Below are 111,527 nucleotides of genomic sequence, written 5' to 3' on the forward strand. Positions count from 1 at the left end.
GCCGCTCTTTTCTGTTGCGAATCCGGAAAACCGGATTACTGAGCGCGGGGCTCGCTCATCAGGCCCTTCACGATCGCGAAGCAGCCGACCAGCAGCACGAGCGCGAACGGCAGACCCATGGAAACCGCCATGGCCTGCAGTGCCTCGAGTCCGCCGCCGAGAAGCAGCGCGATGGCAATAGCGCCCTCGATCACGGCCCAGAAGATCCGCTGGGGCTTGGGTGCGTCCACCTTGCCGCCTGCCGTGATGGTGTCCAGAACCAGCGAACCGGAGTCCGACGAGGTCACGAAGAACACAATCACCAGCGTGATCGCCACAAAGGACGTGATTTCAGCCAGCGGGAGCTGTTCCAGCATCACGAACATCTGCAGGTCCAGGCCGGCATTGGCAATCGCCTCAACGCCGTGGTTGAGGTACTGGTCCAGCGCCGTGCCGCCCAGCGCGGTCATCCAGAGGACGGAGACCGTGGAGGGGATCAGCAGTACCGCGATCAGGAATTCACGAACAGTCCGGCCACGGCTGACCCGGGCGATAAACATGCCCACGAAGGGTGACCAGGCAATCCACCAGCTCCAGTAGAAGGCGGTCCAGCCCTGGCTGAAGTTGGCGTCTTCACGCCCAAACGGATTGGATAGCGCTGGCAGGTTCACGAGATAGGAACCGAGATTCTGGAAGAAGCCGGTCGCGATGGCCAGTGTCGGTCCAACCAGGATCACGAACAGCAGCAGAATGCCCGCAAGGATCAGGTTGACCTCGGAAAGACGGCGCACACCCTTGTCCACGCCCAGCAGGATGGAGCAGAGAGCCACTGCGGTGATGCCCATGATCAGTATGATTCGGGTGGCATCCGCGTCTGGAAGACCGAACAGATGCTCCAGGCCGGCAGAGGCCTGCGTGGCACCGAGGCCCAGGGATGTTGCAAGGCCGAACAGGGTCGCAAAGACCGCCAGGATATCGATGATATGACCAGGCCAACCCCAGACCCGTTCACCCAGCAGTGGGTAGAAGATCGAGCGGATGGTCAGTGGCAGGCCCTTGTTGAAGGAGAACAGCGCCAGCGCCAGTGCGACCACCGAGTAGATCGCCCAGGGGTGCAGGCCCCAGTGGAAGATGGTGGCGGACATGCTCAGGCGCTGAGCGGCCTGCTGGTCGCCTTCCGCCGCACCCAAGGGTGCCCAGTCGGTCCGTACACCGTCTTCTACGGTGGTGCCGCCCATAGCGGTGCCGTAGTGGGTGACCGGCTCGGAGACGCCGTAGAACATCAGGCCGATGCCCATGCCTGCAGCAAACAGCATGGCGAACCAGCCCATATAGGAAAAGTCCGGCCGCGCTTTGGCGCCGCCCAGTCGTACCTTGGCCAGTGGCGTGAAGATCAGAACAACGCTGAGGACAAGGAAGATGTTGCCGGACAGAAGAAAAACCCAGGTCAGATTCTGGGTCAGATAGTTGAAGATCGCGTTGTAGATCGGCGCCACCTGGTTCTGTAGTGCCAGTGTGATGAACACGAAGAACACGATGATGGCGGACGAGATGCCGAATACCTTGCCGTGAAGGTCAAGGTTGAGGGTCACTTTGCCGGAGAAGTTGTCCTGACCGATCTTGTAATCCGTATCGATCAGGTTCGCCGGGCCCTCCGGCGCGGGAACGCCGTCGACGCCCTCGCTGCTGTCACCGGATTGGTTTGGATCCTGCGTCATGATAGCGCACTCCGTTTATGATTTGACGTTATTGAGATCCCGTATGATGTAGTCAGGGCCGGACCAGGAAAATGGACGCATCCGTCTCCTTGGCCACCTTGCCGCCATTGGCCGGCATGATAGCGTCGAGCTTGCGGGGCAGGTGGGTCGCCATGACCACCAGATCAGCTCCCATATCCTTTACTGCTTTAAGCAGCTTGTCATCCAACTCGACAGCCGGATCGGACGATACGATTACCCGCGCCGAAACGGGCCGACCGTGCTGCTGGGCCTGTTCGTTGGCGAAGGCTTCAAGCTTCTGTTCATATTCCTCAGGATTGTGGGCCACTGACCCGGGTGAGGAATGGGTAACGCTCACGTAACAGATTTCCGTCTCGTAGTGTTGCCCGAGATCGCCCGCCACCGTGAGCGCACCCTTGAGTGCGTCCACATGGGCCAGGTCCACAGGCACCATGATTTTCCTATACATTGCCTTGCTCCTTCCGTGCTCGTGACATGGAATTAATGCTGCGCGGCCGAGGCTACTAGGTAACAGTACGTAATGCCACCCGTTCCCCGGATACTGCCCTACTATAGTCGAATTAATGACGTTTGGTTCACTGGTGGTGCGGGAATATCGCAAACGCGCTGGATATGGTGAACCACGGATGCCACTCCCGAGCACCCCTGTTATAGTCGAAAAACATCATCAAGACGGGTATCAAGGGGGCACTGCATGATTGAATCACCACTGCTCGAGCGCGCGGAAGGCTACATTGGCGGCCAGTGGATCGGAAAGGGCAGCGGCGGCACGCTGAGCGTCACCAACCCCGCCACAGGCGAGACACTGGCCGAAGTGCCGGCTCTCGGCGCTGCTGAAACCGAGGAGGCTATTGCCGCAGCCTCCCGGGCCCTGAACCTGCAGGAGCCCGCATCCCTGGACGAGCGCCGCCGCTGGCTCGAGGGCGTGCGCGATGCATTGAAGGAAGAACGGGAGGAAATCGGCCGCATTCTCTGCCTTGAGCACGGCAAGCCGCTGAAGGAGGCCGTGGGTGAGGTGGACTATGCCGCCGGTTTCTTCAATTACTGCGCCAACTACATTGATCAGCTGGCGCCGCACACCATTCCGGAGACCCCCAAGGACTGCACCTGGACGGTCCACTACCGCCCGATAGGGGTGGCGGGGCTCATCACTCCCTGGAACTTCCCCATCGGGATGATCGCCAAGAAGCTTTCGGCGGCGCTGGCCGGTGGTGCCCCGAGTGTGATCAAGCCCGCCGAGGACACGCCGTTGACCATGATCGCCGCCTTCCGGGCCATACACGACCGGAAAGTGCTGCCCAAGGGCATGATCAACCTGGTCATGGGCCCGCCCAAGCCCATCGGCGATACGCTGTGCCAGAACCCGGACGTAACCATGATCAGCTTCACCGGTTCCACCGGCGTGGGCCAGCACCTGATGCGTGAGTGTGCCGGCCGGGTGAAGAAGCTGGCGCTGGAGCTGGGTGGTAATGCCCCCTTTATCGTTTTTGATGACGCCGACGTTGATGACGCCATCACCCAGCTTATCGGTAACAAGTTCCGCGGCGGCGGCCAGACCTGTGTCTGCGCCAACCGTATCTTCGTGCAGTCCGGCATAGCGGATACCTTCGCGGAGCGGCTGGCTGAAAAAGTGGCGGCCCTGAAAGTGGGCGATGGCATGCAGGAAGGCACCGACATCGGCCCGCTCATCAACCAGGCCGGCTTCGACAAGGTGCGCCGCCATGTGAAGGATGCTCTGGACAAAGGCGGCACGCTGAAAGCCGGTCAGCATCCGGACTCGTTGCCCGAGTCCGGCAGCCTTTTCTATCCGCCCACGCTGGTCACCGGTGTTACCCCGGACATGCAGTGCTGCGACGAGGAGACCTTCGGGCCCTTCGTGCCCATGGCCACCTTTGAGACCGAAGAAGATGTGCTGGCCGCCGCCAATGACACGGATTACGGCCTGGCCTCCTACCTGTTCACCAGGGACGAGGCCCGGGCGCAGCGGATGATCCCGGCCATGCGCTTCGGCCATGTGGGCTGGAACACCGGCACCGGCCCCACACCGGAAGCGCCCTTCGGTGGTATGAAACTCTCCGGTGTCGGTCGTGAAGGTGGGCTGGAGGGCCTGTTCGAGTTCGTGGAACCCCAGACCGTGCCCAGGAGCTACTGATCATGGCGGATGAGACGGTTGAGGGTGAGCCCCTGGCGGGGCTGCGGATTGCCCTGCCTGAAACCCGCCAGCTGGATGTGCTGGCGCAGATAGTCGAGCGCCGGGGTGCGGAAACCTGGCGTTGCCCGCTGGTCTCGATCCTGGATACCCCGGATCAGGAGGCCGTTCGGGCCTGGCTCGGGCGCTTTAATGCCGGTGCCATGGATGACCTGATCCTGCTTACGGGCGAGGGTCTTCGCCGTCTTTCCGCCGCGGCCGAGCGCGAGGGCTGCCATGAGGCCTTCGTAACAGCCCTGGCTGGCGTCCGGAAGATCACGCGTGGGCCCAAACCCGTGAACGCCCTGCGTGAGCTGGGCCTGAAGAATGATCTCACGGCGGACGAGGCCACCACCGACGGCGTGATCGCCACACTGCGCGAGCAGGATCTCGATGGTCGCACCGTGGGTGTTCAGCTCTACGGCGAGGAGCCCAATGAAAAGCTGACCGGTTTCCTGCGGCAAGAGGGCGCGGAAGTGGACACCGTGGCGCCCTACGTCTATGCCGACGAGAGCAACCGCGAACAGGTCGAGGTCCTGGCGCAGGGGCTGGTGCGGGGGGAGCTGGATGCCATCGCGTTCACCAGCCAGGCCCAGGTCAAGCGCCTTATGGACGTGGCGAAGGGCATTGGCATGCAGTCCGCAGTGGTCGAGGCACTGAACCGGCTCCTGGTGGTGGCGGTCGGGCCCATCGTGGCGGACAGGCTTGTCCAGTACAGCGTTGGCGTGGACGTCATGCCCGAGGAATCCTGGTTCATGAAGCCGATGGTTCGGGCCCTGATCGAGCGGCTTGCTGCTTGAGGTGAGCAATACCGCGCTTATAAAGCAGCCAGGATGTTATGCCGGCGGCGATGTTGCCGAGCATGGCGCCGGTGAAGAGCCCGTTGAGCCCGCCGATCTGGCCGCCGATCCACAGCAGGGGCAGGAACCAGGCGAACAGCCGCAGCACTGAGATGACCAGGGCCCGCATGGGCAGCCCCATGGCGTTGCAGGCTGAGACCATCAGCATGCACACACCGAGCCCGCTCCAGCTCACCGGCAGCCGCAGCAGGAAATCCGCCAGGTGCCCCTGCACCTCGGGGTCACTGGCCAGCAGCGAGGACAGGAGCCCGGACAGCAGCAGCCAGGCTGCGGCGATTCCGAGCTGGAGCAGGATCACGAAACGCACCGCCAGCCAGACCAGCAGTTCCACCCGATCCGGCCGCCCCGCGCCCACGTAGCGACCGATCATCGGGGGCATGGCCATGGTCAGGGCCAGCACCGCCACCAGGGAGAAGAACTCCAGGCGTGAGCCCAGGCCCCAGGCACCCACGGCGGACTCCCCGAAGGTGGCCACAAAGCCAGTGGCCAGCATGGCCGCAATGGGCGGCATCAGCTGGCTGAGCATGGCCGGGCCGGCAATGGAGCCCAGCTGGGCCAGTGCGGGCCGGATCGGCAATTCCGCCAGGAGGAAGGTGATCCACTGGCGTGCGAAGAGTCGGGAGAAGACCACGAGAGTGCCGGTGCCGAACGCGACCACTGTCGCCCAGGCGGCGCCCGCGATGCCCCAGTCGAAGGTGAAGATGAACAGCGGGTCCAGGGCTACGTTGATCAGGCTGGTGATCACCATCATGGCCCCGGGCAGTTTCGTATCCCCGTGGGAGCGGCACAGGCTGTAGCCGAAATAGAGCACGGCGCCCAGCCATGCGGCGAACAGGAATGGCGGCCAGTAGGCGTCCAGCAGGGGCTGGAGGTCCTCGCTGCCGCCGAGCAGCGCCAGGATCCAGTAACGACCCAGCCAGATCGCCAGCGCCAGCAGCGCAATCAGCGCCGCGCCGGCGACCACCACCAGGCCGCCGAGCCGCCTGGCCCGGACCGGGTCATCCGCGCCCAGTACACGGGATATCACGGCGGTGGTCGCAATGCCGATACCGACCTGAACGCCGATGATGAACATCTGCAGTGGCACCGTGAAGCCGAGGGTTGCCAGCGGCTTGACGCCCAGCTGGCCGATGAAGGCACTGTCCACCAGCTGGTAGCTCATCAGAGCCAGCACGCCGAAAAGCATGGGCCATGTGAGATGGAACAGTTCCCGGCCCGGGCGTGGGTTGTCCACCGAGGTGTTGATCATGGGTAACGTCGTGGCTCCACTGGCAGTGCGGAAGAGGGCATTATGCTAGCGGAGATGGTGGGGGATTCACACACACAAAAGGGAAGGCCCTTTCTGAGTGCCTTCCCTTACGATTGCCTGGCGTACCAGTTACTTGCGACGGAGTACCGCCTTGAGACTGCGCGTTTGAGCGGGGCGGGTCAGTGCTTCAAGCGTCATGTTGTCTTTGTTGGGACGGTTCACATCGGCCCGACGGGATGCCTCAACCGGCGCAGTACCGCGGCGGCGAACATCTGATTGAACGAATTTGGTGCGCATGATTCGCCTCCTCTAAGGTTTCCGGTTGATGTTGGTCATTGGATCCGTCCTCCTGCTGCGGCAAAGTGAACCCCATGCGGATGGACGGCGTATTGCCTCCCGTCAAGAGACATGACAATCATGCTCTCTTGTTTCCAATAGGAAAATACGGAAAGCTACTTAGCCTGCTCACTAAAAATCCTGGTTAGGCCCGTCATGCAGGGGAACCAATGACGGAGATCATAGTGAGGGATCAGTGTTTCGGGTTGATGACAAATTAATTTTGCTTAACGGCAAATCCTGATCTACCCTCTTAGCATCCTCACCCAAGTGGGTGCAGAGGCGGGAAAACTCGGAGGCGCACAACAAGAAATGCGTCACTGGGAAGTGAACCAGAAGAAACAGAGAGGATGATGACCATGAAAAAGAAGATTCTGGCCCTTGCGGTTAGTGGTGGTCTGGCAGCTGCACCCATGGGTGCGATGGCAGCACCGGAGCTTTACGGTATTGTGGATATTGGCGTTGAAAGCTTTAATGACTCAGATGGTGTTGCAGCAAACGAACTCTTTGGTGGGTTGAACTCTGTTGATGGAACCAACTCGACCGATGGTTTTACCTCTGCAAGCCGTAGTGATGCCAAGGACTTTGAGCTTTCCAACGGCCTGCAGTCTCGCATCGGCATCCGGGGCAGTGAAGAGCTGCCGGTAGCTGGTCTGACCGCATCCTACAACATGGAATTCGCGATTGACGTACTGGACGAAGATGGAGGTGGTATTGGTAATGCCGTCGGGACCCGGCTGGGATGGGCCGCACTCGGTGGCGACTGGGGTAAGGTCAAAATTGGTTCGCAGTGGCAGGCACTCTATGAATTCGGTGGCTGGAACACGCATCGGACCGACGTCCATGGCTATGGGTCTTACTATTACACCACAAGCGCTCTGAGCAATTCGCTTTCCTATGGTTTCCGGCAAAGTAGTGCAATCAGCTATGAGTATGGTAGCGCGTGGGGCCACTCGGACCCGTTCGCCGCACAGATTACTCTTGGTGTTGGCGAAGGCAGTGACTCTGTAGGTGGTGAATATATCGGCACTAATACTGATGGCGAAACTGTCCAACTCAACAACAGCCAAGATGTTGCTAACGAAGAAGGCATTTCTTCCATTCAGGCCGCATTCCAGTACAGCTTCGATCAGCGAATCAGCGTTAACGCAGTTTATGTCAAAGAGTTTAACGACTATGATTCGGGCGCATACCAAGAAGCAGTAGTCAATAACGCGAATAACACGGATCTTTACACTGCCGCTGATGCTCGCTCGGATGCAAGATCAGCTAATCAAGAACCTCAGCTGATCAACGTAGGCGCACGTTGGAGCGTGACAGACGCTCTGGAACTCACTGCAAACTACACTCAGGTTGATCTGGATAACGCTTCGGATGACAAGCGTGACAGTATCGCCGTGGCATCCTTCATGGATTTCGGTGAAGGCCTGACAGGCCATCTTGGCTTTGCACAAGCTTCTGATGATGGGGATAAGGCCGACTTGGATCTCGACGTGTACGGTTACGTGAAGCAGGCTCTGTCGGATCGTACAGATGTTCGCCTCGAGCTTGAGCACGTGAAATACGACAATGCTCAGGACTCCAGCGCAACGGTCGCACTGGTCGCCCTGCAGCACAACTTCTGATCACCCGATCGGAAGCAACTGCAGCACGGAACGGCACCCCTCGGGGTGCCGTTTTTGATTGTGGCCCCGGTGGCCTTGGAACACCGCCCCTTCGTACCCATCTCCTGTGTAAAGCCATCAACAGGAGAGCACCATGCCACAGCATTTCGACGACGCCCCCGGCCTCTGCCATGAACCGGATGCGGAGACGCAGCAGTATCGCCTGAACCACACCATGGTCCGCATCAAGGATCCGGAGAAAAGTCTGGATTTCTATACCCGTGCGCTGGGCATGCGTCTGATCCGGAAGCTGGACTTTGAGGATATGCAGTTCACCCTGTACTTTCTGGGCTATCTGCCCGAAGGGGGAGAGTCCGAGGTGCCATCAGACCCTGCGGCGCGCACGACCTACAACTTCGGGCGTGAAGCGCTGATTGAGCTGACCCACAACTGGGGTGACGAGAAGGATCCGGACAAGCAGTTCCACAACGGCAATGAAGAGCCCAAGGGCTATGGGCACATCGGTGTGGCCGTGCCGGACGTGGAGTCCGCCTGCCAGCGCATGGAGACCCTGGGGGTACCCTTCCAGAAGCGGCCCAACGACGGCAACATGAAGGGCATCGCGTTCGTCAGGGATCCGGACGGTTACTGGGTGGAGCTATTCCAGCCGGATTCGCTGGCGAAGATGGGCCGGGCCTGATCAGGCCGCTGGCTGCTCGAACAGCTCATGGATGGGCGCGGGCCGGGCGATCCCGAAGCCCTGCCCGTAATCCACGCCAAGCTGACGGAGGGCCTCGATGAGGTCCTCACCTTCCACGAACTCCGCAATGGTGCGCAGGCCCATGCTGCGGGCCACCTCGCAGATGGCGCGTACCATGCTCTGGTCCTGGTGGTTGGCCAGAAGATCCCGCACAAAGATCCCGTCAATCTTGACGAAATCCAGCTCGAAGCTGCGCAGGTAGTCAAAGGTTGCCAGCCCCGTTCCGAAGTCATCCAGGGAGACGCTGCAGCCCAGTTCGCGCATGGCGCGGACCTGTGCGACAGCGGCGGAGCGGTTACCGATCTGTTCCGTCTCGGTGATCTCAAAGCTGATCTTGGCGGGGGGAACACCGGCAACCCGGAGTTCCTGGTCAATGAAGGCCACCAGCTCCGGGTTGGAAAGGGAGGTCCCTGCCAGATTGATGGCGCATTTGGCCGTGCTTTCGAGCCATGTTGGATTGGCGGCCAGAGTTCTCAGGGTGGTGCGGATCACCCATTGGTCAATCTCGCCCATGAAGCCGAAGGTCTCCGCCACCGGCAGGAAGCCACCCGGGCTGACCAGTTCCCCGTCGCGCTCGCGCAGGCGTACCAGTATCTCGTAATGCAGACCGGTATCCTGGGGTAGGAACGGCTGGATCCGCTGTGCGAAGAGCTCCAGGCGCTCCTCGGTCAGTGCGGATTTGAGCCGTTCGATCTGCTGGGTTGTGGCGTGGCGTTCTGAGATCAGGGTGCGGGTGTTCTCAATAATGTGGATGCGTGGCGCATGCTGCTCGGCCTGGTGTGCGGCCTGCGTGGCGGCGCTGAGATAGTGGATGGGGTCCTCAAGGTTGCCGTCCAGCGGCGCTGCGCCAACGGTAACGCGGATCTGGGTCTGGTGCCCGCCGGGCTCCAGTACACTGCCGTCGAAGTCGGTGTAGAGTGACTCCAGCTTCCGGTACAGCACGGCTGTGGACTCTGCCGGTATCAGCAGAACAAAGGTGGCGTCCGCGATGCGGGCGGGCATGGCCCTGGGCCCGGTTGTCCCCATGAGCCGGGCTGCCAGCTGGCGCTCCAGTGCATGACTGGCCTCGAACCCCAGCAGTTCCTCGATGCGATCCGCTTCAAGGACCCGGAGATAGACCAGCCAGTCGGGCGCCCTGTCGCTCTGACTGCGGTCATCCAGTGCGGCCCTGAGGTCCTCGGTGAAAGCCCGGTCGTTGCGCAGTCCGGTCAGGAAATCCGTTCGCGCCTGTTCCTGGAAACCCTGTATCAGCCGGGTCCGCTCCGCCGTGATGGCGGACAGCACCTGGCACATGACCGCCAGACCGCCCACCAGCAGCAGTGAACGGATCAGGTCCGGGAGTGTGATGATGTGGGGAAGGCCGCCCATGCCATTGAGGGAAAGCCCCAGGAATACGCCCACGAAGACCGGGATGGCAACCAGCCCACTGGGCGGTCTGGTCTGGAGAATGAACCAGCACAGCAATGGGAAAAAGGCGAAGCCAATGGCGGTGGAGTAGGAGCTTTCATTGAGACCATGCACCAGCAGTACCATCAGGACCAGCCCTGAGGTAAGGAGCAACCAGATCCAGGGCATGCGCTGCATCCAGTCGAGCCGGATCTGCTGGAAAAAGTAGCGGGGATTGCTCAGCAGTGAATAGGTCAGCGGTGCGAACAGGATGATGCCCAGGGCCTCGAACGCCAGGTACACGAATACGGTGTCGTGGAGCGCGGCCGCTCCGGCTACCGGGCTGCCCAGACGATAGCCGACGGCTCCGAACAGGGACGTGACGAGCCCCCCGGCAAGGGCCGCCCGGGTGTAGAGGGCGATGAGTTCGGAAAAGGGACCCTTCTTCTGGCCCAGACGCCAGAACCGCCGCATCAGGAAAGCGCCGGTTGCCGCCCCCAGGCACTGACCGGTTGCTGCCAGAGCAGCCAGCACAGGAGGTGAGCCGTCGAGCCACAGGAGCCAGATAAAGAAAACGGGCGTCAGGACCAGCAGGGCGCGATAGCCCAGCGCCGCCGTGGCGCCGATGAAGATCCCGGCTGGTGGCCAGAGGGCGGACATCGACTGGTCGCCGATGGTGAACCAGCGTGATGCTTCGGCGCTGGCGATCAGGACGAGGGCAAGGGCGATCCAGCCCAGAGGCGATCGCCAATGGGTGCTCACGGGGCCATAGGCAGAGGGGGTCTGTGCTCCGATCAGAGTGCTCGGTGTTGGCAACATGCCGCTGTCGGTTAACCTGCGTTGTTGAGTCTTACTTCAGGGAGCCCCGGCAGCGGGAAAAGGATCCGGTTGAGTGTTTTTACCGCATCCAGGTAATCGGCGAACTCGTCCAGCTGTCCTCCCGCCTCATGGCGCAGGGCATAGGTTTCGAGTTCGGGCTGGCCGTGACCGTTCGTCTCGGTGATACGAACGACAGTATACCCTTGGATGCATTCAAGTGTTTCCTCACTGACCGGCATATCGACCTCGTGCTGATCGCCAGAATCCTGTTTCGACTATTCTGGTGCCAGTCCCTCCCGGCTCCTACGGTAACTTCGTTACCAGAATGTGTCCGTGTGTCACTGGTCATCTACCACCAAGGTCGAATGCTGCAAGCCGGTTTTCCAGGTAAACATCTGTTACCATTGTGCCCCGTGTCGCCCAAAAGGCTGAGGTAGTGTGTTCATGACGACCACCACGGATGTCGTCCTCGTAGGCGGGGGCGTAATGAGTGCCACTCTCGGGGTGATCCTCCGGGAGCTTGATCCTTCCCTTAACATCACCCTGGTCGAGCGCCTCGACCATGTTGCCCACGAAAGTACTGACGGCTGGAACAATGCGGGAACCGGCCATGCTGGTTACTGCGAGCTGAATTACACGCCCGAGGACGATCAGGGCAATATCAGCATCGACCGTGCCCTGGATATCAATTCGGCATTTGAGGTTTCGCTCCAGCTCTGGTCCTACCTGGTGAGCAAGGGCGAACTGAAGCCCGAGGAGTTCATCCACACCACGCCCCACTGCAGCTTTGTCTGGGGTGAGGACCACGTGAACTTCCTGCGCAAGCGCCATGGGCTGATGAGCGCGCACCACCTGTTCAAGGAGATGGAATTCTCCGAGGACCCGCGTGTGCTCGAGGAGTGGATGCCGCTGATCACCGATGGCCGTGACCCCATGGAGCCGGTTGCGGCTACCCGGGTTGGACATGGCGCGGACGTGGATTTCGGGTCACTGACCCGGGCGCTGGTGCGCTATCTTGAAAGCAAGCCCAACTTTGAGCTGCTTCTGAACAACTCGGTCACGACCATGGACCAGGCGGATGATGGCAGCTGGAAGGTCTCCTGCCGGGATCGCCATACCGGCGCCAACCGGCACCTGGAGGCGGACTTCGTGTTCATCGGTGCCGGCGGCGGTGCCCTGCCGCTGCTTCAGAAATCCGGCATCGAGGAAAGCAAGGGCTACGGCGGCTTCCCGGTCAGCGGCCAGTGGCTGGTATGCCGCAAGTCGGACGTGGTCGAGCGCCATGACGCCAAGGTCTACGGCAAGGCGCCGGTAGGCGCGCCGCCCATGTCCGTACCGCACCTGGATACCCGCATCATCAACGGTGAGCCGGCCCTGCTGTTCGGGCCCTTTGCCGGTTTCACCACCAAGTTCCAGAAGGAGGGCTCCTTCTTCGACCTGTTCTCCTCTCTGCGCGGCAGCAACTTCTCCTCCATGATGGGCGCGGGTATGAGCAACATGGATCTGACCCGCTACCTGATTGGTGAGGTGTTCCAGTCCGCTGAAGAGCGGATCGAATCGCTGCGCAACTTCTATCCCCGTGCGAAATTCGATGACTGGACCCTGCAGCACGCCGGCAAGCGCGTTCAGGTGATCAAGAAAGACGCCAATGGACGGGGTGTACTGCAGTTCGGCACGGAAGTGGTGGCCGCCAGCGACGGCAGTCTGGCCGCTCTGCTGGGGGCATCGCCGGGGGCATCCACTGCCGCCAAGGCGATGATCGATGTGCTGGAGCGCTGCTTCCCGGGGCAGATGGCCGAGGATGGCGAGTGGACACGTCGGCTGCAGGAAATGATTCCTTCCCATGGCCGTTCGCTCAAGGAGGATGCCGATCTGCTCAATGAGGTCCGCCCCTATACCCTGAGCACCCTCAAGCTGAACGAGTGAGCCGCCGGTGGCCACGCTGGCGGCCCTGACCGGCCCTGAAGTCAGTGGTACCCCGGTATACTTGTGTATACTGGGGTACCATGACCACTGAATCCTCCATCAGGACGCCCATGCCACGCTGGCAGGACCACGCCTCCGCCATTGCCAGCGGGTTTCTCGGGGACTGGCTCCAGGCCCGGGAGAGCCCGCTCGCCATGCCCATGCAGGTGCGCCATCAGGGGCGCGCCATCAATACTGGCGCCCCCGATGTGCCGGATGCTTCCGGTACCCTCGTTTTCCTGATCCATGGCCTGACCGAACTGGAATCCGTCTGGTCCTACCGGGATGACCCGGACAATGGCTACGGACCGGAACTGGCCCGGGCTCTGGGGGGCACCTCGCTGGCCCTGCGCTATAACACCGGCCTGCCCGTTTACCGCAACGGCGAGCTGATGGCGGAGGCGCTCGAAACCCTTCTCGAGAACTGGCCTGTGCCGGTGACGAACCTGATCCTGATCGGCCACAGCATGGGCGGGCTTCTGATCCGGGCTGCCTGCCATCACGGGCGTCAGAGTGGGCACCAGTGGTGTCGCAGTGTCGGCAGCTGCGTCTACATCGGTTCACCCCATGACGGCTCCTGGCTGGCCCGGGGAGCGCACCGGGTCGCGGACCATCTGGCAGCGATGCCGAAGGATTACCTGCGGGTGGCCGGAGAGTTCATCGACCTCCGCAGTGAGGGCATACGCAACCTGTCCCGCGGCGAGGTGACACGGCCTGACGCGGAAGAGCCGCCACTGCTGCCCGGTGCGGATCATTACGTGATTTCGGGACTGCTTACGCGCAACCGGGCGCACCCCGTGAATACACTGTTCGGTGACGCCCTGGTCCAGGAACCCAGTGCGCGGGGCGATGAACGTTCCGGCTGGGTACTCAGGGACATTGCGAATTTCCCCGGGACCCACCACATCCGGCTCGCCCATGAGCCGAAAGTGGCCCGGCAACTGAAGGAGTGGCTGACATGACCACTGAAACCACAGGCAGCAACAGGCGCTGGTGGTTTGGCGTTGCGGACCTGGCAGGCGTGAGTCTGGAAGAGGCGGCGCTGGGCCTGGAACGCATCCACCTGTCCATTGCGGACGAGACGTTCAATGTGCTGGAAGCGATTCCGGTGACGCGGCCGGTGAGTGAGCCGGTACGGCTCATGCACCACGGCATCAGCCGGCTGTCCTACCGCAGCGTCGCCCTGCTCGGGCGTGGCCTCAATGCCGCCGCTGGTTTCGGCCTTCAGTCCCGCCCCTGACGCACCAGGGTTTCCAGGTCCTCACTGATCTGGCTGATGGACTGATCCGAGCGGATCAGCAGGCGTGCCCGGCCCTGGCCGTCGAAGACATAGACGGCGTTGCTGTGTGAGACGTCGTAGTCGCCGTTCTCATCGGGCTTGCCGTAGCCGAAAGTGGTGCGGTAACGCTTCGCCAGTGTCCGCAGCGTCTCCTCGTCCGAGGTCAGGCCCACGATGTTGTCCCCGAAGAAGTCCACGTACTCCCCGACGCGTTCCGGCGTATCGCGTTCCGGATCCACGCTCACGAACAGCAGCGTCACCTCATCCCGCATGTCCTGCGGCATCTGTTTCACGGCGTTCTGAAGCCGGGCCATGGTCGCTGGGCAGATGTCCGGGCAGTTGGTGAAGCCGAAGAACAGCAGCCGTACCTGGCCGGCCCTGTCCTCGGCCGTGAATGGCTCGCCGTCGGGTGCCGTGAGCGTGAACTCAAGGTCCGGCATCAACCCCCGTATGTTCTTGGCATGCCACTCCACGCCGCTGCCACCGCAGCCGGCGAGGGCCAGCATCAGTGCCATCACGCTCAGGGCTCGGATGATTCCCGTCATGCGTGTACCTCCCCGGTTTCATCAGCCTGCTGTGTCTTTGCGCTGTTGCGGTCATCGCGCATCATACGCCCGACCACGATCAGGATGGCGATACCGCTCATCATCGCCGGCGGAATCCAGGTCAGGATCCCGCCCAGCATCTGGTCGGTCTCCGGCGCCAGGGGCCAGGCCCGGCCGCAGACCTCGTAGACGTCATACACCATGCTGTCCGAGAACAGGATCCAGGCCCCGAGCGCGCTCTGGGGTGGAATGATCAGCACCAGCAGGATGATGCGCTTGCCATAGCCCAGGACCCGCTCCGTGTGCGGCGAGCGCGGGTCCAGGATCAGCCACCAGAACAGCAGCCCGTCCAGCAGCATGGACCAGTTCATCAACCAGTAAAGCGGGCGGCTGAGCATGGCATCAAAATGCAGCTCAGGGGTGAGCCAGAGGTAGATCAGCCCCACGAACAGAGTCGCGGCGATCAGTGGCTGCTGCAGCACCCGGTAGGCCATCTTCACCGGCCACAGGACGGGACCAAGCCAGCCGGGAATCTGGCGTGCCCAGAAGCGCATGATGGGCAGCGGGTTGGAAAGCACCAACAGCAGCGGCCCCAGGTGGTGGAGGACCAGGTGCTGGCCGCGGTGGATGAAGAACATGTATTGGGAGTAGTAGTCGAACCGCGTGTGCATCACCGTGTAGCACAGCAGCAGCCCCAGCAGGAAGGTGAAGACCCGGAGCGCGCCGGGGCGTTCCTCCGCCGGCAGCGCATAGAGACCCTGCAGATACATCGTCAGCACCACCACGAACGCGATCAGCGTCAGCGGTGAGAAGTCATAGGGTAGGAGGTAGTGATACCAGCTCATGGGCAACCGGGTGATGGTGTGTTGCGGCCCGTAATAATACCGGAAGGTGTGTGGATTTTCACCGTTACGTGCGGATTGACGGGCCACTCTGGCTGCAGTGCCGGCTCCCCGGCTACACTGGCGGCCATTGATGATGAATTGAGGATAGCTGTCCATGACCGAGACTGATGCGCCCTTCGACAAGACTTGGCCGATGATTGTCTACGCCCTGTACCTGGCCAGCCTGGTAGCCGGGGTTACCGGAATCATTGGTGTGATCATTGCCTATGTGAACGGAACCGTGGAAGACGAACGCCTGCGGACCCATTACCGGTTCCAGATCCGCACCTTCTGGATCGGGCTTCTGTACATGGTGGTCTCAACCATCACCATGCCCATTGGCATCGGATGGTTGATCCTGATCTGGGCCGTGGTCTGGTTCCTGATCCGGTGCGTGAAGGGCATGGTGGCGCTGAACGAGGGGCGGGCCCACCCGGACCCGACCACCTGGCTCTTCGGCTGACCGGCTCAGTGTGAGAGGGCGCGGAAGTACAGGTGCGCGCTCTGTTTGCTGAACTGGAGGGTGCGGCCGGAATGGAACCGTACCTCGAAGGCCGTATCCGTCTCACGCACCACGCCGCCGGCGCCGTAAAGCACGTGTTCCACCTCCCGAGCCTGCCAGATGGGCTGTGCCTGTGCCTCGCCCGCGTCTGTTTCCGGTGAGGGCGCGTCCAGAGTCACGCCGTGCAGATCCGCGTAGCGTTGAGCGATACGGGTGGCCGGCTCCGTCACGGTTATCGACTCACTGCCTCCGTCCGTAATGCCCTCGCCCAGCTCCCGGCTCAGCCCGAAAGTGCATTCCGCCACGAAGCGGCTGGGCAGGCGTTCCGGGTCCGAGCCGTCCGTGGTCAGCAGGTGCAGGTGTTCCCTGGTGCGGGTGATGCCCACGTAGAGCAGGCGGCGTTCGCTCTCGAGCAGGGCATCCAGGTCCGCACTGCCACGCGCCGTGTACGGGAAGGTCTTCTCCTGAAGGCCGGGGATCACTACCACCTGCCATTCCAGCCCTTTGGTGCGGTGGATGGTGGCCAGGTGCACTCCCTGCTGCTGGTTGGAGCCGGCCCGGGCCTTGAGGTCCCGCAGGTGGCGCAGGGCTGTCTGGGCGTCCAGGCCCAGGGTGGCCAGGTAGCGCTGGAATCCGGCGACGGTGCCTATGCGCTCGTCCGCCTGCTCGTGCGTCAGTGCCAGGCTGCGGATGCCCTCGAACAGCTCGGTGGCCGTGGCGTAGTCCTCCAGGATCTGATGGGCTGGCCGGCGACTGCCTTCCAGTGCCGCCAGTGCCTCACCCAGCTTGCGGACCTTGCGCGCGGGCAGCGGTTTCCAGTCGCTGGTGTCCAGCTGCTGCAGCACCTGACCCCAGTCCCGGGTGAACGCGGCCAGCTGGTCGGCGATGGCGTTGAGTTCCTGTTCCTTCAGGCCGCAGTGCGGGAAGCGCAGCACCTGCTGGAAGCACTGCCGCCGTTCCGCCCGGGCCGCATCCCCGGGCTCGCGGTGTTCGCCGGCCGCCAGCGCCAGCAGCTCCATCAGCGCTGCCACCTCGCGGGTGAAGAGGGCGCCCTTATGGGCATCAATACGGTAGGGAACGCCCCGGGCCAGCAGCCGCAGCTCAATCGGCACGCTCTGGCTCCAGACCCGTACCAGCACCGCCATGTCCCCCAGCGGCTGGCCGGCCTGCTGACGCTGCTCGGCCAGGCGCACCACGGCGTCCGCATCCTCGCGTACCCGTTCAAGCTCAATGCTCGTATCCGGCGTGCCTGGATGCGAATGGCAGAGCACCTCCTTGCGGTCGCTGTTGTGGGCGATCAGGTGGTTGGCCAGCAGGGCCACGCGGTGGCCGTAACGGAAGCTGTAGGAGAGGCTCAGTTCCACCGGGTCCGGGAACTCCTCGCGGAAGCGCGAAAGGATGAACTCGGGCCGGGCGCCACGGAACTCGTAGATGGTCTGGTCCGGGTCGCCCACCACTGTCACACGGGCGCGGTCCCCGGCCACCACCTTTAACAGCAGGTGCTGGATCTCGTTGGTGTCCTGGTACTCATCCACCAGCACCATGTCCATCTTGTTGGATACCAGCTCCCGCAGCTCGGGGTGTTCGTGCAGCGCCACCACCGGCTCATAGAGCATGTCCGCGAAGGTGATGCGCCGGTGGTCCTTACGCCATTTCTCGAAGGCGTGGTAGAGGTCCAGCAGGTAGCGGTGTTTCGGTTCGAACCCCAGGGCCTCGAAGACGGTTTCTGCACTGTCTAGAGTGGTCTTCACCCGGTCAATGAAGCCCGTGGCCGTTTCCACGAACTCCTTCTTGTTGCGCCGGATCTCGTCCTGCAGGTCCTCGGGGGCGAAGCGCAGGGTCAACTGCCAGGCCTGGAAATTGACCTCCTGTTCGCTCAGTACCTCACCCTGCCAGGGCGGTAGATAGCCTTCCTGTACGAAACGCCGGTACAGGCGCAGGCCCATGGCATGATAGGTTCGGATCTCGGGAAGCTGGAGCCGGGTGTCGGCGGTGATGGTCTGGAGCTTGGCCTGGAAATCCGCCCGGGCGCTGCGGTTGAACATCAGGATCAGGATGCGCGCCGGGTCATGGCCCTGCTCCAGCAGGTAACGGATGCGCCAGGCGAGCGTGGTGGTCTTGCCGCTGCCGGCTACGGCGGTGATCACGCAGTGCTGGTTATCGAGGGTGACGACCCTGTTCTGTTCGTCCGTCAGTGACATCATGCGGGGGACCTTCGGGCAGCGGCGTCCATTGTAACGGCAGCAGAGGTAATGAGGGTAATGGTATGAGCGAACCGGAAAGCATTCAGCGCAACGTCCTGGGCGAGCCCCTGAAGGCGTGCGGCTACGATCCCATGACCGGTTTCTACCGGGATGGCTGCTGCCATGTGGGGCCCGAGGACATGGGCGTACATGCGGTCTGCAGCGAAGTCACCGAGGCCTTCCTGGAATTCTCCAGTGCCCAGGGGAACGACCTGGCCACGCCCATGCCCGCTTTTGGCTTCGAGGGCCTTAAGCCCGGCGACCGCTGGTGCCTGTGCGCCGCGCGCTGGAGAGAGGCCCACGAGGCCGGCTGCGCCCCCAGGCTGGTGCTGCAGGCCACCCATGAGTCCATGCTGGAGTACGTGGACTTCGCCACGCTCAAGGCCTACGCGGTGGATCTCAACTGAGCATGGAACCGGCACTCGGCCAGTGGCTGGAGGCGACCCTGCCCGTGATCCGGGCGCGGCGGCATCGAAGTGTGCTGGTGCTGGCGGGCCCCGCGGACTGGGGGCGGGCGATTGCGAATGAGGTGGCCGCGTATCGGGAAGACGCCGGCCTGTGGGTGGGTGATGCCGACCCGGCTCCGGGGATGTACCAGTGCAGCGGCGCGCAGGCCCGCCAATGGCTGGGCCGGAACCTGTCGCTGATTGTCTGGGACAGCCATTCGGGCACCCATCCGGCGGGGCTGGGCGCGGTCAGCGGGGCCCTGGTGGGCGGCGGCCTGCTGGTCTGGCTGGTGCCGCCTCTCGTGGATTGGTCGGAAGGGCCGGATCCGGACTACGACCGCCTGCGCCACCATGCCCCACCCTATCGATTTCTGGCCCGGATGGCGCGGCTTCTGGGGCAGGCGGCGGAGCAACCCCCAAATGCGCTGGTTACCCCGGATTCCGCCTTCCTTGAGCCACCGGTCCCTCCCGCAGCGGCTCGGCAGGCTCCCCAGGGGCCGACAGATGATCAGCAGCGCGCCATTGAGGCTGTTATGGCCATGGGCGGAGCGGCGGAGCCCGCACCCGTGGTCCTGCGTGCGGACCGGGGCCGGGGTAAGTCCGCGGCCCTGGGCATGGCCGCGACACGGCTGGTCAACGAATACGGTACGCGGGTCTGCGTAACCGCTGCTCGCCCCTCCGCGCTGGACAGTTTCTGGCACTTCGTCCCTGAAGAATGCCGGGATGGGGTGATGTTCCGGGCGCCGGATGAACTGCTTCGCCAGGTGCCGGAGGCTGACGTTCTGATGGTGGATGAGGCGGCTACCCTGCCGTTACCGATGCTGGCGGCGATGACGGCGCGCTGGCCGGGCGCGGTTCTGGCGACCACCGTGCACGGGTACGAAGGGACCGGGCGGGGCTTCGACCTTCGGTTCCGTGCCGTGCTGGACCGTAACCATCCTGGCTGGGACAGGGTGATGCTGGATGAGCCCATCCGCTGGGCGCCGGACGATCCGCTGGAAACGCTGATGAACCGGTTGCTGTGCCTGGATGCGGATCTGCCGGAGATCGCCTCTTCGGATGAGCCGGTGGCCTACCGGGTGGTGACGCAGGATGAACTGCTGGCCGATGACGGGCTTCTGAAGGCCGTGGTGGGTTTGCTGGTCAGCGCCCATTACCAGACCTCCCCGGACGACCTGCGCCAGCTCCTGGATGATCCCGAGACGGTTATTGTTGCGGCCCTGCAGGGCGATGCCCCCGTGGGCGTGGTCTGGGGGCTGCACGAGGGCGGGCTTGCGGCGGAACTGGCGCGCTCGGTCTGGCTGGGCGAGCGCCGGCCTCGCGGGCACCTGGTGGCGCAGTCCCTGGCATTTCAGGGTGGTGACCCGGAGGCGGCACGCCGGTGCTACCTGCGCGTGACCCGGATTGCTGTGCACCCGGATAGGCGCCGTCAGGGGATCGGGCAGCGATTGCTGGCGGACATGGAGAGGATTGCCGTCGCGGGCGGCGTTGACGTTCTGGCCACCAGTTTTGGCGCCACGCCGGCCCTGATGGCGTTCTGGCGGGCCGCCGGGTTCCGCTTTCTGCGGCTGGGCACGAAACGCGATGCGGCCAGCGGGACCCATGCCGCTATGCTGGGCAGGCCGCTCAACCATGAAGGCACGGTACTGTGCCGCTCCCAGGCCGAGCGTTTTGCGGCGCACTGGCCCTGGCTTCTGCCGGCACTGAACGGTCTTGAGCCTGAGGTGCAGGCAGCCGTGGAGGCGATGATGCCGGCGCCCCCGGAACGGGAGCCCGGGGTGCTCAGTGACGACGACTGGCGCGAGATCGAGGCCTTCGTGAAGGGAGCAAGGGAACTGGAGGTAACCCGGCTGCCACTGGCCATACTCGCTGCGCTGGTTCCTTCCGAGGTTGCTGGCTGGAGCGAAGGGGAGCGACAGCTCTGGCAGCGGGCGGTCACCGGGAGAGCGGACTGGGAGGCGCTGCGCCAGGAAGGGCTGGTGGCGGGGCGGCGTCCGGGGTTAAAGCGGCTCCGGTCGCTGGCCCGGTCCCTTGTTGAGGCATGGTCGGAAAGCGGAGTGTGACCGCTTCGGTTTCATCGGGGTGGTGATCCGCGAACAATGTGGCGAAATCCATTCCTCGGAGTAACCCATGCGCCCCTGCCCCCTGAATCCACTGCCGGCCCTGCTCCTGCTCAGTTCCCTGGTGCTTGCCGGCTGCGGCAGTTCGCCCGGGCCTGACCGTGCCGAAACCCGCACGGATGCCAGCACAGCCCTGATGGCGGCCGCCTCCGAGGGCGATCGGGACCGGGTGCAGGCACTGCTGGCTGAGGGTGGCGCACTCAATGCCATGGGCCCGGACGGCACCCCGCTCTATCAGGCAGCGGACGCGGGGCACGAGGAGACGGTGTGGTACCTGCTGCGCCAGGGGGCGGACCCGGACCGGGGACTGGAAGGTGGTGTAACACCCCTGATGGCGGCCGCTGCCGCCGGCCAGCAACGCATCATTGATCTTCTGATCCGCGCCGGGGCGGATGTGAATGCACGCAGCGACGCGGGCGAGACGCCGTTGACCTATGCGGCTCTGAACAGCCAGCTGGGAGCAACCAACCGGCTGCTGCGGGCGGATGCGGACGTGAATACGGTTAATGAGGAAGGTGAGTCATTGCTGATGCGCGCGGTGGCCCGCAATGACCTGTTGCTTGCCGGGGTCATCGTGGATGCCGGGGCGGATGTGAACTACCAGGCGGCGGATGGCCGCACCGCGTTGGATGTGGCGCGGGCGAACGGCAACCGGGACTTGGTGATGATGCTGAAGAACGCCGGAGGCGACTGACCCCGCTACAGGTCCTGCAGCGGGTGCTCGTCTTCCGGCCAGGGGGCGGTGAAGTGGGAACGGACCCAGCCCGTTGGAACACTGGCTACGTCTTTGTGCGTCCAACGCGGTTCGTGATCCTTGTCGATCAGCCTCGCACGCACTCCCTCCAGGAAATCACGATGGCGGGCGCAGTGCACCGCCACCATCAGCTCCATCATGAAGATGTCGCGCAGGCTCTGCTGCAGGCCCCGGTGCAGCTGCTCGAACACAATGTGCGCTGATACCGGGCAGCCGTTGCGCAGGTTGTTCTGGGCGGCCTGGAACCACTCGGATTCCGCCTCGGTGTTGAGAATGGCGTTGACCACTGCCACCACGTCCCGACCGCGGCATATCCGGCTGATGAACTGTTCGTGGCGCTCGAGGTTGGATTCGGAGAGGTCCAGCTGATAGCCCGCGGCAAAACCCTGGAGGGTTTCCAGCAGGTGGCGGTCATTGGTCTCCGGTGAGCGGGTCCAGCTCTGCTCACGGAGCCGGTCCATGAGCTGGTCGAAGCCGTCATTGGGCACGGCATAGTCGGCCAGGCTCACGCGCAGCGCGTCAGCCACATTCAGGGTGGCGCCTGTCAGCCCCATGAACATGCCGATGCTGCCGGGCAGGCGGTTGAGGAAGCGGCTGGCGCCCACGTCCGGGAAGAAACCGATGCTGACCTCGGGCATGCCCATTTTCAGATCGGGGGTGACCAGGCGGTAGCGGGAGGCGTTCATCATGCCCAGACCGCCGCCCATCACCACGCCCTGGCCCCAGCACACCACGGGCTTGGGGTGAGTGGCGATGGTGTAGTCCATGCGGTATTCAGCAGCGAAGAAGCGTTCGCCGTCATTTCCCGGCCGGCCCTTGGCGTCCTGGATGGCTTCGTGCACCGAGCGAACATCGCCGCCGGCGCAGAAGGCCTTCTCGCCGTTGCCGCAGAGGACGATCACGCGGACGTCGTCGTCCTCGGCCCAGGCGTCGAGCTGTTGCTGGATGGCTTCGATCATCGGCAGCGTGAGGGCGTTGAATTTACGGGCATTGTTGAGGGTGATGAGCCCGAGTGCGCCCTCCTGGCATGCCTGTTTCTCGAAGAGGACGGGGTCCTCGGCCTGGTTCTGCGCTGTGTCGGCGCCCATGGGCGTGCCTCCTGTATACCGCTTTGGCCGTTCAATACGGGCCCTTATCCTACCGGAATTGCGCCGGGGCACCAATCGAGGCGGATGCGTGCGCCGGGGGAGCGGTTATAATGCGGGCTTCGCGAATGGGAGGTGTGCATGCGGAGTATCCTGGCGGTTCTGGCTGCGGTGGCGTTGGCGCTGGTATTTTTCTTTGTGGGTCAGGCGCCGGCCGGTGATCCGGATGCCGGCGAGGCGCTGGCGAGTGGCTGTGCGTCCTGTCATGGCAGTGATGGTATTGCGGCGGTGGATCGGTATCCGTCGTTGGCGGGGCAGAATGAGGGGTATCTGTTCAAGGCGATGAGGGCTTATCAGGATGGGGATCGGCGAGGGGGGCAGGCTACGGTGATGCATGGGCAGGTTTCGGGGCTTTCGGAGCAGGAGTTGCGGGATCTGGCGGCTTACTATGCTGAGATGCCCCGGACGGGTGCGAAAGAAGACTGAGAGGTGGTTGCCGGGATGGGGGGTTGGGGCCTCTCTCCGGGAACCGCCAACAAGTACGTCCGTGTAGGCTACCGATTGCCCGTCACGCTACGCAGTCCTGCTCCGCGTGCCGGTCCTGGGTTGCCTTCCCTGGCAACCCGTCAGGCCTTTCGGCCTGACCCATGGCAATCGAGTTTCCCTCGGAGAGGCCCCAAACCCCCACCCTTCCAGCTGTATTGCTTTCTCTGACAGCGTTTACCCTGGCTTGTCGATGATCTGGTAGCACGGCTTGTAGGCCTGGCCTGGCAGTTTCATGCGGTTCTGGGCCACGAAAGCGTCCAGCAGGGTTTCCAGGGGTTTGAGGAACTCGGGGTCGCCTTCGATCTCGAAGGGGCCGTGTTCTTCCACCTGTTGGATGCCATCGGCTTTGACATTGCCGGCCACGATGCCGCTGAAGGCGCAGCGCAGGTTGGCGGCGAGGCGGTGGGGTTCCTGGTCGCGGCTGAGGTTGAGCGCGCGCATGCTGTCGTGGGTAGGTTCGAACGGGGTCTGGAAGATGGGGTCAACCGTGAGCACCCAGTTGAAGTAGTAGGCGTCGCGGTTTTCGCGGCGGTAATCGCGCACGGTCTGCATGCCCTCTTTCATGGCGCGTGCGGTTTCTTCCGGATCGTCGATGATGATGCGGTAGCGGCTCGCGGCCTGGTCGCCGAGGGTGTTGCGGATGAACTGGTCGATCATCTCGAAGTAGTCGGCATTCTCCTTTGAGCCGCTGAAGATCAGCGGGAAGGGAAGGTCCGCGTTTCGGGGGTCGAGCAGGACGCCGAGGAGGTAGAGGATTTCCTCGGCGGTACCCGCGCCCCCGGGGAAGACGACGATGCCGTGGCCGGCGCGCAGGAAGGCTTCCAGGCGCTTTTCGATGTCCGGCATGATCACGAGTTCGTTCACGATCGGGTTCGGGGCCTCGGCGGCGATGATGCCGGGCTCGGTGATGCCGACGTAGCGGCCACCGTCGATGCGCTGCTTGGCGTGCGCGATGGTGGCGCCCTTCATGGGGCCTTTCATGGCGCCGGGCCCGCAGCCGGTGCAGATATCGAGGCCGCGCAGGCCGAGTTCGTGGCCGCAGTTCTTGGTGTAGTCGTATTCGTCGCGGCTGATGGAGTGGCCGCCCCAGCAGACGACCATGTTGGGTTCGTTTTCCGGCCTGAGGATCTCGGCGTTGCGCAGGACCTGGAAGACGAGGTTGGTGATGTCCTCGGAGTGCTCGGGGTTGTACCAGCCGGCGGTGGCCAGTATCGAGTTGGCATAGACGATGTCACGCAGCACGGAGAACAGGTGCTCGCGGATGCCACGGATCATGGTGCCGTCCACGAAGGCGCTGGGCGGGGCGTTGTGGAGTTCGATCTTGATGCCGCGCGGCTGTTGCAGCAGGGCCAGGCCGAAGTCCTGGTAGGTTTCCATGATGGCCTTGCTGTCATCGCTGATGGTGCCGCTGTTGAGCACGGCGAGGGCGCACTGGCGGAAGAGATGGTAGAGGCCGCCTTCGCCGTCGTCCTTGAGCTGGTTCACCTCCTTGTTCGAGAGGATCTCGAGACTGCCTTCGGGAGAGACGCGCGCGTGAACGCCGTTTCTGGACATAGTATTTGGCCTTCGGTGTCGGTTAAAATCGCGCTTCTGCTGAACAAAGCGCGATCCAAGCCGACTAGTGTTACCCATGGTCCATTACCTCATCAAGATTTCGCCGGAAATGGCGGTCAAATCCGATCCCGTGCGGCGCAAGCAGCTGCGCCAGATGCGGCGTAATGTCCGCCGGATGATGCGCCAGCTCGACGAGCGGATTGATGTGCGCCCGGGCTGGGATCGTATCGACGTGTATGTGCCGGGCGAGGACCCTGAAGCGGAGCAGCGGCGCACGGTGGAACACGGCGAGGCGGCGGGCCTGGCCGAGCGCGTTATCCATTACCTCCAGCGTATGCCCGGTGCCCAGTTCATCCTGCTGGTCGACGACCTGCCCTGGCAGAACTTCGAGGATGCGGCCGAGAAAGTGACCCATGTCTACCGCGAGCGGCTCGCGGGCAAGACCTTTGCCGTGCGCGTGAAGCGCCGGGGGGAGCACAGTTTCAGCTCCCAGCAACTGGAACAGTTCCTGGGCGGGCATCTGCTGAAGAACACGGACGCCGTGGGCGTGAATCTCAAACACCCGGAGATTCCGGTGAATCTGGAGGTGAAACGCGAGAGCATGGTGGTGGTGCGTCGGCGCTACCCGGGCCAGGGAGGCTTCCCGATCGGGACCCAGGAGCCGGTGCTGTCCCTGATCTCCGGCGGGTTCGACTCGGCCGTGTCCTCCTACATGGCCATCCGGCGCGGGCTCCAGACCCACTTCCTGTTCTTCAATCTCGGCGGTACGGCCCACGAGGCGGGTGTGCGGCAGATGGTCCGCCACCTCTGGGCGGACTACCAGTCTTCCCACCGGGTCTACATGATCTCGGTGCCGTTCGAAGGGGTGATCGGCGAGCTGATGACGCGCATCAACCACTCGTACCGTGGTGTCGTGCTCAAGCGGCTGATGATGCGGGCGGCGGAGCGCATTGCGAATGAGATGCACATTTCCGGGCTGGTCACGGGCGAGAGTATTTCCCAGGTTTCCAGCCAGACGCCGCTTAACCTGGGCCTGATTGACCAGAGCACGGACATGCTGGTGATGCGGCCGCTGGTGTTCATGAACAAAGACGAGATCATCGACGTCGCGGACCGGATCGGCGCCTACTGGATGGCGGCGAACATGCCGGAATACTGTGGCGTGATCTCGGACCGGCCAACCACGCGTGCGAAGAAAGGGCGCATTGAGCGCGACGAGTCCTTCTTCGATGATGCGGTGCTGGATGCCGCCGTGGCGAACCGCACCATGACGCCGGTGGACCAGATGCTGGAAAGCGAGGTGGGGATCGACGATGTGCCGCGGGTGAACACGCCCTCACCCGGCGATGTGGTCATCGACATCCGCCATCCCGGTGAGGCGGCGGATGCGCCGCTGACGCTCACCAACAATGAGATCCGCTCCATTCCCTTCTACGAACTGAATCACCGCTTTGCGGAGCTGGACGCAGGTAATCGTTACCTCCTGTACTGTGACGAAGGCAGTATGAGCACGCTGCATGCGGGGCATCTCATCGCGGAGGGGCACGATAACGTCGTGGTTTACGATCCGGGCGAATGAGGCACCAGCAGGGGGAAGGCCGGATAAATGGCATGAACAGAACAGGAAGGGGAGGCGGCCACACCCCAAAGTGTAGTGTGGCCGTTTAGCAGGTCAGCGTTTCAGAATGACCTCAACGGAGTCATCCACGTCCGCCGGGTCGGCATAGCCGACACTGTTCGGCGTGGCGGCAACCTCGTCGACCATACGTGCTGAATCACTGACTTCCGCGGGTGGCTGTCCTTCACCGGTGAAGGTCTGTTCAGCCCAGAAGGACTGCAGCTGCGAGTTACTGCGACCAGTGATCCAGTCGTGGAACTCGCGCCGGACGTCGCTTCCCTTCGCAATCTCAAACGGCGTGGCCGCGTTGCTGCGGTTGAGGTAAAGGTCCCGCACGTCATTCTCAGACAGGTTGTCGGGGCCATTCGGGTGAGCGATCACCACCACGTCCGCCATGCTCAGGGGGGCGGCAAAGAGGCCGGCAAGCGCGATCATGCGTAATGTTTTCATGTCGGGTCTCCTTAAAACGCCGCGTCGAGCTTCAGGGTATAAACGTTGGTGTGGTCGAAGCGGTTGCCCTGGCCACTGGCAAAGCTCGCAGCGTTACCGCTCAAAGCACCGGAGGTATCCCCAAAGGCCCGTGAGTGGGTCCAGTCCGCCTTGAGGGCGATACCCGGCATGGCATCCCAGCGTACCCCGATGCTGTAATCTTCACGTTTTTCATTCTGAGTCGCCAGAGAAGCCTGAGAGCTCGTGGGCGCTACTGGACGGTTTTCGTCATCCTGGGTTTCAACCCACGCATAGGTCACGTAGGGCATGACACTGTCGAACCGGTAGCCAAGAGTGGCGTAGGCACCGTCCCGGTCCGGGAAGGCTCCATCGACGTTACGCCGTGTGACTTCGGAAACAGCCATGATATTGCCCTTCTCATACTCAACCCCTAGGCCAAAGAATTCGCCGTCATCGTCCTGAGCACCAAAAGGCACAAAGTTTGTGTCCGCGCGGGCGGCAACACCACGGAGCGTCCACGTGTAGTCGGTCCACGACATCACGGCGCCTGCGATGTTACGCAGCTCCAATTCGAAGATGTCGTTATTCTGGCCGGCGAGCCGGTCTTCCTGACTGTGCCCCCCGAAAACCTGAGTCCGAATGGATTGGCCAAGCACGTCAAACGTGTACGTTGCATCCACTCCGGTATAGGAGCTGAGAGAGACCTGGTCGTAGACAGCGCTGGGAGCGCGCGCAAAGGGCTGCGCATAGCCCAGGTCTAGGGAGTCGGAATACATGAACAGGGGCATGCGCATCTTACCGGCCCGAACACGCAGGCCGTTATCCATCTGGTGACTCAGGTAACCCCATTCAAGTTGGGTTTCCCAGTTATCCCGAGCCTCTTGCTCGCCCCGGGAAAGGAGCTGAAAAGTGGCTCTGGTCTGATCGCTCAGGTCAAAGGTGCCCTGGACGGCGAACAGTGTCAGGGGGCGGATCTCGGATTCTTCGGTAACACCAGCGTACCCGGCATTGTTGCTGGCACGGGCATAGCCGGTGCTCATGAAGCCGTTGATGCGGAAGTCGGTGTCACGCGAATCGCGCATGTCCTGCTGGAGCCGTTCAAGCTGGCTCTCGAGGCGGTCGAGCCGCTCTTCCTGGGCATGGGCGCCGGTGACGCCGGCGCTGACCAGCAGGCACACGGCGAGGCGGGTTTTAGTGGTGCGCAGTTGCTTCATGGTTATCTCCATTGAAGGGGTTTGAGTTTGTTGGGGTCAGACGCGGAACTGTGAAGCGATCTGGTGCAGGCGCTGGGTGATTTCCCGGCTGTCCTGGCTCGCCTGGTCCAGCTCCTGAGTGGTTTCAGTAATCTGTTCGGCGTTGCCGTGGATGTCGGTGATATTCTTGACCACATCATTGAACGTGGCCGTCTGCTCATGAGTGGCGGCCGCAATCTGTTCGTTGATGCTGCTGATGCTTTCAACGTTCTCGAGGATGCTCTGCAGCACTTCTCCGGATTCCTTTGTGGCATCCACACCGGTGCGGGCCTTTTCGACACTGTTCTGCATGGCGCTGACGGAGGATTCCGCCAGGCTCGACAGGTCGGAGATCACTGTCTCAATCTCCTGGGCGGAGTTCTGGGTGCGGACGGCGAGGTTCCGAACTTCATCGGCAACCACCGCGAAACCACGGCCGTGTTCACCGGCCCGGGCGGCCTCAATGGCCGCATTGAGGGCCAGCAGGTTGGTCTGTTCGGTAACGGTCTTGATGGTGTCCAGCAGTCCGGCCACTTTGGTGGAGTGGGTTTCAAACTGGTTGACGAGCTCGGCAGACTGGTTGATCTCCTGCGCCAGATCCTGGATCGTCTGCACATTGCCGGAGACATGGTCCTTGCCGCGGTTGGCGTATTCCGCCGCACCCTGGGTCTGCTCGGAGGCGTCGCTGGCAAAACTGGCCACTTCTTCCACGCTCTTGACCAGCTCATCCACGGAGTGGCGTGCCGAGGCGATGGCCGAAGACTGATCGTTGATGCGCTGCAGGTTCGCTCGACTGGTTTGCGACAGCTGCTGGGAGACCTCTTCCAGGCCCTCCACGTCCTTGCTGATGGTTCCGAAAGCGGCGTGCAGCTTCTCAATGAAGGCGTTGAAGTGGGTGACCAGTTCCCTGAGTTCATCCCGGCCGTCGTACTGGATGCGCGAGGTAAGGTCGCCCTCCCCGGAAGCCATGTTGCGCAGCGAGTGGATGACGCGGTTAAGGCTGCCGGTGATTGAGCGCGCGATGAACAGGCTGACGACGGCAAGGGTGCCAATGGCAATAACCGCGATGCTCAGGCCCAGCGTCGTGCTGCGTTCGGTGGTCACCAGGGTCTCGTCGATGGAGTCACTGAAGGCGCTGCGCGCTTCATCACGCACCGTGGTCATATCGGCCATCAGCTCTTTCAGGCGTTTGGCATTGGCGGAAGCATCCTTGCCCAGTGCCCGCATATCGGCATCGCCCTCAATGAAGGCCGAGGCGATACGGGTCGCTTCGCTGTAGTAGCGTTCCAGGTCTTTGGAGAGCTGACCGAAGCGGTCGCTCATCTGCGGCGCAAGGTCCTGCAGTTCATCCAGGTTGGTCTGGATGGTGTTGTAATAGGTCTCTGTCTCCGCAAGTCTCTCCTCGTTGCCGGTTGTCACGGCCGCGTTGATCTGCGCTTCCATCAGCTCCAGCTGCCCAAGGTTGACGGTGGCCTTCTCCATCATTGGATGCAGCTGATCATTGACCTCATGCAGGCGGCTGGCGTTGTTGTTCTGGACGTAAAAGTTAAAACCCTGCGTGATCAAAAAGGCCAGGATCGCGATCCCGACCAGAAGCGACAGTTTCAGTGAAATGGAGAGTCTTTGTAGCATGGCGTCCCTGTGGTACCTGTGCGGAGTTGCAGCATTATGGGGAGGCGCCAAGTTGTTTGGTACTTAAAGATGTATTCAATTTGTAATTCGAATGCTAAATAGTATTGCACGCTGAAAGACCGTCATCAGTGCCAACCCCGGGTTGTCTGCTGCGATGATTGAGCCCGCTGCCCATGCCGGCCTATAGCAGTTCGATACCAAACCGTCTGACGGCCAATGCCAGCAGTACATAGCACGCCAGGGTAATCACCGCGCTGCTCAGGAGTGCGCCCCAGAAGCCGATACGCGGCAGCAGCTGGGGGAATGCAAGGAACATCGGGAGTGTTGGCAGCACGTACCAGAACGTATAGGCCGCGTAGGAGGCGATCCGCTCCGCGGGCTGATGTTCCAGATACATCCAGACCATGGCCAGCACGGCCACCATGGGAAGCGCGCCGATCAGCGCCCCGATCTTTTCCGTTCGCTTGGCAATCTCCGAGATCAGCACGATGATCGCCGCTGTCAGTGCGTACTTGGTAATGATCCAGCTCATCGGCTCAACCTCCTATCGTTCGCTTCTTGAGTACCAGTATGCGTAAGGGCATGGCGCTTGGACAGTAACAGGCGCTTGACGGGCGGCGGCGGGAGCTGTAAAACCGACCGCTAATCGGTTTTTGGGGTGCAGAATGAACCAGCAATCCATACAGCTCGGTGAACTCGAGCACTCAGTTCTGGAGGAGCTGTGGGAACACGGCGCGAATCACGCCAAGGGTGTGCACGCCCGCCTCGGGGTTCAGAGGGGCATTACTCACAACACAGTCCAGTCCACCCTTGAGCGCCTTTATCGGAAAGCTCTGCTGTCCCGCACCAAGGAGGGGCATGCCTATGTCTATCGCCCGGCGCTTGATCGGGAAGCATTCCTCGCGCGATTGATTGAACAGGTAACCCACCCACTGGCTGACAACATGCCTGAAGAATCCCTGCTGAGCGCTTTTGTGGACTTTGCCGACGAGAAGGATGAGCAGGGGCTGGATCGCCTCCAGGCTCTGATCGAACGCAAGCGGCAAGCCCGTTCCCCGCACGGGGATGGGGGCTAGATAATGGCGTCGTTAGTGCTGGTTTTTCTCAAGGTGGCGTTGCTGGGCATGCTGGTGATTGTGCTGCTGAGCCCCCTGGTCGGAATCGTACTGATGCCGGTCCTGCGTCGCCTTCCGCCGGCACGACGCGCGCTTGCGCTGCTGATTGCCTGCTGGTTGCCCCTGTTGGGTGGGGCCCTCCTGGCCGCCGTGGTAGCCGGACCATCCATCGCCTCGCTGGTTGGCTTTTACAGCGGGCACTGCCCGGCAGGCGCCGGGGCCGGCCATCACCACTGCGTGCTGCACCCGGGCACAGCGTTGGAGCTTCCCTGGGCGTCGCTCTGGCTGAGCCTCGTGGGAGGGGGCTTCGCGTTGCTGGTGGGGCGCAATACCCTGGTACTTTTCCGTGAGTACCGCGCCTATCAGTCACTGGTCCGGATGGCGGGTCGCAGCAGGGGTAGCGAGCCGGCCCTGGTGCTGGCCACCGACCGTCCCTTTGCAGGTGTGCTGGGGCTTATCCGCCCTCGTGTGGTGCTTTCAAATGGCCTGATCAGTCTGTTGAATGGTCAGCAGCGTGCAGTGGTTGAAGCACATGAGCAGGCACACTGCGCGCGCCGGGATCCGTTGCGGCTGTTGCTGGCCCGCTTTGGGGCGCTGCTGCACCTGCCGGTGGTTCGCCGTGTGCTGCTGCGCGAATTCCTGCTGGCGACGGAACAGGCAGCGGATGAACGCGCGGCTGCCGCGGTGGGGGACCGACTGACAGTGGCTGAGGCCATACTCGCGGTGGCCCGTGCAAACCCTCACCGCATGGGCGATCTGGCATTCACGGGGAGCATGATCGATCAGCGGGTCGATGCGCTGATCACCAATCCCGGCGCGCTTCGACTCAGGGGCATGCTGTTCCTGGCCGTGCTTGCCCTGCTTTCGGTTGCTGTCTTCGCCTCGCCGATGCTCCATCATTCCCTCGAATCCTTCCTGAGCGCCTTTCTGGTATAACCCTATGCACAAGTGGAATTGTAAAGTCGGACTGCCTGAAAAACCGATTATGGGTCGGTTTTTCAGGCGCTTGTCCATGGTCCTGGCTGGTTTCGTCGTCGCGACTGCCGGTGCGGCGGAGCCACGCCTCACGCTGGAGCAAGTGCTGAAGCAAGCGACTGACTACGCGCCCCTTAATCGCGAACTGGCGGCCCGTGTGGATCGTGCCCGGGCACAGCAGGAGAAGGCGGGCCGTTGGCCCAACCCTACGCTTGATGTCAGCCAGGAGCGTTTTGAGGCAGGTGGAGACACGACCACGCAGCGGTTCTATTCGCTCTCCCAACAGTTTGATTTTTCGGGCCAGAAAGGGCTCGAAACCCGTGCCGCGCGGGCCCGCGCCGAGGGTGTCCGCCACGGCAATGACTGGCGCCGTCTGACGCATCGCAGCCGTGTACGTCTTCGCTTCTACGCGACCCTGCTGGAGCAGCGTCGCGTTGAGGCCCTGCGCGGGGCGCTTGAGCGTATGGATGAGGTTGCCGCCATGGTGAAAGAGCGCCGTCAGGCGGGGGATATCTCTGGCTATGACCAGAGCCGTATCGAACGTGAACGGGCAGGGTTGAGGGCCCGACTGGATCAGGCGAACGCCGCGCTGCAACACAGACGTGAATCGCTTCACGCCCTGCTTGATACCGATGAAAAACAGATGGACCAATCCCTGGTGGGTCAACTTCAGCCCGATTTGCCGTCCCCGCTTGCGACCTACCTGGATCGCCTCAATCAGCGTGCCGATCTGAAGCGTCTTCAGGCGCGCGCGGACTCGGCCGGGTTCGCGCAGCGCGCCGCGGGCCGTGCCTGGGTTCCGGACCCGACCCTTGGCGTCGGGTTCAACCGCGTTGAACAGCCCGGTGCTGATGGCGGAGGCCTGCTGCTCAGCGTCAGCCTCCCGATTCCCGTCTTCAACCAGGGGCAGGCGCAAGCAGCCGAGGCGTCAGCGCGGCGTAATGAGGCAGAGGCTCGTCGCTTTCGGCGCCTGAAGGAAGTCCGTGCGCGGGTACGCGGCCTCTGGCGCCAGACCCGCTCCCTGATCGAGAGCATCGAAACCTTCCGGGAAGAGGCGCTGTCGCGGTCCCGGGAACTCACGGACTTTGCCGAGTCCACCTACGGGGCCGGCGAAATCGGCATCCTGGAACTGCTGGACGCCTACAGCGGTCAGCTTGATGCGCGCCTGAGGGCGCTTGAGATGGCGCACGACGCCCGTGTCGCCTCCATCGAGCTCCATCAATCGAGCGGGGGCCGGGAGCGCTGAGCGCCCGCCACCCTGCGAAACCACAACCCTGCAACCAATGAGTCCAATAAGGAGAATCACCATGAAAAGCATCATCCGCTACAGCCTGTTCTTTGCGTGCCTCTATGCGGGTCTGGCCGTTGCCGGTGCGGGCCATGAGGACGGCCACGGTCATACCCACGGCGCTGACGAGCCCGAAACGGAAGCGTTCTACGGCGATGAAAGCTCGGGCAAGGACAAGGCCATGGAGGACCATCACAACAACATGGACGATCACCACAAGGACGGTGAGGGCCATGGCGAAGGGCACCATGGTTCCCATGACGGCTCCGATGACAAGGGCGAGGATCATGACCATGGCGGGGAGCACGGTCATGACCACTGACGGGCGTGGCGCAGTCAGGGCCCTGGCCCTGGGTGCGCTTGTCATGGCGTTGGCGGGGTGTGGCGACCACTCCGGTGACCACGGCCACGACCATGGAGATGGTGGGCATGGGGAAGAGGCCCATGCGCCGGCGGCCGACACCAGGCCGTCTGTGGTCGTGACCCGCTATAACGAGGAGACCGAGCTCTTTCTCGAGTATCCAGCCCTCGTCGTGGGCGAGGGGTCGCGCTTCGCGGCCCACCTGAGCTGGCTCGATGGGTACAACCCCGTCACCGAGGGCCAGCTCACCGTCACCCTTGAACAGGACGGCGAAATTGTCGCCGGCTTCCGTGTATCCCGCCCAACCCGGGACGGACTCTACACGCCCACCATCGAGCCCCGGGATGCCGGTACCTTTGACCTCAAGATTGCCTGGGCCGAAGGCGAGCGCCGCAGCGTGCACGTGATTCCGGATGTCCGTGTCTACCCGGACCGGCGATCGGTTCCCGAACAACTGGGCGACTCGCCGCAGGGTGAGATTGGGTTCACCAAGGAGCAGCAGTGGCGTTTGCCGTTCCGTACCGCGGCGGTGAGCGAACGTCGGCTGCGGGAGTCCGTCCCTGCTACTGGGCATCTCAGGGCGTTGCCCGGTCGTGACCGTACGGTGCATGCTCCGATCCCGGGTCAGGTGCAGCCGCCCGAGGGGGGCTGGCTGGAGCCCGGCCAGCGTGTTGAGGCCGATACCGTGGTTGCCCGGCTGGTTCCCCAGCTTGGTATGGGCACGGATGTGGCCAGCCTGCGACTGGCGGTGGAAGAAGCCGAGGGCCGTGCCCGCCTTGCCCGGCGCGAGCGGGAACGCCTCGAAGGGCTTTACGAAAAACAGGCGGTTCCGGAGCGACGGGTTATTGAGGCACGGATCGAGGCCCGCGTCGCAGCGGCGACGCTTGAGGCTGCACAGAAGCGATTGCAGGCCTATCAGTCCGGTGAGAAGACCGGTGATGGCGTCGCTTCCGTTCCGGTGCTCGCCGGCACTGCCGGAACCGTGGCAGAGATGATGACCGGCCCCGGCAGTTACCTGGACCAGGGCGACCCCATGCTGCGTGTGGTTGACCGCGAGCGGCTGCGGCTCGAGGCGCGCGTCTCGGAAGCCGAGGCCCTCCAGCAGCCCACCGGCGCCTGGTACACCACCACCGGCAGCGACGAGCGCATTACCGTGGATCCGGAAAACGGCGCCCGTCTTATCTCGGTCGGCGAGGTGGTCGATCCCTCAACCCGCACGATCCCGGTGATCTTCGAGCTCCCGAACCGCGCGAATCACCGGGTGGGAACGGCCGCTCGGGTGCGGGTCTGGAACGGCGACAGCACGCAATCGCTGGCCGTGCCGCTGTCGGCAGTGCAGCGCGAATCCGGCGAGGCCGTAGTGTATCTCGCCAATGGCGGGGAAACCTTCGAGCGCCGGGTGGTCACCCTTGGCATCCGCGCCGGCGACTACGTAGCGGTTCGCCAGGGCCTTGAAGCCAGCGACCGGGTGGTCGCCGACGGCAGTTACCTCGTGCGGCTCGCGGCCAGTGGTGGCGGCGATGCGGGTCACGGGCATGCCCACTGACCCCGGTATCAATAAGGACACGCAATGATTGCTCAAACCATCCAGTGGTCGCTCCGCTTCCGCCTGTTCGTGATCGTGGGCGCTGCCCTGCTGTTCGGGTGGGGCGTTTACGAGGCCATGCGCAGCCCCGTGGACGTTTTCCCGGAACTGACCGCGCCCTCGGTCACGGTGGTCACCGAAGCGCACAACATGGCGCCCGAGGAGGTGGAGCGGCTGGTCACCTATCCGGTGGAGACCGCCCTGAACGGCTCGACCGGGGTGCGGCGCCTGCGCTCCTCGACCGGTGTCGGTATTTCCGTGGTGACCGTGGAGTTTGACTGGGGGACCGACATCTACCGGGCGCGCCAGGTGGTCTCGGAGAAGCTGCAGGCCGTGCGCGGTGAACTGCCGCCGGACGCGGGCGAGCCGACCCTGGCCCCGGTCACCTCGGTCATGGGCGAGGTAATGTTCCTGGCCGTGACCGGGGAGGCTGATCCCATGACGCTGCGGACGGCCGCCGATTGGCAGGTCCGCCGGCGGCTTCTGGCGGTGCCCGGGGTGGCCGAGGTCATCACGATTGGTGGTGACATCAAGCAGTACGAGGTGCGGATCCAGCCGGAGCGCATGGCGGCCCACGACATCGCCATGAACGAAGTGGCCCAGGCCGTTCGGGACACGAACCACAACGTCTCGGCCGGGTTCTACGTGGACAACGGGCGTGAGCTTCTGATCCACGGCAGTGGGCGGGTCAGCGGCGCCGAGGACATCGGCAATACCGTGATCCGCACGCGGGACGGGCACCCGATCAGGGTTCGCGATGTGGCCGAGGTGAGCGTCGGGCCGGCGCCGGTACGAGGGACGGGCTCGCGCAACGGCGAGGCTGCGGTCGTGCTGGGTGTGAAGAAACAGCCCGGCGAGAATACCCTGGCGCTGACCCGGCGCCTCGACCGGGAAATCGAGAATCTTCGCGGGGAATTGCCCGAGGGTGTTGCCCTCAAGACGGATCTCTTCCGCCAGGCGGACTTCATCCATACCGCCGTGAACAACCTGATGGAAGCGTTGCGCGACGGGGGCATCCTGGTGGTGGCCATCGTCATGCTCTTCCTGGTCAGCCTGCGGGCCAGCGCCCTCAGCCTTCTGGCCATCCCGCTGTCATTGATTGCGGCCGTACTGGCGCTGCGCGCGCTCGGCGGAACCCTCAACACCATGACCCTGGGCGGGCTCGCCATCGCCATTGGCGCCGTGGTGGACGATGCCATCATCGTGGTGGAGAACATTGTTCGCCGGCTGCGGGGCAATGCGGCACGGCCGGAACACGAGCGCCTGCCGCCGGAGAAGATCGTGGGACCGGCCACCGTGGAGATCCAGGGCTCCATCGTGTTCGCCACCTTCATCATCATGCTGGTGTTCACGCCGCTCTTCTTCCTGCCCGGCATCGAGGGCCGGCTCATGGGGCCGCTGGGCTTTGCCTACATCGTGGCGCTGGGTGCCAGCCTGCTGGTGGCGATCACGGTGACGCCGGCGCTGGCGAGCCTGATCCTGCCGAACTCGCGCACCGTCCAGAAGGCGGAGGAGCCGCGCCTGGTTGAATGGACCAAGGAGGCCTTCGCGCCGGTCCTGGATGCGACCCTCCACCGCTGGAAGCTGGTGGCCGGGGTGGCCGTGCTGGGGCTGGCGGGCGCCGGGGCGGCGCTGAGCCTGGCGGGGCAGTCCTTCCTGCCGGAGTTCAACGAGGGCTCGCTGACGGTGAGCGTGGTCACCAAGCCGGGTACCGCCCTGGAGGAATCCGACCGGCTGGGGCGCATGGTCGAGGAGATCCTGATTGCGCACCCCGAGGTCACCTCCACGGCGCGGCGGACCGGGCGCGCCGAGCAGGATCCCCACGCCCAGGCGGTCTATGCCAGCGAGATCGACGTCTCACTGGACCTGGGCGACCGGCCCAAGGCCGACCTGCTCAGGCAATTGCGGCAGGAGCTTTCCGCCGTGCCCGGTACCAACATCGTCATCGGCCAACCGCTGTCCCACCGCATCGACCATATGCTTTCGGGCACGCGGGCGAACATCGCGGTGAAACTCTTCGGCCCCGAGCTGGACGAGTTGCGGCGGCTGTCCAAGGAGGTGAAGGGGGCGATGGAGAGCGTGCCCGGCGTCGTGGATCTGGCACGCCAGCCCCGGGCGCAGATTCCGTTCCTGAGCGTGGATTTCAAGCGCGATGCCATTGCCCGCCACGGGCTGCGCGTGGAGCAGGTGGCCGAGACGCTGCGCACGGCGTTCACGGGCCAGACGGTGTCGCGGGTGATGGAAGGCCAGACCGCCTTTGACCTGGTGGTGCGGCTGCCGCCCTCTGCCAAGCGCGATCTCGACGCCATTCGTGAGCTGTCGATCACCGCGCCGGATGGCGCGCGGATTCCACTGCATGCCCTGGCCGACATTCGCGAGACGCGCGGACCCAACACCATCATGCGCGAGGACGTGGCGCGCAAGATGATCGTGATCGCCAACGTGGATGACCCGGACCTTGTCGGGGTGGTCCGCGACGTGCAGCAGCGGGTCTCGGAAGCAGTGCCGATGCCGCAGGGTTATCGCATCGAGTACGGCGGCCAGTTCCAGGCTGCCCAGGAAGCCTCCAATGCCCTGTTCTGTCTGGGCCTGGCCGTGCTGGCCGGCATTTTCCTGCTGCTGTACGTGGCCTTCAATTCGGTACGCGATGCGGTGCTGGTGATGATCAACCTGCCGCTGGCGCTGATCGGCGGCGTCGCCGGTCTGTTTGTGGCCGGCGGCATACTGTCCATCGCCACCATGATCGGGTTCATTGCGCTGCTGGGCATCGCGACCCGTAACGGCGTGATGCTTGTCAGCCACATCCACACGCTGCGTGAACAGGAAGGCGAGAGCGCGGTGGGTGCGGTGCGCCGAGGCACGCTGGAGCGGCTGATCCCGATCCTGATGACGGCCCTGTCTGCCGGCCTGGGCCTGGTGCCGCTGGCGCTGGGCGCCGGCGAGCCGGGCAGCGAGATCCAGGCGCCCATGGCCATGGTGATCCTGTACGGGCTGCTGTCCTCCACGGTGTTGAACATGGTGGTGTTGCCGGCGCTCTATCTCCGGTTCGGCAGCGCGACCCGAGCTACGGCAGCGGGCCGTTAGAGTGAGGCATCATTGGGTATCCAGAAATCGATCAGCGAGATACTGGATACCCACACAGGGTCCCCTGTTATACTGAGCCGGTTTCACGCACCGGCAAAGGGCCCAGTGGCACTATGGATGTCTCCTCCATCCTCGACCCCCTCAACGACGCCCAGCGCGAAGCCGTCACCGCGCCGGACAGCCACGTGCTGGTTCTGGCCGGTGCCGGCAGCGGCAAGACGCGGGTGTTGGTGCACCGTATTGCCTGGCTGATCCAGGTGGAACAGGTGCCGGCCTCGAGCATCATGGCCGTGACCTTCACCAACAAGGCCGCGCGTGAGATGCGCGGGCGGATCGAGGAAATGCTCCAGATCCCGACCCGGGGCATGTGGGTTGGCACCTTCCACGGCCTGGCCCACCGCCTGCTGCGCGCCCATTGCCAGGACGCCGGCCTGCCCGAGAACTTCCAGGTGCTGGATGCGGACGACCAGCTGCGCCTGGTCAAGCGTGTCATGCGTGAGCTGCAGCTGGATGAGAGCCGCTGGCCGCCCAAGCAGGCCCAATGGTTCATCAACTCCAGCAAGGATGAGGGGCTGCGCCCGGATCACATCGAGGACCACGGCGATGTGTTCACCACCACCCTGATCAACGTCTACCGTGAGTACCAGAAGAACTGCCAGCGCAGCGGCCTGGTGGACTTCGGCGAGCTGCTGCTGCGTTCCCATGAGCTGTGGCTGGAGAAGCCGGAGCTGCGCGCCCACTACCAGAACCGCTTCCGGCACATGCTGGTGGACGAGTTCCAGGATACCAACGCGGTGCAGTACGCTTGGCTGCGGGTGCTCAGCGGCGACCGCGTGCCGCTGACGATTGTGGGTGACGACGACCAGTCCATCTACGGCTGGCGTGGCGCGCGCATCGAGAACATCCAGCAGTTCCAGCAGGACTTCGGCGGCAGCCGGCTGGTGCGACTGGAGCAGAACTATCGCTCCACCCAGACGATCCTGGAAGCCGCCAACGCCGTCATCGCCAACAATCAGGGCCGTCTCGGCAAGGACCTGTGGACCGACGGCGAGACCGGCGATCCCATCGATGTGTATTCGGCCTTCAACGAGCAGGACGAAGCCAACTACATCGCGGACACCATCAGCAGCTGGGCCGAACAGGGCAACGCCCGCTCCGAGTGCGCCATCCTCTACCGCTCCAACGCCCAATCCCGGGTGCTCGAGGAATCGCTGCTGCGCCAGAGTATTCCCTACCGCGTGTACGGCGGCCTGCGCTTCTACGACCGCCAGGAGATCCGCAATGCCCTGGCCTACATGCGGCTGGTGAACTACCGCCATGACGACGCCGCCTTCGAGCGCGTGGTGAACATCCCCACCCGGGGCGTGGGTGCCAAGGCATTGGAGACCGTGCGCGAGGCCGCCGGGCGCGAGGGAGTTTCACTCTGGCAGGCCACCGTGAACCTGCTCCACCACCAGCTGCTCAAGGGCAAGGCCCGGACCGGGCTGCAGACCTTCGTGGACCTGATCGAGGCACTGGCCGACAACCACGAGAACCTGCCGCTGCACGCGCTGGCAGAGCGTGCCGTGCGCGAGACCGGCCTGCGCGACTACCATGGCCGGGAAAAGGGTGAGAAGGGCCAGGCCCGCGTGGAGAACCTGGACGAACTGGTAGGCGCCACCCGCGAATTCCGCGTGGAGGACGACCAGAACCCGCTGAGCGAATTTGTCGCCCGTGCCGCCATGGACGCGGGCGAGTCCCAGGCGGAAGAGGACGAGGACAGCGTCCAGCTCATGACCCTGCACTCGGCCAAGGGCCTCGAATACCCCATGGTCTTTCTCACCGGCATGGAGGAAGGTCTCTTCCCGCACAGCATGTCCGCCGAGGAACCCGGCCGCATGGAAGAGGAGCGCCGGCTTGCCTACGTAGGCATGACCCGCGCCATGAGCAAACTCACTCTCACCTACGCGGAATCCCGCAAGCTCTATGGCCAGGAGCGCTTCAACGCGCCCTCCCGGTTCATCCGCGAGATCCCGGACGAACACATGCGCGAGGTCCGCCTGCGCAACACCGTCACCCGCCCCACCATGTTCAGCGACGCGGGCGGTGCCGCCAGCAGTGGCGCCGACACCGGCTTTCAGCTTGGCCAGCGCGTGGTCCACCCCAAGTTTGGGGAAGGCGTTGTGATGAATGCCGAGGGCGCGGGGGCCCATGCCAGGGTGCAGGTGAACTTCGCGGAAGGCAGCAAGTGGCTGGTGCTGGCCTACGCCCCGCTGGAACCGGCCTGAAGCCAGGGCGCTGAACGGCCCAGCCCGCGCCGGAGCTGTTTCAGGAGCCCCGGCGCCTGCGCGGCCCGCCGTCTGCGGATCGTGTCGATCGCGTTCTGGCAGGCATTGTACCCCTCATCAAACAGGGCCTGGCTCTGTTCCGGATCGGTGCGGTCGTAATCCGCCAGATCCAGTGCCAGCACGTAATCCGCCTCGGCCAACTGCGTCTGGGTGTGGCTATCGATGGCAATGTCGAAGGCGGTTACCAGCGCATCAAAGTACCCGCCCGGCACCCGCCGCCGTGTGCTGCCGTTCAGGTCGACCCCCATCACGAAGTCCACGCCCCACTGCTTAAACGGCGAGATCGGCACGTTCTCAACAAGCCCACCGTCCACCAGCAGCTGATCCTCCCGTTCGATGGGGCTGTAGAGCCCCGGTACACAGGCACTGATCATGGCCGCCTCGGCCACGTCTCCCTTGTCCAGAACGACCTTGGTCCTCCTGGCAAGGTCGGTCGCAATGAACGCCATCGGGTAAGGCGACCCGGAAAAATCCCGATCCCCGATGTGGTGGCGAACAAAATCGCCCATAGCGGCATTGTTCATGATGCCGTACTTCGACCAGCCAAAACTCGACAGATGCCACCAGTCCAACCCCGAGCACGCTTCCCTGATGCCCTCCGGTGTATGGCCGAAGGCGTAGAGCGAGGCCATAATCGCGCCAATGCTGGTGCCGGTTATGTGCGTCGGGCGAAGACCATGCTCCTCAAGGGCTTTCAGTACCCCGAGGTGGGCAATGCCGAACACAGCGCCCCCGCCCAGAGCAAGGCCGAAGGTGGGTTCGCGTTGGGTAAAGGGGGATTCAAATCGGGGCATGGGCGTTGCGACGTTCCGGTGATGGGGCGGATGCGCCCTATTGTCCAAAAATGCGAACCCGGTTGCCAGCGGCGAATTGGCCCAAACCCCTCCCCGCTCTACGCTGATTGGACGGTGACTAAAGTCCGCCGGGGCGGTAGCGTGGCCGCTGTGTCATATTCAGCCCAGCGGGCTGGCCACGCCTGCAAAGCCTTGCCCGAGCACATGCGTGTAAATCTGCGTCGTGCGTATATCCGAATGACCCAGCAGCTCCTGAACCGTACGGATATCGCTACCCCGTCTTAGCAACTCAGTCGCGAACGTATGCCTGAGGGTGTGACAGCCGGCCGCCTTGCCGATTCCCGACTGTTTGACTGCAGCTTTCACGGCCTTTTGGACGCTGCTGGAATGAACGTGGTGGCGGACAATGTTGCCCGACTCATCCGTGCAGCAGCCGCTCGACGGGAATAACCACTGCCAAGCCAGGGAATGCCCCGCATTGGGGTATTTGCGGACAAGTGCGAATGGAAGGCTGACGGGCACCTGATAATCCGGGTTCGACATCTTCCATTCGGAACGTATTTGTTCGATATGAGCCTGGAGTTTTTCGAGAAGAGGACCAGGAAGTAACGTTGTGCGGTCTTTACCGCCCTTGCCGTCTCGTACAGTGATCACACCCCGGGAGAAGTCGACGTCTTTTAGGCGCAGCCGTGTGGATTCAACAACGCGAAGGCCTGCGCCGTACATCAGTGAGGCCATCAGGTCGTAGGGCTCGGAGAGCTCCGCGATAAGCCGCATGGCCTCTTCATGAGTGAGCACTACGGGAAGTCTCGGAGGCCGCTTTGCCCGGGTAGTGCCGCTGATTAGCATCCATCTCCTGCGGATGGCGAACTCCGTGGAAACGGATGTAGTAGCGAATCCAGTACCAGTATGACTTCTCGGTGCGAACGCTGTATCGGTTGAGTCGAATCACCCTCCGGACCTGATCACGCAACCGTAGGTTGGTGCTTGCTGTTGATGGCATGAGGCGCTCCTTGCCGATAACTGTAACTATATACAGTATTATTGAAAGAGCAAAAGCGAGAAGTCAAACGATTCCACTGCATCACCTTGGATTCTGCGCTAAGGTTCTATTCTATAGGGGGTTTGCGCCCTGGCCTCTCATTGAAGCAAGCGGCGCTATCTAGAATTCACGAATATTGATATCGCTGAATTCCAGCGATTACCTGTTAAGTTTCCGAAGGTGCTATGAAGACACAACAGATTTTAGATTTCTTGCTTGAAGTAATACGAATATTCAAGCCAGATCAAAGGAAATGGATTGTACGCATATTCATAGCATCTGGAATATGTATGATAGGTACGCCATTTTGGCAACCTTGGGTTGAAGCTCTTTTGGAGAAGGAGATTGGGCTTAATCTTTCGTATACGGCAATACCGGGATGGGTATTAATTGCACTAGGTTTGCTCATCTATATCTTCAACGAATGGCAATCAAAGCAATCAGCAAAAGCTCCTACATTCAACCAAGAGCATAAATTTCTTAATTTCTCATTAGGTGGGGGTGTCACTTGCGGATACTCGATTGATCAGTTGCGTAAACAACCAAATGAACCATTTAATCTGGGTGGGCATGTCCCAATTAAAGTCTATGTCGAAAAAGACAAGCTTTACGGTGATGTTGAAATATTCTCAGAGTCAGGGATGCCGCCTATAAAAATTAGTAAAAATACTATTTCAGGGTTGCCTCACGACTGGGATGTTAATAAAAATGAAAGAGCTCTAGAGGTCGTAGACAATAAGTTTAATCCTGTATACCAGCTCATATATAAAAGCGATGGTCATATTATCCTAAACGGTATATTTCCTTTCCCTGGAGGCCTCGTAGTGGCAGATGAAAGTGGTATGACTCTAAATCCAACCTTGCCGTATGCTATGCAGCTCAATCGTATATTTAAATACCCAGCTTGGAAGTATCCTGCAGAGTATGAAACTTAACAAACGGCTCCACCGGATAAATTTTACTGTCACCTTTTTAGCGCTGCGCGGCAAAAAAGCTGCCAGCAAAATTTCCCGGTGAGCCGGGCGTTAGGTGAAATATGAAATTCCCTCGCCTCAAGGGGATAGAAGCGAGACAAGAAGGCAATGTGCCGGAGCTTCTCACGGTCAACTATGACCTGTGGACGCTACGCCTCACTCTTGCGTTCCGGTCCAATGAGATAGTCTATGTTGATTTTGAAGCGGTGGAGGGCTTTCGCGTACTCGATGAAGGTCAATTACTGGAGTTCTGGGGCGACGATTCCAAGGATCACTGGGTATTCGAGGTCTTGGATAATGGTTGGCTAGCTACTGAAGCTGCTCGCGAAACAGCGCCGTTCATCGCGGAAAACGGTCAGCTAAAAGAGTATCTGGTGGCAGGGATCAATGACTGCGTCAGCATCCTGGATTACGAGTACCCCCGGGTCACCTTCAAGTCTGGGTGCACCTAACAATTCACTGTTGTCGGACAATTTTTCCGCCGCTTCGCGGCTCCAAAATTGCCGCAAAGTTCCGCGTTATACGGATTCTCGGGGAGAGCCATGAGGCCGCAATTGCACTTAGTAGCGTTGGCCGCAGTTCTGTTTTTGTCTGCTGGATGTGATCAGGCGCCTCTATCAATCTCTTCATACTCCATGCCGGAGTCAGCGGAACCGGGAGAAAGACGGATAAGCATGGAGGCACTTCTGAGAGAAGGCCGGTATTGTGCAGATATCCGGATCGCCAAAGGAGATGCTGCTTCCAGCCAGGAGACAAAGGAATTCTTCGATGGAAAGGTGAGTGTTCACTATAGTGTCAAAGTTCCCAATACAGGTTTCTCTAAAGAGGTGAATCTCGGCGATTTCGATCCTGAGAAGTACGGCAGCCTTCACGAAGGCGGTTTCGCATTTCGTAAGTTTGCGGTGGAAGTAGAGGATACGGATACCTACAGGTCGACAGCATATATTGTTGCAGTATTTGAAGGTGATGAAGAGGTTCTAGAGCAGGCAAAGCTTGGCGTTAATATATCAGAATGGGGCTGCAAGTGAATTCCCCGTATAACAAGTCAATTAAGTTCGTTCCCGGCCTTGCGGCCGTCCACCGGACGCCTCTGTCGGGGCGCCGCTTATTTCTGCGTTAAATGGCAGGGCCAGCATGGAAGATTTAAATGAGATCCATTGGCATGACTCAGAGATTGAGTCAGTCATCGAGACGCCCGCCAAGGATGAGCTGGTCTATAACGTCCAGTATCCTGAAGACTGGAGTCAGAACGTTTTCACTGCCATGGCAATCACGTTCTCCGGTTACCACTCACACGTGGTTGAAGAAATGCCATTTGAGGGTAACCCAACGATATTGGCTGTTTCGGTAGTGGAAGAAGAAGGCGGCTACACCACCGTCAAACTTGAAACCAATGCTGGCAATCGCTTCGTTACAGCAAAAAGTGTTCATATCGGGCCGCGACATGTCAGCATTTAACAAGGCCATGCACCGGATGCCAAAAACTCTGCTTCGCGCCGTTTTTGCCACCGGTGATGGCTGGCGTTAGAACCTATATGAAAAAATATCCTTTGCCGCCACTAGTTGGCGGATTCGACAATGGAAAAGTGACTTGGCAGAGCATTGAGTCGGTGAACTATGACGAACTCGGCTACTTGCTGAGCTGTCACCTGATAATCGAGCACTACCTGGACAATTTTCTTGCGACGTACCCGGCGGCACCTTTTGGATGGGGGGCAGCCAAGCTTACGTTCAGTCAGAAAGTTGCACTAATCAGCGAATTATCGTTCCCAGAACCGTACAATATTCCGCCAGTTATTAAGTATCTGAATAAACTTCGTAACCGGTTTAGCCACAATATCAACAAGAGCCTTACTGGAGCGGATTTGCTACCAATCAGCCGATTTGTTGACAAATGTATGGCAGAGGGTGAGCGAAACGAAGATCCACCCAAGGAGCCCAGGGAGGTTTTGCATTTCTTCACCTTGATCGTCTGCTCTTACTTCGCCAGCGCAATATCCCAGCAAGCGCAGTATGGTGGGCCTCAGTCTTGAATCTATCGGCATGTTCTAACAAGGCAATTAAAGTCGTTCCGGCCCGAAGGGCCTCCACCGGACGCCCTTGTCAGGGCGCCGTTTATTGCTGGCGTTACGTGAATAAGGATCAAAATTGTGCCAGATATTAGTTCAATAGGTGTTGGTCTACAGTCAATTAAAACGGCCTTAGATATCACTAAAGAACTTAGAGATATTGACTCGTCGTTAAAAGATGCAGAAGTGAAACTGAAGCTCGCTGAGCTTATGGAAGCGTTGTCTGAAGCCAAAATTCAGCTTTCTGAAGCGCGCAACGAGAATCAAGATCTGAAGGACACGATCAGCGATCTCGAAAAGCAGCTCCAGCAAAGGCAGGAAGTGGTCTTCCGTGATGGTCATTACTTTTTGGCTAACCCCCAAGAGGGGGAAAACCCCGGCCCGTTTTGCGCAAAATGTCACGTAGATGAGAACAAGCTAATTCCCTTGGGTGAGATGCCGGTAGATATGCAAGACTTCGGTAAGTATAGGTGCCCAAAATGCGGAGCTATGGGGCGTTAAACTCACGTAACAAGTGCGGTCAAGGGACGCTCCTGACGTCGCGCCCCTGCCGCTGGCGTTAGCAGCTGTACCCCCCCCTCCAAGATCTTGCCCGGTGAGTAAAAAGGGGATAATTTGTACTCATGGAAGGATTCGAGTTCGACGACGAAAAGAGCAGGGCCAATCTTGCGAAGCATGGAATTGACTTCGACACGGCCCAAGAGCTCTGGCAAGACCCTGATCTTCTGGAAATTCAGGCTAAGACAGAAGGCGAACCGCGCTTTCTTATCATTGGCCGGATAGGAGCAAAGCATTGGTCTGCTGTCGTTACCTATAGAGAAGGTCGAATCCGCCTGGTTTCTGTCAGGCGGGCCCGCAAGAGAGAGGTGGAGCTGTATGAACGCTGAAGAGTTCGACGAAAAATTTGATGCGGATAAGGAGGATGTCGTCGACGATCTGGACCTTTCGACAGCGCGTCGGGTGAATCAGGAACAGAAACGGATCAACGTTGATTTTCCATCCTGGGTTGTCGAGGCGTTGGATCGCGAAGCCGCGCGAATAGGTGTTACCAGGCAGTCGATTATCAAGGTCTGGCTGGTTGAGCGCCTGGAAGCTGATGCTGCTAACAAGACGCTTAACGGTGACGCCGCAAGCGGCGCACGTTAGTTTTGCGTTATGCGGGGCGTTCGTCTTGACGTACGTGCCCGGAGGCGTACACTTGGTGAAAAGTTGAACACGCAAGAGGTGCGTCATGACCGGAATCACAGCAACTGAGGCGCGCAGCAACCTATATCGGTTGATCGACGAGACCGCCGAGTCCCACCAACCAATCGTCATCATGGGTAAGCGGAACAAAGCTGTCCTGGTTTCCGAGGAAGACTGGTCTGCAATTCAGGAAACACTTTACCTGCTCTCCGTACCAGGTATGCGGGAGTCTATTCGTGAGGGGATGGATACCCCCATGGATGAATGCAATGAGGAGCTGGACTGGTGACATGGAAGTTGGTTTACACCAAGCAAGCCCAGAAAGATGCAAAGAAGTTGGCCTCCAGCGGCCTCAAACCAAAAGCCCAGGAACTGTTAGCGCTGATAGCTGAAGATCCATACCGCAAGCCGCCTCCGTTTGAGATGCTCATTGGTGATCTTGCGGGGGCCTATTCACGCCGCATCAATATTCAGCATCGTCTTGTCTACCAGGTGCTCGAGGGCGAGCAAGTGGTGAAAGTCCTCAGGCTCTGGAGCCACTACGAATGATGCATAACCAGCCGCTGTTGCCGGGCAATTTTTCCACCGCTTCGCGGCTCCAAAATTGCCGCAAAGCTTCGAGTTAGCTGGGATTGCCCCACCTGAATAGTGATACTATAGTATCACTATTGGTCTAATTCAGAGTGAACCCATGAAAGTTGAGCTTGTTACGAACCTCAAGCGCCAAGCGACAAAGATTCTGGCAGATCTGCACTTGTCTAAAGAGCCGATACTGATCACGGAGCATGGTCAGCCATCTGCATACCTTGTTGATGTGCAGGATTACGAGTTCATGCAGCGCCGACTTGAGCTGCTTGAGGGACTCTCACGGGGAGAGCGTGCTGTACTTGAGGGAAGAACGTACAGCCAGAGTGAGGCCAGGGAGAAAATGAGTAAATGGCTCAAGTAATCTGGACTGAGCCTGCCCTTCAGGAATTGGACGCACTCGCTGAGTACATTGCTCTGGACAACCCTACCGCCGCCAGTCATCTGGTTCAGGAAGTTTTTGATAAAACCGAGCGTTTGGAAGGTTTTCCTCAGTCCGGACGGGTTCCTCCGGAGCTCCCCGATTCGGTGTACAGGGAGGTGGTGATTCCACCGTGTCGCATTTTTTATCGTGAGGATGAGCAGCGGGTTCTCGTCCTCTATGTCATGCGAGAGGAGCGCCAGCTTCGGGCGTACATGCTTGGGAACAGCTGACCAGGCGCGTCACTCGGATGCCTTTGTCTCCGCTTCGCTACGCCAAAGCCACCGGTGCGCTCTGCGGTACCTTGGCTCGGTGAATCACACAATTGGCAAAGGCCCACCAGCTTTGGGTCTTGGAAACAGCTGTTCCAGCTCATCAAGCTGGTCCCGGTTCAGGGTGACCTCGGCTGAAGCGTGGTTCTCGGCCTGCCGTTCCGGGGAACTCGTTTTCGGAATGGCGATGACATCGTCCTGTGATTGCAGCCAGGCGAGTGCGGCCTGCGCGGGGGTAATGCCGTTACGTTCGGCCAATGCGCGCAGGCCGGGTTGTTCCAGAAGCCGGCCCTGGCCGAGCGGGCAATAGGCCATGGCGGGGAGGCCGTGTTGGCGCATCCACGGCAGTGGATCGTGCTCGATGGTGCGCTCGCCGAGGTGATAGAGAAGCTGGTTGGCGCTGCAGGCGTCACCGCCGGGCACCGCCCAGAGATCCGCCAGGTCTGCGGCATCGAAGTTGCTCACGCCCCAGTGGTGGATCAATCCCTCACGCTGCAGCTCCTCAAAGCCAGCGACGGTCTCGGCCAGGTCGGCGCTACCGCGCCAATGCAGGAGGTAGAGGTCGAGCCGGTCGGTGCCCAGGCGTTCCAGGCTTGCCTCGCAGGCGGCGCGGACGCCGGCGCGAGAGGCGTTGTGGGGGAAGACCTTGCTGACGAGGAAGAGCTCATCCCGCCGATGCCCCATGGCCTCGCCAACGATGCGCTCGGCCCCGCCGTTGCCGTACATCTCCGCCGTGTCGATCAGCGTCAGGCCGGCTTCGATGCCGGCACGTACGGCCGCGACTTCGCGGTTGTGATCACTGGTGCGCTCGCCCATCCGCCAGGTGCCCTGGCCCAGCGCGGGAATGCGTTCGCCGCCGTGCAGCTTAACCTGTTTCATGAGCGCTCCTTATCGCAGATCATGTGGCTTCGGACGTTGCCGGGCGCTTTGTGCGTACCGGCCAGACTTCCAGTACGCCGGCGCTGAGCACCAGCAGGCCGCCGGCAATCTCGATCGGCGCCAGGTGTTCGCCGGCAATTACAGCGGCTGAGACCACACCCACCAGGACCTCCGCCATCAGCAGGATACCGACGCGGGCCGGCTCGAGCCGTGCCGTTGCCCACATCAGGCAGACCATCGAAAGCCCCCACCAGAGACCACCGGTGGCAAGCGCCCAGCCGAACGCGGGAATCGCCGCCTCGATTGCGAGACTCGGCAGGGGCTCAAATACCGGCGCCAGAACAGCCGCCCCCACGCAGGCGCCCAGAGCGAAGACGAAAGCTGCCCCAACGGACCCGGTCTCGGGCTGCGAGCGGATGCCGGTTGTGGCGATTGCCCATAGCAGCCCCGAACTCAGCCCCAGCCAATCCCCAAGGCCGTGCGGCAGCGGCAGCCCCCCATCAGCCCCCAGCACAACGCCCAGACCGATGACGCCCACCACGATGGCAAGCATCCGCAGCCAGGGCGTTGGCCAGCCCATCCCATAACGGGCGATCAGGGTGCTCCAGACCGGCGTGAGAAAGAACAGCAGAACGACTACTGCGACACGCCCGTAAACGAGGCCTATCGAATAGAGTACGAAGGCGACACCGCCCAGTGCAATGGACGCCAGCGCAACCGGGCTGGAGCGCAGGAGACGGTGCCTTGCCCGGATGGCGGCAGGAGTCAGTACCAGTGCGGCCATCGCGACAATGGCCAGGGTCCCCCAGGCACCGGGCAGGCCGTTGGCTGCCAGATGGCGGACCGGCAGCCAGTAGAAGCCCCAGAGACTTCCGGTTCCGATGACCAGCAGTGTCGCGATGATGGTGATGCGGTCGTTATGCATGGTGGGTCGTTACCTGGTGCGTTTCATGGTTCGTTCACTCGCGAGCGGCAGAGCGCACGATAGCCGCTGTCGCGGGACCGACGCCAGGTTTCGCGGCCGGAAATGCAAAAAAGGCATGTCAGTCTGAAACCGGGTGATCGGGACCCATCTCTGGCATACTCGGGTGACGGTTAGAACCAATCAAGCACCGCCGGAATAAACCGGGAAGCAGTGGCTTAGTGGGGATCCTGAATGGCCGAACATGATGATGGACACGTAACAACTTCCCAGCGGCCCCTGGACGAGCGGAATGGGCTCCATCAGGAGCTGCCGATCGACTTTCCCGATCCTTTCTTTCGCGGACTTCACCGGGTCATTCGTTTTGCGATCCGCGTGCTGGCCGTTCTGATGGTTGCCGTCATTCTCTGGGGCGTGGGGGATGTTATCTACATCATTTACGACAGGTTGATCACGCCGCCCTTCCTGCTTCTGGATATCAACGATATTTTCTACACTTTCGGCGCCTTCATGGCGGTGCTGATTGCGGTGGAAATCTTCATCAACATCCGGCTCTACCTGGGGACCAATGTGTTTCCAGTCCAGTTGGTGGTTGCCACGGCGCTTATGGCCATTGCCCGGAAAGTCATTGTGCTGGATTTCGACACTCTGACCCCCATGTATCTGATTGGTATTGCGGCGACGACGCTGGCGCTTGGCATTACCTATTGGCTGTTGAGGCAGGGCAATCAGTACCATGAGTGGGACGACTGATGGCGCGCTGGCCAGGCCCCGTCTGGCCGCTCACTCCGCCGTTACCCCTACCTCCATAGCAATGCGTTCGTCGCCCCCCGGGTCGATCTTGTGTGGGGTGAGAACACGCACCCGGTCGGCATCGATACCGTTTCCGCTGGCATCAACCAGAGCGTCCTGAACGGCTGAAGCGCGGGCTTTGGCCAGTGCTCTGAGATCTGCGTCCGTGACCGGCTGTGCCGCGATAATCCTGTCAGCCAGATGATTGCGATAGGCCAGGGAATCAAAGCCACTGCTGTCCGATGAATCACCCTGCTCTTCCGTGAAGCGCGACTGGATGGCCGCCAGATCTGCCTCCGGGTAATGCGTGGTGAACATTGTCTCCACAACGTCCTGATTGGCCTCGGCCGTCAGGTTCAGCTCTCCAGTCTCTCTGTCCGCCTGGGCCAGGCGTTGGCGAAGGGCGTCGATGGCTTTCCCGCGCTTCAGGATGGGGCCGTCGAACGTGTGGTTGAAGGGGCCCGTGAGCTCCAGCGCCAGCTCTGGGCGCTGGGTGAGGGCTTCACGAAGCTTGGCGACACGCTCGCGCTGGGGTGGGAGCAGGTCGGAGCGGCCCGGCGGGAATTCAACCCGGCCAAGCTCTTCCGAGCCAGCGCCTACCAGGTTGGCGAGGAAGCGGAATGGCGATTGGACAACCGATTTGATGGTTCTGGTCAGTGCCTGGCGGACGACCCCGCCGACGTCGAATTCCGGGCTGCCCACATCGCCGGTCACCGGGAGATCCAGATCGATGACGCCGTTGCTGTCCTTGAGCAGGGCGATAGCCAGATCGAGCGGCAGATCCATGGCATCGCTGACGGCCATTTTCTCGCCGAGCCTGAGGTCACGGAGCACGAGGCTGTTGCGCCCGTCGAGCTGCTGTTCGCTGACGGTATAGTCCAGATCCAGGTCCATGGTGCCCCCCGCTATCCTGCGGCCGGCAAAGCGCACGGTGTAGGGGGAGTATTCCGGTATCTGGAGGTTGCGGAACCTCAGTTTCAGGCTGGTATCGCGCATGGGGTGCCAGGCGTGGATGGTGCCGTCCACGCGCGTCAGTCCGTAGTCCGCGACCTGGCCCTCAAGGGCGACCTGTGCTGGCTGGTCCGAGCTGGAGCTCAGGGTCGATACCTGACCGTTCAATGTGTGGATGCTTGTTGAGAAGGGCAGTGGCAGTGAACGGTCCGCAAACCGGAGGGTGCCGTCGGTCAGCTCAACGCCCTCAATGGTGATGTCGAATGGGGCCGTTTCGTCGTCCGTGTCATCCATGCGCGCGGCCCCGTCATCTTCCGCCTTGGCGGGGGCCGTCGCCATAAGCTGGCTGAAGTTGGTGGTGCGGTCCTCGTTGATGATCAATCGCCCGAACAGGCCGTTGAGGCTGATGGGAGCGGTCTCGAGCCGCCTTTCACCCAGATTCAGGTTGAGTTTTTTGGTGTGGAGGCTCTGCCACCCGATGAGGGCGTCCTGATTGGAGCCATCACGGATGTTCAGGGTTTCAATGCCTGCGGAGCCCTCGAATGCAAAGGGCTGCTCTGCCCCGGTCTGCATCCGCCCGTCCAGGTTGAGTGTGCCGTCACTGAGTTGCACGTTCGCGAACTGGCGCAGGTAGGGTTGGGCCTGGTTGAGTGCCAGTTCATTGATCCGGGCGTTGCCCGCCAGGACGGCTGTCGGCAGGAGTTGAAGTGAGCCGTCGAAGGCCAGCGTGCCGCCGCCCTCGAGCTGTCCGTCCAGAGCGACCGGGAAACGTGCGCCTTCCTGCAGCGAGAGGTCACTGGCGGAAAGCATTAGATCCTCCAGTGCCAGCGATACCCGTTTCGGTTGATCCGTTTCTGTTGTCCCATCCCGCAGGTTATCCGTAAAACGCAGAGCAGCCTCTGTCACGCGCAGCTCATCCACCTGCAATGCGGGCAGTGACGAGGCCTCGTCTTCGGCAGGGGCGTCCTCCGACGGCTCGGGCGCAAGTCGGGAAAGGCGTGTCTTGCCGGAGGCGAAGCGTTCTTCGTGAATCATTGGTCTGTCGAGGCGTATGGTCTGGAACGTCCAGGCTCCGTTGAGCGCGCTGGACCAGGCCAGGTCGACGAAGAGCTGCTGCCAGCCAAGAAGCTGACGGTTGTCGGTGTCGTCCAGGGCGAGCCCGTCGATCCGGAGCGTGAGCGTGTACGGATTGACGTGGACGGCCTCAATGCGGAGTTCGCGCCCGAAGTCTTCCTTGGCGGTGCTCGCGGCCAGGTACTGGATGAGCCAGGGCGCGATGAGAAAGCCCAGCAGGGTATACGCGATGACCAGCGCGAGCAGCCAGAACCGGATCCGGCGCGGGGAGGCCCATCGTGTTCGCAGGTAGCCGCCGAAACGACGGAGTGAGTCACTTGGCATGGGGACCACATCCATGGGCATTGAAATGAACCGTTCTGTATAGACTAAACCTGCCCGAGCCTGGCGTCACTTCCTGCCCATCCCAGGTGCTGATAAGCTGACGCCGACACCCCTTCCCTTGGATACAGACCATTGCTGACCGCTGCGCGTAATCTCTGGCGGAAACACCGGTTTCTCTTTATTGCATTCATCACGGCGCTGGTGGTGACGGCATTCTTTGCCGCACGCCTCGTGCTCTTCAGCCTGTACTGGGCCGAGCCGGCCCATCAGGATCAGCCAGTGGAAGGCTGGATGACCCCGCGCTATGTGGCCCTTTCCTATGACCTGCCGCCCGGGGTGGTGCGTGAAGCGCTGGAGCTGGAGCCCGTTGATGGTGAGCGCCACACGCTCGAGGAGATCGCTGAGGCCTCCAGCCTGACCCTCGAGGAGATACAGCGCCGTATTGACGAAGCCGTACGTGCCCAAAAGGGTGACAGGGAATGACGGACACGGTCTTTCTCCTTGTTGCCACCTACGGCAGCGCCGCCCTGTTTGCCGTAACCTTCCTGAGCTGTCTGGCGGTGCCCGTGCCGGCATCGCTGATGATGCTCACCGGTGGTGCCTTCGCGGCCTCAGGCGACCTGCCTCTCGCTTCGGTGAGCCTGGCGGCCTATGGGGGAGCCCTGAGTGGTGACCAGACCGGCTACCTGCTCGGGCGCTCATGCGCGGGATGGCTTGAGCGCTGGGCGGAGGCCCGCCGGGGCCGGGCCGCACTGCTGGGTCGGGCGCACGCTTCTGTTGAGCGTTGGGGCGGTATGGGCGTTTTTCTGAGCCGATGGTTCGTCAGCCCGCTCGGGCCCTATGTCAACTTCGCGGCGGGCGCTGGGCGCATGCGCTGGGCGCGCTTCAGTGTATGGAGTGTGGCCGGGGAGACGGTATGGGTGGCGCTGTATGTGGGCCTGGGGTATCTGTTCGCGAGCAGTCTGACTGCCGTCGCCGAGTTCGCGGCTGACCTGAGCGGATTGGTCGCCGGTGCTGTGGTCGCCGTAGGGCTCGGGTTCTGGCTGCGCATGATGCAGAAGCGCCATGGCCGCGTGAAGGGGTGATCCTTTTCAGTCCGTTATCCGTTACCTTCAGCGGGCCTCTTCCCCTTCGGCCATGAGTTCCCTGCCTACGTCATGGATCTGCTCCCGTAACCACTGATGCGCCGGATCCTGTCGGTAGCGCACATGCCAGCCCAGGTGCACCGGGAAGGTGCCAAGGTCTGCTGGAGGTGTCACGACCCGCAGGCGCGGGTCTCGCACAAAGCGCCGGCAGATCAGGTTGGGGAGCGTAGTGCAGTAGTCCGTGGTGGCGATCAACTCGGGGATGGAGAGAAAGTGGGTTACGGAGACGGCCACATCCCGTTCCAGACCCTGCCGGCCGAGCGCCTCAAACAGACCCTTCTTCAGGCGGCCGGGAGGTAGCATATTGACGTGCTTCAGGCTCTCGAACGCGTCGCGCGTGAGCTGATCGCCCTGAAAGGGATGGTCCGCCCGCAGGACACAGGCCAGACCGTCCTCCATCAATGGCTGCACCACCAGGTTGTCCGGTGGGTCCACAATCCGCCCCAGTACAAGAGCGGTATCTCCGGCGGCCACGCCGGTCTCCGCCAGGTCCGCGCCGTAGGGAACAATGCGGATCTGAATACCCGGTGCCCGGTACTGCAGGCGTTCGACAAGTCTTGGTACGAACACGTATTCCACGTAGTCATTGGCGGCGATCACAAACCGCTGGGTTGTCGTCGCCGGGTCGAAGGTCTGCTGCTCCAGCACCAGATGGTCGATTTCCCCCAGCGCATCGCGGATGGCAGGGCCAATGGCGAGGGCTTTCTCGGTTGGCCTCATGCCATAACGTTCGCGGATGAAAAGCGGATCCTGGAACAGTTCCCGGCAGCGGGCCAGGGTGTTGCTCAGTGCCGGCTGGGTAATGCCCAGGCGCTTGGCGGCGCGCGTGACGCTGCGCTCTTCCAGGAGTGCGATGAAGGTTCTCAGCAGGTTCAGGTCATAGCGCATGGATATGTCATATTAAAATATCTGGAATAACATAGATAAATTAGATGAATTTTTAGCGTTGCGCCATGGTGTTCATCAAATCAAACGAACCTGGGAGAAGTCCTGATGAGTCACGTTCTTTTTGTTCTGACCAACCACGAACGCATGCTTAATGGTGAACCGACCGGCCTCTGGCTGGAAGAGTTTGCCGTGCCTTACCAGCAGCTGCGCGCGGCAGGCCACGAGGTAACGGTGGCGTCTGTTGCCGGCGGCGCGGTGCCGGTGGATCCCAACAGTGCCGTGGGCGAGGAGCAGGTTCGGGCCTGGCAGGATGCGATTGACCAGCTCTCCGACACCCCTGCCTTCGACACCCTGGATACCACCGGTTACGACGCGGTCTATCTGCCCGGCGGGCACGGCACCGTCTTTGATATGCCTTACAACCGCAAGCTGCACGACCTGCTGTTTGCCTTTGAAAAGTCCGGTCGGGTGATCAGCACCGTGTGCCACGCACCGGCGGTTTTTGCCGGTATGCGCCAGGCGGACGGTGTGCCCTTTATCCAAGGGCGGCGTCTAGCGGCCTTCACGGACTCCGAGGAACACGCCGTGGGCGGTGCTGAGAAAGTGCCCTTCCTGCTGGAGAGCCGTCTCAAGGAGCTGGGTGCCGAGCACGAGGCGACGGATGACTGGCAACCGCTCGCCGTTCAGGACGGCAAGCTCATCACCGGCCAGAATCCGCAATCCTCGGCAGCGGTAGCGGAAAAACTGATCGCAGCGTTGCAACAGTAAGCCCACGAATCAAAACAGAGGAGTTCCCAATATGTCCGAGATTGCAGGCAAAACCGTCATCATAACCGGTGCCAGCAGTGGCCTGGGTGAGGCCACTGCCCGTATGCTGGCCGATAAAGGCGCCAGGCTGATGCTGGCAGCACGGCGTGAAGACCGACTGAAAACACTGACCGATTCCATCAACGCGGCGGGTGGCGAAGCGAGCTACCAGGTGGCGGATGTGACTGACCGCAACGCCATGCAGGCGCTGGCGGATCAGACCCGGGAAACCTATGGCCGTATTGATGTGCTGATCGCCAATGCCGGGCTGATGCAGCTGGCGCCGCTGGACAAACTCAAGGTTGATGAGTGGGATGCCATGATTGATATCAACATCAAGGGCGTTCTGTATGGCCTGGCGGCGGTGCTGCCGACCATGCGGGAGCAGCAGTCCGGCCATATCATCAATCTTTCCTCGGTTGCGGGCCACACGGTCTTTCCCGGCGCTGCGGTCTATTCCGCCACCAAGTACGCGGTCAAGGCGCTCTCGGAAGGCATCCGGCAGGAGTCGAACGGTGAGATCCGCGCAACCAATATTTCGCCCGGCGCGGTTGAAACCGAGCTCACCGACCATATTACGGACCCGGGCGCACAGGAAGCGGCAAATGAGCTGTATTCCGTTGCCATCGGCTCCGATGCCATCGCCAGGGCCATAACCTATGCCATTGAGCAGCCCGGTGATGTGGATGTGAATGAGCTGATCATCCGGCCCACGCAGCAGCAACTGTAATCCCTGGAAATCGGGTATCCTCTGGGTACCCGAACGTGTTCATCTGCAGTGAGGATTCATGAATTCAGTTATCGAGCTTCTGAAGTCCCATCGCTCCATTCGCAAGTTCACTGAGGAAAAGATTCCCCATGAGCTGTTGCTGGAGCTGGTGCGTGCCGGCCAGAGTGCGGCGACCTCCAGCCACATTCAGGCCTACAGCGTGATCCACGTAACCAGGCCGGAGAACCGTGAGCAGATTGCCGAATTGGCCGGCGGCCAGGGCTATATCGCGAGCTGCTCGGATTTCCTGGTGTTCTGCGCCGACATGAAGCGGCCCACGGATGCAGCGGAGCGTACCGGCGCCAACGTGGTGCGGGGCATGACCGAGCAGCTTCTGGTGGCGAGCGTGGATACCGCGCTGATGGCCCAGAATATGGCGGTGGCGGCCGAATCCGAGGGTCTGGGGATCTGCTACATCGGCGGTATCCGCAATAACCCGCAGGCCGTCAGTGACCTGCTGCAGCTGCCGGAGCATGTCTACCCGGTCTTCGGCATGTGCCTTGGCTATCCGGCCCAGGATCCGGAGGTGAAGCCTCGCCTGCCGGCGGAGGCGATCCTTAAGGAGGATGTCTACAGCGAGGACCCGGATGAGGTTGAGGCCTTCGACCAGACCATGCAGGGCTACTACCAAGCCCGTACTGGCGGCAATAAGGACAGCAACTGGTCACAGAATCTGACGCCGCTGTTTGATACCAAACTGCGTCCGCACATGCGGGATTTCCTGGTGAAACGCGGTTTCGAGATGAAGTGACAAGCGTCCAGCGGCTTCCCGGCTCTGGGAACGTCGAACACCGAGGCATCGATATGATTTACAATGTGACCCTTATAAGGGGCAGTGGACCAGCAGGGGGTGGTGTGAAGCGTTCAGTATCGGTGCTTATTGTTGCACTGTTTGCCGTTTCCGGGTGTCAGACGTCCAGCCAGCTTACAGCGGCGGTTTCAGACGAGGAAGGCGTCAGCTGTGGTGAGATCCGGCAGGCGTTCCAGGCGTATGAGCGTGATCGCCAGTCCGCACAGGCGCTGAAGGAGCTGTCTCTTATGCTCAGTCCCTCAGCCGGAGCTTACGCCGCCGAGGGTATTGAATCGGCTGAAGGTTACTACGAGCAGATCCGGATCAGCACCAACCTGGCACTGGCCACAAGAGGGTGTGATCCGGTCCGCTGATCGGGGCTTCAATCCCAGAACTTCCACCAGCCCTGGCTGTTTTCCTGGCGCTTCTGCTGGCCCTTCTCGCTTCCTTTACCGGCCTGAGGGGCGCCATCCTTTTTGGCGAGTCCGGCGGGCATGTCGTCTCCCTGGCGCTTGCTCTGCTTGCCTTTTTTCTCTTTTTGCCGATCATCCCGGTCGCGAGCTTCCCTTTCGCGCTCTTTCGCCTGTGCCCGCTTTTCTTCAGCACGTTCCTGGGCTTCCTCGCGCTTTTCCTCAGCGTCTTCCCTCGCGTCTTCTTCCTGCTCCTGGGCTTGTTCCCGTTTTTCTTCAGCGCGCTCCTGCGCTCCTTCACGCTGCTCTTCTGCCCGCTCGCGAGCCTTTTCCGCGCGTTCCTTACCCTTGCCGGCGGCGTGATCCGGAGGGCCATCCTGCCCCATCGCCCCTGAGCTGAGGGTGAGGGTCAACGCGGTTACGATCATCAAAGCGAGTTGTCTGTACATGTCTGCTTCCTCGGGCATGGAAATGGTTGCGTCTGCAGTTGAACAGACGCTCATGGTCCGCTACCGGTTCCATGTTATGAAACACCGGGCGTTTTGTCAGAGGTTCCGGGGTCGGGCAACCGCGAGACAGGACGCCCGGTCGCCGTGGGTTTCGAGGGTTGTGAAGGTTTCCAGCTCCAGTCCCGCTGCCTCGATCTGCGCCCGGAAGTCGGCCTCGTAGGTGACTCGTCCGAAGTCGATGCTGGTAAGGCGTCGAAGCACGGGCTTGAACGCCTCCATCATTCTGGAGTGGCTGTTCTGGATGGTCTGGGTGAAATGGATCCGGCCGCCGGAATTCAGGAGCGTGCAGCAGTGGCGCAGTGCCTGTTCAGGTTCGGGCAGCAGCATGAAGCTGGCAGAGAAGTAGATGGCATCATAGGGGCCGCCCTGGTGAGCGTAGACGGATTCCTGGTGGACCACGACCCGATCACTCAGGCTGGACTGCGCCAGCCGCTGCTGTGCCCGTTCCACGTAATCCCCGTCGATATCGATACCGGTGATGTGCAGCTGTTTGCGGGTGACATGCTCGGCATTGGCAATAAGGGCGCCGGCGGTTCCGATGCCGACATCCAGTACGGAGGCGCCCGCAGGCAACCGTTCCAGCACTTCAGCGTACCAGCGGCTGGTCAGCCTGAGGATCAGTGTGTCGTAGATAGCGCTTCGGATCATGGTTGCCAAACCTATCACAGCAGCCAGTTGGTAACACGCCTGGTTGTGGGTGAAACCATTCCGGTTCCAGGGTGAGCCGGCTTGGTCTGGGGATAGGGTGGGGGGCTTCTGGGGACGCCACCGCCACCATCATCAATGGCGGTGGCGTGGGGCATGGATCAGAAGTAGTAGTCCATGGTCACGTACATGGCGTCGAAGTCCGACTCGTAGATATCGCCGTTGCCATCGATATCACCATTGGAGTTCAGGTACTCGACGTAAACCCAGCCAGGCCCGTAATCATACCGGACGCCCGGAGAGATGCCGTAAACGGTATCGGCCTTGTTCGTATCCGTATCCGTTGTTGCTGCGGTCGCATCCAGGTAGGCGAACCAGTTACCTGACGTGTAACCGCCCTGAACCGCATAGCGGGTGTTTTCTATATCCGCTTGAACGCCAGCATCGGGGATATCGCGTTTAACGCGGATCACTTCCGCTTTGGTGGTGATGGATCCGTATGATCCTTCAAAGTATGCAGCAAAAGCGCTGTGCGAGCCGTCATCGTTAGTGCTGCAGGTTGTCGTGTCGCATTTGTTTCCGAGGTCTTCAATGTCCTGGAGAATACCCGTCTGTGCCGATAGGCCGAATGTCGAGCTGTTCCCTTCTTGCTCAAAGGTGTAGCTGACGTCGGCGACACCTGTCTTAATCTTACGGTAGGTCGCGGGAATCCCTTTGAAACTGCCCCAGTGCCCGTTGTCGTCGACAGTGTCAGTGCTGGTTTCACCCCAGTCATCCTGATGGAAATAGGCAATCGAGATATCCAGATCGGACATTTGCCCTGTGAATTTGGCGCCAACATCCATCTGGTCACCGTAACCGCCCTGAAGCATGTCACCAGGCCAGAAGTTCACGGTCTTCCAGCCAAACGGCACCTGAGACTTACCGATTTTAACGTCCCAGTTCTCGTTCAGGTCCCGTCCGACCCACAGCTTGTGGATCGCGAATCGATCACCCGTTGAGTTGTTCACTGGGTCGGTGAAGCTGCCTGGCCCAAAGCGCACCTCAGTCGATAAACGCCATGGCCCGTCATCCTGAGTGTGGTCACCATACAGAATGAAGGTTTCTTCACCGATATCGCCCCCGGTCTCGTTATCCAGGTTCTCATTGAACTTGAGCGAGCTGAAATCGGAATTGGTCACGTGCCGGTAGGTCGCCCAAACCCCCGCTGAAATATTGGTCGTCGCAACGGCCAGTGAGGGGGCGGTGGCTGAAATGGCGGCTGTTACTGCGGCACCGATCAACTTTTTCTTCATTGCATAGACTCCTTTTCTAAGGGATTTCCGAAACTCCGAGTTGCGAGAGGGTAATTTTATTTTGATTGAACGTCCAGTTAAAAAAAGAAACACCGATTCTGTGGGTGATGGATTCCAGCGTTGGGCCTGCCTCCTGGGCGAATTAACCGATCATTGCAATTCGGGCTCGTGATCGGTCACAAATAACATTAACCTGACGCAATCGAACCAGGTTCATGGGTAGGCGATCGATGAGGCGGAATGGATGCTTTCGTGCATGCCTCGTGCTGGCGTTGGTGCTGACATCAGGAGCGGGTGTGCATGCTGGCCAGAGCGTGACCGTGGCAGCGCCCAATCTGGCCAACCTGATTGAGCCGGATGGTTCCGGCATCTATCAGCGGCTGATGGCGCGCGCCCTGGAGCCGCTGGATGTGAAGGTGGAACCGGTTTTCTACCCATACCGGCGTGCCCTTCGGATGTTTGAGGAATCCCGGGTTGATTGCCTGCTCTCACTGACGGATGTGGTGCGTCGGCGCATTGGCAGCGACGCCATCGTCTACAGTTATCCCCTTGGCAGGTTCAGCTTCCATATCTTCACACTTGCTGAAGACCCTCCGATTGAGTCCCTTGAGGCGCTGGAAGGCCGGGTTGTCGGGAGTATCAAGGGGCATGAGCTGTATCTGGGCCCGACCATAAAGGGACATATGGCGCTGGAGTCGGTACCCTCCGAGGCGCAGGCGGTCCAGATGCTGAAAATGGGCCGTCTGGACGCTCTCATCGCCGCCCTCCCGGACATCCGGCCCCATCTGGATGGGCTGAGCTATGACCCGGACCGCCCCCTGCTCGAGAGCTACGACCGCATCAACTGCCATGATACGGCGAAAAACCGGGCCTTCATCCAGGCCCTGTCCCGGGAACTCAGGGGTCTCAAGGAAAAAGGTGTCTACCAGGAGGTTATGGGGTCGTTATATATGCCGTTTAAGGATCCTCACTGAGCCCTTTTAGGAACGGGGGCGGGCTCCTCCTGGATCCAGTCGACGATGTGCTCCTCATAGTCCTCCGGGTCGACGATGGGCTCGGGAAGAACATGACCCTGCACCGAGATTCCCGCCGTATGGACGGTGGCGCGTGAGCCGGAAACCAGGGGGTGCCACCAGGCCAGCCCCCGACCCTCGGCGATCCGCCGGTAGGCGCAGCTTTTGGGCAGCCAGTCGCTGTTGCGCGCGATCGAGGGGGTGACCTGGAGGCAGTCCGGCACCTCGCTCAAGCGGTTGGGGTAGTCCGAACACAGGCAGCTCTCGCAGTCGAGCAGCCGACAGGCGATCTGCGTGGCATAGACGTCACCGGTATCCGCGTCTTCAAGCTTATGGGTACAGCAGCGCCCGCAGCCGTCGCAGAGAGATTCCCACTCATCAGCCGTCATTGCTTCCAGCTGCTTGCGCTCCCAGAACGGAACGGTTCCATCAGTATTGGTCATGGCCTACCCCCTGTTATCCGCGAGGGTACGGTGATCGCGCGGTGCCTTCAAATACTTGTTCGCCCGTGGCTGCTCCCCTATGCTCGAAAGCCCCGAAACCGGTGAACAAGGAGCGCCTCATGCTGGAATCCGTCCTGCAACGCATCGATAACGGCCTCGAGGGATCCATCGAGCGCTGGGCCGACCTGTTGCGTATTCCCAGTGTCAGTACGGATCCAGCCTATGAGAGCGCCATGCGCGAGGCAGCGCAGTGGCTTCTGGATGAGCTGGCGCCGCTGGGATTCCGCGTTGAGATCCGCGAAACCGAGGGTCACCCGGTGGTGATCGGCCATCATGAAGGCCCCGGGGATGATGCCACCCACGTGCTCTACTACGGCCACTATGACGTGCAGCCGCCTGAGCCGTATGAGGAGTGGCGCAACGAGCCCTTTGAGCCGACGCTCGAGGACAGTCCCCATGGCCGGAAGATGGTTGCCCGGGGCGCGGTCGACGACAAGGGTCAGTTGATGATGTGGGTCGAGGCCCTGAAGGCCTGGCATGCGGAGCACGGCGGTCTGCCGATACAGGTGACGGTGCTGCTTGAAGGGGAAGAGGAAGTTGGCAGTAGGAACCTCCGACCAGTGCTGGAGCGCTACCGGGACGAGCTCAAGGCCGACGTCTGCGTGGTGAGCGATACCGGCATGTGGGACGTGGACACCCCTGCCATCACCTACACCCTCCGTGGCCTGCTCTACACCGAACTGACCTGTCGTGGCCCGGGCCATGACCTGCACTCCGGCTTCTACGGCGGTGCCATCGAAAACCCGATCAATGGTCTCACAAAAGTACTCGGCGCACTCCAGGATGAGAGGGGCCGGGTTCAGGTGCCCGGGTTCTACGACGGCGTGGTGGAACCCTCCGACGAGGAGCTGGCCGCCTGGAAAGCCCTCGATATGGACGATACCGGCTTCCTTGCCTCCGCTGGCGTGACCACTGCAGGCGGTGGTGAGTCGGACCGCAGCCTGCTGGAACGGGTCTGGTCGAGGCCCAGCTGCGACATCAACGGCATCATTGGCGGTTTCACCGGCAACGGCGCCAAGACGGTGATCCCCCGGGAGGCCAGCGCCAAGGTGAGCTTCCGGCTGGTGCCGGACCAGGACCCGGACCGCATTATCGAGAGCCTGCGCCGCTTCATTGATGACCACACGCCGGCGGGCTGTTCCATTGAGCTCACCGTGCACTCGGCGGCCCCGGCCATCCGTATTCCCACGGAATCCCGGTACCTCAAGGCCGCCCTGAGCGCATTGGATGCGGTCTATGACCGCGAGCCGGTTCTGCTGGGCAGCGGCGGCTCTATCCCCATTGCGGCCTGGGCGCGGGACATCCTCGGCATCGATACGCTGCTGATGGGCTTCAGCCTGGAGGATGACGGCATGCACAGCCCCAATGAGAAATTCGAGGTGACCTGCTTCCATCGTGGCATGCGGGCCCATGCGGCACTTCTGGAGCAGCTGCGCTGACGGACTGTCCGGAAGTCGCAGGCACAGCCGCAGCTCACTGTCTATACTGCAGCCGGTAAGACACAGGCTCAGGAGTATCCATGGGCAGGGTCGCATTGCACATCTGGACCGCATACCGGGGCGCCGTTGGAGCGATGCTCGCGCTGGCGCTTGTGCTTGCGAGTCTGTCCGCTGTGGGCGCGGTTACGGTACTGCCCGGCACCACCAGCCAGAATCCTACCCACAGCCTCGAGTACTGGCCTGAGCCGGCCGACCGCTCTGTGACCATGCCCGCTATTCTCGCAGGGGAGGTCAGCCCGGACTGGTCGCCGGTGGAGGGGGATGTGGCCAATTTCGGCTATACCGCGGGCACAAACTGGTATCGGATGCGGCTGGAAAACCCGCTTCAACAGCCGGTAGAGCGGCTTCTGGAGATCCGATACCCGCTGCTGGATCATATAGAGTTCTATCGGGTGCGTGGTGGGACCATTGTCGAAAGCCACCTGACCGGGGACCATTACCCTTTCGAGTCCAGACCCATGGGCCACCGGACCTTCATTCTGCCGATGGAGCTCGAGCCGGAGTCAGAGAGCCGGATTTATCTTCGGGTCAGGACGTCCGGTTCCCATCAGGTTCCGATGATGTTGTGGGAGCCGGAGACCTTTTTTGAGGTGAATGAGACGGACATGGTGGGTCGCAGCATGTTCTACGGCATGCTGCTGATCATCATCACCTTCAATGTCTTCCTTTATGGCGCACTGCGTGAACGCAGCTACCTTTACTATGTGCTCACCAATGCCACGCTTCTGGTGCTTATGGCCAGTCTCCACGGCATGGCCTTCCAGTTCCTCTATCCGAGCTATCCGGAGATCAATGAGCGTGTGACCCTGGTGTCCTCCGCCATGATCGCGCTCTTTTTCAGCCTGTTCGCACGGACCTTCCTCAACATCACGCCGGAGATGCGCGTCCGGAGCAATGTTTTCCATGGCCTGACCATTGTCACTGCACTGAATACCGTGGCGGCATTCTTCATCAGCTATGACCTGTCCACCCGGCTGTCCGTGATGCTGGCGGGCATGGTGAGTCTCATCATGTTCCTCATCGGCCTTGCGATGATGGTCCGGGGGCACCGGGCTGCCCGATACTTCATGGGGGCCTGGATCATGCTGCTGGTGGGATCGATGGCCTGGATACTGCTGGTGGCCGGGCTGGTGCCCTCCAACTTCCTGACGCGCTATGGCGTGGAACTGGGGGCGGTCTCCCAGGCGCTGGTACTGACGTTCGCGATGGGGCAGCGCTTCAGCTATGAACAGCGCGCCCGCCTGAAGGCCATGGAGGAGCGAGAATCCATGGAGCAGAGCCTGCTGGAGCAGGCGCGGCACCATGGCCTGACAGGGCTGCCGGGCCGCAATCTTCTGGAGGTGGTGCTGGGCGGGTGCACTGAGCGTGTGGACCATCGGCGGGACTGCAGTCTGGCGCTGGTGCTGATTCATTTCCGGGGCTTTGACGACATCAACAAGACCCTGGGCCATGAAAACGCGGACCAGCTTCTGTACCAGCTGTCATGGCGGATGAATGAGGTGGTCCTGGGACTCCCGGATTCGGTCATCATCGAGAACATCAGCGGTAGCCCCTGTGCCGTTGCGCATGTGGAGGGCATTACCTTCGCCTGCGCCTTCCATCCGCGGGAGACAGAGGCCATGCATGGCCAGATGGAGGCGCTCGTGGAAGCGCTGCGCCAACCGATGGAGTTCCGCGGGTTGAGCCTGGATATGCGGATGGTCGGTGGCTGTTCCTTTTACCCGGAGGACAGTGCCGACATCACCACCCTGCTCCGCCACGCCTTCATCGCCTTTGATCAGGCCGAGAGCGGCGTCAGCCACGTGGCGACCTATACCGAGTCCATGAATCCCTACAGTGAGCGCCGCCTTACCCTGATGACCGAGCTCCGCCGGGCCATCAGGGAGGACAGTCTGGCGCTGTACTTCCAGCCCCAGGTGCGGCTGAGCTCCGGGGAGGTGTGTGGCTTTGAGGTGCTGCTGCGCTGGAACCATCCGGATCACGGATTCATCCCCCCGGATGAATTCATCCCCATGGCGGAGCAGACCGGCCTTATTCAGCCTCTGACCCAGTGGGTTCTGGATCGCTCCCTGCTCTTTGGCGCTTCCATGGATGCCGCCGGCCATCCCGTGCGCATGGCGGTGAACATCTCCGCACGCAATCTGGAGGAACCGGCGTTCGCGGACATGGTTCTGGGGTTGCTCGAGCGCCATGGACTGCCCACCGGGCGGCTGATTCTGGAAGTGACCGAGACCGCCACCATGGTTAATCCCATCAACGCCCTCCAGGCATTACGCGGTCTCTATGACGCCGGCATCCGCCTTGCCATTGACGATTTCGGCACCGGGTATTCGTCGCTGTCCTACATCCGCAAGCTGCCGGTTCACGAGATCAAGATTGACCGTTCCTTTGTGCGGGAAATGGACGCCAACCGGGAGGACGCCACCATCGTGCGCACCACCATCAACATGTGTCATGATCTTGGTTTCGAAGTGGTCGCCGAAGGCGTGGAAAGCGATGACACCTCGCAGCTGCTGCGGAACATGCAGTGCGACATCATGCAGGGCTATCATCTCAGCAGGCCCATGCCGGAGGAGCATGTCGCCGGCTGGCTGTCGACCTGGTATTACACCAGCGGTTCAGGAGGCTGAGACCCTATGGCGCTGACCGAGACGGTACCCGTGCCCTGTCCCTGCTGCGGGGAGGTGATCGATGTCCTGGTCGACTGCTCCCTGGGTGACCAGACCTATGTGGAGGACTGCTTCGTCTGCTGTCAGCCGCTGGTGCTGACCGTCTCTGTAGACCCCGAGACCGGCCAGCCAGCAGTGGATGCCATGCCCGAAAACGCCTGAACCGAGGAGACTCCATGCTCGCACCCGCGACTGCCTTCTATGCTGTTGTCTTTGTGGTCCTGAAACTGATCCTGGTGTGGCGGGTCGTGGCGTTGCGCCAGCAGTTGGGGGTGGGTGTTGGTGATGGCGGGCATCAGCAGCTGAATGTGGCCTCGCGCATCCACGGCAACTACATCGAGTCCATGCCGCTGATGCTGGTGCTGATGTTCATTGCGGAGATGAACGGGGTGGCCTATGCCGCGTTGCACACCGTGGGAGGTCTTTTCCTGGTCAGCCGGATCGGCCACGCGTGGGGCATGCACGAAGCCCAGGGGCGCTGGCATGCGGCCCGTGCAGCGGGCGTTGCGGGCACCTGGCTGGCCCTGCTCGGCGTCTGTGGTCTGCTGGTGTACAACGTGCTGACCATCCGTTACTGATTTGACCCCCCGTAACCGATCTCGGGTTACACCTACAGTTCTCTGTTCATTTCCAGTACAATCCGCCACCGATCCGGGCCGCTTGAATAACCGCTGTCTGGTATAATCGGCCCGTCGAATAACCCTACATAGGGAGGATGCCATGTCGCCTGTCGATAGTTTCAAGACCGCCCAGACCCTCGAGTCTGGCGGCAAACAGTACCGGTATTACAGCCTGCCGGAAGCCGAGAAGCATCTCGGTGACCTGCAGCAGCTGCCGGTTTCACTCAAGGTTCTGCTCGAGAACATGCTGCGTCACGAAGACAATGAGACCGTGACGAAGGATGATGTCGAAGCCATTGCCGGCTGGCTGAAGAACCGCTCTTCCAGCCGTGAGATCCAGTACCGCCCGGCGCGTGTTCTGATGCAGGACTTCACCGGCGTACCCGGTGTCGTGGACCTTGCCGCCATGCGTGATGCGGTCAAGAAGGCCGGTGACGATCCCGAGAAGATCAACCCGCTGTCGCCGGTGGACCTGGTTATCGACCACTCAGTGATGGTCGACCAGTACGCCACCTCCGACGCTTTCCGCGCCAACGTCGACATCGAGATGACGCGGAACCGCGAACGTTACGAATTCCTGCGCTGGGGCCAGGAAGCATTCGATAACTTCCGCGTGGTTCCGCCGGGCACCGGCATCTGTCACCAGGTCAACCTGGAGTACCTGGGCAAGGTTGCCTGGACCAAGGAGCAGGACGGCGAGACCCAGGTCTACCCGGATACCCTGGTCGGCACCGACTCCCACACCACCATGATCAACGCCCTGGGCATCCTGGGCTGGGGTGTTGGCGGCATCGAGGCGGAAGCCGTGATGCTGGGTCAGCCGATCTCCATGCTGATCCCGGAAGTGGTCGGTTTCCGTCTGACCGGTTCCATGAAGGAAGGCGTGACCGCGACTGACCTGGTACTGACTGTGACCCAGATGCTGCGCGAGAAGGGCGTGGTTGGTAAGTTCGTCGAATTCTACGGTCCCGGTCTCGACAACCTGCCGCTGGCCGACCGTGCCACCATTTCCAACATGGCGCCTGAGTACGGTGCGACCTGTGGCTTCTTCCCGGTCGACAACGAAACCCTGAACTACCTCAAGCTCTCCGGCCGCAGCGACGAGCAGATCAAGCTGGTCGAAGACTACAGCAAGGCCCAGGGCATGTGGCGCGATTCCAGCAAGCCCGAGCCCAAGTTCAGCGATTCGCTGGAGCTCGACCTGGGCGATGTGAAGGCCTCCCTGGCCGGCCCGAAGCGGCCCCAGGACCGGGTCGACATGCCGGCCATGAAGAGCACCTTCGAGAAGCTGCTGGATGACGCTGGTGTTCAGGACAAGGACAAGCGCGTGCCGGTCAAGGGTCAGGACTACGACCTCGGCCACGGCGACGTGGTGATCGCGGCGATCACGTCCTGCACCAACACATCCAACCCGAGCGTGCTGATGGCCGCCGGCCTGGTGGCCAAGAAGGCCCGTGAGAAGGGTCTGGACCGCAAGCCCTGGGTCAAGTCCTCTCTGGCACCCGGCTCCAAGGTGGTAACCGACTATCTGGATACCGCCGGTCTGAGCAAGGAGCTGGATGCGCTTGGCTTTAACCTGGTTGGCTACGGTTGCACCACCTGCATCGGTAACTCCGGCCCGCTGATGGACGAAATCGGCGAAGCCATCAACGAAGGCGGCCTGCAGGTCTCCTCCGTGCTCTCCGGTAACCGGAACTTCGAGGGCCGTGTGCATCCGGATGTGAAGGCCAACTGGCTGGCTTCACCGCCCCTGGTTGTGGCCTATGCCCTGGCCGGCACTACGCGTGTCGACCTGGAGAACGAGCCGCTGGGCAACGACCAGAGTGGCAACCCGGTCTACCTGAAGGACATCTGGCCCTCCAATGCGGAGATCGCCCACGAAGTGTCCAAGGTCGACGACGAGATGTTCCGCAAGGAATATGCGGATGTCTTCAAGGGCGACGAAGTCTGGCAGGGCATTCCGTTCAGCAAGGACGAGACGTACCAGTGGGACGACGAGTCCACGTACGTGAAGAACCCGCCGTTCTTCGAGGGCATTGAGAAGCCGCTGCAGCCGCCGAAGGACATCGAGGGTGCGAATATCCTGGCGCTGTTCGGTGACTCCATCACCACGGACCACATCAGCCCGGCCGGCTCGATCAAGCCGGATTCCCCGGCAGGCAAGTACCTGCAGGAGAAGGGCGTGCATCCCAAGAACTTCAACAGCTACGGCTCGCGCCGGGGTAACCATGAAGTGATGATGCGCGGTACCTTCGCCAACGTCCGCATCAAGAACGAGATGCTGGACGGCGTTGAGGGCGGCTTCACTAAGTTCGTGCCTACCGGCGAGCAGATGGCCATGTACGACGCGGCCATGGAGTACCAGAAGCAGGGTACGCCGCTGGTTGTGATTGCCGGCAAGGAATACGGCACTGGTTCCTCCCGTGACTGGGCGGCCAAGGGCACCCGCCTGCTGGGCGTGGAAGCCGTGGTTGCCGAGAGCTACGAGCGGATCCACCGTTCCAACCTGGTGGGCATGGGCGTTCTGCCGCTGCAGTTCAAGGATGGCGAGAACCGCCAGACTCTGGGCCTGACCGGCGAGGAGAAGATCAGCATCAAGGGGCTGGATGAGAATCTGGAGCCGCGCCAGGTGCTGAAGCTCGTTGCCGAGCGCTCGGACGGCAGCACCACGGAGACCGAGGTGATCTGCCGCGTGGATACCGCCAACGAGATGAACTATTACCTCAGCGGCGGCATCCTGCACTACGTGCTGCGCAACATGATCGCCAAGTGAACTCTGGCGGTTGATGGGTTAGCCTCTTCGGGAGGCTGATCCGAGGAAAACGGGTGGCTTTCGGGCCACCCGTTTTTGTTTCTATTGTCACCAGATTGTTGACTGGTAGCAGGCTGGCGATCGGGGAGGGCTTTCAGGGAATCGCCACGAGTACATCCATGTAGGCTGCTCTTCCGCCATCCCTGGCTCCAGAGCTTCCCTGAAAGCCCTCCCCGATCCCCTGCTTTCGAACGTGTTGGAGACGCTGATGTCCCTTGAAACTGACGGAATTCCTGAAAACGACGACGAACTCCGCGCCAAACTCCACCAGGAGACGGCCCAGATCGGGTGGGTGGAACTCCAGCGGTTCTATGCCCGGGGCAACGTTGTGCGCGTGGCGCCGGGGCAGGATCTGATCGAGGTTGGATTCTCACTGGTGCGGGACGACAAGGCGCGGTTCCAGCAGTGGATCCAGGATGGATCCGTTGGAGAGGTTAAGCCGGATGAGGCGCAGGGGTGGCATGATTCGGATGCGACAGTCTGGGCTCTGGTTGTCGCTCCCTGGGTTCTGGTGCAGCCGAATCACCAATAACGCCTGATCGGTAAGGGGAATGGGGGAGTGCTCTCCGGGAAGCTCTGGAGCCAGGGATGGCGGAAGAGCAGCCTACATGGATGTACTCGTGGCGATTCCCGGAGAGCACTCCCCCATTCCCCTTACCAGGCAACGATTTATCAGTTCTGCTGACTGAAGAACACCGCTTCACTGTTCCGGTAAGCCTGCGCCAGGAACTCTTCGACTTCCAGCCCCTTGTGCTGGGCGATGAACTCCCCCACGAACGGCAGGTAGTACGGCATGTTCTCCTTGCCCCGGTACGGGACCGGCGCCAGATATGGCGAATCCGTCTCCAGCAGGATCCGGTCCGCCGGCGTCAGGTCGATGATCTCACGCACATTCTCCGCCTTCTTGAACGTGCAGATCCCGTTGAACCCGATGTACCAGCCCTGCTCCAGCGCATAGCGTGCCAGCGTCTCACCCGAGGTGTAGCTGTGCACAACACCCCGCTGCTTCAGTGACCCTTCGAACTCCTTCAGGATCTCCATGGTGTCCTCATCCGCATCGCGCGTGTGGATCACCACCGGCTTGTCCAGATCCGAGGCCATCTGCAGCTGCTTGCGGAAGACCGACTTCTGGGTCTCCGGGTCGCTGAAATCGTAGTGGTAGTCCAGCCCGATCTCACCGATGGCCAGCAGCCGCTTGGGGCTTGCCGCCATAGCCTCCCGGATGAAGGGGTCGAGCCCGTCGTGCCAGTTGTCCGCCTGGTGCGGGTGAATCCCCTGGGTGCCGTAGACGCGCGGGTGGGCACCCACCAGGTGCTGGACGGTCTCCAGATTGTCCGGCGAGACCGTGATCGTGATCAGTCGCTCGATGTTCACCTGTTCGGCGGCCATGACCACGTCTTCCACCGGCTCTCCCTGGAGGTAGTCCAGGTGGCAGTGGGTCTCGATGATCGGATGTTCGAAGACCGGTACGGGACGGCGTTTGTGTTTGCTCATGGGCGCGGAACTCCACCACGGGTGCCTGCTACAATGGACCCACATGATAGCGGAACCGACGAGGTCCTGACATGGGGCATCTGCTCCTCAACCTGCGCAACGTGCCCGAAGATGAATACTTTGAAGTCAAAACGCTTCTTGAGGAGCACGGCATTGCGTATTACGAGACGGAGCCCAGCCGCTGGATGGTGTCCTTCGGAGCCATCTGGCTCGATGACCCATCACGGCTTGAGGAAGCGGAGCAGCTGTTGGCCGACTATCAGGCCGAGCGCGCCGAGCAGGCCCGGTCCGACCATGAAGAGGCGCTCGCCCGTGGGGAAGCCGAGACACCCGCCCAGCGATACCGGCACAATCCCCTTGCCTTCATTGGTGCCCTGATCGGAATTGGCGTGATCCTCTACCTGGCGTTGATGCCCTTTCTGACCCTCTAGCCCGCAGGGGCAGCTCATCCGAAAGTATAAGGGCATCCGTGCTGGCTATAATCTAACCTCTCCTGAGACCTTGAATAATAAGACAGACAAAGGGTGGCTGGTATGGGGGCGCTTCAGAAACAGGTAGTACTACGGGCCTGTGCCGGTATGGGCGGGAGTCTTCTGGTTGCGGTGGCATGCAGTTGGTTGCCTGTCCCGGAGCTGTACCGTTTTCTTCTGGCGGGGGCTCTGGGGGCAATCGCCGCAATCCTGCCCCTGATGGCACTGCTGCAGCGTGTGCAGGGGGAGGCGCACGCGGACGCCCAGGCGGAACACCCTCTGTTGCAGGCGCTCATGCCCTCCATTTTCCGCAAGGCACGGACCGGTGAAGCACTGGAGCAGACGCTGGTGGAAGGCGCTGACGCCAATGCCGTCTCGGCCGCCCAGGTTTCCTATGCCGCGGACCGCCTGCGCAGTCGTCTCGATCGTCAGGTGGAAAACACCAACCACATGACGGACTACGCCGGGCGGATCATGGAAACCATCCGCCAGTCCGCGGAGCAGGCCTCGGAGGCGGCGTCCGCCGCCAGCCAGGCCAGCGAGGTCAGTGATCAGGGGCAGACCGCGTTGAGGGAAGCCATCGAGCAGGTCCGGCGGGTGCACGAGCAGTCCTCGGAGACGGTATCGCTGATCCAGGCGCTGAACGACAAATCCGAAACCATCCAGAATGTGACCTCGGTGATCGAGGGCATCGCCGAGCAGACTAACCTGCTCGCACTCAATGCCGCCATCGAGGCAGCCCGGGCCGGTGAGCAGGGTCGCGGTTTTGCGGTGGTGGCGGATGAGGTGCGCCAGCTTGCCGGCCGTACCTCGGAGGCGACCAAAGAGGCGTCCAGCACACTGGAATCCATACAGCAGGACACCGGCCACATTGTTACCCGGGTCAAGGAGCTGGCCACCAGTGTCGAGAATGGCCTTGATTCGGTAGAGGCCGTTGGCCACCAGCTGGATGAGATCAATACTGGCTCAAGGAAGGTGGAGGAACAGGTGCGGTGGATTGCCGAGGGCGACCAGCACAACGAGGAGAGCCTGGGGCAGATGTTCGGCTCCATCGAGAGCCTGCGTGATGAGATGCGCGACAGCGATGAGGCCGTTGCCGAGCTGGCGCAGCAGGCTTCAAGGCTGATGGAGCTGGCAGAGCAGACCAACGCTGAGTTCGCGCTGTACAGCAGCGAAAGCTACCATCGCCGCTTCTACGAAGCGGCAAGGACCGGGGCGGCGGAGATTGCGCGTTGTTTTGAGCAGGCCCTTGAGCGTGGCGAGCTGACCCGGGAACAGCTGTTCAGCAAAGAGCGCACCCCGATCCCGGGCACCGACCCGCAGAAGTACCACAGCCCCTTCGATGCCTTTACGGATAGGCATCTTCCCGCCATTCAGGAGCCCGTGGTTGAGTCGCTGGAGCCCATTGTCTTCGCGATCACCGCCGCGCCGGATGGCTATGTGCCCACCCACAACAATGTCTTTGCCCATGAGCCGACCGGGGATCCCCAGGTGGATCTGGTGAAGAGCCGCAGCAAACGCCTCTTCAATGACCGCACCGGGGCCCGCTGTGGCAGCCATACCCGCGACATGCTGCTGCAGACCTACCGGCGGGATACCGGGGAGATCATGCACGATCTGTCAGTGCCCATCTATGTGAACGGTACCCACTGGGGTGGCTTCCGGCTGGGCTACCGCCCGGCGCAGCACTGAGCGCGGGGCGCTTCAGAACCAGCGCGGGACGCGCTCCCGGTACTGGCGGTAATCCGCACCAAGCAACGTGTTCAGACTCGTCTCCTCGGCCAGGGCCTGACGTCTCAGGACCGCGACGCCAACCACCAGGCACACCAGCGAGAACAGGCTGGGCAGTGCCAGGAAGAAGCCGAGCTGCCCCAGCATGATGATCAGGAACATGGGGTTACGGCTCCGGGACCAGGGCCCGGTGGTGAGCAGTTTCGGCGGGTTTTCAGTATCAATCCCGGAGCGCCAGTCCTCGTGCATGTAGGCCTGCAGGTAGTTGATGCCCGTGAAGGCCGCACACAGAAGAACCACGCCCGACAACAGTACCGGCGCGCTGTAGAGTGGCTCGATGATGCCCAGCCAGGGATCCACCGGCAGTCCGATGCGGAGAACACTGATCAGCAGGATAGCGGCCCTGAAGACATTGAATATGTGGCGGTTCCACCAGGGGCGTGAGCCCACGTGACCATAATGGATATGGGAGTGGCGGGTACGCGCGCTCAGCCCCAGTGTCCGCCCGGTGAAGAACAGGCCGATCAACAGGAAATAGGTGGCGACAAAACATCGGGTGAACAGTTCTGCGCTCATGGAGCGAGCGTCTCCGGTCCGGTTTATGTCTCATTCTAGCCGGAAAAGACGCTATGGTTCAGCCGGCTCCTATAGGATCTTCCAATTCCATGTATTGCCCGGGGCGGGTAACCGTGGCAGTTTCGGGCACTGCACGTCTTCGGGAGAGGTTCCATCAATGCTCTGTTTTGCCTATGGCTCGAACATGTCCATTCGCCGCCTCCAGGCCCGGGTCCCGGAATCCCGTTTCCTGACGGTTGGCTGGTTGCACCGTCACCGTCTGGTCTTCCACAAGCGCAGCCGCGAAGACCATTCGGCCAAATGCGATGCCTTGCATACTGGCGATCCGGGTGACTGGGTCCTGGGGGTGGTCTATGACATCCCGGATCGCGAGAAACCGATCCTGGACCGGATTGAGGGGCTGGGGAATGGCTATGAGGAGGCGTTGATCCGGCCCCGGACCCCGGAAGGGGACTCCCTGGAGGCGCGGATGTATGCCGCCACGGATGTGGACGCCTCGCTGACACCCTACAGCTGGTACCGGGCGCATGTGCTGATCGGGGCCCGGGAGAATGCATTCCCGGCCGATTATGTTGATCGCATCCTGCGGACACCAGCGCAGCACGATCCGGATTTCGCACGCCACCAGAACGAACTGGCCATCTATCCGGAGGATGTTCTGCCGCATGGGGCCGTGACATGAAACCCGCGATTTCTTCAACCCTTTGGCTGGATCGGATCGAGCGGGCGGGCAATGCCCTGCCGCATCCGGTCACCCTGTTCGCCATGGCCCTGGGTCTGGTCATGGTGCTCTCCCAGGTGGCCGCCTGGGCGGGCTGGTCCGTGCGTAAGCCCGCGGGCGCGGCCGACGAGGGCGAACTGGTGCAGGCCCGAGGATTGCTTGAGAGTGATGGCCTCTGGTGGCTGCTCTCGCACCTGGTGGACAATTTCATGCAGTTCCCGCCCCTGGGACTGGTGCTGGTGGCCATGCTGGGGATTGGCGTGGCGGAGCGCTCCGGCCTTCTGCCAGCGCTGCTTGCCCGGCTGCTGAGGCTGACGCCCAGGGCGCTGCTGGCGCCTATGGTCGTCCTGCTGGGGATTCTGTCTTCGGTCACCCTGGATGCGGGCTACGTGGTGCTGCCGCCGCTGGCGGCGATCCTGTTCCACGCGGCGGGACGCTCGCCCCTGGCCGGGCTGGCAGCGGCCTTTGCCGGGGTCTCCGCCGGGTTCAGTGCGAACCTTGTGATCACGGCCCTGGATCCATTGCTGGCGGGGCTGACTGAGGCGGGGGCGCGTATACTGGACCCCGATTACGCGGTTGCGGTCACGGCCAACTGGTGGCTGATGATTGTCTCCACCCTGGTGCTGGCACTGCTCGGGTGGTGGGTCACCGCCCGGGTTGTGGAACCAAGGCAGGCCGGCGTTGAGCTTGCCGGGGCGCATGTGAGCCGGGCGGATGACGACGTGGGTGCAGACCCCGGGCGCGGGCTGCGCCATGCCGGGTTTATATTCGGGGTTACCCTGGCCCTGGTGCTGGCCGCGGTGCTGGTTCCCGGGGCGCCACTCCACGGCGAGGGTGAGAACTTCGCCCGCTGGGTCGAGGCCATGGTCCCCCTGCTGCTGATCCTGTTCCTGCTGCCCGGCCTGGCCTACGGGTTCGCGGCCGGCACCCTGAACAGCAACCACGACGTGGCGCAAATGCTGTCGGCCACCATTGCCGCACTGGCGCCCTATATTGTGCTGGCGTTTGTCGCGGCCCAGTTCATCGAGGCTTTCAACTACAGCCAGCTCGGGCTGCTGCTGGCCATCACCGGTGGCCAGTGGCTGGCCTCTCTGGCTGTACCCGCGCCGGTGCTGGCGGTCGGCTTCATCCTGATCGCCATGCTGGCCAACCTGTTCATCGGTTCCGCTTCCGCCAAGTATGCCTTCCTGGCACCGGTGTTCGTGCCCATGTTGATGCAGGCGGGCCTGAGCCCGGAACTGACCCAGGCGGCCTACCGCATCGGGGATTCGGTGACCAACATCATCACGCCCCTCAATCCCTACTGGGTCATTGTCCTTGCCTTTGTGCAGCGTTGGCGGCCCGAGGCAGGCATCGGCACTCTGATGGCGCTGATGCTGCCCTACGCGATCGCCTTTGCCGTGGTATGGCCGTTATTACTGGCGGTCTGGGTCGCTCTGGGCATTCCGCCGGGCCCGGGGGCCCCGGTTATACTCGGCTGACGCTGACACAGGGAGAGAACCATGAAGACGATCTTCATCACCGGGGCAGCCGCTGGCATCGGCCGTGCCACGGCCCAGCTGTTTGCCGGGAAAGGCTGGTTCGTGGGAGCCGCGGATCGGGACGAGGCGGCACTGCGGACCCTTCAGGAGGGACTGGGTGAGGCCAACTGCAGTGTCCACGTCATGGATGTGACGGATGCCGCGTCGGTACGCCAGGCACTCGCGGGGTTCGCCGCGCGCACCGAGGGCCAGCTGGATGTACTGCACAACAACGCCGGCATTCTGCGGGTCGGGCGCTTCGAGGCGATTCCGCTGGAGGACCACAGGGCCCAGGTGGACGTGAATCTGACCGGGCTGCTGAACGTCCTCCATACCGCGTTCCCCTGGCTCCGTGATACGCCCGGCGCCCAGGTGGTGAATATGAGTTCGGCCTCTGCGATCCATGGCACGCCGGACTTCGCGTCCTATTCCGCCACCAAGCATGCGGTGCGCGCCATGACCGAGGCGCTGGACATTGAATGGCAGGAGTACGACATCCGTGTTTGTGACCTGATGCCGCCTTTCGTCGCCACGGGGATGGTGAACGCCAACCGGGCCGGATCCGGTATGTTCGACGGTATGGGGGTGAATCTGGGCGCGGAGGATGTGGCCGCGCAGGTGTGGGCCGTAATCCGGGGCGGGCGCGGTGTGCACCACCCGGTTTCCTTCCCGATGAAAGGGCTCTGGTCCACCTCCGGGGCCATGCCTACCGCAGTCACGCGCCGCATCATGAAACGGCTCTGGGGGCGCTGAGGGGTCAGTGCCTTTCCGGCTCGCGCCCCAGCACCACCAGTTGGTCCCCCGCTGACAGGTTCAGGGGCTCTCCGGGATCCGGGTTGAGGGTCAGGTGGCGCCCTTCCGGGGTTGGTTGCGCCCGGTGGATGCCAAGGGCGGTTTCGCCGCTGGTGGCAACCGACTGTGCCGCCGCCCGGAAGTCCGTGTCGGCTGCCAGAAGCTCTGCGGGAAGCGCACGGAAGCCGATCTCGGCACCGCCCTGGGTGAAGAGTTCGTCATACACCAGGCGAAGCTCCCGGCGCAGGGCGACCTGGGCCAGCAGGTGGCTGAGCATAACGGGGCTGAGGAAGATCTCACTGTTCCGCGCCAGAAGCAGGGCCTCATTGTGCGGGTCAGTGAGTTCCAGCAGGATCTGCGGCCACGTCCCCGTCTGCTGAAGGTGATCCTGGAGCTGCAGGTAGCCCACCATGGCCCGGGCGTCCGCTTCTTCGTTGCTGCCCATGCGGTCACTGGTCAGCAGCATGACGGTGTCATAGCGTTCGGGGGCCAGTCGGGCAATCTCACCCTCCATCAGGAAGTCCGTCTTCACGTGCTGGCAGCCGACGCGTCCAGGCTCGGGCACATAGCCGTTGATCATGTTCTGGCGGTCTTCCACGGGCCAGAACGAGGCCACTGTGACGTCCGCCGTTTCGCCCGGGTAACTGTCCAGTTCCTGCAGCAGTGCCGGCACCCTGTGGTTCCAGCCCAGGATCAGGATACGCCGGTGACGGGAGGGTGGCCTCTCCACCTCATTGCGCGGCCGGCGATGCAGTGGCTCCAGGGTCTGCCCGCGTGCCGGATTGGTATCCTCGAACCGTCGTGCCAGCAGGATGAGCCCGTCACCCTTGCGCAGGCGTTGTTCGGACGGCGCATTCATATGGACCACCCACCCACTTCCTGCTCGCTCAAGCACGCCCAGTACAATCGCGCTGGGCCGCCGGCTGTCGAGGCTGGCCAGGGGCTCGCCAGCCCACTCATCCTGGAACCGGATGTAGAGTTCATTGCCATCGGGCAGGATCATCATCTCCTGGAAGACCTCGGCCAGACCCGGATGACGCAGCGTCTGGACCATGAAACGGCTGAGCGTGGCGTCCCCGGCCACCAGCTCCAGGTCCCCGCCAAAGGCGCTGTGCAGGATGCGTTCGCGGCGCGGGTCCTGCAGTTCCGCCACCACATAGGGTAGGGGCCGGCGCTGGTCCTTGGCCTGGGCTGCGATGGTGAGAAGGATCTTGATGGTCTCGGTATCCGCGTTAAGAAGGCTGTTCGTGGCCTGGGTACTGCCGGGAATGATGACCGCGGCTGCATCCAGGCAGGCCACACGACGCAGGGCCTCGGACTGGAGCGGGTCACCGGAGCGCAGGATGACCTGTCGGGCACGGCGGCCGACGCCGCTCTCGCTGCGCAGCTGGTGCTCCCGGCTGGCGGAGACTTCCTCGGCCAGCGCCACCAGTCGCAGGCGCTTGGTGTCATTGCGGTGCAGGAACAGCCGCATCCGGCCGGTGGTGCTGAGCAGTTTGGTGATCAGGGGCAGGGTGCGGCTGGTCCAGCCCAGCACCGCAATGTGGTGCTTCAGCGAGACCGGCGTGAGCCCGCGTTCCAGATTGGTCATGGCGCTGATCAGCCACCGGGTCATGATGGCCACCAGGGTGCCCATGAACACCACATAGCCGCTGATGGTCAGCAGCGTGGCAACCACCCGCCGCCAGCTGCCCTGGTCATCGCCCAGATACCCCGGGTCCGTCAGCCGCAGGAACGCCCACCAGAGTGCTTCACCCAGGTCCGAGAAGGCTCCCTCCAGTGGCAGCACCAGCAGACCACCGATCAGCGAGATCAGGGCAATGAGCAGCCCGACCACCATCAGCTGGAAAAATGCGCCGCGGATGAGCTGGCGTTCAAGGAAGAACTTGAGCCGGTCTATGAATCGGAGCGGGGTCATGGACCTCCCGGTGGCGTCGCGTGCTGTCGCCAGTGTAGCGGAAATCCGAAAATGCATCCTGTCGGCAGGCTACTGATCTGAAAGGTTTCTGTGGTTGGGTTACCATCAACCTATCACGCGCCTGTTGATCAATGGCGATCAGCAGGCTATCCTTATTTTAATTGAACGGTTAATCAACTTATGCCCAAGGTCGGAGTACAGGAAGAACGCAGGCGCCAGCTCATTGAAGCCACCCTTGAAGTGGTGGGTGAGCTGGGGCTCCAGAGCGCCACCATTGGCGCCATCAGTCGCACCGCCGGGATGTCGTCCGGCCTGATCAGCCATTACTTCGGCGGCAAGCAGGCACTGATCGAGGCCACGCTGCGCCAGCTGCTTGAGGAGCTCAAGCTCGCGCTGCTGGAGCACACCCAGGCCGGAACACTCACGCCGCAGCAGCGGCTGGTGGCGATCGTGGAAGCCAACTTCAGTGACTTCCAGCGGTCCACGGCCACCACCCGCACCTGGCTCAGTTTCTGGGCGCGGGCGATGCACGAACCGGGGCTGGCGCGCCTGCAGCACATCAACAACCGCCGTCTCTACAGCAACCTCTGCTATTCATTCCGGCAGCTGTTGCCGGCAGAGGCGGCCCGGAGCGCCGCGAAGCAGACCGCCGCACTGATCGACGGGTTCTGGCTGCGCAGCGCTCTCTGGCCCGACCAGGAAGAGGGCTTCCGCGAGAGCGAGGCGCTCTGCCGGGCGTTCATCAACGACACACTGACACAGCACGGAGTCGAACCATGCCACTGACCCGCTACCAGAACTTTGTGGCCGGCCAACCCATGGCCAACAGCACGGGCGAAACCTTTGAAGTGGTGAACCCGGGCACTGGCGAGGTGATCTATGAAGTGGAGGTGGCGGACGAAAGCGTGCGCCAGGCCGCACTGGAAAGCGCCCGCGAAGGCTTTGCTACCTGGTCCGCCATGACCGGCATGGAGCGGGCACGCATCCTCAACCGGGCCGTGGCGATGCTTCGCGAACGCAATGACGAACTGGCAAAGGTGGAAGTGCTCGACACCGGCAAGCCCTGGCAGGAAGCCAGTGAGGTGGACGTGAACACCGGCGCGGACTCCCTGGAGTTCTACGCGGGGCTGGCTCCGGCGCTGGAAGGCAATCAGCAGGACCTGGGCGGCGACTTCTACTACACCCGGCGCGAGCCCCTGGGTGTGTGCGCCGGCATCGGGGCCTGGAACTACCCGCTGCAGATCGCCTGCTGGAAGTCCGCACCGGCTCTGGCCTGCGGCAACAGCATGATCTTCAAGCCCTCCGAGGAAACCCCGCTGGGCGCCCTCAGGCTCGCGGAAATCCTCATGGAGGCGGGCATGCCGGCCGGTGTATTCAACGTCGTCCAGGGCGCGGGCGAAGTCGGCAGCTGGCTGAGCCACGAGCCGGGTATCGACAAGGTCTCCATTACCGGCGAGGTGGGCACTGGCAAGAAGGTCATGGCCGGCGCCGCCACCACGCTCAAGGAAGTCACCATGGAGCTGGGCGGCAAGTCGCCGCTGATCATCTTCGATGACGCGGAAATCGACAATGCCGTCTCCGCCGCCATGCTGGCGAACTTCTACACCCAGGGCGAGATCTGCACCAACGGCACCCGGGTGTTCGTGCACGAGGACCTGTACCCGACCTTCATCGAGAAGGTGCTGGAGCGTACCCGCAACAACATCATTGCCGGTGACACGCTGAACCCGGAGACCAACTTTGGCGCTCTGATCTCCGCGAAGCACCGGGACCTGGTCATGGACTATATCCGCAAGGGCGTGGAAGAGGGCGCGACCCTGGCCTGCGGTGGTGAGGAGCTCTCACCCCAGGGTGTTGAAGGCGGCTATTTCGTGGCTCCGACCGTGTTCACGGGCTGCACCGATGACATGACGATCGTGAAGGAAGAGATTTTCGGCCCGGTCATGAGCGTCCTGACGTTCCGCGACGAAGACGACGTCATCCGCCGTGCCAACCATACCCAGTATGGCCTGGCCGCCGGTGTCTTCACCCGCGACATCAAACGCGCGCACCGGGTGATCCACCAGATCCAGGCCGGCATCTGCTGGATCAACGCCTACAACGAATCACCCTCGGAGATGCCGGTGGGCGGCTACAAGCAGTCCGGCATCGGCCGCGAGAACGGCGCGGCGACCATTAACCACTACACCCAGCTCAAATCCGTTTACGTCGGAATGGGTGATATTGAAGCACCGTTCTGAACCGGCGCCTGCTGACTCTGTAGCAGGCGAGGGCGGGGATCCCCGCCCTCGCCCGTTGGCATCTTGGAGTGGATCCTATGAGTAAACACCAATACGACACCATCATCGTCGGTGCCGGCTCAGCCGGCTGTGTGCTGGCGAACCGGCTCACAGAGGACCCGCACCACCGGGTCCTGCTGCTGGAGACCGGCGGCAGCGACCGCAGCATCTTCATCCAGATGCCCACGGCGCTGTCCATTCCCATGAACACAAAGAAGTTCGCCTGGCAGTTCCACACCGAACCTGAGCCCTACCTGGATAATCGCCGCATGCACTGCCCGCGGGGCAAGGTGTTGGGTGGCTCCTCCTCCATCAACGGCATGGTCTACGTGCGTGGTCACGCGAAGGACTTCGACGAGTGGGAGGCGCATGGTGCCGAGGGCTGGAACTACCAGAACTGTCTGCCTTACTTCAAAAAGGCCGAAACCTGGGTCTTTGGCGGGGACATGTACCGTGGTGATGCCGGCCCCGTGGGGACTTCCAACGGCAACAACATGAAGAATCCCCTGTACCAGGCCTTCATTGATGCCGGGGAACAGGCTGGCTACCCCGTAACCCGGGATTACAACGGGCACCAGCAGGAAGGCTTCGGGCCCATGCACATGACCGTGAAGAATGGCGTGCGCTCCTCCACCTCGAACGCTTACCTGCGGCCAGTGATGAAGCGCCCGAATCTCACCGTGCTGACAGGCGCACTGGTGCACAAAGTGCTGCTCAAAGGCAAACAGGCTGTGGGCGTGCGCTACGAGCGTGGCGGTAAGGTGCAGGATGTGAAGGCCAACAGCGAGGTCATCCTGTCTGCGGGCTCCATCGGTTCGCCGCATATTCTGCAGCTTTCCGGCATCGGTAACCCGGATGTGCTCAACAAGGCGGGTATCGAGGTGAATCACGCGTTGCCTGGCGTGGGGTCGAACCTCCAGGACCATCTTGAGTTCTACTTCCAGTTCCGCTGTAAGCAGCCGACCTCCCTCAACAGCAAACTCAACCCGCTGAGTAAGGCGTTGATCGGCGCGCGCTGGATCCTGAACAGGGATGGCCTGGGTGCCACCAACCACTTCGAGTCCTGCGCCTTCATCCGCTCGAAAGCAGGCGTCGAATGGCCGGACCTGCAGTACCACTTCCTGCCGGCGGCCATGCGCTACGACGGCAAGGAGGCGTTCGCCGGCCACGGTTTCCAGGTGCATGTGGGCCACAACAAACCGAAGAGCCGTGGCCACGTGCATGTGCGTTCCGCGGATCCGAAGGCCGCACCGGAGATTCTGTTCAACTACCTCCAGCATGAGGACGACCGGGAGGGCTTCCGGGACTGCGTGCGGCTGACCCGGGAGATCATCAATCAGCCGGCCATGGATGACTATCGCGACGAAGAGATCCAGCCAGGGGCCGATGTCACTTCGGACGAAGCCATCGATGCTTTCGTGCGCCAGGCCGTGGAAAGCGCCTACCACCCATCCTGCACCTGCCCCATGGGCACGGACGCGCAGACGGTGGTCGACCCGGAAACCCGGGTGCACGGCATCAGTGGCCTGCGCGTTGTTGATTCCTCCGTTTTTCCAACCATCCCCAACGGCAACCTCAACGGGCCGACCATCATGGTGGCTGAGCGGGCCGCGGACCTGATCCGTGGGCGTCAGCCCGAGGCGCCGCTGGATGCGCCGGTGGGGATGGACGAGCACTGGCGTGTGCGCCAACGGGCCGGAGAGCCCGAGCGCGTGCTCCGCTAAGCACCTCTCCTCTCCAGTGTTGACAGCGCTGATACGGGTCGCCTGTAAACGGCTCCAGGCGGCCCGGGAGGGGAATTATTGCCATAAGAAAGCAAATTGACGCCGCAACCAGCAAAGGAGTTGGTTTATGTTGACCTGGCTAAGTATCGGACTGGTATTCACTTTCATCATGATTGCAGTGATTCTCCTGCGATGGGGCAACCTGCAGGTGGTGGGCGTGACACCAGTGCGTACCTTCACCTTCATGGCCATTCTGTTCACTTCCGGCCTCGACGTGGGCCTGATCATGTTCCCGCTCACCGAATTCGGTGGCTATGCGGAGGACTACAGCGTCACCAACCCGCTCGCGATCGAGTTCGGGTTCTGGGCCTTCCTGATCTGGGGCTTCTACTTCCTTACCTGTTTCTACTTCTGCGTGATCGAACCACGGATCAAGTTCTTCGAGATTCCGGTGGTGAAGGTCATCAACAACGTAGTGATCATCGGCACCTGTGCCTTTACCGCCTATCTGCTGCTGAAGAACCTGCCCTGGTATCTTCCGGAAATGGGCGATGACGGCACCGCGCAGACGGTTTTCTACGGCATCGTTTTCGTGTCCATTGCCATGGCCGTCTACTCCAGCACCAGCCTCAAGTATGTGCGGGTGCTGAGCGTGAGCACCAGCTGGATGTTCATCGGTCTGATCGCACTGTTCTGGTACTACGCCTTCATGACCGATAACGGCACCTTCGGGGACTTTGCCGGGACGCTGAGCCTGCTGGGTGGCTACTTCGGCAACATCCATGAGTTCATGCTGCCGCTGAGCGACTACCATGCCTTCTACCTGTACTGGTGGTTCGCCTGGTCCATCATGATCGGCCAGTTCACTTCGCGCTTCGTGGGCGGACTGCGCACCTGGCAGCTGCTGCTGGCGATGCTGTTCCTGCCGTCGATCGCCATCGGTATCTGGTTCACGGTGCTGTACTACTACCATCTGGAGGACATTGGCACCACGGGCGTGTTCAACATCCTCATGGTCACGGTGGGCATCACCATGGTCATCAACTCGCTGGACTCGCTGATCCGCCTCTACACCGACAACCTGAACCTGACGGTGAAGCGCTTCGGTAAGGGTCCCTACTTTGCGGGCAACCTGGTGGCCATGATCGGTCTGACCCTGCTGTTCCAGCTGGAGTTCCTCAGGATCCAGTGGGTCGGTGCCCTGGTGATCGGGATCTACTTCGCGTGCATCCTGTACATCATCGGCCGAAACTGGCGCACCGTGAGCAGCATCAACAGCTCGCCGGAAGAGAACAAGCTGGACTACAGCCTGGTCGATTCCGCGAACTGACCTTCTGATGGGCCGTTGTGGCCGGAATGACTGGATAACGTCTGAATCTTTCTGGTAGAAAAGGACGTTGTCCGGCATTCCAACAACAACACAACGGAGTCCATCATGGATCAAACCCCAAGGGTCGCGGTCATCGGGGCCGGGCCCAGCGGTCTCACGGCAGCCAAGAACTGCCTTGAGGCCGGTCTGGACGTCACTGTGTTCGAGCAGAGTGACCAGGTCGGTGGCAACTGGGTCTTCAACAGTCGCACCGGCCATTCCAGTGTCTACGAGAACACCCACATCATCAGCTCCAGGGCGTGGTCGGAATACGAAGACTTTCCCATGCCTGAGGACTACCCTGAATACCCCAACCATCGCCAGCTGCACGCCTACTTTGAAAGCTATGCGCGCCATTTCGGCGTCATGGACGTCATCCGGTTCGAGCACTGGGTGGATCAGGTTACCCGTAACGAGGACGGCACCTGGCACCTGAAGGTGACAGGGCCCGACGGCATGGCCGTGGAAGAGGATTTTTCCCACCTGATGGTGGCCAACGGGCACCACTGGAATCCCAAGAACCCCGACTATCCGGGCACGTTCAATGGCACCTGGATGCATTCCCACGACTTCAAGGGGGTCAGTGATGAGTGGCGAGGGAAGCGGGTGCTTGTTATCGGTGCCGGTAATTCCGCCTGTGATGTGGCGGTGGAAACGGCCCGGGTGGCGGATCACGTCGCGCTGAGTATGCGCAGTGGCCAGTGGTTCATGCCCAAGTTCATGTTTGGCAAGCCGACGGATGTGCTGGGTTCCAATATGCCCACCTGGGTACCGAACCGCATCCGGCAGCTGCTGTTCACCGGGCTTCTGAAACTCCTCCAGGGGGATTACTACCGCAACTACGGCCTGCCCAGGCCCAGACGGCCGGTGCTGAGCCATCATCCGACCATCAACTCGGATCTGCTGGATTTCATCCGCCACCGGCGCATCCACCCGCGCCCGGCCGTCCGCGAGCTCAATGGAGACAGCGTGATCTTCCAGGACGGGCGCGAGGAAGCGTTTGATCTGGTGGTCGCCTGCACCGGGTTCTGGATCAGCTTCCCTTTCTTCGACCCGTCGTTGATCGACTTCAGCAGTGCCGAGCGGGTACCGCTGTACCGGAAGATGATGCACGCGGACTTCAGCAACCTCTATTTCATCGGTCTGTTCCAGCCTCTGGGCTGCATCTGGCCGCTGGCGGACTACCAGGCGAAGCTGGCCTGTCAGGAAATCCTCGGGCATTACGCCCGTCCGGCCAACATGCGCCTGGCCATCCAGGAGGAGGCCGCCAATCCGCACCTGGATTTTGATGCCGGTGGGCGCCACTCCACCGAGGTGGACTATCACCGGTTCCGGCGGGACCTGAAGAAGGAGCTGCGGAAAGCCGGGGTCGAGATAGGCCGCCCACCCGCCGGCAAGCCCGGGCGCTACAAGGATTTCAGCAGGGCATCATGAAGGGGCAGGCACTGCACTGTTTGTGATCCGCTTCCGCCCATTGATTCAAATTCTGGAGAGAATGTGCCATCGAGGCCAATGCAGTGACAGGGGAAGTTGAATAGTATCCCGACGTTTATACCTTTCCAATAAACCATAACAATCAGGAGCTCTTGGATGATCAAAGTTGATGACAGGCCCACCACGCTGCACAGCCTGTTCTACTGGGCGCAGCGTTCTCCGGACATGGTCTATATGAACCAGCCCTATCCGGACGGTTCGGTGGAGGAGACCACCTGGAAGCAGGCTGCGGACCAGGTGCTGCGCATGGCCGCCCACCTCAGATCCCTGGAACTGCCGGAGAAAAGCTGCATCGCCATTCTGGGCAAGAACAGCGACCACTGGGTCATGGCGGATCTGGCCATCTGGGCTGCCGGTCACGTCTCGGTGCCGCTGTACCCCACACTCAATGGTGACACGGCCGCCTATGTGCTGGAGCACAGTGAGGCGAAGCTGATGATGCTCGGCAAGCTCGATGGCACGGCCGACGGCTGGAACGACATCAAGAACCACATCCCGGCGGATCTTCCGATCATTTCCATGCCCATGTCGCCGCGCAGGGATACCGAGCAGTGGAAGGACATCGTCGCGCGCACCGAGCCGTTGGCTGAGCCGCACCTGCCGTCACCGGATGAGCTGGCCACCCTGGTCTATACCTCCGGCAGCACTGGCAGGCCCAAGGGCGTGATGCACTCGTTCGGAACCATGATCTCGGTGGCCGAGGGGCTCAAGCAGATCTTCCCCGTGGACCAGAACGACCGCATGCTCTCCTACCTGCCACTGGCCCACGTGGCCGAGCGCGCCGCTGTCCAGACGTCCTCGCTGTACTTCGGTTTCCCGCTCTATTTCGCCAACTCCCTGGACACCTTCCAGGAGGACCTGCAGCGGGCGCGCCCGACGCTGTTCTTCTCCGTACCGCGCCTGTGGATGAAGTTCTATCTGGCCATCTGCGACAAGCTGCCGCCGAAGAAGCAGAAGGTGCTGTTCCGGGTTCCGCTGCTCAACCGGGTTGTGAAGCGCAAGATCCTCAAGCAGCTGGGTCTGGACCACGTGCGTGCGGCCCTGACCGGGGCGGCCCCGCTGGCGCCGGAGATCATCCACTGGTACCGCAACATCGGGCTGGAGCTGCTTGAGGTCTACGGCATGTCCGAGAACTTCGGGTATTCCCATGCCAACCGTCCGGGTGACGCCAAGGTTGGCACGGTGGGTCTTCCGAACCCCGGTGTGGAACACCGCGTGACGGACGAGGGCGAGCTTCAGGTGAAGAGCCCTGGGCAGATGCTCGGGTTCTACAAGAACGATGAGAAGACCAGGGAAGAAATCACCGAGGACGGCTTTCTCAGGACCGGCGACATGGCGGAAGTGGATGCCAATGGCTATACCCGCATCACTGGCCGGGTGAAGGATCTGTTCAAGACCGCCAAGGGCAAGTACGTGGTGCCCGTTCCCATCGAGGGCCGGTTCACCCATCCCAGGGTGGAGGTGGTCTGCGTGGCCGGCGCCAATCAGCCCCAGCCCTGTGCCCTGATCACCCTGTCCGAGGAGGCCCAGGCGGAGCTCCAGAAGGGCGGCGACCGCGCGACCATCGAGAAGGAACTGGCGGAAGAGCTGGAGCGGGTGAACTCGCAGGTTGAGGACCACGAGAAGCTGGCGTTCGCGGTGATCGTGAAGGAGCCCTGGACCATGGAGAACGGCATGCTGACGCCGACCATGAAGATCAAGCGCAACGTGATCGAGGATCACTACGCCCAACGGCTGCCAAAGTGGTACGACCAGAAGAAGAAGGTGATCTGGGAGGAGTGACCACCTTCTGTTCTCAGGCGTTGGCTGGCGGGTCAGTCGCCGTGGATGACTTCTTCCAGGCGACGGATCTCGTCCAGGCTTTCCAGGCGTTCCTCGTTACTCATGGCATCCCGGTACAGGCGCTGGTTCTTCCGGCCCTGGGGGCTGCCGTTCTCGGCGGCCAGGGTTGACCAGGCATAGGCCTTCTTCAGGTTGCGCTCTGTGCCTTGGCCCTCGCCATAAAGGTATCCCAGGTTGGCCTGGGCGCCCACATGACCCTGCATGGCCGCTTTCCGGTACCAGCGGTAGGCGGTCTCCGCGTCCTTCTCAACGCCTTCGCCCTGGAAGTGGACGAACCCAAGCATGGCCTGGGCACCGGCGTGGCCGCGCTCTGCGGCCACCCGGTACCAGTAGGCCGCCAGTTCCCGGTCCTTCGGGGCGTTGTTGCGGCCCTCAAAGAGTTCGTCCCCCAGCTGTTTCTGGCGGTCCGGGGAGCTGCGGGCGATCCGGATTTCGCGGGCGAGCAGGCCATCATCCTTTTCCAGATAATCAGTAGCCGGCTGGTAGCCTGCCTCCGCGGCGGCTTCAAGGTGTTTCTCGGCGGCCTCCAGTTTCCGCTCTTCGCGCAGCATCCGGCCGAGCTGGTACCGGGCTTCCGCGATGCCGTGTTCGTTCGCCAGGGTCTCGAGCGCGGCACGGGCCTTGGCATCCGACTCAAAACCTGTGCCGGTTTCCCGGTAAAGGTTGTACAGCTTCATGCGCGCACCGGGATTGCCCATATCGGCAAGCTCGCGATAGAGCTCCGCGGCGGCCTTGTGGTTGCCATCAGCGCGCATGCGGTCCGCATCTTTCAGGGAAGGGGCCGCGCAGGCGGCAAGCAGCAGGACGGTCAGTAACAGCGTGGTTTTCTGCAAAACGGGGAACCTGTTGGTTGTGTGGGCCTCCCGGCCTGCCCGCCCATCAGACGTGGTTGCGCAGGCCGAGCTCGTCCGGGTAGGGAGTAAGATAGTCCTGGCGCTCCAGATAGGCAACGGGTTCCCGCCTCTGGGCCATGCGCAGCAGGGTCATGGGCACCACCAGCGGCACCTGCCCCTGCTGGTACAGGTCGATCTGTTCGTGCAGCATCTCGCGGTCCGCATCGCTCATGGAACCGCGCAGGTAGCCCATCAGGTGCTGCATGGCATTGGCGTGGTCGCCGCGCGTGATCTGTTTCTGCATGGCCTTCATGAAGGCGTTGATGTAGCGTTCGGCGATATCCGCCAGCGGTTCCGCCTTGAGGTCGGAGAGCATGGGGCCGAGTTCCCGGTAGGTCTTCTGGCAGTGCGCCAGGAGCTGGAACTTGTGCCGTGTGTGGAAATCCAGAAGGGCGCTCCGGGTCAGCCCCGCCTCGATCATGCGACACCAGTCGTCGTATACAAAAACGCGCTCGATGAAATTCTCGCGCAGGTGACTGTCATTCAGGCGGCCCTCCTCCTCCACCGGCAGAACCGGGTAGGCTTCCATCAGCGCCTGCGCGAAAAGCCCCCTGCCATCCCGCCGGATGACCTGCCCTTCCTCGTTGTGGATGCGGATGCGTTCCATGCCACAGCTGGGGGACTTGGCCTTGAGGATGAAGCCACGCAGGTCCGTGAGCGAGGGCAGGGCGTCCCGGATCCAGTGCTCCATGGAGGCGGTATGGTCCGCATTGCCACTGGTGGTGATCAGGCGCAGGCCGTCCTGGTGTTCACGCAGGTGGATCGCTGGCCGGGGCACGCCCAGGCCGGCTTCCAGCTCCGGACACAGGGAGCGGAACTCGAAGTAGTGTGAGAGCACCTGGGAACAGTAGCGGGCATGCTTATGGCCGCCGTCGTAGCGGACTTCCTCGCCAAGGAGGCAGGCGCTGATACCCACCGGGATTTTCCGGCCCTGCTCGTAACTCATGGATGACCTCCGGAGACAGACGTATTTCCCTTTTATACGCTCCAGACTAGCAGTGCGATTGAAAGCTGCCGCCCGTGGCCACTTTGTGAGGCAGTGACTCATTGGGCAGGTCGCCGTTTTGCCTAAAGTTCTGGCGGGGATTCGTCACTGGCCGGAACGCGACCTATAATGGCTGCTTCAATCAGGAGGGGGTGTTTTGGAGCGAGCCCGAGTCGTTGCCGGCCTGATGGCCGAGGCCTGCCATGAGCTGCATAACGCCTGGGCGCCGGCATGCCGGCTGCGCACGCGGGTGGGCTCGGGGCGTGCTACCTGGCACCGCTATGATCCCCGCCGTGATGACCATTGCATTACGATTGGTACACTCATGGTCGCGGACAAGGCCCAGCCGGCTCTCTGCGGCGGCTGGCTTTCCACACGGGAGATCCAGGGGCGCGGCTACTTCGGCGGTGCCGTTTCGGAGCTCAACCTGCTCGCCCATGGCTGCTGCCACGAGTTCGCCCACCTGCTCCAGACCCGTTCCGGCGGGCGGCGATACGGCCAGGTGCATAACGCCGCTTTCTATCAGTGGCTGGATCAGCTTCACAGCGCCGGCGCCGCCCATGCCCTGCGCGGCCGGCTGGCGGAGGAAGCCCAGACACGGGGAGTCGTGCTGGCCACTGACATCGTCAGTACCGCCGGAGAAACGGCGCTCCGGGACTTCTCCCCCGGTGACCGGGTGCGTTTCGGACCCGGCCTCCAGGGGCGGATCCGGCGGGTGAACCGGCGCACCTGCACCGTGGACGGCACCGGGCCCTGCCGCGGCCGACGCTATCGGGTACCACCACAGATGATGACTGTTACAGGCTGATCACAACCCATGAACCAGACCCTGATCCTTAATGGCCTTGCCACCGGCGAGCTGGATGCGATTGACCTGACGGTGCCCCCGGGAGGCATCGTCTGTCTCTCCGGCCCTTCGGGCTCCGGAAAATCACGGCTGCTGCGCGCGGTGGCCGACCTGGATCCCCATGATGGGGAGGTCCGTCTCGATGGGACTCCGGCACACAGCCTGAAAGCCAACGAGTGGCGCCGCCGCGTTATGCTGGTGCCCGCCGAGAGCCGCTGGTGGCATGACACCGTGGGCGAACACTGTGGCATACCCCGTGAGTCCGACCTAACGGCACTGGGGTTTGAGCCTGATGTCCACCAGTGGCCCGTCAGCCGCCTGTCGTCCGGCGAGAAGCAGCGCCTGGCCCTGTATCGCGCCCTGTCACTGGACCCCGAGGCCCTGCTGCTTGATGAGCCCACCGCCAACCTCGACGAAGCCACCCGTGACCGGGTCGAGCAGTGGCTGGTCAAGCGCATCCACGACCAGGGCCTGCCGGCACTCTGGGCCACCCATGACCCCAGCCAGATTGCCCGCGTGAGCGATACCCACTACCGCATCAACGGCCGTCGGCTGGAGGAGGCCTCCCATGGAACTGATTGAGCTCCAATACTGGCAGCTGGCGCTTGCCTCCGTGCTGGTGCTGCTTCTTGCAGGCTGTTCCTGGTGGGTTCGCCTTGGTTTCGGCCGCTCCCTGGTGATTGCCGCAGTGCGGACCACCATCCAGCTCTCGCTCATTGGCCTCGTTCTTGAGGCCCTGTTCAGCGTCGGCGCCCTGGGCTGGGTGGCCCTTATGGGCGTGGCAATGGTGATACTGGCCGGTCGTGAAGTCATGATGCGCCAGCGCCGCCGCCTCAGGGGCGGCTGGGCCTTCGGCATCGGCACCTCCGCCATGTTCGTCTCCGCCTTCACCATTGCCGTGATGACCCTGCTCATCGTCATCCGCCCCGATCCCTGGTACCAGCCCCAGTACGCCATCCCGCTGCTGGGCATGATGCTCGGCAACACCATGAACGGCATCGCCCTCAGCCTCGACCGCCTCACCGACACCGTCTGGCGCCAGCGCGAAGACATCGAAGGCCGCCTCATGCTCGGCCAGCGCTGGCAGGACGCCATCAGCGACATCCGCCGGGAAGCCATGCGCTCCGGCATGATTCCCACCATCAACATGATGGCCGCCGCCGGCCTCGTCAGCCTCCCTGGCATGATGACCGGCCAGATCCTCGCCGGCAGCCCACCCGCCCTGGCGGTGAAGTACCAGATTCTCCTGATGTTCACCATCGCCGCCGGCACCGGCTTCGGCACCATGCTGGCGGTGACGGCGGGGAGTTACCGTTTATTCGATCAGAGACAGCGACTCCGGACTGACCGGATCACGAACCCAACGCATTAGGTCGGACTATTCGAAAACTCAGGGATCGCAGGGTGGGGGAGGTCTTACCGGGAAGCTCTGGAGCCATGGATGGCGGAAGAGCAGCGTACACGGATGTATTTACAGCGATTCCCGGTAAGACCTCCCCCACCCTGGGAGCCCGTCTTTAACAGTCCGGACACAAAAAGCCGGCCCCGCGAGGCCGGCTTTTCAATCCAGGTTCACCTGTTCAGGTGATTACTGGGTCTTCTTGAAGCGGAAAATCCCCCAAGTCAGGTAACCACTGTTACCGCCGTTGACCCAGTTCTTCAGACCCGTCTTCATGCGGTCAATGTACTCCTGGGACACCAGGTTCTTCTCGACCAGCTCCTTCTCACGACGCTCAGTCTCCTCCAGAACCCGACCGTAATGACGCGGAAGGTGAGGCGTGTTGTCCTCGAAGTCCACTTCTTCCATGCCATTGCGACGGCAGGCATCCCGGTAGAAGCCAGGGGAGCCCAGAGTATCCAGATGCAGGCGGTCCAGAATCGGCTGCAGAACGCCATCCGGGCAATCATCCGCCATCATCGGATCCGTGAAGATGAACAGACCGCCCGGCTTGAGAACGCGGCCAACCTCCTCGATCACCTTCTCACGGTTGCCGCTGTGAAGGAACGAATCCTGGGAAAACACCACATCAAAGGTACCGTGCTCGAAGGGAAGCTCCTCGAAGTTGCCATCCACGACCGTGATCCTGTCCTCAAGGCCCGCGTCCTTGTTGAAGCCGCGGTTGCGATCGTTCTCGACCTCGGACAGGTTCAGGCCCGTTACATCCAGCCCCAGCGCCTGGTGGAGGTAGCGACCGGAACCGCCGAAACCGGAGCCCAGGTCCAGCAGCTTCTGGCCGGGCTGCACGTGGGGCTTCATCAGCTCGCCCATGTGCTCAACGATCCGGCGGCTGGCGTCAAGGATCGGCTCCTGATCATCCTTGTAGAGGCCAACGTGCAGATCCTCACCTCCCCAGACGTGGAAGTAGAAATTATCGGCATCGGTGCTGTTGTAGTAGTCACGTGCTGTGTTGACGGCTTCACTGTCATACTTCTCGGTCATGAGATCAGACCTCCTCAGTCTGTTGCTTTCCTCGGTAAACGGTTTCCCGCAGCAGCGGATGACGCTTCACACCAGACGATCCGGGGACGATAACCATAGCCACCGCCACGTTACGACGCTGTCCGGCTGGCCGCTCGCCTGCGCGCAGCGGCGCTGCCTGTCTATTTCTGAATCAGTTCTTCTGGTCAGGGAAAGTGTCCATCACGTGTCCGACGAACGTCAGACCAGACCATGCGGGCAGCTTTCCTGCTCAACGGCCTCTCGGTGAGGCCAGACCGAATCGCCCCGCCGGGCAGCGCCATGCGGGACGGGGATTCAAGCAGCGGGGTCACAGCCTTCTGGCTGAGCCCGGGTGGTTGCGGGTTTCGTTTACACCCTACCGGCTTGAGAGAAGATTTCAAGTCCCCCTGGTGGATCGCGGGGGCTCTGATGCTTGATTCAGTCGGGCGCTGGAACCATAGTCGGTACGTGGAAAACCCGATTCAGCCCGGAGGAGGTTCCCATGAACCCGTCCTATGAGAGTGATGATGCGCTCATCGTTGTGGATGTCCAGAACGATTTCTGTCCCGGCGGCGCGCTCGGGGTGGCAGAGGGCGATGCTGTGGTGCCGGTGCTGAACCAGGCCATCGAAGCCGCCCGTCAGGCAGGTGTGCCCGTGGCCGCCTCCCGGGACTGGCATCCCCAGAGCCATTGCAGTTTTGAGGCCCGGGGTGGTCCCTGGCCGCCGCACTGCATCCAGGAGACCGAAGGCGCTGCCTTCCATCCGGATCTGGTACTCACGGACAATGCCCACCTGGTCTCCAAGGGCACCTTCGAGGGTGAGGACCAGTACTCAGCACTGGATGGGACGGGCCTGGGTGACTGGCTGAGGCACCAGGGTGTCCGCCGGCTCTGGATCGGAGGCCTGGCGCAGGATGTCTGCGTTCGGGCCACGGTTCTGGATGCCCTCAGGGAAGGCTTTGCCGTGAATCTGATGCAGGAGGCCACCCGGCCCGTGGATCCCGATGGCGGTCGCAGTGCACTGGAAGAAATGCGCGAAGCCGGCGCCAACATCGTCTGAAGCTGGGAGCGCGCATGCTGTTCACCGACCTCTACGAACTCAGCATGGCCCGCGTCTACCACGCGGAAGGCCTGAACGGGGATGCTGTTTTTGAGCTCTTTTACCGGCGTCTTCCGCAAGGCCGGAACTATGTGCTCAGCTGTGGGCAGACCCGGGCGTTACAGGCGCTGCTCGATTTCCGCATCACGCCGGAAGAGATTGATTGGCTGGAAGGGCTGGGCCGTTTCCCCGGCGACTTTCTGAAAATGCTGTCCGGACTGCGCTTCACCGGGGACGTGGATGTCATCCCGGAGGGCAGCGTGGTGTTCCCGCTGGAGCCCGTGCTCCGTGTGCGGGCGCCGCTGATCCAGGCCCAGCTGGTGGAAACCCTGCTGCTCAACACACTGCATGCCCAGAGCGTGCTGACCAGCAAGGCAGCGCGTGTGGTGCAGGCCGCGGCGGGACGGCCGGTGATGGACTTTGGCGCCCGCAAGGCCCATGGCCGCGAAGGTGCCATGAATCTGGCCCGTGCGGCCTGGGTCGCTGGGGCTGCTGGAACCTCCAATGTCGAGGCCGGGCGCGCGCTGGACATCCCGGTTCTGGGGACCATGGCGCACAGCTTCGTGCAGGTTTATGGCGATGAGGCGCAGGCTTTCCGCGCCTTCAGCCACTACTGGCCGGAGACCACGCTGCTGGTCGACACCTGGGACACCCTCAACGGTGTGGATCGGGTGATCGAACTGTTGCGCAGTGCCGGGGAAGGGCCGCGGCCTGCTACTGCTGTTCGGCTGGACTCCGGGGATCTGCTCGAACTATCCCGCGCTGCCCGTCAGCGCCTGGATGCGGCTGGCTTCCCGGAGGTGAAAATCATTGCGTCTTCCGGGCTCGATGAGTACGCGATCCGGGATCTGGTTGGATCCGGTGCCCCCATCGACGGCTTCGGCGTTGGCACTGAATGGGCAGCGGTTTCGGACGCGGCAAGCATCGATTTCGCCTACAAGCTGGCCGAATACAAGGGTGAACCGCGGATCAAGGCCTCCAGCAATAAAAGTACTTGGCCTGGTCCTAAGCAGGTGTGGCGCCACAGCGAGCAGGGGCGAATGGTCGGAGACACAGTGGCTGCCGCCGACGAACCGGCGCCGGAAGGTGCCGAGCCTCTGCTGCGGCCGGCTATCCGCGCGGGTGAAGTCTGCACTGGGGCCCTTCCCCCGCTGCAGACAGTACGTGAACACGCCGCCCGGGAACTGGCTGCCCTGCCGGAGGCACTCCGGTCGCTTACACCAACGGATACCCATTACCCCGTTGCCATCAGTGATAGACTCGAAAGCCGTAAACAGCAACTGATTCAAAGGTATCGGGGCAGAAAGGGCGATGACTGAGGAACTGGATCCGGAAACCTGGCGACAGCGGCTCCTGGATCTCCGCGAGGAGCTGCAGGCGATTGAGCGTGAAGGCGGGAGCTCGACCGGTACAGTGGAGCTGGACCAGCAGCGCATGGGTCGGCTCTCACGCATGGATGCCCTGCAGGGCCAGCAGATGGCGCAGGCCTCGGCGCGGCGCCGTCAGGAGATGCTGACGCGTATCGAGGGCGCTCTGCGGCGCATTGAGGCCGGGGATTTCGGGGACTGCTTTGTCTGCGGCGAGGCCATCGGTGAGAATCGGCTCAGTGTGGACCCTACCGTTACGCGCTGTATTGACTGCGTCAACGCCTGAGAGACCTGATGACGGACCCTGGAACCACCGTTACACACCTGATCGTGATCGGATTGCTGCTGAGTGTCAGCGTTCTGGCTGACGCCATCGCTACCCGTACCCGCCTCCCCCGCATTTCTCTGCTGGTATTGATCGGCGTCCTGGTCGCCGCAGTGCAGCAGGGCATTCTGGGGTACGCTGAGGCGCGCCCGCTGGGCGAGCTCAGCGAGCCACTGATCACCCTGGCACTGGTTATGGTGGCCTTCCTGCTGGGTGGGGAGCTGACCCTGGACCGGTTGCGTGCTACCGGGCCGGCCATCCTTGTGATCTCGCTGAGTGTGATCGGCGTGGGTGCGGTCGCGGTGGCGGCCGGGTTGCTGGGAGTGGGCTATCCCCTGGCGGTGGCCTTCTCTCTCGCTGCCATTTCGGTGGCCACGGATCCGGCGGCCGTGAGTGAAGCCATCCGTGAAACAGGAAAGGATGACACCCAGTCCCGGGTGATACGCGGAATTGTGGCCATTGACGATGCCTGGGGCATCATCGTGTTCGGGCTGGTGATGGCCGGGCTGGGTTTTCTCGTTTCCGGGGATGGCGCAGGCGCGCTTCTTGAGGCTGGCTGGGAACTGGGCGGGGCGGTGCTTGTCGGTGTGGGGCTGGGCCTTCCGGCGGCCTGGCTGACCGGCAGGCTGCGGCCAGGGGAGCCGACCCAGTCTGAAGCACTGGCACTCGTCTTCCTGATTGCAGGACTGTCCGAATACCTGCATCTCTCCTCCCTTCTGACCGCGATGGTTGCGGGCTTTGTGATCGTCAACGTCACTCACCACCACACCCGTTCCTTCACCGAGATTGAGCACATTGAATGGCCGTTTCTGGTCTTTTTCTTCGTGCTTTCCGGAGCCAGCGTGGATTTTGCGTATCTGGGGTCGGCCGGGGGGCTGATTCTGACCTATATCGGCCTGCGGGTTTTGGGGCGTTATGTGGGCGGACGCCTGGGCGTGACTCTGCTTGGCCACCGGGGGCGGGATTTGAGCCCGGGTATCGGGCTGGCGCTCACACCGCAGGCAGGGGTTGCCATGGGCATGGCACTGCTGGCAGCCGAGCGTCATCCGGAGCACGGCAGTCTGATCGTGGCGACCGTGGTGACATCCACCATTGCGTTTGAGCTTCTCGGCCCCCTGCTGGTGCGGCGGGTGCTGTCACGCGCCGGGTAGGACCATAGGGGCGGCGACCTCGTCGCGCTTCGCCCGGCCGCACAGATGTTCCACCAGGGTCAGGGCGAACGCCAGTGCCGTGCCGGGCCCCTGGCTGGTCATGCAGTGGCCGTCGACCACCACCCGCTCACCAATCCGGCTCTGGTTGGTGAGCTTGCTTTGGAAGCCGGGGTGCGCGGTTGCCGCGTGGCCCTCAAGCAGTCCATTGGGTTCCAGTGCCACAGCCGGGGCCGCACAGATGGCCCCGTAGAGTCGGCCGGCTTCCTTCTGGGCCCGCAGCATCCCCACCAGGGGGGCACTGTCGCCCAGGTTCCGGGCTCCCGGCATGCCGCCGGGAAGCGCTATGAGGTCGAAGGTCCGGTCGCTGCAGTCCGTAATCAGGGTGTCGGCAGTGATCCGCGTCTCCCGGGCCGCGGTGACAGTGGCATCAGCGTGCACACTGGCCACGGTTACCTCGACGCCGGCGCGGCGGAGTACGTCAATGATGGTGACGGACTCTATGTCCTCACTGCCGTTGGCAATGGGGACCAGTGCCGTTGCAGTCATGGATCCTCCTTCTGTGGGGGCTTAAAGGCCTGCCTCAACAAAGGTGGGGCCAAAGCCGAAGTTCCACAACAGGCCGGTGGTCGCCAGGGTACTCACGAGCAGTACCAGTGCGAGCGTCAGGATGCCGCCGCAGTAGACCATCGACTGTTCCTTGCTCATGCCCATCACTACGGGCACCCCTTTCCACATCAGCCAGGCGCCATAACTGGCGGCTGCCAGCAGGATCATGGCATTGCCCCAGGGGTCCGGGTAGAGCAGGGTCAGGCCGGCGATGTACATGGGCGTGAGTGAATAGGCCACCAGGGCCAGGGCGTTGTTGCCGTTCTCTTCCTTCTCCGCGCCAAAGGTGGTGGCCATCCAGTTGATGCCGTAACCCAGGGCGAAACTGCCTGCGAGAATGGCCAGGTAGGTCAGGATGACCAGCTGCATGGCACTGTCCGGTGTCAGCTTGATGAGCCGGTCACCGATGGTCCACCCGGTTTCCACGGTGCCGATATAGGCGGAGATCGGTCCGATCAGGGCCAGGATAACGATGTAGAGGCCGTAGACCACCATCGGTGTGGGTTTTTCCTGCTTGATGGCCGCCCATTCGGTTTCAGGGCGGAAGAGCATGCCAAAGGCGTGACTGAGGATCATGGTGCAATTCCCTGTTTTGTTGTTGGAGCGGGACCTTTCAGGCCCGGAACGGTTACCAGTGTAATACACCATGGAGACAGTGCGTTAAGCGCCGCATCACTGCATTGCGTTATATCAAGACGGGCACGCGGATCCGGTTCTGGTAGACTGCGCGCTCCATGCTTGGGAGTGGTGGATCATGGCGGAACTGGCGCTGTATCAGATACTGCTTGCGAATCTCGTGGTTCTGGCCGGAGCCTGCCTGCAGGGGGTTGTGGGCTATGGCATCGGCACCCTGTCCGCGCCATTGCTGTTTCTTATCAGCCCCGTGCTGGTGCCTGGTCCGCTGACCCTGAACGCCACCCTGCTCACTGTCATGATGCTGGTGCGCAACCGGATGGCGGTGCGCGTCCGCGAGGTGCGTCTGGCGATCGGCGGCGGCGTGGTCGGAACCTGCCTGGCCGCTGCTACCCTTATGGCGATTTCACCCCGGGGGTTCGAACTGATATTCGGCGTGCTGATCCTGGTGGCTGTGGGGCTGAGCGTGGCTGGCTGGCGACCGCGCCTGAGCGGGCGCAGCAGTGTTCTGGCCGGCATGGCCTCGACCTTCATGGGGACCATTACCGCCGTGGGTGGCCCGCCCATCGCCATGATCTACCAGAACGAGCGCGGCCCACTGGTACGCGCCAACATGTCCGCCTTCTTTCTGTTCGCCAGCCTCCTGAGTCTCAGCGCGTTGGCGTTCTCAGGCTATCTGGGGGCGCGTGAGTGGCTGCTGTTTCTGGTTACCTTCCCCGGCGTGATCGCCGGATTCCTGCTGTCCGCGCGCTTTGTGGGCAGGGTCGACGGCGAACGGCTGCGCGGTCTGATACTGGGCATCGCCGCCCTCGCCGGGGCGGCGGCCCTTGTACAGGGGCTGCTCAGCCTGTAGTCAGGTCCGGAACCGTGAGACCTGGTCGCTCAATGACCGGGCGTATTCCGCCAGCTGCTCGCTCACGCTGTTGAGGTTCCTGGACCGCTCATCGCTGTCCTGGGCCAGGTCGTTGATGCGGGTGACGTTCTGGTTGATCTCTTCCACTGCCTGGGTCTGTTCTTCGGTGGCCGAAGCGACGCTGGCGTTGATGTCCGTGATCCGGTTCATGCCCTCCAGGATGGTGTTGAGCTCCTCCTCGGCACGGTTTGAGCTTTCCACGCTCTGGGTGGCCTGCTGACGGCCGGTTTCCATGACGTTGACGATGTTCGAGACGCCGCTCTGCAGGTTCTCGATCATGTCGTTGATCTCGGTGGTCGATTTCTGGGTGCGCTGGGCCAGGGTGCGCACTTCATCCGCCACCACGGAGAAACCACGCCCGTGCTCTCCGGCACGCGCTGCCTCGATGGCGGCGTTGAGGGCCAGCAGGTTGGTCTGGTCGGCAATGCCGCGGATGACGTCCAGCACCGTGGAGATGTTGCCCGAATCTTCCGAGAGCTTCTGGATCACCTCCACTGCCTGCTGGATCTGGTCCGCGAGCCGCTTCACTTCGCTTGAGGCTTCGTGAATGATCCGACTGCCGGAATTGGCGCTTTCATGGGTGCTACGGGTGATCTCGGCGGCCTGATTGGCGTTCGAGGCGACCTCCTCGATAGCACTCTGCACTTCGTTGATGGCCGCTGCGACCTGGTTGATGGATTCGGTCTGGTGATAGATGCCGTCACGGTTGGCCTCGGCGGTCTGTTTCAGTTCTCCGGCGCCCTGGTCCAGGCTGGTCGACAGTTCCTTGATTTCGCTGATCATTGACTGGAGATTGGCAAGCACGGCGTTGAAGCTGTCCGCCAGCCTGCCGAGGTCGTCATTGGCATCGGACTCCACCCGCTGGCTCAGGTCCCCTTCGCCCTGGGCAATGTCATCGAGCCGCTTTCTCAACTGGGTAATGGTGCCGATGATCAGTCTGGTGGCAAACAGGAAGATGCCGATGCTGATGGCAAGCACAACCAGGGTCGTGATCACTGTGGTGACAATGCTTGCCCGACCCTTTTCAGAGGCGTTGGAGGCGGTGGCGATGGCTTCCTCATCGGTGAATTCGCCGGCTTCATTGTAGAAAGTGCGTAACTCGTCAAAACGGGGGATGGTTTCGTTCTTCATGCGTTCCCTGGCGCGTTGCGGGTTACCACGGGCAGCTATCTCGTTGACCGCTTCCGCGCTGCTGCGCCACCTGGAAAACGCGTCTTCGAAACCTGAGAGGTGCTCGTTGATGCCGGTGCCGTCCATGCTTTCGCGGGCCTGGTTCATGCGCTCCAGGGCCTGGTCCGCGTTCTCAGAAAAGGTCTCACGGTGCTCGGCGAGAGACTCGCCTCGTGTGGCGGCCACCAGCATGGCGTCCTGGGCAATGTAGGCCTGGTGCAGGTCCCGGTCCGCATTCAGGACGGCACTGATTGAGGGCAGGAAAGTGCCCGAGACGTCATCGATGTCATCAACCAGATCCTGGACGGTTGTTACCTTAAGGACCCCAAGCAGAATAATGGCCAACCCCGTTATCGCAAACGGAAGCAGCATTTTTGTTTTGAGCCCGATTTTTTTTATGGCTTGCATGGCTGTCTCCACGACAAGGGGATGACTCTGCATTCAATGTTCAAAGTAGCAGAATTTGCGGGGACTACTGAGTCGATTAAGCATGTTTCTGTGCAATTGGTTGCCGCTCAGTAGTTCGTATCCCAGCAATCCCAGGGTGGGTTTGGACTCAACGACTCGAAAAGGAAATCGAGGAACGCACGAACCTTGCGGGCTCGCAGCCGCCGCTCGGTGGTCAGCACATAAAGATCGCGACGGCCCGATACGACTTCGCAACGCCAGGCTTTGAGCACAGGCACCAACTCTCCGCTGGCGAGCGCATCCGCGACCAACCAGGTTGGAAACAGCACCAGGCCCTGCCCCATCAGAGCGGCAAGGAGCAGGCTCTCTGCGTCATTGCTGTAGAGGCTTCCGGAAACCTCATAAGGGATTGCGGATGACTCGCCGGCTGCCTGGAAGTACCAGCGTTGGCGGCCCATCTCGCCCTGATAGACAAGACAGTTGTGCCCGGCCAGTTCTTCCGGGGTGTCCGGTTCGCCGTGGGTGTGCAGGTAGCGTGGCGCGGCGGCCACGACGTAGTTCATTGGCGCCAGGCGGCGCGCAACCAGTGATGAGTCAGCGAGGTCGCCCACCCGAAAGGTGATGTCGTGCCCTTCGCGCACGGGATCGACGACGCGATCGTCAAACTGCAATTCCGCCTTGATGCCGGGATGACGACGCTGGAAATGGTGGAGTAGCGGTACGACCTGGTGCTGGCCGAAGGCGACGGGCGCATTGATACGCAGTACCCCACTGGGTTCCGCGCTGGGATGCGCCAGCGCTTCGGTTGCGGCGTCCAGTCGTTCGAGCACTTCCCTGACTTCTTCGTAATAGCGCCATCCTGCTTCGGTCAGCGTCACGGCCCGGGTATGGCGGTACAGCAGGGGCTGCCCGAGGGCCTCCTCCAGCCCGCGAATCTGTCGGGAAATGGAGGATACGGCGCGGTGGAAGTGGCGTGCCGTGGCGGTAAAGCTGCTAGTTGCAGCCACCCGCTCGAAGATACGCAGGGCATTGAGGTCCATGGTTCCGAGGTCCATCAAGTTGCGTGAAATGCAATAAATATTTGCGACTATTTCTATTGTAGCAACGGTAGGCCCCTACCAGACTAACGGGCATCGAATGATCCCATTCCAATGGGCATTCCCCCTGAGCCTGAAAAAGGAACCTGAATGATGCGTAAAGGCACGGCACTGGTGGTGGGCGCTACCGGCATTACGGGTGGCAACCTCGCCACCTATCTAACCGCGAGCGGTTGGACCGTCTACGGTCTCTCCCGGCGAGCAACGGAGCAGAGTGGTGTGATTCCCGTGAGCGCCGATCTCCTGGACGAGGCGGCGGCGACCGAGGCCCTGGCCGGCCTTGCGATCACCCACGTGTTCTACTGTACCTGGGTGGGGCGCGACAGCGAGAAGGCCAACGTCGAGGCCAACAGTGCCATGATGCGCAACCTGTTCGCGGCACTGGACAAAGAGAACCTGCAGCACGCCTCCCTGGTCACCGGGACCAAGCAGTATCTCGGCTCGTTTGAAGCCTATGGCAGTGGGCGTATCGAGACCCCATTCCGCGAATCGGAGCCGCGCGTTCCGGGAGATAACTTCTACTACGCGCTGGAAGACGTCCTTTTTGAAGCCTCTGAACGTCACGGCTTTGCCTGGAATGTGCACCGGCCGCATACGGTGATCGGCTATGCGCGCGGCAACGCCATGAACATGGGCGTGACACTGGCGGTGTACGCTTCGATCTGTCAGGAGACCGGTCAACCGTTCGTGTTTCCGGGCTCAACAATTCAGTGGAATGCACTGACCGACATGACGGATGCACTGGTATTGGCGCGTCAGATGGAGTGGGCGGCAACCACGCCGGGTGCAGCCAATCAGGCCTTCAATACGGTGAACGGGGACGTCTTCCGTTGGCGACGGATGTGGCGGGAGATCGGTGAATATTTCGGCCTTGAGGTGGCGGACTGCCCCGAGACGCCGCAGCCGTTGGAATCACAGATGGCGGATGCCGAGTCGACCTGGCGTGCGATCGCTGAGAAGCACGAACTGGTTGAGTCGGACGTCAGCAAGCTCGCCTCCTGGTGGCATACGGATGCTGACCTGGGGCGCGATCAGGAGTGCGTCAACGACACGACGAAATGCCGCGATTTCGGCTTTGACCACTTCCGTGAGACCCGTGGTGCATTCCTCGACCTGTTCGAACGGCTGCGGGCTGAGCGGATCATTCCCTGAGACAGCAGATGCTCTGAACGTGACACAGTCCCTGCGTTGCTGCCTCCAGGACCATGGCACAATGCGGACTCCAATCCCGAAGGGGTGCAAGTCATGGACAGCAGGGCAGCAGCGGCCGACAGGCCTGCTCCATCGGAATGGTGCAACTGGTCCGGCCACCAGGGCGCGTGCCCCGGCACGTTTGCCCAGCCGGAGACGCTTGGGGCACTGCGTGACGCGGTGAGCAATGCCCGCCAGCTGCGCGTGGTGGGCGCCGGGCATTCCTTCACGCCCCTGGTTCCCACCGGCGGAACACTGGTCAACCTGGACCGGATGGGCGGCCTCCGGTTGGTGGATCTTGAATCACGGAGCGCCTGGGTGGGCGCCGGCAGCCGCCTGCGCGACCTTTCGCCGGCCTTCCAGGAACGGGGGCTGGCTTTCAATAATCTGGGCGACATTGATGCCCAGGCGCTGGCCGGGGCTGGCGGGACGGCGACCCATGGGACCGGTCTAGGGCTGTCCTGCCTGTCTGCGGATATCACTGGGGCCAGGATGCTGACCGCCAGTGGTGACGACCTGGACATCACGCTCGAAGACGACCCTGACCGGCTGCGGGCCGCGCAGGTGTCACTGGGTGCCCTGGGTGTGATTCACGAACTCCGGGTGGCGCTGCGCCCGAGCTTCCGGCTGCACCGCAGGAGCTGGGCGGAACCGCTGGAAACTATCCTGGTGAATGCCCCGGCGCGGTGGGAACAGCACCGCAACTTCGAGTTCTTCTACATTCCCTTCTCTGGGTGGGGGATGTGCATCGCCCATGACGAGACTACGGCAGAGCCCACGGAACGGGCACCCAGTACCGATGACGATGATGTGATGAAGCTGAAGCACCTGCGTGACTGGGTGGGATGGAGCAGTCGGCTGCGCCGGGCCATCCTGGGACGGGTGGTTAAGGGCGTGAAGCCCGAGGACGTGGTCGGCGACAGCTGGCGGTTGCTGGCGAACGAGCGCAACGTGCGCTTCAACGAGATGGAATACCACCTGCTGCCGGAGAACGCCCTGGATGTGCTGCGTGAGGTGATCGCGGTGATCGAACGGGAACGCCCGGATGTGTTCTTCCCCATCGAGGTGCGCCGCACTGCCGGGGACGAGGCCTGGCTGAGCCCGTTCAATGATGGCGGGCGGATTTCCATTGCCGTCCACAGCCATGCCCCGGATGACGACCAGTGGTTCTTCACCCATGTTGAGCCCATCTTCCGGCGCGCCGGCGGCCGCCCGCACTGGGGCAAGCTGCATTCACTGGGGGCGGCGGAACTGGCTGATCTTTATCCGGATTTTGACCGCTTCCTGCAACTGCGCCGGGAGCTGGACCCGGGCAACAAGCTGGTCAATGCGCACACTGCCCGTCTCTGGGGAGAACCACACCATGAGTGAGCCGGCACGCGATCCCTATTTCCAGGGCATTCAATCGGCCCTGGCCGAGGCCGGCGCCGTCGGCCCCACGCTGGTGGTGGACCGTGGCCGGTTGGATGCCAACATCGAGACGCTCATGAACCAGCTGCCGGCGGGCATGGGCTACCGGATCGTGGCCAAGTCGCTGCCGTCGCCGGATCTGCTGGCCCATGTACGCCGCCGTACCGGAACCAACCGGCTGATGACGTTCAACCAGCCCATGCTCCAGGCACTGGGGCAGCTCATGCCGGATACCGAGCAAATGCTGGGCAAGCCGCTATCCGAGGCGGCGGTGCGAACCCACCTGGCCGGGTTGCCGGAACCACGCCAGCAGAGAGCGGACCGCATCCAGTGGCTGGCGGATACCGCCGAGCGCCTCGACCGTTACGAGCGGGCTGCGGCGGATTTCGGCGTGACCCTGCGGATCAACCTGGAGCTGGACGTGGGCCTTCACCGGGGTGGCCTGGTTCCGGGGCAGCAGCTGGAGGAAGTGCTGGAACACATCCGGGAGAGCGACTGGCTGGGTCTGGCCGGGTTCATGGGGTATGAGCCGCACCTGGCGTCCATTCCCGAGTTCCTGGGATGGCGCCGACGGCTGCTGGAGCGGGCCAGGGCCCTGTACCGGTCCGCACTGCGGCAGGCCGAGTCGGTGTTCGGGGCGGGTACGGCTGATCGTCTCACCCGCAATGCCGGCGGCAGCCCGACCTACCGGATGCACCCGGATACAGCCATTGCCAACGAGGTCTCGGTGGGGTCGGCCCTGGTCAAGCCGACCCACTTTGATCTCCCGGACCTGGCGCAGCACCAGCCGGCCTGCTTCATCGCCACGCCGGTCCTGAAAGGGCCGGTGCCGACCCGCGTGCCCGGCCTGGAGTGGATCAGCGGTTTGGGGCGTCTGCTCCGGCCGAAGACGGCGAGTGCCATTTTTATTCATGGTGGGAACTGGCTGGCGGACCCGGTCGACCCGCCGGGACTGCGCTACAACCGGTTGCTTGGCCGATCCTCCAACCAGGAAATGCTCAACGGCGACCGCCGGCTGGCCATCCAGCCGGAGGAGTTCGTGTTCCTGCGGCCCCACCAGAGCGAGGCCGTGTTCCTGCAGTTCGGCGACATCGCTGTCTATGAGGACGGCGCCATCGAGGACTGGTGGCCGGTACTGCCGCCGTCGGCCTGAGGATGGCTCAGTGCCGGGTGGCGTCGGCGGCGATGGCCTGCTGGTAGGCCTTTTCCGCCTCCTCGGCCAACTCGTCCAGTCCCTGCAGGTGGCGGCTGTTGTCCTGCTGCCAGGGGTGGAAGCTGTACTTGAAGTATTCCAGCCATGAGGGGATCTGGCGGCGCAGCAGACCGGGGCGACCGAACAGGGTGTTGAGCACCGTAAGGTGGCCGCGCCAGCCCTCGCGCTGGCAGGCGTCGCTGGCGGCGCTCATCTGCAGGTAGAAGCGGGTAACGTTGGTCCAGAAGAGAGTGGTGGCGCGCAGCATGCCCACCACCCGGTGCGCATAGGCCTGCGGGCCGCGCCCCACGCATTGCTCCCAGACGTCGTAGCACACGGACTTGTGCTCGACCTCTTCCATGGCGTGCCATTCCCACATGCGCCGGTAGTCCTCCTGGGAGCCTTCCAGGATTTCCGGATGATCCAGCAGGAAGCCGCCCATCAGGGCCGTAAAGTGTTCCAGTGCAATGGTCTCGCACAACAGGTCCTGGCGGCTGCCGTGCTTCTTGAACCAGTCCAGCATCTGGCGCACATGCTGGTCGAGGCGCCCGGCGGGCAGCCCGGCGTCTTCCATGAGCTGGTTGTACTCCGCATGCTCGCGGCTGTGGTAGGCCTCCTGGGCGATGAAGGCGGAGGCCGCCTTGCGCAGGTCCGGGTCCGGGATCTCATCCCGGTAGGCGCGCACGGCATCGATGAACAGCCGCTCGCCGGCCGGGAAGAACAGCGACAGGGTGTTCATGAACTGGCTCAGGTGCGGGCCCATGGCATGCCAGTCGTGGATGCGTTCCTTCGGCGGCAGGAAGTGCAGGTCCCGGCGCTCCGGAATCATCATGCCGCTTTCGGTTTCGTCCGGGGTGGAACCGGCCTGGATCGTGGATTCAGCCATGACGCCGTCTCCCTTTGTTGGATGAGTCACCTTCCAATGTAATCCTCAAGGGGGTACCGGCAAGACCCGGGTGACGCGGGGAGGCGTCACCCGGGCAAAGCGTGTTCAGAAGAACAGCTCCGGCAGCCAGGTGGCGATCTGCGGGAAAACCATGATGATCGCTACGCCGATGATCTCCACAATCACGAAGGGAACCACCGAGCGGTAGATGTCCTTCATGGTGATGCCCTCCGGCACAATCCCCTTGAGGTAGAAGAGGTTGAAGCCGAAAGGCGGGGTCATGTAGCCGATTTCCATGTTGATCATGAACAGGATGCCGAACCAGACTGGGTCGAAGCCCATGGACTCCACAATGGGCGTGAACACCGGCAGGGTGATCAGCATGATGCCGACCGGGTCCAGGACCATGGCCAGCAGGAACACGATCAGCATCATCGCGATGATCACACCCCAGTCCCCGAAGGGAATCATGGCCATCGCGCTTTCGATCAGCTCCTGGGCGCCCATGCTCTGGTAGGCGGCGCTGAACGCGTGGGCCGCAAACAGGATCCACATGATCATGCCGGTAAGCTTGAAGGTGCGGATGGCTGCCCCGTAGAGCACGGACCACTTGAACTGGCGGTAAACCGCCGCGGATATCAGGGCACCCAATACCCCCATGGCGGCCGCCTCGGTCGGCGTGGTAACGCCGCCGATGATCGAGCCCAGGACCATGACCACCACCCCGATCGGCAGCAGCACGGCACGCAGGGCGCGGAGCTTCTCGGGCCAGGTGCCGCGCTGCTCCCTGGGCAGGGCTGGTGCCAGCTCGGGCTGCAGCTGGCACCGCACCAGTATGTAGATGGACGTCAGAACCATCAGCAGTATGCCCGGAAGGATACCGGCGGCGAACATCTGGCCTACTGAGACGTCGGTGATCAGCGCGTAGAGGATCATCATGATGCTCGGCGGGATCAGGATCCCCCAGCCACCACCGGTGTTGATGACGCCGAGCGCCATCTCCCGGTCGTAACCACGCTCCAGCATCGAGGGCAACGCGATCGTACCCATGGCCACCACGGCGGCACCGCTGATCCCGACCATGGCAGCGAAAACCGCGCAGATGCCCAGGGTGCCCAGCGCCAGCCCGCCCCTAAGACCGCCGCACCACAGGTGCATCATCCGGTACAGGTCCCGCGCGACCCCCGTTCGTTCAAGGATCATTGCCATGAACACGAACAGCGGTATCGCCACGAGCGTGAAGCTGCCCATGGTGCTCCAGATCTGGGAGACCACCATGAAGAAGGAGTCGAAGCCCCAGGTGAAGTAGAGGAAGATCACGGAGACGCCGCCAAGCACGAACGCCAGCGGTAGCCCCAGGATGAGGAAGAACAGCAGTGCCCCGAAAAAGAGCAGCGTCAGGAGTTCAATGCTCACGGCTGCTCTCCTTCACTGTCGGTTGCGTCAGTGAGGTTGAAGGCCACCATGATGTCCTGCAGCAGCTTGGCCAGCCCCTGCAGCACCAACAGGCCGGTGCCGACCGGAATGGCCAGCTTGACCGGCCAGATGGGTGGGTTCCAGGCGGAATGGGAGGTCTCCCAGCCGGAAATGGAATCCCAGGCCATCTCGATGCCGAACCACAGCAGCGTCAGGGTGAAGAGGAAGAACACCACCGACGTAACGATATCCAGCCCGGCCCGCTTGCGGGGCGCCAGGTTGGAATGGAGAAGGTCGACGTTGACATGCCCGCCGTGGGCAAGGACGTAGCCGCCGGACATGACGGCATAGATCCCGAACAGCATCTGGGTGAGTTCGTTCGTCCACACCGTCGGGGCGTTCAGCAGGTAGCGAAAGCCGACCTCCAGCAGGAGGAAGGCGAACATCGCGAAGATGATAAGCGCGACCACGCGCCCGACGGCATCATTCAGCCGGGTTACCCCGGCTATGAATGCGTTGATGGCCCCCATGGTTTACTCCAAGGTAGCAGCGATGACCGGGTTCAGAGGTAGCCGAGTTCCCTGAGGTAGTCCTTGAGCATCCCCATGGCCTTTTCAGCCCTGTCACTGCGCTCGGCTTCTTTCGCCCAGAGACCACGGGCGGTCTCCATTAGTTTGTTCTGAACGTCCTGGGGCAGTGTGTTGATCTTCACACCGAGCTCCTCCTGGGCTTTGGCCAGGACCAGGCGCTCCTTGTACTGGTACTCATTGGTGCGGACCCAGAACTGTTCATCGAGCGCGTTTTTGACCACTTTCTGCATCTCTTTCGGCAGATCGCCCAGCGCCTTCTGGCTCACAATGATCACGTCGGTACCCGCAATGTTGAGGGCCGGGCGCACGTGATACTTGGCGATCTCGTAGAGGCCCATGCTGTAGGCGCCCTGGACGGCTCCCCAGTGGGCTCCGTCAACCACGCCCGAATCCAGCGCGGAATAGAGCTCACTGCCCGGGATATAGGAAGCGGCGGCACCAGCTTCGGTCAGGAAGGACTGGAGGGCGCCGGAAGAGCGGATCTTCATGCTGGTGAAATCGTCCCAGCTTTCAATCGGCTCCTTTACCACCATCTCGGTCGGGTAGACCTTGTCGGTTGCCCAGTAGACATCGTGCTCGGCCGCTTCCTCGCGCAGCATCTGCTCAAAGCCCAGGTTCTTGTGGAAGTAGGCCACTTCCCAGACATTGCGGAAGGCAAAGGGCAGCCCGGATGCGATGCCGGCCAGCGAGATCTCGTCCTGGGCGTACTGGGGCGAGATGGTCCCCATTTCCAGGACACCGCGGCTGACGGCCTCAAAGGTTTCCTTGGCGTCAAAGAGCGCGCCCGCCTCGTGGAGTTCCAGTTGCAGACGCCCGTCGGTGCGTTCCTCCAGAACGCGCTTGAGGCGTTTCAGGCTATCCGTGTACGAGCTGCTGGAGCTCGGCCAGTGTGACTGAACCTTCCAGGTCCAGGTTTCCTCTGAATCGTCCTGTGCGACCACCGGGGTAGCAGCCAGTGCGGCCGACATCCCGAGCGTCAGCGCGGAGGCGTAAAGGGTCAGTGTCTGGCGGGCACGCGAAAGAAGGCTCATGACGGACCTCGTTCGTTGTTGTATTTGTGTTTATAGTTTTACTAGGCAGAATCATTGATTGCACAATGAATTCTATTGTTTGAAATTAGCATAAGGCCTTAGCCATCGAAACCCCTCAGACCATTACAGGAGCCCCACATGATTGAGGTAACCCGTGAAGCCGGAATCGTCCACATGACGATCCGCCGCCCGGAAAAGAAGAACGCCCTGACACCGGCGATGTACAACACCCTATCGGCAACCGTGGATGAGGCCGGCGCGGACGCCAGTGTCCATGCACTGGTGATCACTGGTTGTGAGGGCATCTTCACCGCCGGCAACGACATCGATGATTTCCGGTCCCGGGCCCGGGCGGACAATCCCGGGCCCTCCGCCGGCTTGGCCTTTATCGAACGCCTGATCCACTGCGATACCCCCGTGATCGCCGGTGTCGAAGGCTCGGCCATCGGCATCGGGACCACGCTGTTGCTGCATTGCGACCTGGTCATCAGCGGTGAGTCAGCGGTTTATAGGACGCCCTTTACGGACATCGGGGTAACACCGGAAGCCGCCTCAACCGTCATGGGGCCGCTCTGGATGGGGTTCCGGCGGGCGACGCAGCTGTTGGTGCTTGGTGAGGAACTGGGCGCGGAAGAGGCCGTTAACGCCGGGCTGGTAACGCATCGGGTCGCGGACGGGGCGGCTGAAGCGCGGGCACTGGCCGAGGCGCGCAGGCTGACCACGAAGTCCCGCGATGCCCTGCGGGCCGGGAAACAGCTCATGCTCGCGCCCTGGAGGGAACAGGCCCTGGCGGCACTGGACCAGGAGCGGGAGGCGTTTGCCGAGCGGCTGCAATCGGAGGAGGTGCGTCATCGGCTGGGTGTGTGATGACCAGGCCCGGCTCATTTGTTGTTATTGAGCGTCGCGGTTCTGTATAGCGAAATTATGTTCCGTAATTATTGACGAATTCCAATTTCTCGTGACAGTTTATCTATAAAGCGCTAAGCCATTTCTGGCAGCGATAGAGCGTATCGCTTTCAGGGCGAGGCTGGAATCAACTGTCAGGGGATCATCCGCATGGGGCGTTTCAACCAACAGGTGGCCATCGTGACCGGGGCCGCCAGTGGCATTGGCCGGGCCACGGCCCTGAGGCTGGCGAGCGAGGGGGCCGCACTGGCCCTGGTGGATCATGCCGAAGACGGGCTCGAGGAAACCGCCAGCGCCCTGCCGGCGGAAACTGAGCGGCTCGTGGTGGCTATGGATATCTCGGACGAAGCCCGTATTCGTTCCCTGGTGGAGGACGTGGTCCAGCGCTGGGGCCGTGTGGATGTGCTGTGTAACAACGCCGGCATCGCCGGCTCCCATCCCGTGATCACCGAGCAGGACCGGGATGAGTGGCAGCATCTGCTCAACGTCAACCTCATCGGCACCATGCTGCTGATCAAGCATGTGGCCTCGCACATGCAGTCCCGGGGGCGCGGGAGCATCGTCAACACCGCTTCGGTGGCCGGGATCCGTTCCGGGGCCGGGGGCAATGCCTACAGCGCCTCCAAGGCGGGCGTCATCAGCCTGACCCAGACCGCCGCCTGTGACCTGGGCGGTGACAACGTGCGGGTCAACGCCGTGTGCCCGGGGCTGATCGAGACCGGCATGACCCAACCCATCTTCGATTACGCCCGGTCCCGCGAGAAGGAACACAAGCTTGGGGCGCGCTGTGAACTGCGCCGTTATGGCAATGCCGACGAGATAGCCGCCGCCATCGCCTTCCTGGCCAGTGACGATGCCAGCTACATCACCGGCCAGGCGCTGCCCGTGGATGGGGGTAATACCGCCTCATTGAACATGCCGGGGATGAAAGTCTGATGGCAGAGACAGGCCGCGCGAACACCATTATCGACGAGTCCGACGCACCCGGGTTCCACAGTGTCCTGGGCTACCGGCAGGCCCACTGGGAAGACGGCTGTTCCGTTCTCAGCGTTGAACTGCAGCCCCATCACATGAACCTTGCCGGGGTGATCCATGGTGGCGTACTGAGCTCGCTCCTGGATATCGCGATGGCCCATGCCGGCACCTACTGTCCCTACCCGGGGCGTATGCGCAAGGCCATCACCCTGTCGCTCACCACCACCTTCACCGGCCAGTGCCGTGGTGGGGTCATCACCGTCACCGGCACCAAGCGCGCCGGCGGCAGCCGCGTCTTCAATGCCACCGGTGAAGTCCATGACGCCGAGGGGCAGTTACTGGCGATGGGCGAGGGCGTGTTCCGGATCCGCTCCGGCAGTGAGGGGCTTGAAGGCGTACCGATTCCCGGCACGGAGGAGGCCGGTGAGTGAGCGCGGCCATCGCGCCGACGAAACAACCCAAAAGAGGCATGACCATGTTTGAGCTGTCCGAAAAGGCGGAGAAACTGCGCGAGCAACTGCTGGCGTTCATGGATGAGCACATCTACCCCAACGAAGGGCGTTACCAGGAAGAGATCGCCAATGCCGACAACCGCTGGGATCCGGCGCCGGTGCTGGAAGAGCTGAAAACGAAGGCCCGGGCCCAGGGGCTTTGGAACCTGTTCCTGCCGGACAGTGACCATGGAGCCGGGCTAAGCAACTTCGACTACGCCCAGCTGTGCGAGATCATGGGCCGCTCCCACATGGCGCCGGAGGTGTTCAACTGCTCCGCCCCGGACACCGGCAACATGGAGACCCTGGCCCGTTACGGTTCTCCGGAACAGCAGAAGCAGTGGCTGCAGCCGCTGCTCGACGGCGAGATCCGCTCCTGCTTCTCCATGACTGAACCGGATGTGGCC

112 protein-coding genes (1 of these 112 running past the window's edge) are annotated in these 111,527 nt (G+C 62.1%); 72 read left to right on the plus strand and 40 right to left on the minus strand.

Annotated features, from left to right (window positions below; translation table 11 throughout):
- Positions 1-35 precede the first annotated feature (35 nt).
- Both F3089_RS04620 and F3089_RS04625 read right to left on the minus strand, forming a co-directional pair.
- Positions 36-1,697, minus strand: coding sequence for a BCCT family transporter (locus F3089_RS04620; protein WP_151439668.1), 1,662 nt, complete (start codon positions 1,695-1,697; stop codon positions 36-38).
- Between the two features lie 52 nt (positions 1,698-1,749).
- Positions 1,750-2,166 carry a universal stress protein gene (locus F3089_RS04625; protein WP_151439669.1) on the minus strand — a complete coding sequence of 139 codons (417 nt, stop codon included), beginning with the start codon at positions 2,164-2,166 and terminating at the stop codon, positions 1,750-1,752.
- A 246-nt stretch (positions 2,167-2,412) separates the two neighbouring features.
- Between F3089_RS04625 and F3089_RS04630 the strand changes: the two genes are divergently transcribed.
- A complete protein-coding gene (locus F3089_RS04630; protein WP_151439670.1) occupies positions 2,413-3,870 on the plus strand; it encodes an NAD-dependent succinate-semialdehyde dehydrogenase in 1,458 nt (485 codons plus the stop codon).
- A 2-nt stretch (positions 3,871-3,872) separates the two neighbouring features.
- The gene (locus F3089_RS04635; RefSeq protein ID WP_151439671.1) at positions 3,873-4,706 is read left to right on the plus strand and encodes a uroporphyrinogen-III synthase; all 834 of its coding nucleotides are present in this window, start codon (positions 3,873-3,875) and stop codon (positions 4,704-4,706) included.
- Here the strand turns inward: F3089_RS04635 and F3089_RS04640 are convergent.
- Both F3089_RS04640 and F3089_RS15830 read right to left on the minus strand, forming a co-directional pair.
- The gene (locus F3089_RS04640) at positions 4,660-6,015 is read right to left on the minus strand and encodes an MATE family efflux transporter (protein ID WP_225741674.1); all 1,356 of its coding nucleotides are present in this window, start codon (positions 6,013-6,015) and stop codon (positions 4,660-4,662) included. The two genes, F3089_RS04635 and F3089_RS04640, sit on opposite strands and share 47 nt — an antisense overlap.
- A gap of 129 nt (positions 6,016-6,144) precedes the next feature.
- Complete coding sequence (locus F3089_RS15830; protein ID WP_158223014.1) at positions 6,145-6,312, minus strand: hypothetical protein; 168 nt, start codon at positions 6,310-6,312, stop codon at positions 6,145-6,147.
- 398 nt (positions 6,313-6,710) lie between these two features.
- Here F3089_RS15830 and F3089_RS04645 point away from each other — a divergent pair, with 398 nt between their 5' ends.
- Both F3089_RS04645 and gloA read left to right on the plus strand, forming a co-directional pair.
- Positions 6,711-7,976 (plus strand): porin, encoded by a 1,266-nt coding sequence (locus F3089_RS04645; protein ID WP_192497276.1) that lies wholly within the window; start codon positions 6,711-6,713, stop codon positions 7,974-7,976.
- Between the two features lie 133 nt (positions 7,977-8,109).
- On the plus strand, positions 8,110-8,655 hold the full coding sequence (gene gloA / locus F3089_RS04650; protein ID WP_095616013.1) for a lactoylglutathione lyase: 546 nt from the start codon (positions 8,110-8,112) through the stop codon (positions 8,653-8,655).
- Here the strand turns inward: gloA and F3089_RS04655 are convergent, their stop codons facing one another.
- Both F3089_RS04655 and F3089_RS04660 read right to left on the minus strand, forming a co-directional pair.
- Positions 8,656-10,920, minus strand: coding sequence for a sensor domain-containing phosphodiesterase (locus F3089_RS04655; protein WP_151439673.1), 2,265 nt, complete (start codon positions 10,918-10,920; stop codon positions 8,656-8,658).
- An 11-nt stretch (positions 10,921-10,931) separates the two neighbouring features.
- Positions 10,932-11,159 (minus strand): hypothetical protein, encoded by a 228-nt coding sequence (locus F3089_RS04660; RefSeq protein WP_151439674.1) that lies wholly within the window; start codon positions 11,157-11,159, stop codon positions 10,932-10,934.
- Positions 11,160-11,364: 205 nt separating this feature from the next.
- On the opposite strand from F3089_RS04660, the gene mqo reads away from it, so the two are divergent.
- The 3 genes from mqo (at position 11,365) to F3089_RS04675 (ending at position 14,125) form a co-directional block, all read left to right on the plus strand.
- Positions 11,365-12,846: a malate dehydrogenase (quinone) gene (mqo, locus tag F3089_RS04665; RefSeq protein WP_151439675.1), complete on the plus strand. Its 1,482-nt coding sequence runs from the start codon at positions 11,365-11,367 to the stop codon at positions 12,844-12,846.
- Positions 12,847-12,926: 80 nt separating this feature from the next.
- Positions 12,927-13,847: an esterase/lipase family protein gene (locus F3089_RS04670; RefSeq protein WP_225741675.1), complete on the plus strand. Its 921-nt coding sequence runs from the start codon at positions 12,927-12,929 to the stop codon at positions 13,845-13,847.
- Positions 13,844-14,125: a hypothetical protein gene (locus tag F3089_RS04675; protein ID WP_151439676.1), complete on the plus strand. Its 282-nt coding sequence runs from the start codon at positions 13,844-13,846 to the stop codon at positions 14,123-14,125. The genes F3089_RS04670 and F3089_RS04675 overlap by 4 nt, the downstream gene beginning before the upstream one ends.
- Here the strand turns inward: F3089_RS04675 and F3089_RS04680 are convergent.
- Both F3089_RS04680 and F3089_RS04685 read right to left on the minus strand, forming a co-directional pair.
- Positions 14,110-14,709, minus strand: a complete 600-nt coding sequence (locus F3089_RS04680) for an SCO family protein (RefSeq protein ID WP_151439677.1) — start codon at positions 14,707-14,709, stop codon at positions 14,110-14,112. The two genes, F3089_RS04675 and F3089_RS04680, sit on opposite strands and share 16 nt — an antisense overlap.
- Positions 14,706-15,554: a cytochrome c oxidase assembly protein gene (locus tag F3089_RS04685; RefSeq protein WP_151439678.1), complete on the minus strand. Its 849-nt coding sequence runs from the start codon at positions 15,552-15,554 to the stop codon at positions 14,706-14,708. Before F3089_RS04685 ends, F3089_RS04680 begins: the two co-directional genes overlap by 4 nt.
- Positions 15,555-15,708: 154 nt before the next feature.
- Here F3089_RS04685 and F3089_RS04690 point away from each other — a divergent pair, with 154 nt between their 5' ends.
- Positions 15,709-16,056, plus strand: a complete 348-nt coding sequence (locus F3089_RS04690) for a DUF4870 family protein (RefSeq protein ID WP_151439679.1) — start codon at positions 15,709-15,711, stop codon at positions 16,054-16,056.
- 5 nt (positions 16,057-16,061) lie between these two features.
- On the opposite strand, the gene F3089_RS04695 is transcribed toward F3089_RS04690, so the two are convergent.
- Positions 16,062-18,299 (minus strand): ATP-dependent helicase, encoded by a 2,238-nt coding sequence (locus F3089_RS04695; RefSeq protein WP_151439680.1) that lies wholly within the window; start codon positions 18,297-18,299, stop codon positions 16,062-16,064.
- Between the two features lie 62 nt (positions 18,300-18,361).
- Here F3089_RS04695 and F3089_RS04700 point away from each other — a divergent pair, with 62 nt between their 5' ends.
- From F3089_RS04700 to F3089_RS04710, 3 genes are all read left to right on the plus strand, one after another.
- Positions 18,362-18,745, plus strand: a complete 384-nt coding sequence (locus tag F3089_RS04700; RefSeq protein WP_151439681.1) for a DUF2237 family protein — start codon at positions 18,362-18,364, stop codon at positions 18,743-18,745.
- Between the two features lie 2 nt (positions 18,746-18,747).
- Positions 18,748-20,847: a tRNA(Met) cytidine acetyltransferase TmcA gene (locus F3089_RS04705; protein WP_151439682.1), complete on the plus strand. Its 2,100-nt coding sequence runs from the start codon at positions 18,748-18,750 to the stop codon at positions 20,845-20,847.
- A 67-nt stretch (positions 20,848-20,914) separates the two neighbouring features.
- A complete protein-coding gene (locus F3089_RS04710; RefSeq protein WP_151439683.1) occupies positions 20,915-21,598 on the plus strand; it encodes an ankyrin repeat domain-containing protein in 684 nt (227 codons plus the stop codon).
- Positions 21,599-21,603: 5 nt separating this feature from the next.
- Here F3089_RS04710 and F3089_RS04715 read toward each other — a convergent pair whose 3' ends face one another.
- Positions 21,604-22,746, minus strand: coding sequence for an enoyl-CoA hydratase/isomerase family protein (locus tag F3089_RS04715; protein WP_151439684.1), 1,143 nt, complete (start codon positions 22,744-22,746; stop codon positions 21,604-21,606).
- A gap of 138 nt (positions 22,747-22,884) precedes the next feature.
- Here F3089_RS04715 and F3089_RS04720 point away from each other — a divergent pair, with 138 nt between their 5' ends.
- A complete protein-coding gene (locus tag F3089_RS04720; protein WP_151439685.1) occupies positions 22,885-23,229 on the plus strand; it encodes a c-type cytochrome in 345 nt (114 codons plus the stop codon).
- Between the two features lie 234 nt (positions 23,230-23,463).
- On the opposite strand, the gene ppnN is transcribed toward F3089_RS04720, so the two are convergent.
- Entirely contained in the window at positions 23,464-24,843 is a 1,380-nt protein-coding gene (ppnN, locus tag F3089_RS04725; RefSeq protein WP_151439686.1) for a nucleotide 5'-monophosphate nucleosidase PpnN, read from the minus strand.
- Positions 24,844-24,919: 76 nt separating this feature from the next.
- Here ppnN and thiI point away from each other — a divergent pair, with 76 nt between their 5' ends.
- The gene (gene thiI, locus F3089_RS04730; protein ID WP_151439687.1) at positions 24,920-26,422 is read left to right on the plus strand and encodes a tRNA uracil 4-sulfurtransferase ThiI; all 1,503 of its coding nucleotides are present in this window, start codon (positions 24,920-24,922) and stop codon (positions 26,420-26,422) included.
- Between the two features lie 93 nt (positions 26,423-26,515).
- On the opposite strand, the gene F3089_RS04735 is transcribed toward thiI, so the two are convergent.
- The 4 genes from F3089_RS04735 to F3089_RS04750 all read right to left on the minus strand — a co-directional run bounded on the left by F3089_RS04735 (position 26,516) and on the right by F3089_RS04750 (position 30,307).
- A complete protein-coding gene (locus F3089_RS04735; protein WP_151439688.1) occupies positions 26,516-26,911 on the minus strand; it encodes a phosphate ABC transporter substrate-binding protein in 396 nt (131 codons plus the stop codon).
- Between the two features lie 11 nt (positions 26,912-26,922).
- Positions 26,923-28,125 carry a hypothetical protein gene (locus tag F3089_RS04740; protein WP_151439689.1) on the minus strand — a complete coding sequence of 401 codons (1,203 nt, stop codon included), beginning with the start codon at positions 28,123-28,125 and terminating at the stop codon, positions 26,923-26,925.
- A 36-nt stretch (positions 28,126-28,161) separates the two neighbouring features.
- Positions 28,162-29,775 (minus strand): methyl-accepting chemotaxis protein, encoded by a 1,614-nt coding sequence (locus F3089_RS04745; protein WP_151439690.1) that lies wholly within the window; start codon positions 29,773-29,775, stop codon positions 28,162-28,164.
- Positions 29,776-29,956: 181 nt separating this feature from the next.
- Positions 29,957-30,307, minus strand: a complete 351-nt coding sequence (locus tag F3089_RS04750; RefSeq protein ID WP_151439691.1) for a DUF3147 family protein — start codon at positions 30,305-30,307, stop codon at positions 29,957-29,959.
- Positions 30,308-30,440: 133 nt separating this feature from the next.
- On the opposite strand from F3089_RS04750, the gene F3089_RS04755 reads away from it, so the two are divergent.
- The 7 genes from F3089_RS04755 to uvrD all read left to right on the plus strand — a co-directional run bounded on the left by F3089_RS04755 (position 30,441) and on the right by uvrD (position 40,450).
- Positions 30,441-30,851 carry a BlaI/MecI/CopY family transcriptional regulator gene (locus tag F3089_RS04755; RefSeq protein ID WP_151439692.1) on the plus strand — a complete coding sequence of 137 codons (411 nt, stop codon included), beginning with the start codon at positions 30,441-30,443 and terminating at the stop codon, positions 30,849-30,851.
- A gap of 3 nt (positions 30,852-30,854) precedes the next feature.
- On the plus strand, positions 30,855-31,826 hold the full coding sequence (locus F3089_RS04760) for a M56 family metallopeptidase (RefSeq protein ID WP_151439693.1): 972 nt from the start codon (positions 30,855-30,857) through the stop codon (positions 31,824-31,826).
- Positions 31,827-31,902: 76 nt separating this feature from the next.
- Positions 31,903-33,111, plus strand: coding sequence for a TolC family protein (locus F3089_RS04765; RefSeq protein ID WP_192497277.1), 1,209 nt, complete (start codon positions 31,903-31,905; stop codon positions 33,109-33,111).
- A 61-nt stretch (positions 33,112-33,172) separates the two neighbouring features.
- Positions 33,173-33,475, plus strand: coding sequence for a hypothetical protein (locus F3089_RS04770; RefSeq protein ID WP_151439696.1), 303 nt, complete (start codon positions 33,173-33,175; stop codon positions 33,473-33,475).
- Positions 33,447-35,060, plus strand: a complete 1,614-nt coding sequence (locus F3089_RS04775) for an efflux RND transporter periplasmic adaptor subunit (RefSeq protein ID WP_151439697.1) — start codon at positions 33,447-33,449, stop codon at positions 35,058-35,060. Before F3089_RS04770 ends, F3089_RS04775 begins: the two co-directional genes overlap by 29 nt.
- A 24-nt stretch (positions 35,061-35,084) precedes the next feature.
- A complete protein-coding gene (locus tag F3089_RS04780) occupies positions 35,085-38,183 on the plus strand; it encodes an efflux RND transporter permease subunit (protein ID WP_151439699.1) in 3,099 nt (1,032 codons plus the stop codon).
- A 113-nt stretch (positions 38,184-38,296) separates the two neighbouring features.
- Positions 38,297-40,450: a DNA helicase II gene (gene uvrD / locus F3089_RS04785; protein ID WP_151439700.1), complete on the plus strand. Its 2,154-nt coding sequence runs from the start codon at positions 38,297-38,299 to the stop codon at positions 40,448-40,450.
- Here uvrD and F3089_RS04790 read toward each other — a convergent pair.
- The 3 genes from F3089_RS04790 to F3089_RS16190 form a co-directional block, all read right to left on the minus strand.
- Positions 40,426-41,304 (minus strand): patatin-like phospholipase family protein, encoded by an 879-nt coding sequence (locus F3089_RS04790; protein WP_151439702.1) that lies wholly within the window; start codon positions 41,302-41,304, stop codon positions 40,426-40,428. The two genes, uvrD and F3089_RS04790, sit on opposite strands and share 25 nt — an antisense overlap.
- Positions 41,305-41,463: 159 nt before the next feature.
- Positions 41,464-42,153 carry an integron integrase gene (locus F3089_RS04795; protein WP_151439703.1) on the minus strand — a complete coding sequence of 230 codons (690 nt, stop codon included), beginning with the start codon at positions 42,151-42,153 and terminating at the stop codon, positions 41,464-41,466.
- Complete coding sequence (locus F3089_RS16190; RefSeq protein ID WP_151439704.1) at positions 42,089-42,307, minus strand: phage integrase N-terminal SAM-like domain-containing protein; 219 nt, start codon at positions 42,305-42,307, stop codon at positions 42,089-42,091. Before F3089_RS16190 ends, F3089_RS04795 begins: the two co-directional genes overlap by 65 nt.
- 224 nt (positions 42,308-42,531) lie before the next feature.
- Between F3089_RS16190 and F3089_RS04805 the strand changes: the two genes are divergently transcribed.
- The 12 genes from F3089_RS04805 to F3089_RS04860 all read left to right on the plus strand — a co-directional run bounded on the left by F3089_RS04805 (position 42,532) and on the right by F3089_RS04860 (position 47,813).
- Positions 42,532-43,281, plus strand: a complete 750-nt coding sequence (locus tag F3089_RS04805) for a hypothetical protein (protein ID WP_151439705.1) — start codon at positions 42,532-42,534, stop codon at positions 43,279-43,281.
- A gap of 101 nt (positions 43,282-43,382) precedes the next feature.
- Positions 43,383-43,772, plus strand: a complete 390-nt coding sequence (locus tag F3089_RS04810) for a hypothetical protein (RefSeq protein WP_151439706.1) — start codon at positions 43,383-43,385, stop codon at positions 43,770-43,772.
- A 222-nt stretch (positions 43,773-43,994) separates the two neighbouring features.
- Positions 43,995-44,348: a hypothetical protein gene (locus F3089_RS04815; protein ID WP_151439707.1), complete on the plus strand. Its 354-nt coding sequence runs from the start codon at positions 43,995-43,997 to the stop codon at positions 44,346-44,348.
- Positions 44,349-44,454: 106 nt separating this feature from the next.
- The gene (locus tag F3089_RS04820; RefSeq protein ID WP_151439708.1) at positions 44,455-44,778 is read left to right on the plus strand and encodes a hypothetical protein; all 324 of its coding nucleotides are present in this window, start codon (positions 44,455-44,457) and stop codon (positions 44,776-44,778) included.
- A 77-nt stretch (positions 44,779-44,855) separates the two neighbouring features.
- Positions 44,856-45,353, plus strand: coding sequence for a hypothetical protein (locus F3089_RS04825; RefSeq protein ID WP_151439709.1), 498 nt, complete (start codon positions 44,856-44,858; stop codon positions 45,351-45,353).
- Between the two features lie 117 nt (positions 45,354-45,470).
- Positions 45,471-45,890 carry a hypothetical protein gene (locus tag F3089_RS04830; RefSeq protein ID WP_151439710.1) on the plus strand — a complete coding sequence of 140 codons (420 nt, stop codon included), beginning with the start codon at positions 45,471-45,473 and terminating at the stop codon, positions 45,888-45,890.
- A 122-nt stretch (positions 45,891-46,012) separates the two neighbouring features.
- Complete coding sequence (locus tag F3089_RS04835) at positions 46,013-46,276, plus strand: BrnT family toxin (RefSeq protein WP_151439711.1); 264 nt, start codon at positions 46,013-46,015, stop codon at positions 46,274-46,276.
- A complete protein-coding gene (brnA, locus tag F3089_RS04840) occupies positions 46,266-46,535 on the plus strand; it encodes a type II toxin-antitoxin system BrnA family antitoxin (protein ID WP_151439712.1) in 270 nt (89 codons plus the stop codon). The genes F3089_RS04835 and brnA overlap by 11 nt, the downstream gene beginning before the upstream one ends.
- 85 nt (positions 46,536-46,620) lie before the next feature.
- A complete protein-coding gene (locus F3089_RS04845; protein WP_151439713.1) occupies positions 46,621-46,863 on the plus strand; it encodes a type II toxin-antitoxin system Phd/YefM family antitoxin in 243 nt (80 codons plus the stop codon).
- Positions 46,860-47,123, plus strand: coding sequence for a Txe/YoeB family addiction module toxin (locus F3089_RS04850; RefSeq protein ID WP_151439714.1), 264 nt, complete (start codon positions 46,860-46,862; stop codon positions 47,121-47,123). The genes F3089_RS04845 and F3089_RS04850 overlap by 4 nt, the downstream gene beginning before the upstream one ends.
- Before the next feature lie 142 nt (positions 47,124-47,265).
- The gene (locus tag F3089_RS04855; protein ID WP_022992576.1) at positions 47,266-47,523 is read left to right on the plus strand and encodes a type II toxin-antitoxin system Phd/YefM family antitoxin; all 258 of its coding nucleotides are present in this window, start codon (positions 47,266-47,268) and stop codon (positions 47,521-47,523) included.
- Positions 47,511-47,813, plus strand: coding sequence for a type II toxin-antitoxin system RelE/ParE family toxin (locus F3089_RS04860; RefSeq protein WP_151439715.1), 303 nt, complete (start codon positions 47,511-47,513; stop codon positions 47,811-47,813). The genes F3089_RS04855 and F3089_RS04860 overlap by 13 nt, the downstream gene beginning before the upstream one ends.
- A gap of 84 nt (positions 47,814-47,897) precedes the next feature.
- On the opposite strand, the gene F3089_RS04865 is transcribed toward F3089_RS04860, so the two are convergent.
- Both F3089_RS04865 and F3089_RS04870 read right to left on the minus strand, forming a co-directional pair.
- Complete coding sequence (locus tag F3089_RS04865; protein ID WP_151439716.1) at positions 47,898-48,731, minus strand: aldo/keto reductase; 834 nt, start codon at positions 48,729-48,731, stop codon at positions 47,898-47,900.
- Between the two features lie 19 nt (positions 48,732-48,750).
- Complete coding sequence (locus tag F3089_RS04870; RefSeq protein WP_151439717.1) at positions 48,751-49,656, minus strand: DMT family transporter; 906 nt, start codon at positions 49,654-49,656, stop codon at positions 48,751-48,753.
- A gap of 231 nt (positions 49,657-49,887) precedes the next feature.
- Here F3089_RS04870 and F3089_RS04875 point away from each other — a divergent pair, with 231 nt between their 5' ends.
- Positions 49,888-50,406, plus strand: coding sequence for a phosphate-starvation-inducible PsiE family protein (locus F3089_RS04875; RefSeq protein ID WP_151439718.1), 519 nt, complete (start codon positions 49,888-49,890; stop codon positions 50,404-50,406).
- A 30-nt stretch (positions 50,407-50,436) separates the two neighbouring features.
- Here F3089_RS04875 and F3089_RS04880 read toward each other — a convergent pair whose 3' ends face one another.
- The gene (locus F3089_RS04880; RefSeq protein ID WP_151439719.1) at positions 50,437-52,794 is read right to left on the minus strand and encodes a DUF748 domain-containing protein; all 2,358 of its coding nucleotides are present in this window, start codon (positions 52,792-52,794) and stop codon (positions 50,437-50,439) included.
- A 132-nt stretch (positions 52,795-52,926) separates the two neighbouring features.
- Here F3089_RS04880 and F3089_RS04885 point away from each other — a divergent pair, with 132 nt between their 5' ends.
- Positions 52,927-53,277: a hypothetical protein gene (locus F3089_RS04885; protein ID WP_151439720.1), complete on the plus strand. Its 351-nt coding sequence runs from the start codon at positions 52,927-52,929 to the stop codon at positions 53,275-53,277.
- Positions 53,274-53,879: a DedA family protein gene (locus tag F3089_RS04890; RefSeq protein WP_151439721.1), complete on the plus strand. Its 606-nt coding sequence runs from the start codon at positions 53,274-53,276 to the stop codon at positions 53,877-53,879. Before F3089_RS04885 ends, F3089_RS04890 begins: the two co-directional genes overlap by 4 nt.
- Before the next feature lie 27 nt (positions 53,880-53,906).
- Here the strand turns inward: F3089_RS04890 and F3089_RS04895 are convergent, their stop codons facing one another.
- Positions 53,907-54,827 (minus strand): LysR family transcriptional regulator, encoded by a 921-nt coding sequence (locus tag F3089_RS04895; RefSeq protein ID WP_151439722.1) that lies wholly within the window; start codon positions 54,825-54,827, stop codon positions 53,907-53,909.
- Positions 54,828-54,932: 105 nt separating this feature from the next.
- On the opposite strand from F3089_RS04895, the gene F3089_RS04900 reads away from it, so the two are divergent.
- From F3089_RS04900 to F3089_RS04915, 4 genes are all read left to right on the plus strand, one after another.
- Positions 54,933-55,595 carry a type 1 glutamine amidotransferase domain-containing protein gene (locus tag F3089_RS04900; protein ID WP_151439723.1) on the plus strand — a complete coding sequence of 221 codons (663 nt, stop codon included), beginning with the start codon at positions 54,933-54,935 and terminating at the stop codon, positions 55,593-55,595.
- A gap of 31 nt (positions 55,596-55,626) precedes the next feature.
- Positions 55,627-56,364, plus strand: a complete 738-nt coding sequence (locus F3089_RS04905) for an SDR family oxidoreductase (protein ID WP_151439724.1) — start codon at positions 55,627-55,629, stop codon at positions 56,362-56,364.
- Between the two features lie 58 nt (positions 56,365-56,422).
- Positions 56,423-57,154 carry an oxygen-insensitive NADPH nitroreductase gene (nfsA, locus tag F3089_RS04910; RefSeq protein ID WP_151439725.1) on the plus strand — a complete coding sequence of 244 codons (732 nt, stop codon included), beginning with the start codon at positions 56,423-56,425 and terminating at the stop codon, positions 57,152-57,154.
- Positions 57,155-57,258: 104 nt separating this feature from the next.
- The gene (locus F3089_RS04915) at positions 57,259-57,567 is read left to right on the plus strand and encodes a hypothetical protein (RefSeq protein ID WP_225741676.1); all 309 of its coding nucleotides are present in this window, start codon (positions 57,259-57,261) and stop codon (positions 57,565-57,567) included.
- Positions 57,568-57,575: 8 nt separating this feature from the next.
- Here F3089_RS04915 and F3089_RS04920 read toward each other — a convergent pair whose 3' ends face one another.
- From F3089_RS04920 to F3089_RS04930, 3 genes are all read right to left on the minus strand, one after another.
- Positions 57,576-58,052: a DUF1682 domain-containing protein gene (locus tag F3089_RS04920; protein ID WP_151439726.1), complete on the minus strand. Its 477-nt coding sequence runs from the start codon at positions 58,050-58,052 to the stop codon at positions 57,576-57,578.
- 96 nt (positions 58,053-58,148) lie between these two features.
- Positions 58,149-58,757, minus strand: a complete 609-nt coding sequence (locus F3089_RS04925; RefSeq protein ID WP_151440031.1) for a class I SAM-dependent methyltransferase — start codon at positions 58,755-58,757, stop codon at positions 58,149-58,151.
- A 161-nt stretch (positions 58,758-58,918) separates the two neighbouring features.
- Positions 58,919-60,052 (minus strand): porin, encoded by a 1,134-nt coding sequence (locus F3089_RS04930; RefSeq protein WP_151439727.1) that lies wholly within the window; start codon positions 60,050-60,052, stop codon positions 58,919-58,921.
- Positions 60,053-60,348: 296 nt separating this feature from the next.
- Between F3089_RS04930 and F3089_RS04935 the strand changes: the two genes are divergently transcribed.
- Positions 60,349-61,026 carry a substrate-binding periplasmic protein gene (locus tag F3089_RS04935; RefSeq protein ID WP_192497278.1) on the plus strand — a complete coding sequence of 226 codons (678 nt, stop codon included), beginning with the start codon at positions 60,349-60,351 and terminating at the stop codon, positions 61,024-61,026.
- Here F3089_RS04935 and F3089_RS04940 read toward each other — a convergent pair.
- Positions 61,020-61,508 (minus strand): YcgN family cysteine cluster protein, encoded by a 489-nt coding sequence (locus F3089_RS04940; RefSeq protein WP_151439729.1) that lies wholly within the window; start codon positions 61,506-61,508, stop codon positions 61,020-61,022. The two genes, F3089_RS04935 and F3089_RS04940, sit on opposite strands and share 7 nt — an antisense overlap.
- Positions 61,509-61,627: 119 nt before the next feature.
- On the opposite strand from F3089_RS04940, the gene F3089_RS04945 reads away from it, so the two are divergent.
- The 6 genes from F3089_RS04945 to F3089_RS04970 all read left to right on the plus strand — a co-directional run bounded on the left by F3089_RS04945 (position 61,628) and on the right by F3089_RS04970 (position 69,700).
- Positions 61,628-63,007 (plus strand): M20/M25/M40 family metallo-hydrolase, encoded by a 1,380-nt coding sequence (locus F3089_RS04945; protein ID WP_151439730.1) that lies wholly within the window; start codon positions 61,628-61,630, stop codon positions 63,005-63,007.
- An 80-nt stretch (positions 63,008-63,087) separates the two neighbouring features.
- A complete protein-coding gene (locus F3089_RS04950) occupies positions 63,088-65,697 on the plus strand; it encodes an EAL domain-containing protein (protein WP_151439731.1) in 2,610 nt (869 codons plus the stop codon).
- A 6-nt stretch (positions 65,698-65,703) separates the two neighbouring features.
- Positions 65,704-65,898: a CPXCG motif-containing cysteine-rich protein gene (locus tag F3089_RS04955; RefSeq protein ID WP_095615966.1), complete on the plus strand. Its 195-nt coding sequence runs from the start codon at positions 65,704-65,706 to the stop codon at positions 65,896-65,898.
- 14 nt (positions 65,899-65,912) lie between these two features.
- The gene (locus F3089_RS04960; RefSeq protein ID WP_151439732.1) at positions 65,913-66,314 is read left to right on the plus strand and encodes an MAPEG family protein; all 402 of its coding nucleotides are present in this window, start codon (positions 65,913-65,915) and stop codon (positions 66,312-66,314) included.
- Positions 66,315-66,456: 142 nt separating this feature from the next.
- On the plus strand, positions 66,457-69,129 hold the full coding sequence (acnA, locus tag F3089_RS04965) for an aconitate hydratase AcnA (protein WP_151439733.1): 2,673 nt from the start codon (positions 66,457-66,459) through the stop codon (positions 69,127-69,129).
- Positions 69,130-69,376: 247 nt separating this feature from the next.
- The gene (locus F3089_RS04970; protein ID WP_151439734.1) at positions 69,377-69,700 is read left to right on the plus strand and encodes a DUF2288 domain-containing protein; all 324 of its coding nucleotides are present in this window, start codon (positions 69,377-69,379) and stop codon (positions 69,698-69,700) included.
- Between the two features lie 140 nt (positions 69,701-69,840).
- On the opposite strand, the gene F3089_RS04975 is transcribed toward F3089_RS04970, so the two are convergent.
- Entirely contained in the window at positions 69,841-70,662 is an 822-nt protein-coding gene (locus tag F3089_RS04975) for a TatD family hydrolase (RefSeq protein ID WP_151439735.1), read from the minus strand.
- A gap of 71 nt (positions 70,663-70,733) precedes the next feature.
- On the opposite strand from F3089_RS04975, the gene F3089_RS04980 reads away from it, so the two are divergent.
- Together F3089_RS04980 and F3089_RS04985 are read left to right on the plus strand one after the other, a co-directional pair.
- Positions 70,734-71,093, plus strand: a complete 360-nt coding sequence (locus F3089_RS04980) for a DUF6164 family protein (RefSeq protein ID WP_151439736.1) — start codon at positions 70,734-70,736, stop codon at positions 71,091-71,093.
- Between the two features lie 102 nt (positions 71,094-71,195).
- Positions 71,196-72,824: a methyl-accepting chemotaxis protein gene (locus tag F3089_RS04985; protein WP_151439737.1), complete on the plus strand. Its 1,629-nt coding sequence runs from the start codon at positions 71,196-71,198 to the stop codon at positions 72,822-72,824.
- Positions 72,825-72,836: 12 nt separating this feature from the next.
- Here the strand turns inward: F3089_RS04985 and F3089_RS04990 are convergent, their stop codons facing one another.
- Positions 72,837-73,439, minus strand: a complete 603-nt coding sequence (locus F3089_RS04990) for a methyltransferase family protein (RefSeq protein WP_151439738.1) — start codon at positions 73,437-73,439, stop codon at positions 72,837-72,839.
- 157 nt (positions 73,440-73,596) lie between these two features.
- On the opposite strand from F3089_RS04990, the gene F3089_RS04995 reads away from it, so the two are divergent.
- From F3089_RS04995 to F3089_RS05005, 3 genes are read left to right on the plus strand one after another with little or no spacing between them, the layout of a single operon-like run.
- Positions 73,597-74,121, plus strand: coding sequence for a gamma-glutamylcyclotransferase family protein (locus F3089_RS04995; protein ID WP_225741677.1), 525 nt, complete (start codon positions 73,597-73,599; stop codon positions 74,119-74,121).
- Positions 74,118-75,641, plus strand: a complete 1,524-nt coding sequence (locus F3089_RS05000; RefSeq protein ID WP_151439740.1) for an AbgT family transporter — start codon at positions 74,118-74,120, stop codon at positions 75,639-75,641. Before F3089_RS04995 ends, F3089_RS05000 begins: the two co-directional genes overlap by 4 nt.
- Before the next feature lie 21 nt (positions 75,642-75,662).
- Entirely contained in the window at positions 75,663-76,433 is a 771-nt protein-coding gene (locus tag F3089_RS05005; RefSeq protein WP_151439741.1) for an SDR family oxidoreductase, read from the plus strand.
- A gap of 4 nt (positions 76,434-76,437) precedes the next feature.
- On the opposite strand, the gene F3089_RS05010 is transcribed toward F3089_RS05005, so the two are convergent.
- Positions 76,438-78,390 (minus strand): CASTOR/POLLUX-related putative ion channel, encoded by a 1,953-nt coding sequence (locus F3089_RS05010; RefSeq protein ID WP_151439742.1) that lies wholly within the window; start codon positions 78,388-78,390, stop codon positions 76,438-76,440.
- A 180-nt stretch (positions 78,391-78,570) separates the two neighbouring features.
- On the opposite strand from F3089_RS05010, the gene betI reads away from it, so the two are divergent.
- From betI to F3089_RS05040, 6 genes are all read left to right on the plus strand, one after another.
- Positions 78,571-79,176 carry a transcriptional regulator BetI gene (gene betI / locus F3089_RS05015; protein WP_151439743.1) on the plus strand — a complete coding sequence of 202 codons (606 nt, stop codon included), beginning with the start codon at positions 78,571-78,573 and terminating at the stop codon, positions 79,174-79,176.
- Complete coding sequence (gene betB / locus F3089_RS05020) at positions 79,167-80,630, plus strand: betaine-aldehyde dehydrogenase (protein ID WP_151439744.1); 1,464 nt, start codon at positions 79,167-79,169, stop codon at positions 80,628-80,630. Before betI ends, betB begins: the two co-directional genes overlap by 10 nt.
- Before the next feature lie 77 nt (positions 80,631-80,707).
- Entirely contained in the window at positions 80,708-82,393 is a 1,686-nt protein-coding gene (betA, locus tag F3089_RS05025) for a choline dehydrogenase (RefSeq protein ID WP_151439745.1), read from the plus strand.
- 127 nt (positions 82,394-82,520) lie between these two features.
- Positions 82,521-83,723 carry a BCCT family transporter gene (locus F3089_RS05030; protein WP_151439746.1) on the plus strand — a complete coding sequence of 401 codons (1,203 nt, stop codon included), beginning with the start codon at positions 82,521-82,523 and terminating at the stop codon, positions 83,721-83,723.
- Between the two features lie 105 nt (positions 83,724-83,828).
- Positions 83,829-85,196 (plus strand): flavin-containing monooxygenase, encoded by a 1,368-nt coding sequence (locus F3089_RS05035; RefSeq protein WP_151439747.1) that lies wholly within the window; start codon positions 83,829-83,831, stop codon positions 85,194-85,196.
- Positions 85,197-85,352: 156 nt separating this feature from the next.
- Positions 85,353-87,038 (plus strand): AMP-binding protein, encoded by a 1,686-nt coding sequence (locus tag F3089_RS05040; RefSeq protein ID WP_225741678.1) that lies wholly within the window; start codon positions 85,353-85,355, stop codon positions 87,036-87,038.
- Positions 87,039-87,070: 32 nt separating this feature from the next.
- Here F3089_RS05040 and F3089_RS05045 read toward each other — a convergent pair whose 3' ends face one another.
- Both F3089_RS05045 and F3089_RS05050 read right to left on the minus strand, forming a co-directional pair.
- The gene (locus tag F3089_RS05045; protein ID WP_151439748.1) at positions 87,071-87,931 is read right to left on the minus strand and encodes a tetratricopeptide repeat protein; all 861 of its coding nucleotides are present in this window, start codon (positions 87,929-87,931) and stop codon (positions 87,071-87,073) included.
- A 46-nt stretch (positions 87,932-87,977) separates the two neighbouring features.
- Complete coding sequence (locus tag F3089_RS05050) at positions 87,978-88,937, minus strand: YbgA family protein (RefSeq protein ID WP_151439749.1); 960 nt, start codon at positions 88,935-88,937, stop codon at positions 87,978-87,980.
- A gap of 196 nt (positions 88,938-89,133) precedes the next feature.
- On the opposite strand from F3089_RS05050, the gene F3089_RS05055 reads away from it, so the two are divergent.
- The 3 genes from F3089_RS05055 to F3089_RS05065 are packed head-to-tail and all read left to right on the plus strand — an operon-like array spanning position 89,134 to position 91,195.
- Positions 89,134-89,784, plus strand: coding sequence for a hypothetical protein (locus F3089_RS05055; RefSeq protein ID WP_202405663.1), 651 nt, complete (start codon positions 89,134-89,136; stop codon positions 89,782-89,784).
- 9 nt (positions 89,785-89,793) lie between these two features.
- Complete coding sequence (locus F3089_RS05060; protein ID WP_151439750.1) at positions 89,794-90,405, plus strand: ABC transporter ATP-binding protein; 612 nt, start codon at positions 89,794-89,796, stop codon at positions 90,403-90,405.
- Complete coding sequence (locus tag F3089_RS05065) at positions 90,392-91,195, plus strand: ABC transporter permease (RefSeq protein WP_151439751.1); 804 nt, start codon at positions 90,392-90,394, stop codon at positions 91,193-91,195. Before F3089_RS05060 ends, F3089_RS05065 begins: the two co-directional genes overlap by 14 nt.
- A gap of 216 nt (positions 91,196-91,411) precedes the next feature.
- Here F3089_RS05065 and F3089_RS05070 read toward each other — a convergent pair whose 3' ends face one another.
- Positions 91,412-92,263 carry an SAM-dependent methyltransferase gene (locus F3089_RS05070; RefSeq protein ID WP_151439752.1) on the minus strand — a complete coding sequence of 284 codons (852 nt, stop codon included), beginning with the start codon at positions 92,261-92,263 and terminating at the stop codon, positions 91,412-91,414.
- A gap of 502 nt (positions 92,264-92,765) precedes the next feature.
- Between F3089_RS05070 and F3089_RS05075 the strand changes: the two genes are divergently transcribed.
- The 4 genes from F3089_RS05075 to F3089_RS05090 are packed head-to-tail and all read left to right on the plus strand — an operon-like array spanning position 92,766 to position 96,205.
- Positions 92,766-93,323 (plus strand): nicotinamidase, encoded by a 558-nt coding sequence (locus F3089_RS05075; RefSeq protein ID WP_151439753.1) that lies wholly within the window; start codon positions 92,766-92,768, stop codon positions 93,321-93,323.
- Positions 93,320-94,681 (plus strand): nicotinate phosphoribosyltransferase, encoded by a 1,362-nt coding sequence (locus tag F3089_RS05080; protein WP_286202760.1) that lies wholly within the window; start codon positions 93,320-93,322, stop codon positions 94,679-94,681. The genes F3089_RS05075 and F3089_RS05080 overlap by 4 nt, the downstream gene beginning before the upstream one ends.
- Entirely contained in the window at positions 94,674-95,015 is a 342-nt protein-coding gene (locus F3089_RS05085; protein ID WP_151439755.1) for a TraR/DksA family transcriptional regulator, read from the plus strand. The genes F3089_RS05080 and F3089_RS05085 overlap by 8 nt, the downstream gene beginning before the upstream one ends.
- Before the next feature lie 8 nt (positions 95,016-95,023).
- Positions 95,024-96,205: a cation:proton antiporter gene (locus F3089_RS05090; RefSeq protein ID WP_151439756.1), complete on the plus strand. Its 1,182-nt coding sequence runs from the start codon at positions 95,024-95,026 to the stop codon at positions 96,203-96,205.
- Here F3089_RS05090 and F3089_RS05095 read toward each other — a convergent pair.
- Both F3089_RS05095 and F3089_RS05100 read right to left on the minus strand, forming a co-directional pair.
- A complete protein-coding gene (locus F3089_RS05095; protein WP_151439757.1) occupies positions 96,191-96,751 on the minus strand; it encodes a DJ-1 family glyoxalase III in 561 nt (186 codons plus the stop codon). The genes F3089_RS05090 and F3089_RS05095 overlap by 15 nt on opposite strands.
- A 21-nt stretch (positions 96,752-96,772) precedes the next feature.
- Positions 96,773-97,387, minus strand: coding sequence for a Yip1 family protein (locus F3089_RS05100; RefSeq protein WP_151439758.1), 615 nt, complete (start codon positions 97,385-97,387; stop codon positions 96,773-96,775).
- Positions 97,388-97,565: 178 nt separating this feature from the next.
- Here F3089_RS05100 and F3089_RS05105 point away from each other — a divergent pair, with 178 nt between their 5' ends.
- On the plus strand, positions 97,566-98,297 hold the full coding sequence (locus tag F3089_RS05105) for a sulfite exporter TauE/SafE family protein (RefSeq protein ID WP_151439759.1): 732 nt from the start codon (positions 97,566-97,568) through the stop codon (positions 98,295-98,297).
- Here F3089_RS05105 and F3089_RS05110 read toward each other — a convergent pair whose 3' ends face one another.
- A complete protein-coding gene (locus F3089_RS05110; RefSeq protein ID WP_151439760.1) occupies positions 98,298-99,935 on the minus strand; it encodes a methyl-accepting chemotaxis protein in 1,638 nt (545 codons plus the stop codon). It lies immediately after the preceding gene.
- 107 nt (positions 99,936-100,042) lie between these two features.
- Positions 100,043-100,975: a LysR family transcriptional regulator gene (locus F3089_RS05115; protein WP_151439761.1), complete on the minus strand. Its 933-nt coding sequence runs from the start codon at positions 100,973-100,975 to the stop codon at positions 100,043-100,045.
- 150 nt (positions 100,976-101,125) lie between these two features.
- On the opposite strand from F3089_RS05115, the gene F3089_RS05120 reads away from it, so the two are divergent.
- From F3089_RS05120 to F3089_RS05130, 3 genes are all read left to right on the plus strand, one after another.
- Positions 101,126-102,184 (plus strand): SDR family oxidoreductase, encoded by a 1,059-nt coding sequence (locus F3089_RS05120; protein ID WP_151440034.1) that lies wholly within the window; start codon positions 101,126-101,128, stop codon positions 102,182-102,184.
- Between the two features lie 93 nt (positions 102,185-102,277).
- Positions 102,278-103,594 carry a D-arabinono-1,4-lactone oxidase gene (locus F3089_RS05125; protein WP_151439762.1) on the plus strand — a complete coding sequence of 439 codons (1,317 nt, stop codon included), beginning with the start codon at positions 102,278-102,280 and terminating at the stop codon, positions 103,592-103,594.
- Positions 103,587-104,786, plus strand: coding sequence for an alanine racemase (locus F3089_RS05130; RefSeq protein ID WP_192497280.1), 1,200 nt, complete (start codon positions 103,587-103,589; stop codon positions 104,784-104,786). Before F3089_RS05125 ends, F3089_RS05130 begins: the two co-directional genes overlap by 8 nt.
- Positions 104,787-104,793: 7 nt before the next feature.
- Here the strand turns inward: F3089_RS05130 and F3089_RS05135 are convergent, their stop codons facing one another.
- The 4 genes from F3089_RS05135 to dctP form a co-directional block, all read right to left on the minus strand.
- Positions 104,794-105,711 carry a metal-dependent hydrolase gene (locus F3089_RS05135; protein ID WP_151439764.1) on the minus strand — a complete coding sequence of 306 codons (918 nt, stop codon included), beginning with the start codon at positions 105,709-105,711 and terminating at the stop codon, positions 104,794-104,796.
- A 105-nt stretch (positions 105,712-105,816) separates the two neighbouring features.
- Entirely contained in the window at positions 105,817-107,127 is a 1,311-nt protein-coding gene (locus tag F3089_RS05140; RefSeq protein WP_151439765.1) for a TRAP transporter large permease, read from the minus strand.
- Positions 107,124-107,657, minus strand: a complete 534-nt coding sequence (locus tag F3089_RS05145; protein WP_151439766.1) for a TRAP transporter small permease subunit — start codon at positions 107,655-107,657, stop codon at positions 107,124-107,126. The genes F3089_RS05140 and F3089_RS05145 overlap by 4 nt, the downstream gene beginning before the upstream one ends.
- Before the next feature lie 32 nt (positions 107,658-107,689).
- Positions 107,690-108,748 (minus strand): TRAP transporter substrate-binding protein DctP, encoded by a 1,059-nt coding sequence (gene dctP / locus F3089_RS05150; protein ID WP_151439767.1) that lies wholly within the window; start codon positions 108,746-108,748, stop codon positions 107,690-107,692.
- A gap of 138 nt (positions 108,749-108,886) precedes the next feature.
- Here dctP and F3089_RS05155 point away from each other — a divergent pair, with 138 nt between their 5' ends.
- From F3089_RS05155 to F3089_RS05170, 4 genes are all read left to right on the plus strand, one after another.
- The gene (locus tag F3089_RS05155; RefSeq protein ID WP_151439768.1) at positions 108,887-109,615 is read left to right on the plus strand and encodes an enoyl-CoA hydratase-related protein; all 729 of its coding nucleotides are present in this window, start codon (positions 108,887-108,889) and stop codon (positions 109,613-109,615) included.
- Positions 109,616-109,804: 189 nt separating this feature from the next.
- The gene (locus F3089_RS05160; protein WP_151439769.1) at positions 109,805-110,590 is read left to right on the plus strand and encodes an SDR family NAD(P)-dependent oxidoreductase; all 786 of its coding nucleotides are present in this window, start codon (positions 109,805-109,807) and stop codon (positions 110,588-110,590) included.
- A complete protein-coding gene (locus F3089_RS05165) occupies positions 110,590-111,060 on the plus strand; it encodes a PaaI family thioesterase (protein ID WP_151439770.1) in 471 nt (156 codons plus the stop codon). The genes F3089_RS05160 and F3089_RS05165 overlap by 1 nt, the downstream gene beginning before the upstream one ends.
- Positions 111,061-111,104: 44 nt before the next feature.
- Positions 111,105-111,527, plus strand: the beginning of a protein-coding gene (locus F3089_RS05170; protein WP_151439771.1) for an acyl-CoA dehydrogenase family protein. The gene runs 789 nt beyond the window's last position; the window shows 423 of its 1,212 coding nt (coding positions 1-423); its start codon is at positions 111,105-111,107; the stop codon falls past the right edge of the window.

Origin of the sequence: Halospina sp. K52047b (assembly GCF_008709855.1) — a bacterium.
Lineage (GTDB): Bacteria > Pseudomonadota > Gammaproteobacteria > Pseudomonadales > Oleiphilaceae > Halospina > Halospina utahensis_B.

Bases quoted from the DNA above. Each gene is read 5' to 3' on its own strand.
- F3089_RS04620 (WP_151439668.1), bottom strand. From the start codon at position 1,697: ATGACGCAGGATCCAAACCAATCCGGTGACAGCAGCGAGGGCGTCGAC.
- F3089_RS04625 (WP_151439669.1), bottom strand. From the start codon at position 2,166: ATGTATAGGAAAATCATGGTGCCTGTGGACCTGGCCCATGTGGACGCA.
- F3089_RS04630 (WP_151439670.1), top strand. From the start codon at position 2,413: ATGATTGAATCACCACTGCTCGAGCGCGCGGAAGGCTACATTGGCGGC.
- F3089_RS04635 (WP_151439671.1), top strand. From the start codon at position 3,873: ATGGCGGATGAGACGGTTGAGGGTGAGCCCCTGGCGGGGCTGCGGATT.
- F3089_RS04640 (WP_225741674.1), bottom strand. From the start codon at position 6,015: ATGATCAACACCTCGGTGGACAACCCACGCCCGGGCCGGGAACTGTTC.
- F3089_RS15830 (WP_158223014.1), bottom strand. From the start codon at position 6,312: ATGCGCACCAAATTCGTTCAATCAGATGTTCGCCGCCGCGGTACTGCG.
- F3089_RS04645 (WP_192497276.1), top strand. From the start codon at position 6,711: ATGAAAAAGAAGATTCTGGCCCTTGCGGTTAGTGGTGGTCTGGCAGCT.
- gloA (WP_095616013.1), top strand. From the start codon at position 8,110: ATGCCACAGCATTTCGACGACGCCCCCGGCCTCTGCCATGAACCGGAT.
- F3089_RS04655 (WP_151439673.1), bottom strand. From the start codon at position 10,920: ATGTTGCCAACACCGAGCACTCTGATCGGAGCACAGACCCCCTCTGCC.
- F3089_RS04660 (WP_151439674.1), bottom strand. From the start codon at position 11,159: ATGCCGGTCAGTGAGGAAACACTTGAATGCATCCAAGGGTATACTGTC.
- mqo (WP_151439675.1), top strand. From the start codon at position 11,365: ATGACGACCACCACGGATGTCGTCCTCGTAGGCGGGGGCGTAATGAGT.
- F3089_RS04670 (WP_225741675.1), top strand. From the start codon at position 12,927: ATGACCACTGAATCCTCCATCAGGACGCCCATGCCACGCTGGCAGGAC.
- F3089_RS04675 (WP_151439676.1), top strand. From the start codon at position 13,844: ATGACCACTGAAACCACAGGCAGCAACAGGCGCTGGTGGTTTGGCGTT.
- F3089_RS04680 (WP_151439677.1), bottom strand. From the start codon at position 14,709: ATGACGGGAATCATCCGAGCCCTGAGCGTGATGGCACTGATGCTGGCC.
- F3089_RS04685 (WP_151439678.1), bottom strand. From the start codon at position 15,554: ATGAGCTGGTATCACTACCTCCTACCCTATGACTTCTCACCGCTGACG.
- F3089_RS04690 (WP_151439679.1), top strand. From the start codon at position 15,709: ATGACCGAGACTGATGCGCCCTTCGACAAGACTTGGCCGATGATTGTC.
- F3089_RS04695 (WP_151439680.1), bottom strand. From the start codon at position 18,299: ATGATGTCACTGACGGACGAACAGAACAGGGTCGTCACCCTCGATAAC.
- F3089_RS04700 (WP_151439681.1), top strand. From the start codon at position 18,362: ATGAGCGAACCGGAAAGCATTCAGCGCAACGTCCTGGGCGAGCCCCTG.
- F3089_RS04705 (WP_151439682.1), top strand. From the start codon at position 18,748: ATGGAACCGGCACTCGGCCAGTGGCTGGAGGCGACCCTGCCCGTGATC.
- F3089_RS04710 (WP_151439683.1), top strand. From the start codon at position 20,915: ATGCGCCCCTGCCCCCTGAATCCACTGCCGGCCCTGCTCCTGCTCAGT.
- F3089_RS04715 (WP_151439684.1), bottom strand. From the start codon at position 22,746: ATGGGCGCCGACACAGCGCAGAACCAGGCCGAGGACCCCGTCCTCTTC.
- F3089_RS04720 (WP_151439685.1), top strand. From the start codon at position 22,885: ATGCGGAGTATCCTGGCGGTTCTGGCTGCGGTGGCGTTGGCGCTGGTA.
- ppnN (WP_151439686.1), bottom strand. From the start codon at position 24,843: ATGTCCAGAAACGGCGTTCACGCGCGCGTCTCTCCCGAAGGCAGTCTC.
- thiI (WP_151439687.1), top strand. From the start codon at position 24,920: ATGGTCCATTACCTCATCAAGATTTCGCCGGAAATGGCGGTCAAATCC.
- F3089_RS04735 (WP_151439688.1), bottom strand. From the start codon at position 26,911: ATGAAAACATTACGCATGATCGCGCTTGCCGGCCTCTTTGCCGCCCCC.
- F3089_RS04740 (WP_151439689.1), bottom strand. From the start codon at position 28,125: ATGAAGCAACTGCGCACCACTAAAACCCGCCTCGCCGTGTGCCTGCTG.
- F3089_RS04745 (WP_151439690.1), bottom strand. From the start codon at position 29,775: ATGCTACAAAGACTCTCCATTTCACTGAAACTGTCGCTTCTGGTCGGG.
- F3089_RS04750 (WP_151439691.1), bottom strand. From the start codon at position 30,307: ATGAGCTGGATCATTACCAAGTACGCACTGACAGCGGCGATCATCGTG.
- F3089_RS04755 (WP_151439692.1), top strand. From the start codon at position 30,441: ATGAACCAGCAATCCATACAGCTCGGTGAACTCGAGCACTCAGTTCTG.
- F3089_RS04760 (WP_151439693.1), top strand. From the start codon at position 30,855: ATGGCGTCGTTAGTGCTGGTTTTTCTCAAGGTGGCGTTGCTGGGCATG.
- F3089_RS04765 (WP_192497277.1), top strand. From the start codon at position 31,903: ATGGTCCTGGCTGGTTTCGTCGTCGCGACTGCCGGTGCGGCGGAGCCA.
- F3089_RS04770 (WP_151439696.1), top strand. From the start codon at position 33,173: ATGAAAAGCATCATCCGCTACAGCCTGTTCTTTGCGTGCCTCTATGCG.
- F3089_RS04775 (WP_151439697.1), top strand. From the start codon at position 33,447: ATGGCGGGGAGCACGGTCATGACCACTGACGGGCGTGGCGCAGTCAGG.
- F3089_RS04780 (WP_151439699.1), top strand. From the start codon at position 35,085: ATGATTGCTCAAACCATCCAGTGGTCGCTCCGCTTCCGCCTGTTCGTG.
- uvrD (WP_151439700.1), top strand. From the start codon at position 38,297: ATGGATGTCTCCTCCATCCTCGACCCCCTCAACGACGCCCAGCGCGAA.
- F3089_RS04790 (WP_151439702.1), bottom strand. From the start codon at position 41,304: ATGCCCCGATTTGAATCCCCCTTTACCCAACGCGAACCCACCTTCGGC.
- F3089_RS04795 (WP_151439703.1), bottom strand. From the start codon at position 42,153: ATGCTAATCAGCGGCACTACCCGGGCAAAGCGGCCTCCGAGACTTCCC.
- F3089_RS16190 (WP_151439704.1), bottom strand. From the start codon at position 42,307: ATGCCATCAACAGCAAGCACCAACCTACGGTTGCGTGATCAGGTCCGG.
- F3089_RS04805 (WP_151439705.1), top strand. From the start codon at position 42,532: ATGAAGACACAACAGATTTTAGATTTCTTGCTTGAAGTAATACGAATA.
- F3089_RS04810 (WP_151439706.1), top strand. From the start codon at position 43,383: ATGAAATTCCCTCGCCTCAAGGGGATAGAAGCGAGACAAGAAGGCAAT.
- F3089_RS04815 (WP_151439707.1), top strand. From the start codon at position 43,995: ATGGAGGCACTTCTGAGAGAAGGCCGGTATTGTGCAGATATCCGGATC.
- F3089_RS04820 (WP_151439708.1), top strand. From the start codon at position 44,455: ATGGAAGATTTAAATGAGATCCATTGGCATGACTCAGAGATTGAGTCA.
- F3089_RS04825 (WP_151439709.1), top strand. From the start codon at position 44,856: ATGAAAAAATATCCTTTGCCGCCACTAGTTGGCGGATTCGACAATGGA.
- F3089_RS04835 (WP_151439711.1), top strand. From the start codon at position 46,013: ATGGAAGGATTCGAGTTCGACGACGAAAAGAGCAGGGCCAATCTTGCG.
- brnA (WP_151439712.1), top strand. From the start codon at position 46,266: ATGAACGCTGAAGAGTTCGACGAAAAATTTGATGCGGATAAGGAGGAT.
- F3089_RS04845 (WP_151439713.1), top strand. From the start codon at position 46,621: ATGACCGGAATCACAGCAACTGAGGCGCGCAGCAACCTATATCGGTTG.
- F3089_RS04855 (WP_022992576.1), top strand. From the start codon at position 47,266: ATGAAAGTTGAGCTTGTTACGAACCTCAAGCGCCAAGCGACAAAGATT.
- F3089_RS04860 (WP_151439715.1), top strand. From the start codon at position 47,511: ATGGCTCAAGTAATCTGGACTGAGCCTGCCCTTCAGGAATTGGACGCA.
- F3089_RS04865 (WP_151439716.1), bottom strand. From the start codon at position 48,731: ATGAAACAGGTTAAGCTGCACGGCGGCGAACGCATTCCCGCGCTGGGC.
- F3089_RS04870 (WP_151439717.1), bottom strand. From the start codon at position 49,656: ATGCATAACGACCGCATCACCATCATCGCGACACTGCTGGTCATCGGA.
- F3089_RS04875 (WP_151439718.1), top strand. From the start codon at position 49,888: ATGGCCGAACATGATGATGGACACGTAACAACTTCCCAGCGGCCCCTG.
- F3089_RS04880 (WP_151439719.1), bottom strand. From the start codon at position 52,794: ATGCCAAGTGACTCACTCCGTCGTTTCGGCGGCTACCTGCGAACACGA.
- F3089_RS04890 (WP_151439721.1), top strand. From the start codon at position 53,274: ATGACGGACACGGTCTTTCTCCTTGTTGCCACCTACGGCAGCGCCGCC.
- F3089_RS04895 (WP_151439722.1), bottom strand. From the start codon at position 54,827: ATGCGCTATGACCTGAACCTGCTGAGAACCTTCATCGCACTCCTGGAA.
- F3089_RS04900 (WP_151439723.1), top strand. From the start codon at position 54,933: ATGAGTCACGTTCTTTTTGTTCTGACCAACCACGAACGCATGCTTAAT.
- F3089_RS04905 (WP_151439724.1), top strand. From the start codon at position 55,627: ATGTCCGAGATTGCAGGCAAAACCGTCATCATAACCGGTGCCAGCAGT.
- nfsA (WP_151439725.1), top strand. From the start codon at position 56,423: ATGAATTCAGTTATCGAGCTTCTGAAGTCCCATCGCTCCATTCGCAAG.
- F3089_RS04920 (WP_151439726.1), bottom strand. From the start codon at position 58,052: ATGTACAGACAACTCGCTTTGATGATCGTAACCGCGTTGACCCTCACC.
- F3089_RS04930 (WP_151439727.1), bottom strand. From the start codon at position 60,052: ATGAAGAAAAAGTTGATCGGTGCCGCAGTAACAGCCGCCATTTCAGCC.
- F3089_RS04940 (WP_151439729.1), bottom strand. From the start codon at position 61,508: ATGACCAATACTGATGGAACCGTTCCGTTCTGGGAGCGCAAGCAGCTG.
- F3089_RS04945 (WP_151439730.1), top strand. From the start codon at position 61,628: ATGCTGGAATCCGTCCTGCAACGCATCGATAACGGCCTCGAGGGATCC.
- F3089_RS04950 (WP_151439731.1), top strand. From the start codon at position 63,088: ATGGGCAGGGTCGCATTGCACATCTGGACCGCATACCGGGGCGCCGTT.
- F3089_RS04955 (WP_095615966.1), top strand. From the start codon at position 65,704: ATGGCGCTGACCGAGACGGTACCCGTGCCCTGTCCCTGCTGCGGGGAG.
- F3089_RS04960 (WP_151439732.1), top strand. From the start codon at position 65,913: ATGCTCGCACCCGCGACTGCCTTCTATGCTGTTGTCTTTGTGGTCCTG.
- acnA (WP_151439733.1), top strand. From the start codon at position 66,457: ATGTCGCCTGTCGATAGTTTCAAGACCGCCCAGACCCTCGAGTCTGGC.
- F3089_RS04970 (WP_151439734.1), top strand. From the start codon at position 69,377: ATGTCCCTTGAAACTGACGGAATTCCTGAAAACGACGACGAACTCCGC.
- F3089_RS04975 (WP_151439735.1), bottom strand. From the start codon at position 70,662: ATGAGCAAACACAAACGCCGTCCCGTACCGGTCTTCGAACATCCGATC.
- F3089_RS04980 (WP_151439736.1), top strand. From the start codon at position 70,734: ATGGGGCATCTGCTCCTCAACCTGCGCAACGTGCCCGAAGATGAATAC.
- F3089_RS04985 (WP_151439737.1), top strand. From the start codon at position 71,196: ATGGGGGCGCTTCAGAAACAGGTAGTACTACGGGCCTGTGCCGGTATG.
- F3089_RS04990 (WP_151439738.1), bottom strand. From the start codon at position 73,439: ATGAGCGCAGAACTGTTCACCCGATGTTTTGTCGCCACCTATTTCCTG.
- F3089_RS04995 (WP_225741677.1), top strand. From the start codon at position 73,597: ATGCTCTGTTTTGCCTATGGCTCGAACATGTCCATTCGCCGCCTCCAG.
- F3089_RS05000 (WP_151439740.1), top strand. From the start codon at position 74,118: ATGAAACCCGCGATTTCTTCAACCCTTTGGCTGGATCGGATCGAGCGG.
- F3089_RS05005 (WP_151439741.1), top strand. From the start codon at position 75,663: ATGAAGACGATCTTCATCACCGGGGCAGCCGCTGGCATCGGCCGTGCC.
- F3089_RS05010 (WP_151439742.1), bottom strand. From the start codon at position 78,390: ATGACCCCGCTCCGATTCATAGACCGGCTCAAGTTCTTCCTTGAACGC.
- betI (WP_151439743.1), top strand. From the start codon at position 78,571: ATGCCCAAGGTCGGAGTACAGGAAGAACGCAGGCGCCAGCTCATTGAA.
- betB (WP_151439744.1), top strand. From the start codon at position 79,167: ATGCCACTGACCCGCTACCAGAACTTTGTGGCCGGCCAACCCATGGCC.
- betA (WP_151439745.1), top strand. From the start codon at position 80,708: ATGAGTAAACACCAATACGACACCATCATCGTCGGTGCCGGCTCAGCC.
- F3089_RS05030 (WP_151439746.1), top strand. From the start codon at position 82,521: ATGTTGACCTGGCTAAGTATCGGACTGGTATTCACTTTCATCATGATT.
- F3089_RS05035 (WP_151439747.1), top strand. From the start codon at position 83,829: ATGGATCAAACCCCAAGGGTCGCGGTCATCGGGGCCGGGCCCAGCGGT.
- F3089_RS05040 (WP_225741678.1), top strand. From the start codon at position 85,353: ATGATCAAAGTTGATGACAGGCCCACCACGCTGCACAGCCTGTTCTAC.
- F3089_RS05050 (WP_151439749.1), bottom strand. From the start codon at position 88,937: ATGAGTTACGAGCAGGGCCGGAAAATCCCGGTGGGTATCAGCGCCTGC.
- F3089_RS05060 (WP_151439750.1), top strand. From the start codon at position 89,794: ATGAACCAGACCCTGATCCTTAATGGCCTTGCCACCGGCGAGCTGGAT.
- F3089_RS05065 (WP_151439751.1), top strand. From the start codon at position 90,392: ATGGAACTGATTGAGCTCCAATACTGGCAGCTGGCGCTTGCCTCCGTG.
- F3089_RS05070 (WP_151439752.1), bottom strand. From the start codon at position 92,263: ATGACCGAGAAGTATGACAGTGAAGCCGTCAACACAGCACGTGACTAC.
- F3089_RS05075 (WP_151439753.1), top strand. From the start codon at position 92,766: ATGAACCCGTCCTATGAGAGTGATGATGCGCTCATCGTTGTGGATGTC.
- F3089_RS05085 (WP_151439755.1), top strand. From the start codon at position 94,674: ATGACTGAGGAACTGGATCCGGAAACCTGGCGACAGCGGCTCCTGGAT.
- F3089_RS05090 (WP_151439756.1), top strand. From the start codon at position 95,024: ATGACGGACCCTGGAACCACCGTTACACACCTGATCGTGATCGGATTG.
- F3089_RS05095 (WP_151439757.1), bottom strand. From the start codon at position 96,751: ATGACTGCAACGGCACTGGTCCCCATTGCCAACGGCAGTGAGGACATA.
- F3089_RS05100 (WP_151439758.1), bottom strand. From the start codon at position 97,387: ATGATCCTCAGTCACGCCTTTGGCATGCTCTTCCGCCCTGAAACCGAA.
- F3089_RS05105 (WP_151439759.1), top strand. From the start codon at position 97,566: ATGGCGGAACTGGCGCTGTATCAGATACTGCTTGCGAATCTCGTGGTT.
- F3089_RS05110 (WP_151439760.1), bottom strand. From the start codon at position 99,935: ATGCAAGCCATAAAAAAAATCGGGCTCAAAACAAAAATGCTGCTTCCG.
- F3089_RS05115 (WP_151439761.1), bottom strand. From the start codon at position 100,975: ATGGACCTCAATGCCCTGCGTATCTTCGAGCGGGTGGCTGCAACTAGC.
- F3089_RS05120 (WP_151440034.1), top strand. From the start codon at position 101,126: ATGCGTAAAGGCACGGCACTGGTGGTGGGCGCTACCGGCATTACGGGT.
- F3089_RS05125 (WP_151439762.1), top strand. From the start codon at position 102,278: ATGGACAGCAGGGCAGCAGCGGCCGACAGGCCTGCTCCATCGGAATGG.
- F3089_RS05130 (WP_192497280.1), top strand. From the start codon at position 103,587: ATGAGTGAGCCGGCACGCGATCCCTATTTCCAGGGCATTCAATCGGCC.
- F3089_RS05135 (WP_151439764.1), bottom strand. From the start codon at position 105,711: ATGGCTGAATCCACGATCCAGGCCGGTTCCACCCCGGACGAAACCGAA.
- F3089_RS05145 (WP_151439766.1), bottom strand. From the start codon at position 107,657: ATGGGGGCCATCAACGCATTCATAGCCGGGGTAACCCGGCTGAATGAT.
- dctP (WP_151439767.1), bottom strand. From the start codon at position 108,748: ATGAGCCTTCTTTCGCGTGCCCGCCAGACACTGACCCTTTACGCCTCC.
- F3089_RS05155 (WP_151439768.1), top strand. From the start codon at position 108,887: ATGATTGAGGTAACCCGTGAAGCCGGAATCGTCCACATGACGATCCGC.
- F3089_RS05160 (WP_151439769.1), top strand. From the start codon at position 109,805: ATGGGGCGTTTCAACCAACAGGTGGCCATCGTGACCGGGGCCGCCAGT.
- F3089_RS05165 (WP_151439770.1), top strand. From the start codon at position 110,590: ATGGCAGAGACAGGCCGCGCGAACACCATTATCGACGAGTCCGACGCA.